The sequence below is a fragment of the Variovorax sp. EBFNA2 genome (assembly GCF_033802765.1).
Taxonomy (GTDB): Bacteria; Pseudomonadota; Gammaproteobacteria; order Burkholderiales; family Burkholderiaceae_C; genus Variovorax; species Variovorax paradoxus_H.
In genome coordinates this window covers 4,791,128-4,902,599 of record NZ_CP138496.1, presented here as the reverse complement: position 1 = coordinate 4,902,599, position 111,472 = coordinate 4,791,128, and the positions used below count along the sequence as shown (strand labels likewise).

At 67.5% G+C, this 111,472-nt stretch carries 107 protein-coding genes, 3 tRNA genes and 4 pseudogenes (2 of these 114 cut by a window edge); 94 read left to right on the top strand and 20 right to left on the bottom strand.

The window, feature by feature from the left end:
* Positions 1-646 carry the 3' portion of a MetQ/NlpA family ABC transporter substrate-binding protein gene (locus RZE79_RS23070; protein WP_319357007.1) on the top strand. 179 nt of this gene lie to the left of the window's left edge, so only the last 646 of its 825 coding nucleotides appear in the window; its start codon lies off the left edge, out of view; the stop codon is at positions 644-646.
* Between the two features lie 34 nt (positions 647-680).
* Positions 681-1,031, top strand: coding sequence for a hypothetical protein (locus tag RZE79_RS23065; protein WP_319357006.1), 351 nt, complete (start codon positions 681-683; stop codon positions 1,029-1,031).
* 315 nt (positions 1,032-1,346) lie between these two features.
* On the opposite strand, the gene RZE79_RS23060 is transcribed toward RZE79_RS23065, so the two are convergent.
* On the bottom strand, positions 1,347-2,702 hold the full coding sequence (locus RZE79_RS23060) for an LLM class flavin-dependent oxidoreductase (protein WP_319357005.1): 1,356 nt from the start codon (positions 2,700-2,702) through the stop codon (positions 1,347-1,349).
* Positions 2,699-3,532 carry a MetQ/NlpA family ABC transporter substrate-binding protein gene (locus RZE79_RS23055; RefSeq protein WP_319357004.1) on the bottom strand — a complete coding sequence of 278 codons (834 nt, stop codon included), beginning with the start codon at positions 3,530-3,532 and terminating at the stop codon, positions 2,699-2,701. The genes RZE79_RS23060 and RZE79_RS23055 overlap by 4 nt, the downstream gene beginning before the upstream one ends.
* A gap of 132 nt (positions 3,533-3,664) precedes the next feature.
* On the opposite strand from RZE79_RS23055, the gene RZE79_RS23050 reads away from it, so the two are divergent.
* Positions 3,665-4,366, top strand: a complete 702-nt coding sequence (locus tag RZE79_RS23050; protein WP_319357003.1) for an amino acid racemase — start codon at positions 3,665-3,667, stop codon at positions 4,364-4,366.
* On the opposite strand, the gene RZE79_RS23045 is transcribed toward RZE79_RS23050, so the two are convergent.
* Positions 4,363-5,289 carry an alpha/beta hydrolase gene (locus RZE79_RS23045; protein WP_319357002.1) on the bottom strand — a complete coding sequence of 309 codons (927 nt, stop codon included), beginning with the start codon at positions 5,287-5,289 and terminating at the stop codon, positions 4,363-4,365. The genes RZE79_RS23050 and RZE79_RS23045 overlap by 4 nt on opposite strands.
* Positions 5,290-5,406: 117 nt before the next feature.
* Between RZE79_RS23045 and RZE79_RS23040 the strand changes: the two genes are divergently transcribed.
* The 4 genes from RZE79_RS23040 (at position 5,407) to RZE79_RS23025 (ending at position 8,045) form a co-directional block, all read left to right on the top strand.
* Complete coding sequence (locus tag RZE79_RS23040) at positions 5,407-6,468, top strand: aldo/keto reductase (protein WP_101489376.1); 1,062 nt, start codon at positions 5,407-5,409, stop codon at positions 6,466-6,468.
* Between the two features lie 17 nt (positions 6,469-6,485).
* A complete protein-coding gene (locus RZE79_RS23035) occupies positions 6,486-6,977 on the top strand; it encodes an aminoacyl-tRNA deacylase (protein ID WP_319357001.1) in 492 nt (163 codons plus the stop codon).
* 70 nt (positions 6,978-7,047) lie between these two features.
* Positions 7,048-7,683 (top strand): glycerol-3-phosphate 1-O-acyltransferase PlsY, encoded by a 636-nt coding sequence (gene plsY, locus RZE79_RS23030; protein ID WP_101489378.1) that lies wholly within the window; start codon positions 7,048-7,050, stop codon positions 7,681-7,683.
* An 8-nt stretch (positions 7,684-7,691) separates the two neighbouring features.
* On the top strand, positions 7,692-8,045 hold the full coding sequence (locus RZE79_RS23025) for a RidA family protein (protein WP_070062404.1): 354 nt from the start codon (positions 7,692-7,694) through the stop codon (positions 8,043-8,045).
* A gap of 10 nt (positions 8,046-8,055) precedes the next feature.
* Here the strand turns inward: RZE79_RS23025 and RZE79_RS23020 are convergent, their stop codons facing one another.
* Complete coding sequence (locus RZE79_RS23020) at positions 8,056-8,697, bottom strand: TIGR02281 family clan AA aspartic protease (RefSeq protein WP_319357000.1); 642 nt, start codon at positions 8,695-8,697, stop codon at positions 8,056-8,058.
* 7 nt (positions 8,698-8,704) lie between these two features.
* Complete coding sequence (locus RZE79_RS23015; protein ID WP_099791661.1) at positions 8,705-9,190, bottom strand: YajQ family cyclic di-GMP-binding protein; 486 nt, start codon at positions 9,188-9,190, stop codon at positions 8,705-8,707.
* A gap of 43 nt (positions 9,191-9,233) precedes the next feature.
* Between RZE79_RS23015 and murB the strand changes: the two genes are divergently transcribed.
* Positions 9,234-10,286, top strand: a complete 1,053-nt coding sequence (gene murB / locus RZE79_RS23010; protein WP_099791659.1) for a UDP-N-acetylmuramate dehydrogenase — start codon at positions 9,234-9,236, stop codon at positions 10,284-10,286.
* 4 nt (positions 10,287-10,290) lie between these two features.
* Positions 10,291-11,124, top strand: coding sequence for a hypothetical protein (locus RZE79_RS23005; protein ID WP_319356999.1), 834 nt, complete (start codon positions 10,291-10,293; stop codon positions 11,122-11,124).
* Between the two features lie 90 nt (positions 11,125-11,214).
* On the opposite strand, the gene argG is transcribed toward RZE79_RS23005, so the two are convergent.
* From argG to RZE79_RS22985, 4 genes are all read right to left on the bottom strand, one after another.
* Positions 11,215-12,555: an argininosuccinate synthase gene (argG, locus tag RZE79_RS23000; protein ID WP_319356998.1), complete on the bottom strand. Its 1,341-nt coding sequence runs from the start codon at positions 12,553-12,555 to the stop codon at positions 11,215-11,217.
* Between the two features lie 15 nt (positions 12,556-12,570).
* Positions 12,571-12,897: a pyrimidine/purine nucleoside phosphorylase gene (locus tag RZE79_RS22995; RefSeq protein ID WP_119553910.1), complete on the bottom strand. Its 327-nt coding sequence runs from the start codon at positions 12,895-12,897 to the stop codon at positions 12,571-12,573.
* Positions 12,898-13,023: 126 nt separating this feature from the next.
* Positions 13,024-13,641 carry a hypothetical protein gene (locus tag RZE79_RS22990; RefSeq protein WP_319356997.1) on the bottom strand — a complete coding sequence of 206 codons (618 nt, stop codon included), beginning with the start codon at positions 13,639-13,641 and terminating at the stop codon, positions 13,024-13,026.
* 58 nt (positions 13,642-13,699) lie between these two features.
* Entirely contained in the window at positions 13,700-14,053 is a 354-nt protein-coding gene (locus RZE79_RS22985) for an ArsC family reductase (RefSeq protein ID WP_101490259.1), read from the bottom strand.
* Positions 14,054-14,089: 36 nt separating this feature from the next.
* Between RZE79_RS22985 and folC the strand changes: the two genes are divergently transcribed.
* The 9 genes from folC to RZE79_RS22940 all read left to right on the top strand — a co-directional run bounded on the left by folC (position 14,090) and on the right by RZE79_RS22940 (position 21,415).
* On the top strand, positions 14,090-15,397 hold the full coding sequence (folC, locus tag RZE79_RS22980; protein ID WP_319356996.1) for a bifunctional tetrahydrofolate synthase/dihydrofolate synthase: 1,308 nt from the start codon (positions 14,090-14,092) through the stop codon (positions 15,395-15,397).
* Positions 15,398-15,469: 72 nt separating this feature from the next.
* Entirely contained in the window at positions 15,470-16,345 is an 876-nt protein-coding gene (locus RZE79_RS22975; RefSeq protein ID WP_319356995.1) for an SPOR domain-containing protein, read from the top strand.
* A gap of 35 nt (positions 16,346-16,380) precedes the next feature.
* A complete protein-coding gene (locus RZE79_RS22970) occupies positions 16,381-16,866 on the top strand; it encodes a CvpA family protein (protein ID WP_070062414.1) in 486 nt (161 codons plus the stop codon).
* A 12-nt stretch (positions 16,867-16,878) separates the two neighbouring features.
* Positions 16,879-18,384 (top strand): amidophosphoribosyltransferase, encoded by a 1,506-nt coding sequence (gene purF / locus RZE79_RS22965; RefSeq protein ID WP_099791644.1) that lies wholly within the window; start codon positions 16,879-16,881, stop codon positions 18,382-18,384.
* Between the two features lie 21 nt (positions 18,385-18,405).
* Positions 18,406-19,629: an O-succinylhomoserine sulfhydrylase gene (locus tag RZE79_RS22960; RefSeq protein ID WP_319356994.1), complete on the top strand. Its 1,224-nt coding sequence runs from the start codon at positions 18,406-18,408 to the stop codon at positions 19,627-19,629.
* A gap of 11 nt (positions 19,630-19,640) precedes the next feature.
* Positions 19,641-21,029, top strand: coding sequence for a glutamate--tRNA ligase (gltX, locus tag RZE79_RS22955; protein ID WP_319356993.1), 1,389 nt, complete (start codon positions 19,641-19,643; stop codon positions 21,027-21,029).
* A 36-nt stretch (positions 21,030-21,065) separates the two neighbouring features.
* Positions 21,066-21,141, top strand: a tRNA-Ala gene (locus RZE79_RS22950).
* A gap of 51 nt (positions 21,142-21,192) precedes the next feature.
* Positions 21,193-21,268: transfer RNA gene (locus tag RZE79_RS22945), tRNA-Glu, on the top strand.
* 70 nt (positions 21,269-21,338) lie between these two features.
* Positions 21,339-21,415, top strand: a tRNA-Asp gene (locus RZE79_RS22940).
* Positions 21,416-21,558: 143 nt separating this feature from the next.
* On the opposite strand, the gene RZE79_RS22935 is transcribed toward RZE79_RS22940, so the two are convergent.
* On the bottom strand, positions 21,559-21,756 hold the full coding sequence (locus RZE79_RS22935; protein ID WP_319361261.1) for an AlpA family phage regulatory protein: 198 nt from the start codon (positions 21,754-21,756) through the stop codon (positions 21,559-21,561).
* Between the two features lie 432 nt (positions 21,757-22,188).
* On the opposite strand from RZE79_RS22935, the gene RZE79_RS22930 reads away from it, so the two are divergent.
* Complete coding sequence (locus RZE79_RS22930) at positions 22,189-22,626, top strand: helix-turn-helix transcriptional regulator (protein ID WP_319356992.1); 438 nt, start codon at positions 22,189-22,191, stop codon at positions 22,624-22,626.
* Between the two features lie 367 nt (positions 22,627-22,993).
* Positions 22,994-23,746 carry an AAA family ATPase gene (gene bioD, locus RZE79_RS22925; protein ID WP_319356991.1) on the top strand — a complete coding sequence of 251 codons (753 nt, stop codon included), beginning with the start codon at positions 22,994-22,996 and terminating at the stop codon, positions 23,744-23,746.
* A 199-nt stretch (positions 23,747-23,945) separates the two neighbouring features.
* Here the strand turns inward: bioD and RZE79_RS22920 are convergent, their stop codons facing one another.
* Positions 23,946-25,763 carry an acyclic terpene utilization AtuA family protein gene (locus RZE79_RS22920; RefSeq protein ID WP_319356990.1) on the bottom strand — a complete coding sequence of 606 codons (1,818 nt, stop codon included), beginning with the start codon at positions 25,761-25,763 and terminating at the stop codon, positions 23,946-23,948.
* Between the two features lie 129 nt (positions 25,764-25,892).
* Here RZE79_RS22920 and RZE79_RS22915 point away from each other — a divergent pair, with 129 nt between their 5' ends.
* Positions 25,893-26,198: a DUF2889 domain-containing protein gene (locus RZE79_RS22915; RefSeq protein WP_319356989.1), complete on the top strand. Its 306-nt coding sequence runs from the start codon at positions 25,893-25,895 to the stop codon at positions 26,196-26,198.
* A gap of 6 nt (positions 26,199-26,204) precedes the next feature.
* On the opposite strand, the gene RZE79_RS22910 is transcribed toward RZE79_RS22915, so the two are convergent.
* Positions 26,205-27,764 (bottom strand): AMP-binding protein, encoded by a 1,560-nt coding sequence (locus RZE79_RS22910; RefSeq protein ID WP_319356988.1) that lies wholly within the window; start codon positions 27,762-27,764, stop codon positions 26,205-26,207.
* Positions 27,765-27,907: 143 nt separating this feature from the next.
* Here RZE79_RS22910 and RZE79_RS22905 point away from each other — a divergent pair, with 143 nt between their 5' ends.
* The 13 genes from RZE79_RS22905 to RZE79_RS22845 all read left to right on the top strand — a co-directional run bounded on the left by RZE79_RS22905 (position 27,908) and on the right by RZE79_RS22845 (position 42,929).
* On the top strand, positions 27,908-29,083 hold the full coding sequence (locus RZE79_RS22905; protein ID WP_319356987.1) for an acyl-CoA dehydrogenase family protein: 1,176 nt from the start codon (positions 27,908-27,910) through the stop codon (positions 29,081-29,083).
* Between the two features lie 31 nt (positions 29,084-29,114).
* Positions 29,115-29,924 carry a TIGR03084 family metal-binding protein gene (locus RZE79_RS22900; protein ID WP_319356986.1) on the top strand — a complete coding sequence of 270 codons (810 nt, stop codon included), beginning with the start codon at positions 29,115-29,117 and terminating at the stop codon, positions 29,922-29,924.
* Complete coding sequence (locus RZE79_RS22895; RefSeq protein ID WP_319356985.1) at positions 29,921-30,790, top strand: phosphatidylglycerol lysyltransferase domain-containing protein; 870 nt, start codon at positions 29,921-29,923, stop codon at positions 30,788-30,790. Before RZE79_RS22900 ends, RZE79_RS22895 begins: the two co-directional genes overlap by 4 nt.
* 205 nt (positions 30,791-30,995) lie before the next feature.
* Entirely contained in the window at positions 30,996-32,618 is a 1,623-nt protein-coding gene (locus RZE79_RS22890) for a carboxyl transferase domain-containing protein (RefSeq protein WP_319356984.1), read from the top strand.
* Positions 32,619-32,649: 31 nt separating this feature from the next.
* Positions 32,650-33,804, top strand: a complete 1,155-nt coding sequence (locus RZE79_RS22885) for an acyl-CoA dehydrogenase family protein (protein WP_319356983.1) — start codon at positions 32,650-32,652, stop codon at positions 33,802-33,804.
* A 20-nt stretch (positions 33,805-33,824) separates the two neighbouring features.
* Positions 33,825-35,825, top strand: a complete 2,001-nt coding sequence (locus RZE79_RS22880) for an acetyl-CoA carboxylase biotin carboxylase subunit (protein ID WP_319356982.1) — start codon at positions 33,825-33,827, stop codon at positions 35,823-35,825.
* Between the two features lie 49 nt (positions 35,826-35,874).
* Positions 35,875-36,660 carry an enoyl-CoA hydratase/isomerase family protein gene (locus tag RZE79_RS22875; RefSeq protein ID WP_319356981.1) on the top strand — a complete coding sequence of 262 codons (786 nt, stop codon included), beginning with the start codon at positions 35,875-35,877 and terminating at the stop codon, positions 36,658-36,660.
* Positions 36,645-38,231, top strand: a complete 1,587-nt coding sequence (locus tag RZE79_RS22870; RefSeq protein ID WP_319356980.1) for a long-chain fatty acid--CoA ligase — start codon at positions 36,645-36,647, stop codon at positions 38,229-38,231. Before RZE79_RS22875 ends, RZE79_RS22870 begins: the two co-directional genes overlap by 16 nt.
* 2 nt (positions 38,232-38,233) lie before the next feature.
* Positions 38,234-38,848 (top strand): methyltransferase domain-containing protein, encoded by a 615-nt coding sequence (locus RZE79_RS22865; protein WP_319356979.1) that lies wholly within the window; start codon positions 38,234-38,236, stop codon positions 38,846-38,848.
* 22 nt (positions 38,849-38,870) lie between these two features.
* Positions 38,871-40,088 carry an acyl-CoA dehydrogenase family protein gene (locus RZE79_RS22860; protein ID WP_319356978.1) on the top strand — a complete coding sequence of 406 codons (1,218 nt, stop codon included), beginning with the start codon at positions 38,871-38,873 and terminating at the stop codon, positions 40,086-40,088.
* Positions 40,085-41,158: a phosphotransferase family protein gene (locus tag RZE79_RS22855; protein WP_319356977.1), complete on the top strand. Its 1,074-nt coding sequence runs from the start codon at positions 40,085-40,087 to the stop codon at positions 41,156-41,158. Before RZE79_RS22860 ends, RZE79_RS22855 begins: the two co-directional genes overlap by 4 nt.
* Positions 41,155-41,922 carry a glucose 1-dehydrogenase gene (locus tag RZE79_RS22850; protein ID WP_319356976.1) on the top strand — a complete coding sequence of 256 codons (768 nt, stop codon included), beginning with the start codon at positions 41,155-41,157 and terminating at the stop codon, positions 41,920-41,922. Before RZE79_RS22855 ends, RZE79_RS22850 begins: the two co-directional genes overlap by 4 nt.
* Before the next feature lie 11 nt (positions 41,923-41,933).
* On the top strand, positions 41,934-42,929 hold the full coding sequence (locus tag RZE79_RS22845) for an NADPH:quinone oxidoreductase family protein (protein ID WP_319356975.1): 996 nt from the start codon (positions 41,934-41,936) through the stop codon (positions 42,927-42,929).
* 1 nt (position 42,930) lies between these two features.
* Here the strand turns inward: RZE79_RS22845 and RZE79_RS22840 are convergent, their stop codons facing one another.
* A complete protein-coding gene (locus RZE79_RS22840) occupies positions 42,931-43,917 on the bottom strand; it encodes an alpha/beta hydrolase (RefSeq protein WP_319356974.1) in 987 nt (328 codons plus the stop codon).
* Between the two features lie 19 nt (positions 43,918-43,936).
* A complete protein-coding gene (locus RZE79_RS22835; protein ID WP_319356973.1) occupies positions 43,937-45,985 on the bottom strand; it encodes an NADPH-dependent 2,4-dienoyl-CoA reductase in 2,049 nt (682 codons plus the stop codon).
* A gap of 195 nt (positions 45,986-46,180) precedes the next feature.
* Between RZE79_RS22835 and RZE79_RS22830 the strand changes: the two genes are divergently transcribed.
* From RZE79_RS22830 to RZE79_RS22805, 6 genes are read left to right on the top strand one after another with little or no spacing between them, the layout of a single operon-like run.
* Positions 46,181-47,353: an ABC transporter substrate-binding protein gene (locus tag RZE79_RS22830; RefSeq protein WP_319356972.1), complete on the top strand. Its 1,173-nt coding sequence runs from the start codon at positions 46,181-46,183 to the stop codon at positions 47,351-47,353.
* A gap of 31 nt (positions 47,354-47,384) precedes the next feature.
* Entirely contained in the window at positions 47,385-48,260 is an 876-nt protein-coding gene (locus RZE79_RS22825) for a branched-chain amino acid ABC transporter permease (RefSeq protein ID WP_319356971.1), read from the top strand.
* Positions 48,257-49,333: a branched-chain amino acid ABC transporter permease gene (locus tag RZE79_RS22820; protein WP_319356970.1), complete on the top strand. Its 1,077-nt coding sequence runs from the start codon at positions 48,257-48,259 to the stop codon at positions 49,331-49,333. Before RZE79_RS22825 ends, RZE79_RS22820 begins: the two co-directional genes overlap by 4 nt.
* Positions 49,330-50,130, top strand: a complete 801-nt coding sequence (locus RZE79_RS22815; protein ID WP_319356969.1) for an ABC transporter ATP-binding protein — start codon at positions 49,330-49,332, stop codon at positions 50,128-50,130. The genes RZE79_RS22820 and RZE79_RS22815 overlap by 4 nt, the downstream gene beginning before the upstream one ends.
* Positions 50,127-50,990 (top strand): ABC transporter ATP-binding protein, encoded by an 864-nt coding sequence (locus RZE79_RS22810; protein ID WP_319356968.1) that lies wholly within the window; start codon positions 50,127-50,129, stop codon positions 50,988-50,990. Before RZE79_RS22815 ends, RZE79_RS22810 begins: the two co-directional genes overlap by 4 nt.
* A gap of 33 nt (positions 50,991-51,023) precedes the next feature.
* Positions 51,024-52,868: a long-chain fatty acid--CoA ligase gene (locus RZE79_RS22805; RefSeq protein ID WP_319356967.1), complete on the top strand. Its 1,845-nt coding sequence runs from the start codon at positions 51,024-51,026 to the stop codon at positions 52,866-52,868.
* A 16-nt stretch (positions 52,869-52,884) separates the two neighbouring features.
* Here the strand turns inward: RZE79_RS22805 and RZE79_RS22800 are convergent, their stop codons facing one another.
* Positions 52,885-53,649 (bottom strand): SDR family oxidoreductase, encoded by a 765-nt coding sequence (locus RZE79_RS22800; RefSeq protein WP_319356966.1) that lies wholly within the window; start codon positions 53,647-53,649, stop codon positions 52,885-52,887.
* A gap of 185 nt (positions 53,650-53,834) precedes the next feature.
* Between RZE79_RS22800 and RZE79_RS22795 the strand changes: the two genes are divergently transcribed.
* From RZE79_RS22795 to RZE79_RS22750, 10 genes are all read left to right on the top strand, one after another.
* Positions 53,835-54,902, top strand: a complete 1,068-nt coding sequence (locus RZE79_RS22795) for a zinc-binding dehydrogenase (RefSeq protein ID WP_319356965.1) — start codon at positions 53,835-53,837, stop codon at positions 54,900-54,902.
* A 72-nt stretch (positions 54,903-54,974) separates the two neighbouring features.
* On the top strand, positions 54,975-57,086 hold the full coding sequence (locus tag RZE79_RS22790; RefSeq protein ID WP_319356964.1) for a 3-hydroxyacyl-CoA dehydrogenase NAD-binding domain-containing protein: 2,112 nt from the start codon (positions 54,975-54,977) through the stop codon (positions 57,084-57,086).
* 47 nt (positions 57,087-57,133) lie between these two features.
* Positions 57,134-58,318, top strand: a complete 1,185-nt coding sequence (locus tag RZE79_RS22785) for an acetyl-CoA C-acyltransferase (RefSeq protein WP_319356963.1) — start codon at positions 57,134-57,136, stop codon at positions 58,316-58,318.
* A 39-nt stretch (positions 58,319-58,357) separates the two neighbouring features.
* Positions 58,358-59,926: a long-chain-fatty-acid--CoA ligase gene (locus RZE79_RS22780; protein ID WP_319356962.1), complete on the top strand. Its 1,569-nt coding sequence runs from the start codon at positions 58,358-58,360 to the stop codon at positions 59,924-59,926.
* Between the two features lie 55 nt (positions 59,927-59,981).
* Positions 59,982-61,175, top strand: coding sequence for a substrate-binding domain-containing protein (locus RZE79_RS22775; RefSeq protein WP_319356961.1), 1,194 nt, complete (start codon positions 59,982-59,984; stop codon positions 61,173-61,175).
* Positions 61,176-61,179: 4 nt separating this feature from the next.
* On the top strand, positions 61,180-62,001 hold the full coding sequence (locus RZE79_RS22770; RefSeq protein WP_319356960.1) for an ABC transporter ATP-binding protein: 822 nt from the start codon (positions 61,180-61,182) through the stop codon (positions 61,999-62,001).
* On the top strand, positions 61,994-62,740 hold the full coding sequence (locus tag RZE79_RS22765; protein ID WP_319356959.1) for an ABC transporter ATP-binding protein: 747 nt from the start codon (positions 61,994-61,996) through the stop codon (positions 62,738-62,740). Before RZE79_RS22770 ends, RZE79_RS22765 begins: the two co-directional genes overlap by 8 nt.
* 27 nt (positions 62,741-62,767) lie before the next feature.
* A complete protein-coding gene (locus tag RZE79_RS22760) occupies positions 62,768-63,814 on the top strand; it encodes a branched-chain amino acid ABC transporter permease (RefSeq protein ID WP_319356958.1) in 1,047 nt (348 codons plus the stop codon).
* Between the two features lie 16 nt (positions 63,815-63,830).
* Entirely contained in the window at positions 63,831-64,910 is a 1,080-nt protein-coding gene (locus tag RZE79_RS22755; RefSeq protein ID WP_319356957.1) for a branched-chain amino acid ABC transporter permease, read from the top strand.
* Positions 64,907-65,683: a crotonase/enoyl-CoA hydratase family protein gene (locus RZE79_RS22750; RefSeq protein WP_319356956.1), complete on the top strand. Its 777-nt coding sequence runs from the start codon at positions 64,907-64,909 to the stop codon at positions 65,681-65,683. The genes RZE79_RS22755 and RZE79_RS22750 overlap by 4 nt, the downstream gene beginning before the upstream one ends.
* A 4-nt stretch (positions 65,684-65,687) precedes the next feature.
* Here the strand turns inward: RZE79_RS22750 and RZE79_RS22745 are convergent, their stop codons facing one another.
* Positions 65,688-66,416 (bottom strand): GntR family transcriptional regulator, encoded by a 729-nt coding sequence (locus tag RZE79_RS22745; RefSeq protein WP_319356955.1) that lies wholly within the window; start codon positions 66,414-66,416, stop codon positions 65,688-65,690.
* A 195-nt stretch (positions 66,417-66,611) separates the two neighbouring features.
* Between RZE79_RS22745 and RZE79_RS22740 the strand changes: the two genes are divergently transcribed.
* The 19 genes and pseudogenes from RZE79_RS22740 to RZE79_RS22650 all read left to right on the top strand — a co-directional run bounded on the left by RZE79_RS22740 (position 66,612) and on the right by RZE79_RS22650 (position 86,056).
* Positions 66,612-68,228: an AMP-binding protein gene (locus RZE79_RS22740; protein WP_319356954.1), complete on the top strand. Its 1,617-nt coding sequence runs from the start codon at positions 66,612-66,614 to the stop codon at positions 68,226-68,228.
* Complete coding sequence (locus tag RZE79_RS22735; RefSeq protein WP_319356953.1) at positions 68,225-69,817, top strand: acyl-CoA carboxylase subunit beta; 1,593 nt, start codon at positions 68,225-68,227, stop codon at positions 69,815-69,817. Before RZE79_RS22740 ends, RZE79_RS22735 begins: the two co-directional genes overlap by 4 nt.
* 121 nt (positions 69,818-69,938) lie before the next feature.
* Positions 69,939-70,730, top strand: a complete 792-nt coding sequence (locus tag RZE79_RS22730; protein WP_319356952.1) for an enoyl-CoA hydratase-related protein — start codon at positions 69,939-69,941, stop codon at positions 70,728-70,730.
* A gap of 30 nt (positions 70,731-70,760) precedes the next feature.
* A complete protein-coding gene (locus RZE79_RS22725) occupies positions 70,761-71,939 on the top strand; it encodes an ABC transporter substrate-binding protein (RefSeq protein WP_319356951.1) in 1,179 nt (392 codons plus the stop codon).
* The gene (locus RZE79_RS22720) at positions 71,936-73,543 is read left to right on the top strand and encodes an AMP-binding protein (protein WP_319356950.1); all 1,608 of its coding nucleotides are present in this window, start codon (positions 71,936-71,938) and stop codon (positions 73,541-73,543) included. Before RZE79_RS22725 ends, RZE79_RS22720 begins: the two co-directional genes overlap by 4 nt.
* Positions 73,540-74,382, top strand: a complete 843-nt coding sequence (locus tag RZE79_RS22715) for a crotonase/enoyl-CoA hydratase family protein (protein ID WP_319356949.1) — start codon at positions 73,540-73,542, stop codon at positions 74,380-74,382. The genes RZE79_RS22720 and RZE79_RS22715 overlap by 4 nt, the downstream gene beginning before the upstream one ends.
* Before the next feature lie 134 nt (positions 74,383-74,516).
* The gene (locus RZE79_RS22710) at positions 74,517-75,575 is read left to right on the top strand and encodes a phosphotransferase (protein ID WP_319356948.1); all 1,059 of its coding nucleotides are present in this window, start codon (positions 74,517-74,519) and stop codon (positions 75,573-75,575) included.
* A 119-nt stretch (positions 75,576-75,694) separates the two neighbouring features.
* The gene (locus tag RZE79_RS22705; RefSeq protein WP_319361260.1) at positions 75,695-76,843 is read left to right on the top strand and encodes an acyl-CoA dehydrogenase family protein; all 1,149 of its coding nucleotides are present in this window, start codon (positions 75,695-75,697) and stop codon (positions 76,841-76,843) included.
* A 54-nt stretch (positions 76,844-76,897) separates the two neighbouring features.
* The gene (locus RZE79_RS22700; protein ID WP_319356947.1) at positions 76,898-77,749 is read left to right on the top strand and encodes a helix-turn-helix domain-containing protein; all 852 of its coding nucleotides are present in this window, start codon (positions 76,898-76,900) and stop codon (positions 77,747-77,749) included.
* Between the two features lie 35 nt (positions 77,750-77,784).
* Complete coding sequence (locus RZE79_RS22695; RefSeq protein ID WP_319356946.1) at positions 77,785-78,612, top strand: SDR family oxidoreductase; 828 nt, start codon at positions 77,785-77,787, stop codon at positions 78,610-78,612.
* A gap of 48 nt (positions 78,613-78,660) precedes the next feature.
* Positions 78,661-78,921, top strand: a complete 261-nt coding sequence (locus tag RZE79_RS22690; RefSeq protein WP_319356945.1) for a hypothetical protein — start codon at positions 78,661-78,663, stop codon at positions 78,919-78,921.
* Between the two features lie 62 nt (positions 78,922-78,983).
* Positions 78,984-79,342, top strand: a pseudogene (locus tag RZE79_RS22685) (SDR family NAD(P)-dependent oxidoreductase); the annotation flags it as partial.
* Between the two features lie 84 nt (positions 79,343-79,426).
* Positions 79,427-79,552, top strand: a pseudogene (locus RZE79_RS22680) (LysR family transcriptional regulator); the annotation flags it as partial.
* Between the two features lie 352 nt (positions 79,553-79,904).
* Entirely contained in the window at positions 79,905-80,345 is a 441-nt protein-coding gene (locus tag RZE79_RS22675; RefSeq protein WP_319356944.1) for a LysR substrate-binding domain-containing protein, read from the top strand.
* A gap of 176 nt (positions 80,346-80,521) precedes the next feature.
* The gene (locus tag RZE79_RS22670) at positions 80,522-81,052 is read left to right on the top strand and encodes a JAB domain-containing protein (RefSeq protein WP_319356943.1); all 531 of its coding nucleotides are present in this window, start codon (positions 80,522-80,524) and stop codon (positions 81,050-81,052) included.
* A gap of 438 nt (positions 81,053-81,490) precedes the next feature.
* On the top strand, positions 81,491-83,527 hold the full coding sequence (locus RZE79_RS22665; RefSeq protein ID WP_319356942.1) for a ParB/RepB/Spo0J family partition protein: 2,037 nt from the start codon (positions 81,491-81,493) through the stop codon (positions 83,525-83,527).
* 288 nt (positions 83,528-83,815) lie between these two features.
* Positions 83,816-84,280 carry a hotdog domain-containing protein gene (locus RZE79_RS22660; RefSeq protein WP_319356941.1) on the top strand — a complete coding sequence of 155 codons (465 nt, stop codon included), beginning with the start codon at positions 83,816-83,818 and terminating at the stop codon, positions 84,278-84,280.
* Positions 84,281-84,780: 500 nt separating this feature from the next.
* Positions 84,781-85,089 (top strand): DUF736 domain-containing protein, encoded by a 309-nt coding sequence (locus tag RZE79_RS22655; RefSeq protein ID WP_012747205.1) that lies wholly within the window; start codon positions 84,781-84,783, stop codon positions 85,087-85,089.
* A 625-nt stretch (positions 85,090-85,714) separates the two neighbouring features.
* On the top strand, positions 85,715-86,056 hold the full coding sequence (locus RZE79_RS22650) for a DUF2958 domain-containing protein (RefSeq protein WP_319356940.1): 342 nt from the start codon (positions 85,715-85,717) through the stop codon (positions 86,054-86,056).
* An 11-nt stretch (positions 86,057-86,067) separates the two neighbouring features.
* On the opposite strand, the gene RZE79_RS22645 is transcribed toward RZE79_RS22650, so the two are convergent.
* Positions 86,068-86,376: a helix-turn-helix transcriptional regulator gene (locus tag RZE79_RS22645; RefSeq protein ID WP_319356939.1), complete on the bottom strand. Its 309-nt coding sequence runs from the start codon at positions 86,374-86,376 to the stop codon at positions 86,068-86,070.
* Between the two features lie 142 nt (positions 86,377-86,518).
* Between RZE79_RS22645 and RZE79_RS22640 the strand changes: the two genes are divergently transcribed.
* Positions 86,519-86,860 (top strand): DUF2958 domain-containing protein, encoded by a 342-nt coding sequence (locus tag RZE79_RS22640; protein ID WP_319356938.1) that lies wholly within the window; start codon positions 86,519-86,521, stop codon positions 86,858-86,860.
* 47 nt (positions 86,861-86,907) lie between these two features.
* Positions 86,908-87,162: pseudogene (locus tag RZE79_RS22635) on the top strand (DUF2958 domain-containing protein); the annotation flags it as partial.
* A gap of 36 nt (positions 87,163-87,198) precedes the next feature.
* Here the strand turns inward: RZE79_RS22635 and RZE79_RS22630 are convergent.
* Complete coding sequence (locus RZE79_RS22630) at positions 87,199-87,489, bottom strand: helix-turn-helix transcriptional regulator (RefSeq protein ID WP_319356937.1); 291 nt, start codon at positions 87,487-87,489, stop codon at positions 87,199-87,201.
* 210 nt (positions 87,490-87,699) lie between these two features.
* On the opposite strand from RZE79_RS22630, the gene RZE79_RS22625 reads away from it, so the two are divergent.
* From RZE79_RS22625 to RZE79_RS22515, 23 genes and pseudogenes are all read left to right on the top strand, one after another.
* Positions 87,700-88,041 carry a DUF2958 domain-containing protein gene (locus tag RZE79_RS22625; protein WP_319356936.1) on the top strand — a complete coding sequence of 114 codons (342 nt, stop codon included), beginning with the start codon at positions 87,700-87,702 and terminating at the stop codon, positions 88,039-88,041.
* Between the two features lie 126 nt (positions 88,042-88,167).
* Positions 88,168-88,407, top strand: a complete 240-nt coding sequence (locus RZE79_RS22620; protein ID WP_319356935.1) for a transcriptional regulator domain-containing protein — start codon at positions 88,168-88,170, stop codon at positions 88,405-88,407.
* A 13-nt stretch (positions 88,408-88,420) separates the two neighbouring features.
* The gene (locus tag RZE79_RS22615) at positions 88,421-88,960 is read left to right on the top strand and encodes a DUF2285 domain-containing protein (RefSeq protein ID WP_319361258.1); all 540 of its coding nucleotides are present in this window, start codon (positions 88,421-88,423) and stop codon (positions 88,958-88,960) included.
* Between the two features lie 92 nt (positions 88,961-89,052).
* Complete coding sequence (locus RZE79_RS22610; RefSeq protein WP_319356934.1) at positions 89,053-89,349, top strand: helix-turn-helix domain-containing protein; 297 nt, start codon at positions 89,053-89,055, stop codon at positions 89,347-89,349.
* A gap of 27 nt (positions 89,350-89,376) precedes the next feature.
* Positions 89,377-90,201: pseudogene (locus RZE79_RS22605) on the top strand (replication initiator protein A); the annotation flags it as partial.
* Between the two features lie 200 nt (positions 90,202-90,401).
* A complete protein-coding gene (gene parA, locus RZE79_RS22600) occupies positions 90,402-91,160 on the top strand; it encodes a ParA family partition ATPase (RefSeq protein ID WP_319356933.1) in 759 nt (252 codons plus the stop codon).
* Positions 91,157-91,420: a chromosome partitioning protein ParB gene (locus RZE79_RS22595; protein WP_319356932.1), complete on the top strand. Its 264-nt coding sequence runs from the start codon at positions 91,157-91,159 to the stop codon at positions 91,418-91,420. Before parA ends, RZE79_RS22595 begins: the two co-directional genes overlap by 4 nt.
* Positions 91,420-91,947: a DUF2840 domain-containing protein gene (locus tag RZE79_RS22590; protein ID WP_373696580.1), complete on the top strand. Its 528-nt coding sequence runs from the start codon at positions 91,420-91,422 to the stop codon at positions 91,945-91,947. The genes RZE79_RS22595 and RZE79_RS22590 overlap by 1 nt, the downstream gene beginning before the upstream one ends.
* Positions 91,944-92,477 (top strand): S26 family signal peptidase, encoded by a 534-nt coding sequence (locus RZE79_RS22585; RefSeq protein ID WP_319356930.1) that lies wholly within the window; start codon positions 91,944-91,946, stop codon positions 92,475-92,477. The genes RZE79_RS22590 and RZE79_RS22585 overlap by 4 nt, the downstream gene beginning before the upstream one ends.
* Positions 92,478-92,852: 375 nt before the next feature.
* Positions 92,853-94,799 carry a DUF3363 domain-containing protein gene (locus tag RZE79_RS22580; RefSeq protein ID WP_373696499.1) on the top strand — a complete coding sequence of 649 codons (1,947 nt, stop codon included), beginning with the start codon at positions 92,853-92,855 and terminating at the stop codon, positions 94,797-94,799.
* A 727-nt stretch (positions 94,800-95,526) separates the two neighbouring features.
* The gene (locus RZE79_RS22575) at positions 95,527-97,212 is read left to right on the top strand and encodes an ATP-binding protein (RefSeq protein WP_319356928.1); all 1,686 of its coding nucleotides are present in this window, start codon (positions 95,527-95,529) and stop codon (positions 97,210-97,212) included.
* Positions 97,213-97,217: 5 nt separating this feature from the next.
* Positions 97,218-98,552, top strand: a complete 1,335-nt coding sequence (locus RZE79_RS22570; protein WP_319361256.1) for a sigma-54 dependent transcriptional regulator — start codon at positions 97,218-97,220, stop codon at positions 98,550-98,552.
* Positions 98,549-99,841, top strand: a complete 1,293-nt coding sequence (locus tag RZE79_RS22565; protein WP_319356927.1) for an ABC transporter substrate-binding protein — start codon at positions 98,549-98,551, stop codon at positions 99,839-99,841. Before RZE79_RS22570 ends, RZE79_RS22565 begins: the two co-directional genes overlap by 4 nt.
* Positions 99,842-100,042: 201 nt before the next feature.
* Positions 100,043-101,383, top strand: a complete 1,341-nt coding sequence (locus RZE79_RS22560) for an ABC transporter substrate-binding protein (RefSeq protein WP_319356926.1) — start codon at positions 100,043-100,045, stop codon at positions 101,381-101,383.
* Positions 101,380-102,285, top strand: a complete 906-nt coding sequence (locus tag RZE79_RS22555; RefSeq protein WP_319356925.1) for a branched-chain amino acid ABC transporter permease — start codon at positions 101,380-101,382, stop codon at positions 102,283-102,285. The genes RZE79_RS22560 and RZE79_RS22555 overlap by 4 nt, the downstream gene beginning before the upstream one ends.
* Positions 102,286-103,260, top strand: a complete 975-nt coding sequence (locus tag RZE79_RS22550; RefSeq protein ID WP_319356924.1) for a branched-chain amino acid ABC transporter permease — start codon at positions 102,286-102,288, stop codon at positions 103,258-103,260.
* Complete coding sequence (locus RZE79_RS22545) at positions 103,257-104,027, top strand: ABC transporter ATP-binding protein (protein ID WP_319356923.1); 771 nt, start codon at positions 103,257-103,259, stop codon at positions 104,025-104,027. Before RZE79_RS22550 ends, RZE79_RS22545 begins: the two co-directional genes overlap by 4 nt.
* Positions 104,024-104,692, top strand: a complete 669-nt coding sequence (locus RZE79_RS22540; RefSeq protein WP_319356922.1) for an ATP-binding cassette domain-containing protein — start codon at positions 104,024-104,026, stop codon at positions 104,690-104,692. The genes RZE79_RS22545 and RZE79_RS22540 overlap by 4 nt, the downstream gene beginning before the upstream one ends.
* An 11-nt stretch (positions 104,693-104,703) precedes the next feature.
* Positions 104,704-105,648 (top strand): cyclase family protein, encoded by a 945-nt coding sequence (locus tag RZE79_RS22535; RefSeq protein WP_319356921.1) that lies wholly within the window; start codon positions 104,704-104,706, stop codon positions 105,646-105,648.
* Between the two features lie 180 nt (positions 105,649-105,828).
* Complete coding sequence (locus RZE79_RS22530; protein ID WP_319356920.1) at positions 105,829-105,951, top strand: hypothetical protein; 123 nt, start codon at positions 105,829-105,831, stop codon at positions 105,949-105,951.
* A 13-nt stretch (positions 105,952-105,964) separates the two neighbouring features.
* Positions 105,965-107,119, top strand: a complete 1,155-nt coding sequence (locus tag RZE79_RS22525; protein WP_319356919.1) for an iron-containing alcohol dehydrogenase — start codon at positions 105,965-105,967, stop codon at positions 107,117-107,119.
* Positions 107,119-108,576 carry an NAD-dependent succinate-semialdehyde dehydrogenase gene (locus RZE79_RS22520; RefSeq protein WP_319356918.1) on the top strand — a complete coding sequence of 486 codons (1,458 nt, stop codon included), beginning with the start codon at positions 107,119-107,121 and terminating at the stop codon, positions 108,574-108,576. The genes RZE79_RS22525 and RZE79_RS22520 overlap by 1 nt, the downstream gene beginning before the upstream one ends.
* Before the next feature lie 52 nt (positions 108,577-108,628).
* Positions 108,629-109,774 carry an ABC transporter substrate-binding protein gene (locus RZE79_RS22515; protein ID WP_319356917.1) on the top strand — a complete coding sequence of 382 codons (1,146 nt, stop codon included), beginning with the start codon at positions 108,629-108,631 and terminating at the stop codon, positions 109,772-109,774.
* A gap of 327 nt (positions 109,775-110,101) precedes the next feature.
* On the opposite strand, the gene RZE79_RS22510 is transcribed toward RZE79_RS22515, so the two are convergent.
* On the bottom strand, positions 110,102-110,956 hold the full coding sequence (locus tag RZE79_RS22510) for an alpha/beta hydrolase (protein ID WP_319356916.1): 855 nt from the start codon (positions 110,954-110,956) through the stop codon (positions 110,102-110,104).
* Positions 110,953-111,472, bottom strand: partial view of a branched-chain amino acid ABC transporter permease gene (locus RZE79_RS22505; protein ID WP_319356915.1) — the 3' portion only. It continues 551 nt past the right edge of the window; 520 of the gene's 1,071 nt are visible here — the last part of the coding sequence; its start codon lies beyond the right edge, outside the window; the stop codon is at positions 110,953-110,955. Before RZE79_RS22505 ends, RZE79_RS22510 begins: the two co-directional genes overlap by 4 nt.

Below are 111,472 nucleotides of genomic sequence, written 5' to 3'. Positions count from 1 at the left end.
GGGCTACAAGGTCAAGCTGGTCGAGTTCAACGACTACGTGCAGCCCAACCTCGCGCTGGCCCAGGGCTCGCTCGACGCCAACTTCTTCCAGCACCGGGTCTACCTGCAGAAGTTCTCGGCCGACCAGAAGCTCGACCTCGCCGAACTGGTGCAAGGCCCGATCGCGCCCATGGGCGTGTACTCGACCAAGCGCAAGACGCTGGCCGACGTGAAGGAAGGCGACCGCGTGACGCTGCCGAACGACCCGAGCAACCTGGCGCGCGCGCTGGTGCTGCTGGAGCAGAACAAGCTGGTCACGATCAAGGCCGGCATCGACCCGCTGCGCGCGTCCGAGAAGGACGTGGCCGAGAACCCGAAGAAGCTCAAGTTCATTCCGCTCGAGGCCGCGCAGCTGCCGCGTTCGCTGGGTGACACCGAGTACGCCATCGTCAACGGCAACTTCGCGATCTCGTCGGGCCTGAAGCTCACCGAGGCCGTGGTGCTCGAGAAGACGCCCGACTACTACCTGAATGTGGTTGCCGTGAAGAGCGCCGACAAGAACGCCGCCTGGGCCAAGGACATCGCCGACGCCTACCGCTCGAAGGAATTCAAGACGGTGGTCGACAGCAAGTTCCAGGGCTACGCGAAGCCGAGCTTCCTGCAGTAACCGATTCATCACGCTTCAGCGAAGGACGCCCCCAATGCCCGTGCTGGCCGTATTCGATGCGCAAGGAAGCTGGCGCGACACGCATGTGTGCGATGGCTGGATCACCGAGCATCTGGCGCGCCACGGCGTGCGCTGGGGGCGCGGCGATGCGGAAGGACAGCGCGTGCTTGATAGTGCGGGGCTGTTCTATCTGCCGACGGCGGAGGGGTATCTTGGGTTGTTGGTCGAAGGGGGCGAGTGGGTTTCCATTCCCTCCGACACGCCACATTTCTTCGATGCTGGCGAGGCGGAGTCGCTGGACGGATTGCCTGCCGCATTGCCGCTGTTCGAGGCCTTTGTCGAAGAAGTGCTGTCCTTGACGGGCAACGACGCGGACGACGCGTAGAGCGGGATCAGTCGCTGCAAGTTCGACACGGCGCGGCATGCGCCGTGTTGCTCCTTCCCCCTTTGGGGGAAGGCTGGGATGGGGCAGCCAGAGCGCCCGATGGATACGCCGCTTGCCCCCACCCCGCCCCTCCCCCGGAAGGGGAGGGAGAAAGTCAAAACTCAAACGCGGGCGGGGCTCCGGGGGCTTGCATTGCTCCTTCCCCTCCCGGGGGAAGGCTGGGATGGGGGCTCGCGGCGCTTGCAGAAGCTGTGCATGCGCGAAAGCCGCTTGCCCCCACCCCGGCCCTCCCCCAGGAGGGGAGGGAGAAACACATCAGGCCGCGAGCCGCTGCGCTGCCCGTCCCGCAGGCCGCGCCAGCCCCAGGTGATCGCGCAACGTGCGCCCTTCGTACTCCGTTCGAAAGATCCCCCGCTTCTGCAGGATCGGCACCACGCCATCCACAAAATCCTGCAGCCCATGCGGCAGCGCATCCGGCATCAGATTGAACCCATCCGCGGCACCGCCCTTGAACCAGCGCTCGATGTCATCGGCGATCTGCTCGGGCGTGCCCACGATCACGCGGTGCCCGCCGCCGCCCGCGAGTTCGCGGATCAGCTGGCGCACCGTGTAGCCGTGCGTGCGACCGGCCGCGACCACGGCGTTGAAAAAAGTGTGGTTGCCGTTGCCATTGCCGGGCAGCGGCAGGTCGTCGGGCAGGCGCTCGTCGAGCTTGAGGCGGTCGGGCGTGATGCCCAGCGTGCCGGCCAGGCGCGTGAGGCTGTAGTCCCACGGGATCAGGTCCACCAGTTCATCGCGCCGGCGTCGCGCCGCGGCTTCGGTGGCGCCGACGATGGTGGTGAGGCCGGCGAGCACCTTCACCGCATCGGGGCCGCGACCCAGTTCGGCGGCGCGGGTCTTCAGCGCACGCGCGTAGGCCTGCGATTCTTCAAAGGACTGCGAGGCGGAGAACACGGCTTCCGCGTGGCGTGACGCCAGCTCGCGCCCGTCGGCCGAGGCGCCGGCCTGCACCAGCACGGGGTGGCCCTGCGGCGGGCGCGGCAGGTTGAGCGGGCCCTGCACCGCGAAGTGCTCGCCGCGGTGCGCGAGCGCGTGCACCTTGGCGGGGTCGATGAAGCGGCCGGCGGCCTTGTCGCCGACGAAGGCGTCGTCTTCCCAGCTGTCCCACAGCGCCTTGACGATGTCGGCGAACTCCGAGGCGCGCGCGTAGCGCTTCGCATGATCGGGCGTGGTGTCGAGGCCGAAGTTGCGTGCGGAGGGCAGGTCGGCCGTGGTCACCATGTTCCAGCCGGCACGGCCGGCGCTCACGTGGTCGAGCGTGGCGAAGCGGCGCGCGAGGTTGTAGGGCTCGTTGTAGCTGGTGGAGGCGGTGGCGATGAGGCCGATGTGCGTGGTCGCGGCGGCCACGCAGGCCAGCAGGATGGTGGGCTCCAGCGCGGTGATCGGACGGAAATGGATCTGGTCGACGATGGCTGCGTTGTCGGCCAGGAACACGGCGTCGAGCTTGGCGGCCTCGGCGATCTGCGCGGTGCGGATGTAGTGCTGGACGTCGGCGAACGCCCACGGGTCGCTCTCCGGCAGGCGCCAGGCCGAGGGCACGAAGCCCGAATGCAGGATGTTGACGTTGAGGTGCAGCTGCCTGCGAGGCGCGGAGGTGTTGTGATTGCTCATTGGCTGAAATAGTCCGGCAGCCGGTAGCCTGCCCACACGGGGTTGGCCTTGAAGAACTTCTGGAACTCGGGCGACTGGTAGGCGGTGGTGATGTCCTTCGCGAACTTCGCGTTCTCGTTGCTGCGCTTCACGGCCACGACGTTGACGTAGGGCAGCGTCATGTCTTCGAGCTTCAGCGCCTCGGTGAGCTTGAGCCCCGAGGCCACGGCGAAGTTGCCCTGCACGGCCGCGAGGTCGGCGTCGGCCAGCGAGCGCGGCGCCTGCGCGGCGTCCAGCGGCACGATCTTCAGGCGCTTGGGGTTGTTCACGATGTCGCGCTCCGACACGCTCAGCGGGCTCACGCCCGGCTTGAGCGTGACCCAGCCGATGGCCGCGAGGATGTTGAGTGCGCGCGCCGCATTCACCGGGTCGGCCGGCAGCGTGACGGTGGCGCCGTCGGGCACGGTGTCGAGCGTCTTGTGGCGGCGCGAGTAGAGGCCCATCGGCGGCGTCGGCACATGCACCACGGGCACGAGGTCGAAGCCCTGCTGCTTGTTGGTGGCGCTGAGGTACAGTGAGTGCTGGAAGATGTTGGCGTCGATCTGCCCGCGCTCCACCGCGTCGTTGGGCTGCACGCCCTGGCTGAACTCGACGTACTTGATGCTGTAGCCCAGTTTCTTCAGCTGGGGCTCGATGCCGTGGGTGAAGGCGTCGCGGTAGGGGCCCGGCATGAAGCCGATGCGCAGGTCGTCTGCGTGGGCGGACACGTGGAGCAGCAGGCTCAGTGCGAGCCCGCCGGACAGCGGGGCAAGGCGGCGCAGCCACGAGGGCGCGCGCGAAAGGGAAGGCATGGCGACAACTCCGGGAGACGGCAAGAGGAGTCGGGCACTCTAGGACGCACGCTGCGCATCGCGAACGAAGATTTGCGCGCTTGCATATCCGCACGCCGGATAACCCGCGCCGGCTTTTGTAGGATGCGGCGCATGACCTTGCACATCGGAATCGTCGGCTGCTCCGCCGAAGGCGCGGCCCTTTGCTACAAGACCATCTGCATCGAAGGCGCGGCGCTGCTCGGCCCGCATGCGCACCCCGAGGTGTCGATGCACACGCCCTCGCTCGCGCAGTACACGCGCTGCCTGGACGCGGGCGACCTGGCGGGCGTGGGCGAGCTGATGCTCGGCTCCGCGCACAAGCTCGCTGCGGCGGGCGCAGACTTTCTGATCTGCCCCGACAACACGATCCACCAGGCCTTCGACCACGTGGCACCGCGTTCGCCGCGGCCCTGGCTGCACATCGCCGAAGTGGTGGCCGACGAGGCCGTGCGCCGCGGCTTTCGCCGCATCGGCATCACGGGCACGCGCTGGCTGACCGACAGCGACGTGTATCCCGAGAAGCTCTCGGCGCGCGGCCTGGAATACGTGCGCCCCACCCTCGACGAGCGCACCGAGATCGGCCGGATCATCATGGACGAGCTGGTCTGCGGCATCTTCAGGCCCGAGGCCGTGGCGACCTTCCAGCGCGTGATGCAGCGCCTGAAAGACGAGGGGGGCTGCGACGCGGTGGTGCTCGGCTGCACCGAGATCCCGCTGATCATGAGCGACGCCAATTCGCCGCTGCCGACGCTCGATTCGACGCGGCTGCTGGCGCGAGCGGCCTTGCGCCGCGCGACCCAGAAAACAGCTTAGGCCAGGAAGTCTTCGATCAGCTGCGCCACGCGCTGCGGCTGGTCGTGGTGCAGCATGTGACCCGCGTCGTCGAGCTGCTCGATGCGCACCGAGGGCACCGACTTCAGCCGCTCGTGGAACTCGGCGAGCGTGTAGCGCGCCTTCCACCAGCCGTGCAGGCTGTCGTCCAAGGCTTCGACCATCAGCGTCGGCGCGGTGATGCGCGCATAGAGCGCCAGCGTCTCGTCGACGCGGAAGATGTTGGCGTTGACGATCTTGTGCGCGGCCTCGCCGAGGATCTGCCAGCGCATGCTGCCGTCGGCTTGGGGCTGCTGCGCCGACCAGTGGCTGGCCAGCCAGTCGGCCTTGTCTTGCGTGAGGCGCGGGTTGGTCTTCATGAGGCGGCGCGCCACGCCGTCCAACGCCGAATAGCTCGCCAGCGCCTTCTCGCCGCGGTGCAGGCCTTTGAGCTCGTCGATCCACTGGCCGTAGCGCGCGGGCGCTTCGTCGGGCTGGCGCGCGGGCATGCCGAAGCCTTCGAGGTTGACGAGGCGGCGGATGCGCGCAGGGCGCACGCCTGCGTAGTGCATCGCGACATTGCCGCCCATGCTGTGGCCCACGAGATCGATCGGGCGCGCATCGTCGCCTTCGCCGGCGTAGTGGTCGAGCAGCCATTCGAGGTCGGCCAGGTAGTCGGGCAGCCAGTAGTTGTCGACGCCGCCGCCGTCGGTGAGGCCGAAGCCGCGCCAGTCGGGGGCGACGATGAAGCGGTCGTCCTTCAGCGCGTCGACCACGAACTGCCAGGAGGCCGCGACGTCCATCCAGCCATGCACCAGCACCAGCGGCGGGCGCTCGCTCGACGGCTGGCCCCAGAGGCGGACGTGGTAGTTCAGGTTGCGCACGGGCACGAATTCGCTGCGCGAGGGGCGGAGGGCTTGGTACATATGGCGGTCGATGATACGGAGAGGCCGCGCCGCGCGCAGTCCGCCACAGGACAGGCGACGCTCGGTTTCTCGGGCGCGGGTCAACGCGTGCCGCGCGGGCACGCTAGCATTCCGCGCATGAAAAAGATTCCACTCGGTCAGAGCGACCTCCACGTCACCCCGATCTGCCTCGGCACCATGACTTTCGGCGAGCAGGTCGATGAGCCCACCGCCCACGCCGTCCTGGCCCGTTCGCTCGAACGCGGCGTCGACTTCATCGACACCGCCGAGATGTACGCGGTGCCGGCAAGCAAGGAAACCTGCGGCGCGACCGAAACCATCATCGGCAACTGGTTTGCGGCCAACCCTGGCACGCGCCAGAAGATCACGCTGGCCACCAAGGTGGCCGGCCCTTCGCGCGGCATGCCCTGGGTGCGCGAAGGCACGGGCATGACGCCGGCCGACATCGAGGCCTCGTGCCACGGCAGCCTGCGCCGCCTGCAGACCGACGTGATCGACCTGTACCAGATCCACTGGCCCGAGCGCCACGTGCCGGTGTTCGGCAACATCCACTACAACCCCGAGAAGGAAACCTCGCAGACGCCGATTCATGACCAGCTCGAAGCGCTGGGCAAGCTGGTGAAGGCGGGCAAGGTGCGCACCATCGGCCTGTCGAACGAGACGCCCTACGGCGTGCACGAGTTCGTGCGGCTGGCCGAGCAGCATGGGCTGCCGCGCGTGGTGTCGGTGCAGAATGTCTACAACCTGGTGAGCCGCGCGCACGAGAACGCGCTCGACGAAACCATGCACCGGCTCGGCGTGTCGCTGCTGGCGTATTCGCCGCTGGCCTTCGGCCTGCTGACGGGCAAGTACGACCAGAGCGGCATCGAGGGCCCCGATGCGCCGAAGGGCGCGCGCATCTCGAGCTACGAATCGGTGCGCAAGCAGCGCTGGGGCAAGCCCGACGCGCTGCGCGCAGCCAAGCGCTACAACCAGCTCGCGCGCGACCACGGCCTGAGCCCCACGCAGCTCGCGCTGGCCTTCTGCTACACCAAGTGGCAGGTGGCGAGCACGATCATCGGCGTGACCTCGGTGGCGCAGCTCGACGAAGACCTGGACGCCTACGGCACCACGCTGTCGGCCGAAGTGCTGGCCGAGATCGACAAGATCCGCTTGGACATCCGCGACCCCGCCGCCTGACCGGAGCAATTGAGCGAGTGAGCAAGAAGGCCCACGTTTCCGAAACGCCCGCGACCCAATGGCTGCGGGCGAACCAGGTCGCTTTCACCGAGCACCCGTACGAGTACCTCGAGCACGGCGGCGCGCAGCACAGCGCGCAGGTGCTGGGCTTCGACCCGTTCACCGTGGTCAAGACGCTGGTGATGCAGGACCAGGACGCCAAGCCGCTGATCGTGCTGATGCACGGCAACCGCACGGTGTCGACCAAGAACCTCGCGCGGCAGATCGGCGCCAAGTCGGTCGAGCCCTGCAAGCCCGAAGTGGCGCAGCGCCACAGCGGCTACATGGTGGGCGGCACCTCGCCCTTTGGCACGCGGCGCGAGATGCCGGTCTTCATCGAGTCGACCATCCTCGCGCTGCCGAAGATCGCGATCAACGGCGGGCGGCGCGGCTACCTCGTCGGCATCGATCCGCAGGTGTGCGTGCGTCTGCTGGGCGCCAAGCCCGTGCAATGCGCGCTGGCAGAATAGCCGGCGTTTGCTTTTTCCCGCTGGGCACGCAGCTGGCGGCGCACAACAACAAGTTCCCCGGAGACCCGCCTTGAGTTTCGATCTGCCTTCAATCATTGCCATCGTGGCGTCGTACCTGATCGGTTCGCTGTCGTTTGCGGTCATCGTGAGCAAGTCGCTCGGCATGGCCGACCCGCGCAGCTACGGCAGCGGCAACCCCGGCGCCACCAACGTGCTGCGCTCGGGCAAGAAGGGCGCCGCGCTGGCCACCTTGCTGCTCGATGCGGCGAAGGGCTGGCTGCCGGTGTTCCTCATTCGCCAGTTCGGCGCGCAGTGGGGCCTGGGAGAGGGCGTGGCAGCGCTGGCGGGCCTGGCGGCCTTCCTGGGCCACCTGTACCCGGTGTTCTTCGGCTTCCAGGGCGGCAAGGGCGTGGCGACGGCGGCCGGCGTGCTGGTGGGCATTGCGCCCTGGCTGGGGCTCGCCACGGGCGCGACCTGGCTGATCATCGCGGTCTTCTTTCGTTACTCGTCGCTGTCGTCGCTGGTGGCGGCGTTCTTTGCGCCGGCCTACTATCTGATCGGCGGCAACATCGCGTGGCCGCTCGACCGCACGGTGCTGATTGCGATCATCGTCATGAGTTTGCTGCTGATCTGGCGGCACCGCGAAAACATCCGCCGGCTCGCGGCCGGCACGGAGTCGAAACTCGGCTCGAAGAAAAAGGCTTGAACCTCACCATGGCATCCATTACCCGCTTCCACGTCGGCCCGCGTCTGTCCGAGACCGCGGTGCACAACGGCACCATCTACCTCGCGGGCCAGGTGCCCGACGACACCACGCAGGACATCCGCGGCCAGACGGCCCAGGTGCTCGGCATGGTCGACCGCCTGCTGGCCGAGGCCGGCAGCGACAAGTCTCGCATCCTCATGACGCAGATCTTTTTGGCCGACATCGGCGACATCGGCGCCATGAACGAGGTGTGGGACGCGTGGATTCCGGCCGGCAACACGCCGCCGCGCGCAACCGTGGAGGCCAAGATGGCCAACGCGGCTTACAAGATCGAGATCGTGGTGACGGCCGCTCAGGCCTGATCACAGGAGGTCAGTACCGCTTCTCGAGAATCATCTCGTCGGCATCGCGCCGCATCGAGAAGCGATTGAGAAAGCTGTTGCCCAGCAGCACATACGGCATGGGCTGTTGCGAGACGATGGCGTCGATGTCGTAGACCTCGACGTCGCCCACGCGCACGCTCTGCAGGCGCAGCTTGTAGCCCGCGGCGTTGCCGTTGGCGGTGCGCATCTGCACCAGCTGCCCCTTGCTGTAGTCGAGCCCGATGCGCTGGGCGTCGACTGCCGACAGCGCGATGGTGGTCGCGCCCGTGTCGAGCATGAAGGTGACGGCGCGGCCGTTGATCTGGCCCTGCGTCATGTAGTGGCCCCGGCTGTCGGCCGGCAGCACGATGCGGTTGCCACTGCTGGCAACGCCGCCCCGGCCGATGCTCACGGGCGAATCCATGCGCAGCGAAAAACGCTTGCCCGCCGATTCGACCACCGCCTGGTCGGCCTGCAGCGACACGAGCTTGACGCCCTGGAAGGTTTCCCCCACCGCCACCGTCTTGGGCGGCGCGCCGTTCACGATGAGGATGGCGCGGCTGCCGATGGAGCCGGTCAGCGTGACCGAGTCGGCGGCGTGCGCTCCCATGGCCGCGGCCGAGCACAGCGCCGCGGCGAGGAGCGCCTTCATGCGCGGGTCAGTCGCGGAAGTTGTTGAAGGACACCGGCATGTCGGGCACGTCCTTCTTGATGAGAGCCATGGCGGCCTGCAGGTCGTCGCGCTTGGCGCCGGTGATGCGCACGGCGTCGCCCTGGATCGCGGCCTGCACCTTGAGCTTGCTGTCCTTGATGATGCGGGTGATCTTCTTGGCCTGCTCGGTCTCGATGCCGTTCTTGATCTTGATGACCTGCTTGACCTTGTCGCCGCCCATCTTCTGGACGTCGCCCTTGTCGAGAAAGCGCACGTCGACGCTGCGCTTGGTGAGTTTGCTGCGAAGGATGTCTTCGACCTGCACGAGCTGGAACTCGGCGTCGCCGATCATCGTGATCTCTTTGTCCTTGAGCTCGACGGCAGCGGCGGTGCCCTTGAAATCGAAGCGTGTGCCGATTTCCTTGGCGGTGTTTTCCACCGCATTCTTCACTTCGGGCAGATTGGGCTCGCAGACGGTATCGAAAGACGGCATGGGCACTCCTGGACGCACGGGGACTGAATGCGACAATTCTCCCATGATCGTGGAGTCCAATGTCCCGCTGCAGCCCTACAACAGCTTCGGCATCGTCGCGCGTGCGCAGCACCTGGCGCGCATCGCCAGCGAGGCCGACCTGGTCGCGCTGCACGCCGACCCCGCCTGGCGCAACGAACCCCGTTTCGTGCTCGGCGGCGGCAGCAACATCGTGCTCACGGGCGACGTCAAGCCGCTGGTGCTGAAGGTCGAGATCAAGGGCCGGCGGCTGGTCGAGGAGACGCCGCGCGCCTGGATCGTCGAGGCCGGCGCCGGCGAAACTTGGCACGACACCGTCGAATGGATGGTGCGCAGCGGCTACCCGGGGCTCGAAAACTTGGCGCTCATTCCCGGCACCGTGGGCGGCGCGCCGGTGCAGAACATCGGTGCCTACGGCGTCGAGTTGCAGGACCGCTTCGACTCGCTCGACGCCTTCGACCTCGAAACCGGCCGCGCCTTCACGCTCGATGCGGCGCAGTGCGCCTTCGGCTACCGCGATTCGGTCTTCAAGCACGTGCGCAGCGGCCCGAACGACTTCGGCCTGGCGGGCCGTGCGGTCATCACGCGGGTGCGCTTCCGGCTGCCCAAGCCGTGGAAGCCGGTGGTCGGCTACCTCGACCTCGAACGCAAGATGGAAGAAACCGCCAACTTCACGCCCAGCGCGGTCGACATCTTCGAGTGGATCTGCGCCATCCGCCGCGCCAAGCTGCCCGACTGGCGCGTGCTGGGCAATGCCGGCAGCTTCTTCAAGAACCCGACGGTCACGCCCGAGCAGTGCGCCGACATCATCGCGCGCGACCCCAAGATCGTGCATTACCCGATGGACGACGGCAGCATCAAGCTCGCGGCCGGCTGGCTCATCGATGCCTGCGGCTGGAAGGGCAAGTCGGTCGGCAACGCCGGCGTGTACGAAAGGCAGGCGCTGGTGCTGGTCAACCGCGGCGGCTCGGCCAACCCGGTGACGGGCGGCGAGGTGATGACGCTGGCCAAGGCGATCCAGACCAGCGTGTACGAGCGCTTCGGCATCCGGCTGGAGCCGGAGCCCGTGGTGGTCTGACGCGGTGGATCTCGACTTCCTGCACCTGAACTATCGCCGGCGCGTCGCCGCGCTGGGCTGGGCGCAGCTTGTCGTCATCGTGGCGGGCATCGCCTCGGTGTTCCTGGTGCGGGCGGGCTGGTGGGGATCGGTGCTGCTGATCCTCGCGGCCCTCTGCTTCGCGGTGCTCCTGAGCCAGATCGAACTCAGCCTGCGCCGCCAGTTCATCCGCGAGGCCCGGCTGCCGCCGTTCCTCATCGGCAAGCTGCGCGCGGCGCACCCGCAACTGAGCCCGCGCGACGCCGAGCTGGTGCTGCGCGGGTTGCGGCAGTTCTTCATGGCGCACCTGCGCAGCAACCGCAAGTTCGTCGCCATGCCTTCGCGGGTGGTCGACACGGCCTGGCACGAGTTCATCCTGCACACGCAGGGTTACCAGAATTGGTGCAAGGCGGCTTTCGGCGGCATGCTGCACCACAGCCCGGCCGAGGTGCTGGGCCAGGACGCTCGGCGCAACGACGGCCTGCGCCGCACCTGGTACTGGGCCTGCAAGGAAGAGAGCATCGACCCGCGCAATCCGGCACGGCTGCCGCTGCTGTTTGCGCTGGACATCAAGTTCGCGATTGCGGGCGGCTTTCACTACATCGCCGATTGCCGGGCGATCGAGCGTGCGACCGGCACCGACGCGCACTGCGGCACGAGCTTCGGCGATGCGTCGTCCGACAGCGGCAGCTCGGGCGATGCCGGAGGCTTCGGCGGCAGCGAAGCGAGCGGGGGCGGCGATGGCGGCTCCAGCGACGGCGGTGGCGCCTCCGATGGGGGCGGTGGATGTGGTGGCGGTTGCGGAGGCGGCGGCGACTGACGCCAGTGCACCTTCCAAAGAAAAACGGGCCGCGAGGGCCCGTTTTTTATTGCTGCCCTTGCGCGTGGCAAGGGCCGGCGGATCGATCGATTAGCTCGCGTCGCCGTCGTTCGCCAGCTTCGGCAGCGAGGCGCCTTCGCCCGACGACAGCAGGCCCACGCGCGTGTAGATCGCCAGCTTCTCGCGCGTGTCGACGATGTCCAGGTTGCGCATCGTGAGCTGGCCGATGCGGTCCAGCGGCGTGAACGCGCCTTCGACCTTTTCCATGCTCAGGCGCTCGGGCTTGTACGTGAGGTTGGTCGATTCGGTGTTCAGGATCGAGTAGTCGTTGCCGCGGCGCAGCTCGACCGTCACTTCGCCGGTGATGGCGCGCGCCACCCAGCGCTGTGCCGTCTCGCGCAGCATGATGGCCTGCGGGTCGAACCAGCGGCCCTGGTACAGCAGGCGGCCCAGGCGGCGGCCGTTGTCGCGGTACTGCTCGATGGTGTCTTCGTTGTGGATGCCGGTCACGAGGCGCTCGTAGGCGATGAACAGCAGCGCAAGGCCGGGGGCCTCGTAGATGCCGCGGCTCTTGGCCTCGATGATGCGGTTTTCGATCTGGTCGCTCATGCCCAGGCCGTGGCGGCCGCCGATGCGGTTGGCTTCGAGGATCAGCTCGACCAGGTTGGCGTAGCGCACGCCGTTCAGCGCAACGGGCACGCCTTCTTCGAAGCGCACCGAGACGGTTTCGCGCTTGACTTCGACTTCGTCCTTCCAGAAGGCCACGCCCATGATGGGCTGAACGATCTGCATGCCGCTGTTCAGGTGCTCGAGGTCCTTGGCTTCGTGGGTGGCGCCCAGCATGTTCGAGTCGGTCGAATAGGCCTTCTCGGACGACATCTTGTAGGCGAAGCCGGCCTTCTGCATGAACGCCGACATTTCGGCGCGGCCGCCCAGTTCGTCGATGAAGACCTGGTCGAGCCAGGGCTTGTAGATCTTCAGCGCGGGGTTGGTGAGCAGGCCGTAGCGGTAGAAGCGCTCGATGTCGTTGCCCTTGTAGGTGCTGCCGTCGCCCCAGATGTGGACGTCGTCTTCCTTCATGGCCGACACCAGCATGGTGCCCGTCACCGCGCGGCCCAGCGGCGTGGTGTTGAAGTAGGTGACGCCGGCGGTGGTCACGTGGAAGGCGCCGGCCTGCAGGGCGGCGATGCCTTCGTTGGCCAGCTGCACGCGGCAGTCGATCAGGCGGGCGTTCTCGGCGCCGTAGAGCATCGCCTTGCGCGGGATCTCGTCGTAGTCGGGCTCGTCGGGCTGGCCGAGGTTGGCGGTGTAGGCGTAGGGGATGGCGCCCTTCAGCTTCATCCAGTGCAGCGCCGCGCTGGTGTCCAGGCCGCCCGAGAAGGCGATGCCGACCTTCTGGCCGGCGGGAACGTTTTGGAGAATGGTCGACATGTCAGGGGTTCCGTTTCAACCGAAGTGGCAGATATAGCTGTAGGGCTCGCCAGTCACGCGGATCTGGAAGCTGGAGTTGCCGGGAATGCTGAACTTCTGACCGGGGCCCGAGGCGATCCATTCGCTGGTGCCTGCCAGCTGGTATTCGCAGCTGCCGCCGGCGCCTTCCATGATTTCAGGCGCGCCGGTGTTGAAGGTGAGGGTGGACGGCAGGATCACGCCGACCGATTTCTTGGTGCCGTCCGCCAACGTGAGGTTGTGGCTCACGCACTTGCCGTCGAAATACACATTGGCCTTGGTGGCCACTGCGGCGCTGTTGATGGTGTCGGTAGTCGTCGTCATTGGATGGATGGCGCCGGCGCCTGCGCGTTCGGCGGATCGAGGGACGCGCCGCGGCAGCAGCACCCCCGGGGTTGGAGAAGCCCTCGATTTTAGGGGCTCGGGCGAACCGGCCCGCCGTGGGGGAACTCAGTAGCGCCAGCCGTGGCGATGGCCACGGTAATAGCCGCCACCGCCCCAGCCGCGCGAATAGCCCAGGTTCAGCGAGATGCCGACCGGCGGGTAGACGTAGGGCTGTGCATACGGGTAGGGGTACGCAGGCTGCACGTAGACGGGCGGGGCGTACACCGGGGCCGGCTGCGTGTAGACCGGGGCCGGCGCGTTGGACACCACCACGCCGGGTTCCGGCACGACGCTGTCCCAGGGGGAGTTGGCGCCCTGTTGATACTGGCCTTGTGGGTACTGCCCCTGCTGATACTGCTCCTGGTACTGCGGGCCGTTGTTGGCCTCGACCGGATAGGGCTGCAATTGCGACTGCGGCTGGACCGGCGCGGTGGTCACCCCATAGGCGCTGGCCTGGATCGGGATGGTGGCGCCCGGCCGGCTCGTGGTGCGGGTCGTGTACTGGCGTCCCTGGTATTCGTAGGTGACGTTGTAGCTGACGTCGCTGCCGGTCGTTTCGCGGATCGGCGTGGCGGAAATCACGCGGGCCTGGACCACTTGCTGGGCCTGCGCGACGCTGGCGCCCGTGGCCAGCAGGCCGGCCGCCGACAGCCCCGTGAGGATGCGAAAAACGTGTCTGTTCATGGTGTTCTCTCCTGCAGATCGGGGTTGGAGGCCCGCTGGCGGGACGGGGTTCCGGGGTTTACACGGCGTTCACAGCCCAGCTTGGCGCGTCGAAACCGGTCGTTACGCCGGTTTTCGGGCCCCAGTCGACCACCGGCCGCTTGATCAGGCTGGGGTTGGCCAGCAGCACGGGGCGGGCCGAGGCGGCGTCGACCACGGCGTCGCGGGTGGCCTCGTCGAGCTTGCGCCATGTGGTGCCCTTGCGGTTGACCAGCGCCTCCCAGCCGGGGGCCTTGAGCCAGCGGTCGAGTTCGGCCTCGGGCACGCCCTGTTTCTTGAAATCGTGGAAGGCGTAGGCCACGCCATGGTCGTCGAGCCAGGCGCGGGCGCGCTTGACGGTGTCGCAGTTCGGGATGCCGTATAGGGTTGTCATGGCCGCCATGATGCCGCGAGTGGCGGGTCGGCGACAATGCCGGCCTCCATGGAAACCCTGAACGACTGGCTCGCGCGCGCCGAGCACCTTCATCCCGACAAGATCGAGCTCGGGCTCGATCGCGCCAAAGAAATGGCGCGGCGTCTGGGCCTGCGTTTCGACTGCCCCGTCATCACGGTGGCGGGCACCAATGGCAAGGGTTCGACCTGCGCCATGCTCGAGTCGATCCTCACGCATGCGGGCTACCGCACGGCCGTGTTCACGTCGCCGCACCTGGTGCGCTTCGAGGAGCGGTTGCGGCTCAAGGGCGAAGCGGTCGATGCTTCCAAACTGATAGCAAGCTTCGACGTGGTGGAGAAGGCCCGTGGCGACATGGCCCTGACCTACTTCGAGTTCACCACGCTCGGCATCCTGCATTGCATGATCCAGGAGAAGCCCGACGTGGCGATCCTCGAGGTCGGCCTGGGCGGCCGGCTCGACGCGGTGAACATCATCGACGCCGACTGCGCGGTCATCACCAGCATCGACCTCGACCACATGGCGTACCTCGGCCCCGACCGCGAAAGCATCGGCTTCGAGAAGGCCGGCATCCTGCGCGCCGGCAAGCCGGCCATCGTGAGCGACCCGGTGCCGCCGCAAAGCGTGATCGACCACGCGAATGCCATCGGCGCCGACCTGTGGCGCTTCGGGCACGACTTCAACGTCTCGGGCGACAAGCAGCAGTGGGGCTGGTCGGGCCGCGGACGGCGCTACAGCGGGCTGGCCTATCCGGCGCTGCGCGGCGCCAACCAGTTGCTCAATGCCGCGGGCGTGCTCGCGGCGCTCGAAGCGCTGCGTCCGCAGCTGCCGATCACGGCGCAGGCGGTGCGCAACGGGCTCGCGATGGTCGAGCTGCCGGGCCGCTTCCAGATCGTGCCGGGCGAGCCCACGCTGGTGCTCGACGTGGCGCACAACGCCCACGCCGTCGCGGCGCTGGCCGAGAACCTCGACGCGATGGGTTTTTCGCCCACCACGCACGGCGTGTTCGGCGTCATGGCCGACAAGGACCTCGCGCCCATCCTCGCGCGCATCGGGCCGCTGATCGACCGCTGGTACTTCACCGACCTGCCTACGCCGCGCGCCGCCAAGGCCGCCGATCTGCTGGCCGCGTGGCAGGCGCAGAACACGCGCGCCGACGCCTCGGGCAGCGTGCACGCGAGCCCGATGGACGCCCTGCGCGCAGCCATCGAGCAGGCAGGTGCCACTGATAGAATCGTGGTCTTCGGATCGTTCTTCACCGTGGGTGGCGTCCTCGAAAACGGCACCCCCCGGCTGCAAGCCAAACACCTGCTGCCAGGCGGCTGATCGTCGGGCTGTCCACACCCATCCGGCACCATCGGGCACCACCTCGCTGCACTCCTCCAGGGATCGAACTTCATGGCGTTTTTCAAGTTCCGCGCGCGCGGCCCACAAGGCAACGAAGGACGCAGCGCCCCCGCGGCGGTGCCGGCGGAAAGTGTCGAAACCATGCGCCGGCGTGCGCGCCACCGGCTGCTCGGCGCGGCGGTGCTGGTGCTGGTCGGCGTGATCGGCTTCCCGCTGCTGTTCGACACCCAGCCGCGCCCCGTGCCGGTCGACATCCCGATCGAGATTCCTGACCGCAACAAGGCCAAGCCGCTGCCCGTGCCCGCCACGCCGGCACCCGCGACCAGCAGCGCGCCTTCTTCCTCGTCCGATGGCAGCGCCCGCGTGGCCGCGGCCTCGTCGGCCGGCGGCATGATCACCGAGACCGCCGACGGCACCGTGATCGAGCCCGGCGCGACCGTGCCTGCCACCCCGGCGGCGCCCAAGCCCGCCGTTGAGCCGAAGAAGCCCGAACCCAAGCCGGAACCGAAACCCGAGCCGAAGCCCGAGCCCAAACCGGAACCCAAGCCCGAGCCGAAAAAGCCTGAGCCGAAGCCCGAAGCCAAGCCGAAGCCGGAACCCGCCAAGCCCGCCGCAAATGCCGACGACGGCGCCCGCGCCCGCGCGCTGCTCGACGGCAAGCCGCCCGCCGCCACGCCCAAGCCGGCCGCCGATGACAACGGCCGCTTCGTCGTGCAGGTCGGTGCTTTTGCCGATGCCGACAAGGCGCGCGAAGTGCGCCAGAAGCTCGAGCGCGCCGGCCTCAAGACCTATGTGCACGTCGCCAAGACGACCGATGGCGAGCGCACGCGTGTGCGTGTCGGGCCGTTCGCCTCGCGCGCCGAGGCCGAGAAGGCCGCGGACCGGGTCAAGGGCTTGTCTTTGGCCGCGGCCATCCTCACGTTGTAAGCACCGTCATCGCCCGCTGCCTGTAGCTCATTGCCGTGGCCCTGCTCGACTGGATCGCCATCGCGCTCATCGTGCTGTCGATGCTGTTCGGGCTGGTGCGCGGCCTCGTGTTCGAAGTGATTTCGCTGATCGGCTGGGTGGCCGCCTTCATCGTGGCCCAGTGGGTGGCCTCCGACGTGGCAGCCTGGCTGCCGTTCGGCGACCCGCAGGCCACCTGGCGCTATCCGCTGGCCTTTGTGCTGGTGTTCGTGGCGGTGGCGTTCGGCGTGGGGCTGGCAGCAGCCCTCACGCGCAAGCTGATCGCCGCGGTCGGCCTGCGGCCGGTGGACCGGATTTTGGGAGCAGCGTTCGGCGCGGCACGGGGGGCAGTGGCCCTGCTCGTGCTGGCGGTCGTTGTTCATTTGCTGGCGTTGAGCGACAGTGCCTGGTGGCACGAATCGCGCAGCGCCATTGTTCTCGATGCGGCATTGCAGGGCCTCAAACCCTCGCTGCCTGAAAAGTTGGCAAGCTACCTGCCCTGAGAGGAATCGTTCATGTGTGGAATCGTCGGCGTTGTCAGCAACGCACCCGTCAACCAGCTGCTCTATGACGCGCTGCTGCTGCTGCAGCACCGTGGCCAGGACGCGGCCGGCATCGTGACCTTGCTGGAACGCAAGTTCTTCATGCACAAGGCCAAGGGCATGGTGCGCGACGTGTTCCGCACCCGCAACATGCGCGCGCTGCCGGGCAACGTGGGCCTGGGCCAGGTGCGCTACCCGACCGCCGGCAACGCCTACAGCGAGGAAGAGGCGCAGCCCTTCTACGTGAACGCGCCCTTCGGCATCGTGCTCGTGCACAACGGCAACCTGACCAACGCGCACGCCCTGCGCGCCGAGTTGTTCTCCACCGACCACCGCCACACCAACACCGAGAGCGACTCCGAAGTGCTGCTCAACGTGCTGGCCCACGAAATCGAGCGTTCCTCGCGCGGCGTGCCGCTGCACCCGGCCGAGGTCTTCGCCGCCGTCAAGAACGTCTACAAGCGCCTGCGCGGCTCGTATGCCGTGGTCTCGCTGATCGCCGGCCACGGCCTGCTGGCCTTCCGCGACCCCTACGGCATCCGCCCGCTGTGCATGGGCCGCAATGCGAAGGACGGCACCGTCATGGTGGCCAGTGAATCGGTTGCGCTCGAGGGCTCGGGTCATGTGTTCGAACGCAACATCGAGCCGGGCGAAGCCGTGTTCATCGACCTCGAAGGCAACGTGCACTCGATGCAGTGCGCCGAAGGTGCGTCGCTCAACCCGTGCATCTTCGAGTTCGTGTACCTCGCGCGTCCCGACTCGGTGCTCGACGGCATCTCGGTCTACCAGGCACGCCTGAACCTGGGCGAAACGCTGGCCAAGCGCGTGGTCTCGACCGTGCCGCCGAACCAGATCGACGTGATCATTCCGATTCCCGAGTCGAGCCGCCCGAGCGCCACGCAGCTCGCGCACCTGCTGGGCATTCCGTACCGCGAAGGCTTCGTGAAGAACCGCTACGTCGGCCGCACGTTCATCATGCCGGGGCAGGGCGTTCGCAAGAAGTCGGTGCGCCAGAAGCTCAACGTGATCGCCAGCGAGTTCAAGGGCCGCAACGTGCTGCTGGTCGACGACTCGATCGTGCGCGGCACCACCAGCCGCGAGATCGTGCAGATGGCGCGCGACGCCGGTGCCCGCAAGGTCTACCTGGCCAGCGCCGCACCGCCGGTGCGCTACCCCAACGTCTACGGCATCGACATGCCGACCAAGGACGAACTCGTGGCGCACGACCGCACCGTCGAGGAAATCCGCGAACTCATCGGCTGCGATGCGCTGATCTACCAGGACGTCGATGCCATGAAGCGCGCCATCGGCTCGCTCAACCCGAAGCTCGCCGGCTTCGATGCCTCGTGCTTCGACGGCGTGTACGTGACCGGTGACATCGACACCGAAGCCATCTCGCGCATGAACGGCAACCGCCCGCGCATCGAGGAGAACGAAGAAGACGCTTCGCGCCTCGCCCTGCCGAACCCCAGCGAGTAAGAGAAAGAAGAGAGGGCCGACGTGAGCGACAACGAACGCACCCTGCCGCCCGGCCTGCACCGCGACACCCTCGCGCTGCGCACCGGCCTGGCACCCAGCCAGCACGGCGAGCACTCGGAGGCCCTGTTCCTCACGAGCGGCTTCGTGCAGCCCGACGCCGAAACCTCGGCTCGCCGCTTCGCCGGCACCGAGGCTGGCTTCACCTACTCGCGCACGTCGAACCCGACCGTTGCCAGCTTCGAGCAGCGCCTGGCCGCACTCGAAGGCACCGAGGCCGCCATCGGCGCCTCGACGGGCATGGGCGCGATCCTCATGATGTGCATGGGCCTGCTCAAGGCCGGCGACCACGTGATCTGCTCGCGCTCGGTGTTCGGCTCCACGCTGAACCTGTTCGGCAAGGAGTTCGCCAAGTTCGGCGTCGAGACCACCTTTGTCTCGCAGACCGACGTGGCCGAATGGCGCGCGGCGCTCAAGCCCAACACCAAGCTGCTGTTCGCCGAGACGCCGACCAACCCGCTCACGGAAGTCTGCGACATCCAGGCACTGGCCGACCTGGCCCACGGCGCGGGCGCCTTGCTCGCGGTCGACAACTGCTTCTGCACGCCAATCCTGCAGCGCCCCGCCGAACTGGGCGCGGATCTCATCATCCATTCGGGCACCAAGTACCTCGACGGGCAAGGCCGCGTGATGGCGGGCGCGATCTGTGGTCCGTCGAAGCTCATCGTCGACGTCTTCGGCCCCGTGGTGCGTACCGCCGGCATGGCGCTGTCGCCATTCAATGCGTGGGTCGTGCTCAAGGGCATGGAAACGCTGGGCATTCGCATGAAGGCGCAGTGCGCGAATGCGCTGGCCGTGGCGCAGTGGCTCGACCAGCAGCCCGGCATTGCGCGCGTGTACTACCCCGGTCTTGCCTCGCATGGGCAGCACGAGCTCGCGATGCGCCAGCAGTCGGGGCAGGGCGGTGCGGTGGTGTCGTTCGACGTGGACGGCGACACGCCCGAAGCCGCGCGTGCCAACGCCTTCCATGTGATCAACAGCACGCGCGTGGTGAGCATCGCCACCAACCTCGGCGACACCAAGACCATCATCACGCATCCCGGCACGACCTCGCATGGCCGCCTCACCGAAGTGCAGCGCCAGGCCGCCGGCATCAGCCAGGGGCTGATCCGCCTCGCTATCGGCCTCGAATACATCGACGACATCACGGCCGACATTTCGCGCGGCCTGAGCACACTGACTTCCTGATTCTTCATTTCATGACCGGCAAAGTTCGCACCCGCATCGCACCGTCTCCCACCGGCTTTCTTCACCTGGGCACGGCGCGCACCGCACTCTATTCGTGGGCCTACGCGCGCCACCACGGCGGCGAGTTCGTGCTGCGCATCGAGGACACCGACGTGGCCCGTTCCACGCAGGACTCGACCGACCAGATCCTCGCGTCGATGCACTGGCTCGGCCTCGACTACGACGAAGGCCCGATCTACCAGATGCAGCGCCTCGAGCGCTACCGCGAAGTCATCGCGCAGATGCTCGCGGCCGGCACGGCCTACCACTGCTATTGCACGCCGGCCGAACTCGACGAGATGCGCGAAGCCCAACGCGCGCGCAACGAGAAGACGCTGTACGACCGCCGCTGGCGTCCGGAGCCGGGCAAGGTGCTGCCGCCCGTGCCCGATGGCGTGCCGCCGGTGGTGCGCTTCTGCAATCCGCCCGAAGGCGACGTGACGTGGAACGACCTCGTCAAGGGCGAGATCACCATCAACAACCGCGAGATCGACGACCTGATCATCCTGCGTCCTGATGGTGTGCCGACCTACAACTTCGCGGTCGTGGTCGACGACTGGGACATGAACATCACGCACGTGTTCCGCGGCGACGAGCACATCAACAACACGCCGTGGCAGATCAACATCTTCCGCGCGCTCGGCGCACCGCTGCCGCAGTTCGGCCACGTGCCCGTGATCCTCGGCGACGACGGACAGAAGCTCTCGAAGCGCCGCGGCGCCGTGAGCGTCACCGCATACGAAGACAACGGCTACCTGCCCGAAGCGATGCTGAATTACCTCGCGCGCCTCGGCTGGAGCCACGGCGACGACGAGTTGTTCACGCGCGAGCAGATGGTGAGCTGGTTCGACGGCACGCACCTCTCGAAGAGCCCTGCGCAGTGGGATGCAGCCAAGCTCGCGTGGGTGAATGCGCAGTACATCAAGGCCAAGAGCGGCGACGAACTTGCACCGCTTGTTGCAGCGCAGTTGCAAAAGCGAGGCATCGTTGCCGACGCGCGGTTGCCCGCAATCTGCGCGCTCTTCAAAGACCGCTGTGATACGACTGTGGCGCTCGCTGGTTGGGCTGCAGCCTTTTACGCGGACATCGAAGTGACCGATGCAGACCGCGCGCAGCACATCACCGATGCAGTGAAGCCTGCGATCGCAACACTCGTTGAAAAATTGATGACGGTCGCCTGGGAGAGGGCCGCAATCGCAGTTATGATCAAGGAAGTCCTCGCGACACACGCGCTGAAAATGCCCGTGTTAGCGATGCCAGTACGAGTGCTTGTGATGGGAACATCGCAGACACCGTCCCTCGATTCAGTGCTCGAAATTTTTTCCCGCGAAAAAGTTATCGAGCGATTGAAAAAGGCCTGAAAAATCGGGCTATAATTCGAGGCTCGACACCCACACGGGGGTATAGCTCAGCTGGGAGAGCGCTTGCATGGCATGCAAGAGGTCATCGGTTCGATCCCGTTTACCTCCACCATCAAAGTGTCGAGTAGGTTAGAGATGCTGATCGCAGCACGTCCAAGGTTTTGACCCTATCGTCTAGAGGCCTAGGACACCACCCTTTCACGGTGGCTACCGGGGTTCGAATCCCCGTAGGGTCGCCAGTTTCACTTCGGTGAAGCAGGCACGAGTTGTCAACACTCGGTTCCGCAAGGAGCGAACGTTGATCTACCAGGAGTGGTAGTTCAGTTGGTTAGAATACCGGCCTGTCACGCCGGGGGTCGCGGGTTCGAGTCCCGTCCACTCCGCCAATATTGATAAGGGTTAGCAGGTAAGTATCTGCTAACCCTTTTATCTTTTTGAGCCTTCGTGTCCTAGCCGTGTCCTAGATTTCCGACAGTCCTGGACTGTTGTAGAAAAGCGGCATACGCGCGCCGGGTTCACATCGTCAGCATCAACTCGCGCGTCCATCCAAGCGATCCGCGATCCATGATTGGACGGCGCTCTCCGACCACGTAGCAGCACGCCGTCCGGCCTTCACTGATCGTGGAAAGACGCCCCTTTGCATTTGCTCGTAGATCGCCGATCTGCGTAGCCCCGTGAGGCGTTCGACTTCAGGAAGTCTCAGAAGTCTGTCGGGCGCACGCTTCATCGTGTGCGCCATCGGCAGCGTTGGATCGACGCGAAGAAGCAAGAGCGCCTCTTGGAGTAGATGAGTCACCTGCACGACTCGTTGAGTCGCGGTGTCAGGGGTGACATGTTCGTTCGGATCGTTGTTGTCTCGGGCTCGCATATGGCATCGCCTTTCGATTTCCGCTCGGCTATCCATTGCCGTTGCGGTACGTCCATAGATTGCAGGGAAAGCTCGCGAGACCCTACCCAATGTAGCAATGCGAAGCGTGCTGGGGCGTCTCACCGGTTGGACAGAGGTAGTTCGCGTGTGGTCCATCATTTGATGCCGTGTCTTCCAAGTCAGATATCGCAATCAGCCGTTCGGCCGGCGCGCTCGGCGCGCACTATCGGAGACAGTGTTAGATGGGCGGATAAAAGGTTTCTCTAACGACGAGATGGGCACAATACCGCCATGCCAAACATCGCATCCATCCTGAAGGCTGAGATTTCTCGCGTAGCTCGCAAGGAAGTTCGCTCAGAAATCGAAACGCTCAAGAAAGCATCCGTAGCCCATCGCTCATCTATCGCCGCGTTGCGTCGTGAGGTGAGCGGGTTGGAAAAGGAACTCCGGCGCATTGCCAAGGGCTCTGCGCGCAATGCGCCAGCGGCAAATCCAGAGGTGTCTGAGTCAGGGCCGCCGCGGCGATTCAGCGCAACCCGTTTAGCGGCGCATCGTGGGAAGCTGGGTCTCTCTGCGGCAGACTATGGAAAGCTTGTCGGCGTAACCGGGCAAGCTGTCTACAACTGGGAGCAGGGGAAGGCCCGCCCGAAGACTGAACAGCTTCAACGCTTGGTGGCCGTGCGAGCCCTGGGCAAGCGCGAAGTCGCTGAGCTGCTCAACGCCGAGTAGCAGTGTCAGCGGCGAGCGTCTCGTTCGCTGCTTCAGCCATTGCTGATCAATTTCCAGCCATCCGCTCGGCCCCACAAAAAGCTTACGCGCTGCTGCTTTTGTAGGCAGCGCGTTGCAGGCCACGCCAGGCAACGATCTCGCGCGCTGCACACACGGTTTTCCACAACATTGTCCCCATGGGAGATGGAAAAACTGAAATCTCGATGTGCTATGGCGGCTTCGAATGGTGCGAAATCAGCACCTTGCAATGCCATGACCCGAAGAACGGCCGATCTTCCCAGCCGCGGCTCATGAGAGCTGCTAATAGCCGATTCCCGCAAGACTTGTCTGGCAAATGAGGAAATGCTTGCTATGGCTTAGGGTCTCCATGCAATCATCTTTTCATTTACCCAAGGAAATCCCTGCGGCATCACGAGGCGCTTGCCTTGTCTCGGGCGTGGGCTCCGGCGACGGAGAGCAGGAAGCGACCCTTGCGCTGCTGCACGGGCTGAGGCAAGTGGGGCTGCGAGTTGCGGCAATGACGCCGGTCGTTTCTGATGCGCGACGAGTTGGCGACAGATGGACCAGCCCGCTTCTTAGCGAACTTTGCCAAGCAAGTTCGTTTCTTGATCTACCCGTTCAGGCACTCTGCCCATACCTGCTGCGAAACGGCATTTATCACGAGAGTGGGGGAGGAGGCGGTCGCGTGCAAATCCGGCCGATCGCAGAGACATTTGCCGCGCTCTCCATGTGGTCCGATGTTGTTGTCGTCAAGGGCATGGATGGGTTGTCTGAAAAGCTCGGTGCACGGCTATCGACCTACGACGTTGCCAGTCGCTTGGCTTTGCCGTTGGTGATATGCCTGCGTCACGGGCCGTCCATTCAATCCCGCTTGTCCCAAGCTTTGAAACAGGCGAGGCGCCGAGACATCGCGGTCGCCGGATGGATCGCGACGGGATGCGATCCGGGCGTGGTGACCGCCTTGGAGGAACTCTCTCAGAGCGCGGGCCTGCATTGCCTTGGGGCGATCACGAAGGTGCCCAGGTCAGAGCTCGAGCTCACATACGGCTTGAATCTAGATGTCATCTGCCGTCATCTGCAGCTGCGATCAACGACGACAGATTCCCTTGGCTGTCCCTGACAGGGGTGTTGAAATTCGTCCGTGCAAATTCTCATTCGCGAAGGATGGATGGCACGGGTGAAGGGTGGAAGCGGCCGCGCATTGAGGAACACTGTGGATGGTGGCAAGACGTTCGGGCCCATCCGGCGGATGGTCTAACCGGGGCATCTTTCGAGTCGACGAGTACTTCAATCCGAAGGGGCCGGTCAGGAAATGAAGATCACGGACGGCCTTTTCTTGCCTGTACTGCGATGCGTCGCGGGACGAGAATCCCGATGTCCAGCAGCATCTGTGCCATGCCCTTGCCCAGGGGATCCATACGCATCGAAGAGGGGCCGCCACCATCCAATGCATCGTGGACGAGAAGGTTCATCGAAGCAGTTCCGGGGAGATAGAAGCGGCTGACCTTGCCTGCTGGAAGATGCTTGAAGTAGCCCTCGACGACCTCGGGTTGCAGCCTTTCCCAGAGCAATGGCAGCCATTCCGCACGTCGAGCAATGAGCCCGATGTTGGAGATGTTTCCCTTGTCGCCGCTACGCCCGTAGGCCAATTCGATGAGGCGAACCTCCTCCTGTGGCTCGTTGGCATCCATCCAGTCTTCGGGAGAGGGGGGCGGCGACCATTGTGGATCTCTTGTATCGGCCGCGATATCGACAGCATGCCGCGAACCATCGAGAACGAAGGTCGGTTGCACTGCTGCCTTATTCAGGAGGAAAGAAAACGGCTTAATCAGCGGTGACACCGAAGGGCGCCCCCCGCCGGGGCTGGTGGTTCCCGGAGCCCAGGATGTGCCCGAAGGCGCAATCTCTCGTGCGAACATCGCCAGGGCAGCCTTCTGCGGGTGGTTGGCCACCACGCGCATCGTGACTTCACGCACCTGGCGGGTACGCGCATGCGGTCCATACAGAGTTTCGGAGCCGATTACTTCAATGTACGTCGAGGTGAAGGGGGGCAGGTTGCTCTGACGCAGGATTTCGCTGGTTCGCTCGATGATGGCTTCGGCTGTGCGGCGAGCCTTCTTCTCAGCATCGATGCCGATGATCACCATGCTCCCAGCGCAGCGGAAGCCATCCAGTTGGGTGGCCGATACCTTGTATTGCGATGTCGGTGCGCGGCCCTTGGCCGCGCTCACGCGCACGCGATTCTCTCCCAGCTGCTCGATCGTCACGTCTCGGAAATCGCAACTCACGTCGGGTAGCAGGTAGGCTCCGGGATCGCCGATCTCGTAGAGCATCTGCTCTGCCACATTGGCGCGGATCACTTTTCCGCCCGTGCCTTCAGGCTTGGTCACGATGAAGCTGCCATCGGCATGACACTCCACGATGGGGTAACCGATGTGTGCCCAGTCGGGAATGTCTTCCCAATCGGTGTGCAGGCCGCCCGTGGCCTGACATCCGCATTCGATGATGTGGCCTGCCAGGCTTCCCGAGGCCAGCAGGTCGTAGTCGTCCATCTGCCATCCGAACTCGTGCATCAGCGGCCCGAGCGTCACAGCGCTATCCACACAACGGCCGGTGATCACTACCTCCGCACCGGCTGCCAGGGCGGCGGCGATCGGAGCTGCGCCGAGATAAGCGGTGGCACTGAGTACCTTGTCGGGAAGAACCTCGTTGGTGAACATGTCGCGCGCGCCGCGTTGGCGCAGTTCTGGCATCAGGACGCTCACGTCGTCGCCTTCGACCACAGCGATGCGCAGCGTGATGCCCTGCGCATCTGCCAGCGCCTTCAGGGCGGCGGCGCAACCGTGCGGATTGATGCCCCCCGCATTGCTCACAACCTTGATGCCCTGTTGCTTGATCCCTGCCAGGACGGACTTCATCGCGATGTCCACAAAGTCCGTCGCGTAGCCCATTTCAGGATTCTTGGCCCGTGCTGAGGCCAAGATGGCCATCGTCGTCTCTGCCAAATAGTCGAAGACCAGATAGTCGAGTCGTCCGCTCTTCACCAGTTGCGGTGCGGCGACCATGCTGTCGCCCCAGAAGCCGGATGCGCCACCGATGCGGACAGTGCGGGCCGTTGTGTTGGGAGTGTCTGTCATTGGGTGTCCTCTGCTCGGGCCAGCTTAACGAAGCCTTCGCCGCGGCGCTTGCGCCAACTCGCTGTGCGGTGCAGCGGGCGCCAAGATGATCTTGATCGGTCTCGGTTCGCCCTCCCGGAAGAACGCCTCATGCCCCTGTCCCCTCCGCGCGTCGAGCGCAAGCTAGCGCACACCCGCACCATCACCATCCGAGGCCACGAGCGCCGCGAGGGCCTGTTCGATATCGAAGGCCAGTTGGTCGACGTGCGCCCCGAGGCTGTGCAATTCGCGGGCGGCGGCCGGCGCGCTGGGGAGCCCATCCGCGTGATGTGGCTGCGTCTGACCGTCGACGCTGGCGCACTGATCGTCGACGTCGAGGCTGTGACCGACGCCGGTCCCTTCGATGCGGTTTGCGGCACGATCGCGCCCGCCTACCGCGGTCTGATCGGCGACTGAGGCCTATCAGGCGTTCTCATTGCGCAGCTGCGCCTTCAGGATCTTGCCAGCGGGTGTCAGCGGCAGCTCGGCGCGCAGCACAACCTGGCGCGGCATCTTGTAGTCGGCAATGCGGCCCGCGCAATGCGCGAGCACCTCGGCCGGCGTAAGGTCGCAGCCTTCTCGCGCCACCACGAAGTAGCGGCCGATCTCGCCCAGCACCGGGTCGGGCACGCCGATGCCGGCCACCATCACCACCGCAGGATGGGTCGCGATCAGCGCCTCGACCTCGGCCGGGTACACGTTGAAGCCGCCCTGGATGTACATGTCCTTCATCCGGCCCTTGAGCGTGATGAGCCCGCGTGCGTCGACGCAGCCCAGGTCGCCGGTACGCAGCCAGCCGCCGTCGAACGCACCTTGGTCCGCCGCCGCACCGATGTAGTCGCGCACCACGCCCAGGCCGTGGAACTGCAGCTCGCCGATCTCGCCCGCGGGCAGTGCGGTGCCGTCGGGCCCGTGCACGCGGACCCGCGCGCCGTCGAGCACCGTGCCGATACTCTGCATCAGGTCCTCGTCGCTGCATTGCCAGGGCGTCATCACCAGCGCGCCCGAGGCTTCGGACAGGCCGTAGAGGTTCATGATCTTCGCCGCGGGCATGCGCTGCTGCAGGTGGCCGAGCAGCGTGGCGTCGACGTTGGAGCCGCCGGTGATGATGAGCCGCACCGAGGACAGGTCGACCTCCGACGAATCGGGGTGCATCAGCAGCAGCGCCATCATGGTCGGCACGCCGATCAGAATCGCCGGCGGGTGGCGCCGGATCATCTCGAGCACCGTCTTGGCCTTGAACACCGGCACTAGTTCGCAGCTGCCGCCCGCGAGCAGCTGCGAGAGGATGCCGCAAGTGATGCCGCCCACATGATTGAAGGGATTGGCCAGTTGCACGAGATCTCCGGGCTGCGTGCGCGTGTGGCGCCACTGGCCATGCGCCGACGCCAGCAGGCTGGCATGCGTGAGCGCGCAGCCCTTGGGACGTCCGGTCGTGCCCGAGGTGTAGATCACCATCGCCAGGTCGGTCGGCTGCACCGCGGCGGTGGCGGCGTCGAGCGCCGTTTCATCGATGGGCGAGCCCGCCATGGCCGTAAACTCTTCGCCGTTGATAGCGATCACCTCGCGCAGCGCAGGCAGCGTCGGGGCCAAGCCTTCGAGCATCGCCTGGAAGTCGAAGCCGTCGATCTCGCGCGTGGAGAGCACCGCCTTCGACTGGCTGTCGGTCAGCATGAATGCAATCTCGGCCTCGCGGTAGCGCGGACTCAGCGCCACCACGGCCACGCCGATGCGCGTGGCGGCGAAGAAGAGCTGCAGCCACTCGACCTGGTTGTGCGACAGCAGCGCGATACGGTCGCCACGCACGAGCCCGCGGCGCAGCAGGGCGCTGGCCAGCCGACGGCTCGCGGCCTCCATATCGGCGAATGAGGAGCACCGGTCGCCGTCGATGTAGGCAGCGACTTCGGGATGGCGGTTCGCGGCATCGTGCAGTGCCGCATGAAGCAGTGAATTCTGCGGAACGGACGGTGTGATGTCTGGCATGGCGTGAGGCGGAGGTCGGGGTGCGCAGAGCTTAGGAAATGCGCACCGTCCCTGGCTTGCGTGCAGTCGCTGTGTGCAGCCACTGCGCACAAGACCGGCCGGGTCGTCTCCGTTAGTCTCATCGCGCTACCAGGAGACAACGGATGGAATTCTTCGAAGCGCCGCCGCTTCCCTTCTATTTCACGCCCGAGCACGAGCAATTCCGCTCCGGCCTGCGCGACTTCATCGCGCGCGAGATCACGCCCCACGTCAACGAATGGGACGAGGCCGAGACCTTCCCGCGTTCGCTCTACGGCCGCGCGGCCGAGCTGGGCGTGCAGGGCCTGGGCTACCCCGAGGAATACGGCGGCACGCCGGCCGACATCTTCTACCAGCTGGTGGTCGCCGAGGAGTTCGCGCGCAGCGGCGGCGGAGGCGTGCAGGCCTCGCTCAACTCTCACAGCATCGCGCTGCCGCCGATCCTCAAGGCCGGCAGCGACGAGATCAAGCGCCGCGTGATCCCGCCGGTGCTGGCCGGCGAGAAGATCGCCGCGCTCGCCGTGACCGAGCCGTCGGGCGGCTCCGACGTGGCCAACCTGCGCACGACCGCGGTGCGCGACGGCGACCACTACGTGGTCAACGGCGAGAAGACCTTCATCACCTCGGGCATGCGCGCCGACTTCATCACCACCGCCGTGCGCACCGACCCCGCGATCAAGGGCGCGGGGGGCATTTCGGTACTGCTGATCGACGGCGACACGCCGGGCCTCACGCGCACGGCGTTGCAGAAGATGGGCTGGTGGAGCTCCGACACCGCGCACCTGCGCTTCGACAACTGCCGCGTGCCGGTGGCCAACCTCGTTGGCGAGGAGAACAAGGGCTTCAAGACCTTCATGAACAACTTCAACAGCGAGCGGCTGTTCATGTCGGCGCTGGCCTGCGGCTATGCCGAGGTCTGCCTGCAGGAAGCGCTCGACTGGACGCGCCAGCGCACGCTCGCTGGCAGCACTCTGTCGCAGCGGCAGGTGGTGCGCCACAAGCTGATGGACATGACGCTGCGCATCGACGCCGCGCGCGCACTGCTCTACGACCTGGCCTACCGCATCGAGCATCGGCTTGCGCGGCCCGAGCACCTGGTGGCCCGCGTGTGCCTGGCCAAGGTGCAGGCCACGCAGGCCATGCAGTTCTGTGCCGATCAGGCGGTGCAGCTGCTGGGCGGCATGGGCTTCATGCGCGGCACGCGCAGCGAGCGCATCTACCGCGAGGTCAAGGTGATGATGATCGGCGGCGGCTCGGAAGAGGTCATGAAGGACCTGGCCGCGCGGCAGCTCGGCGTCTGAGCGCAAAAAGAAAAAAGAAGAGGCGATCCCGATGGAACAGTCGATCGACGACCTCCGCGCCGAGTACGCGCAACTGGCCGAGCTGGCCCGCACGCTCACGCCCGCCCAGTGGGCCGAGCGCAGCGCCTTCTACGGCTGGACGCCCTGGGACGAGATCGCGCACCTGTGCTTCTTCGACCAGACCGCGCTGCTCTCGGCCACCGATGCCGACGCCTTCGCGCGCGACACCGCCGCGCTGATGGCCGAGCTGGCCACCGGCCGCGAAATCAGCGCCATCGCGCGCGCGAAATACGCACCGCTCGACGGCGCGGCGCTGCTCGCGCACTGGGAGCCGATCTCCGCGCGGCTGACCGAGGCGCTGGCCGTGCTCGACCCCAAGGCCCGGCTGCCCTGGTACGGCCCGTCGATGAGTGCGCGCTCCTTCGCAACCGCGCGCCTCATGGAGACCTGGGCCCACGGCCAGGACGTGTGGGACGTGGCGCGCCGCCGCCGGCCCGCGAGCCACCGGCTGCGCCACATCGCGCACATCGGCGTGACCACCTTCGGCTGGAGCTTCGTCAACCGCAAGCGGCCCGTGCCCTCAGTGGTGCCCTACGTAGAACTGCAGGCGCCGCAGGGCGACGAACGCTGGATCTGGGGCGACCCGGCCTCGCCCGAACGGGTCACGGGCCCGGCGCTCGACTTCTGCCTGCTGGTCACGCAGCGCCGCAACCTGGCCGACACCGCGCTGGCCTGCACCGACGGCGCGGCGCGCGAATGGCTGTCGATCGCGCAGTGCTTCGCAGGCGAGCCCGCCGACGCCCCCGCGCCCGGCGTCCGCCAGGTGGCGTACATCGATTGACCGGCGAGCCGATCACGCTGGCGCTGCAGCCGCGCATCGAGGCCGCGCTCGACGCACTGCGCCACGGCACCGGCGCGCAGTGCCTGTCGGACCACGCGTTCTCCAACCTCTACCTGTTCCGCGAGGCACATGGCTACCGCTTCCTGCCCGGCGACTGGCAGGGCGTGGCGGGGCAGACCTATGACGGCACGCGGCACTTCATGCCGCTGTTCGACATGTCCACCGCGCCATCTGCGGTGTTGGCCGGCCTGATCGAGACGCACGGCTGCCTCTACCCCGTGGCGAGCGCGCAGGCCGAGGCGCTGCCCGCGGAACGCTTCGCCGCCGCGTCCTCGCCCGACGACGCGGACTACCTCTACGACGCCGCCACGCTGCGCGACTACGCGGGCCGTGCGCTGGCCCAGAAGCGCAACCTGGTGCGGCAGTTCCTCGCGCGGCATGCGCCGCAGGCCGTGCCCTTCGATGCCGCGCAGGCCGAGGCGGCACGCACGGTGCTGCGCGGCTGGATGGCGCACAAGGGCAAGGCCGTGGGAGAGGCCGACGAGCGTGCCTGCCTCGAGGCCATCGGCCATGCGCAGCGCTTCGGCTTCGAGGGCTTCGTGCACTACGTGGGTTCGCTGCCCGTAGCCTTCCTGTTGGTGCAGGCGCTGCAGCCCGGCGTGTTCGTGGTGCGCTTCGCCAAGGGGCTGGACAGCCACGTGGGCGTCTACCCCTACATGTTCCAACACTTCTGCCGTGCGTTCGAGCGGCCAGTGCATTGGCTCAACTTCGAGCAGGACATGGGACTCGCGGGCTTCCGGCGTAGCAAGCGCTCGTACCAGCCGAGCGCGCTGCTGCCCAAGTGGCGGGTGGCATTGCGCGGCTGAGGCCGCGCCTTCTCATAACGCGGAGCGTGCTTCCCTCGCGACGCCGCCATCGGCGGGGCGCGCCGAGTGGCTGCATGGTCAACGAAACGATGCGCGGGCCACAGCCAGTCCGCGCAAGACCGGTTCCGGACCTTTGCCTAAGCTCACAACCACACAACAGCCCCGCAATCCAAAAACGCCAACCGGCACCTGTAGCACCCCAGCAATGGCAATCATCGAGTCGAACGTTTCCCCTGGCAGCGAGGTCTTCGAGGCTAACCGCACTGGCATGCTGGCCCTGATCGACCGCGTACGCGGCTATGAGAAGCGCAGCATCACCACGTCGGGCAAGTCCCGTGAGCGTTTCGAGAAGCGCGGGCAGCTGCTGCCGCGCGAGCGGCTGTCGCTCCTGCTCGACCCGGGCACGCCCTTCCTCGAGATCGGCTCGCTTGCCGGGCTCGGGCTGGACAATCCCGACTTGGAGAAGAGCGTGCCGGGCGGTGGCGTGATCGGCGGCATTGGCTGGGTCTCGGGTGTGCGCGTGATGGTCAACGCCTCCGACTCGGGCATCGATGCCGGGGCGCTGCAGCCGATGGGCATCCCCAAGCAGCTGCGCATGCAGGAGCTGGCGCTGGAGAACAAGTTGCCCTACGTGCAGTTGGTCGAGAGCGCGGGCGCGAACCTCATGACCTACAAGGTGGAGGAATTCGTCACCGGCGGCAACCTGTTCCGCAACATCGCGCGCCTCTCGGCCGCGGGCCTGCCCGTCGTGACGGTCACGCACGGCTCGTCCACCGCGGGCGGCGCCTACCAGACCGGCCTGTCCGACTACATCATCATGGTGCGGGGCCGGTCACGGGCCTTCCTCGCGGGACCGCCGCTGCTCAAGGCCGCGACGGGTGAGATCGCGACCGAGGAGGAACTGGGCGGCGCGCTGATGCACACCTCGATCTCGGGCCTGGGCGACTACCTGGCCGAGGACGACCGCGACGCGATCCGGCTGGCGCGCGAGATCCTGGCCAACATCGACTGGCAGCGCGGCATGCCCGCTGAGCCCGCACGCAGCTTCAAGCCGCCGCGCTACGACGCGGAAGAGCTGCTGGGCGTGATGCCCATGGACCACAAGCGCCCGGTCGACATGAAGCAGGTCATCGCGCGCATCGCAGACGACTCCGAGTTCCTCGAGTTCGGCGAGAACTACGGCGGTGCGACCGTGGTCGGCCACATCAAGATCGAAGGCATGCCGTTGGGCGTGATCACCAACAACGGGCCGATCGACCCGGCCGGCGCGACCAAGGCCACGCACTTCATCCAGGCCTGCTGCCAGTCGAAGACACCGATCCTCTATCTCAACAACACGACCGGCTTCATGGTCGGAAAGGACTACGAGGAGGCTGGCATCATCAAGCACGGTTCCAAGATGATCCAGGCCGTGACCAACGCCACCGTGCCGCAGATCACCATCTACTGCGGCGCCTCCTTCGGCGCCGGCAACTACGGCATGTGCGGCCGCGGTTTCCATCCGCGCTTCTGCTTCTCCTGGCCCAACGCCAAGACCGCGGTGATGGGTGGCGAGCAGGCCGCGCAGACCATGGCCAACGTGACCGAGGCCGCAATGAAGCGCAAGGGCGGCGAGGTCGACCGAGAGAAGCTCGCCGAGATGGAGCGCCGCATCATCGACCGCTTCGACAGCCAGATGAGCGTGTTCACCACCAGCGCCCACATGCTCGACGACGGCGTGATCGACCCGCGCGACACGCGTGCAGTGCTGAGCAAGGTGCTGTCGATCTGCCGCGATGCCGAGCATCGTGTGCCGCAGAAAATGCAGTTCTCCGTGGCGCGTCCCTGAGTCGTAGAAATAGTAGGGAGATACACGAACCATGCAACTCACACCCGAACACGAAGCGGTGCGCGACACGCTCAAACGGTTCATCGACAAAGAGGTCAATCCCCACGTCGACGCGTGGGAGGCCGCTGAAACCTTTCCTGCCCACCATGTGTTCAAGCGCCTGGGCGAGTTGGGCATGCTGGGCCTGACCAAGCCGGTCGAGAACGGCGGCGCAGGACTCGACTATTCCTACGGTGCGGTGATGGCCGAGACGCTCGCGCACATCAACTGCGGCGGCGTGCCGATGGCTGTCGGCGTACAGACCGACATGGCGACGCCCGCGCTCGCACACCGCGGCAGCGCCGAGTTGCGTGCGGAATTCCTCGCGCCCGCGATCAGCGGCGACTACGTGGCCTGCCTGGGCGTGTCGGAAGTCGGCAGCGGTTCCGATGTGGCCTCGATAAAGACCACCGCGCGCAAGGATGGCGGCGACTACGTCATCAACGGCGGCAAGATGTGGACCACCAACGGCACGCAGGCAGACTTCTGCGTCGTGCTGGCCAACACATCGGAGGGTGCGTCGCATCGCAACAAGTCGCTGATCGTCATGCCGATGAAAACCCCGGGCGTGCACGTGGCCCGCAAGCTCGCGAAGATGGGCATGCACGCGTCGGACACGGCGCAGCTCCATTTCGACGAGGTGCGCGTGCCGCTGCGCTACCGCATCGGTGAAGAGGGCATGGGCTTCATCTATCAGATGGAGCAGTTCCAGATCGAGCGCCTGTGGGGCGCGCTGAACAACGTCGGCATCGCTCAGCGCGCCATCGACACCACCGTCGCCTACACCCGCGAACGCCAGGCCTTCGGCCGCTCGATCCTGGACAACCAGTGGGTCCACTACCACCTGGCCGAACTGCAGACCGAGGTGGCCTGCCTGCGCGCCATCTGTTGGCAGGGTGTGGAGGAAGTGGTGGCCGGCACCGACGCCACGCGCACCGCCACCATGGCCAAGCTCAAAGCCGGTCGCGTGATCCGCCAAGTGGCCGACGGCTGCCTGCAATTTTGGGGCGGCATGGGCTTCATGGACGAAAGCCCTATCTCCCGCATCTACCGCGACGGCCGGCTCACCTCGATCGGCGGCGGCGCCGACGAAGTGATGCTCCAGATCCTCAGCAAGTTCATGGGCACCTTCCCGTCCGCTCACTGAAAAACATCGACGTACGCTCCATGACCGCCTCGACCTCCCAGCTCACCCCCTTTCGCAAGATCCTGATCGCCAACCGCGGCGAGATCGCGTTGCGCATCATCCGCAGCGCGCGTGCGCTCGGCTACCGCACGGTGGCCGTGTACTCCACGGCAGATGCCGGCGCGCGCCATGTGCGCGAGGCCGATCAGGCCGTGTGCATCGGCGAACCGCTGCCCGCGCAGTCCTACCTTTGCATCCCCGCGATCATCGAGGCCGCCAGGCTCAGCGGTGCCGACGCGGTGCACCCCGGCTACGGCTTCCTCGCCGAGAACGAGGACTTCGCGCAGGCCTGCCAGGACGCAGGCCTGGTGTTCATCGGCCCTTCGGCCGAAGCCATCGTGTCGATGGGCAACAAGGCCGGCGCCAAGACGCTGATGCAGGCCGCCGGGGTGCCCTGCATCCCTGGCTACCAGGGCGACGACCAGAGCGAGGAGCGGCTCGCGGTCGAGGCCGTGCGCATCGGCTTTCCGGTGATGATCAAGGCCACGGCCGGCGGCGGCGGGCGCGGCATGCGGCTGGTGCCCTCGGCCAAGGAGTTCCCCGAGCTGCTGCGCAGCGCGCGCTCCGAGGCGCAGAGCGCCTTCGGCGACCCCGAGGTGATCCTCGAGCGCGCCATCGTCGAACCGCGCCACATCGAGATCCAGGTCTTCGCCGACCGCCACGGCAACGCGATCCACCTGGGCGAGCGCGACTGCTCGGTGCAGCGCCGCCACCAGAAGCTGATCGAGGAAGCGCCGTCGCCGGCCGTAGACGCCGAGCTGCGCGCTCGCATGGGCGCCACCGCGGTGGCCGCCGTCAAGGCCATCCGCTACGAAGGCGCGGGCACGCTCGAGTTCCTGCTCGACGCCGAGGGCAACTACTACTTCATGGAGATGAACACCCGGCTGCAGGTCGAGCATCCGGTGACCGAGGCCATCACCGGCCTCGACTTGGTCGCGCTGCAACTGCGCGTGGCTGGCGGCGAGCCGCTGCCGATCACGCAGGAGCAGGTCCGCTTCCACGGCCACGCGATCGAGGTGCGGCTGTGCGCCGAAGACGCCGACAAGGGCTTCATTCCCCAGAGCGGCACCATGGCGCTGTGGGCCATGCCTGCGCAGTTGCGCGTCGAGCATGCGCTGCGCTCGGGCGGCGAGATCCCGCCCTACTACGACTCGATGATCGCGAAGGTCATCAGCCACGGCGACACGCGCGAGGCCGCGCGGCGCCAGCTGATGGCCGGCCTCGAGGACGCGGTGGCGCTGGGCGTGACCACCAACCAGGCCTTCCTGCACCGCTGCCTGGGCCATGCGGTCTTCGCGGCCGGCGGCGCCACCACCGCCTTCATCGCGCAGAACCAGGACGCGCTGCTCGCACCCGACACCGAGGCCCGTGCGCGTGCCGCCGCCATCGCGGCCGTGCTGCTCTACGAGACCACCGGTGCGCGCCGCGCGCCCTCGACCGGCCGACGCATGACGCACAGCCTGCCGATCTCGCTGCGCTTCGACGTCGAAGGCAGCGCGGTGAGCGCAAGCATCGTGCTGCGGCGGCAGCGCCATTTCGAGGTGTTGATCGGCGACGCGGCGCATGTCGTCGAGCTGGCCGAGATCGGTGAGCACGCCGCGCGCTTCGTCTGCGACGGCCTGTATGAAAGCGCAGCCTTCCACCGCGACGGCACCACGCTGCTGCTGCACTACCGCGGCATCCCGGTGCGCGTCGAGGACAAGACCCGCGCCGCGACCGCGCGCCAAGGCGAGGCCGGCGGCGACGGCAAGGTGCGCGCCTCGATGAATGGCCGCGTGGTCGCGGTGATGGCCGCGGTCGGCGACATGGTCGAGGCGGGCCAGCCGGTCGTCACGCTCGAGGCCATGAAGATGGAGCACATCCACGCCGCGCCGGTGGCCGGCAAGGTGATCGCGCTGCACGTGAAGACCGGCGACCAGGTCGCGGCCAGCCGCGTGGTGGTCGAGATCGAGGTGGCCGCCACGGATGCGGTCGCGGCCTAGGCACACACAGGGCGCGCGGCCGGCGCCCCAGCACAAGGAGCGAGACAAGATGAGCGAGACGAACGAGCCCGCGGTGCGGGTGGACAAGCGCGGCCACGCGCTGTGGGTCACGATCAACCGGCCCGACAAGCGCAACGCGATCAACAAGGACGTGGTGGCCGGCATCCGCGACGGCTGGCGCCGCGCCCATGCCGACTCCGAGGTGCGCGTGATCGTGCTCACTGCCGCGGGCGACAAGGCCTTCTGCGCGGGCGGCGACCTGCAGCCGGGTGCAGGCTTCGCGTTCGACCTGTCGCAGCCCAGCATCGACTATGCCGACATGCTGCGCGAGGTGCAGAACGCCACCCTGCCGAGCATCGCGCGCATCAACGGCGTTTGCATGGCCGGCGGCGTGGGCCTGCTGTGCATGACCGACATGGCGGTCGCGGCCGACCATGTGCAGTTCGGTCTGCCCGAGGTCAAGATCGGCCTGTTCCCGATGCAGGTGCTGAGCCTGCTGCAGGACATCGTGCCGCGCCGCACGCTGCGCGAATGGTGCCTCACGGGCGAGTCCTTCGGCGCGGCCGAGGCGCGGGAGGCGGGGCTGCTCAACTACGCGGTGCCCGCCGATGAGCTCGACGCAAAAACGCAGTGGCTGGTCGACCGCCTCGCCGGCAAGTCGCCCACGGCGCTGCGCCGCGGCAAGTACGCGATGCGCGCGATGGCCGCGATGTCCTTCGACGAAGGCATCGCCTACACCGAGAGCCAGATCGCACTGCTCGCGATGACCGAGGACGCGCGCGAGGGCCTGGCCTCGTTCAACGAAAAGCGGAAGCCGGTATGGACCGGACGCTGAACCCCGCCGCCACGGCGCCCACCAACCGCAGCGCGCATGCGGTCGGCCTGGCCGAGTGGCTGTCGCGCCGCGCGGCCCGCGCACCGCACCGCCCGGCACTGAGCTGCGAGGACGTGCACTGGAACTACGGCGAACTCGTCGACCGCATCGAATGCATGTCGGCGGTGCTGGCCGCGGGCGGCGTGGGCGCGGGCGCGCGCGTCGGCTACCTCGGGCTCAACGACCCGATGTTCGTCGTCGTGCTGTTCGCCACTGCGCGGCTCGGCGCGATCTGCGTGCCGCTCAACTTCCGGCTCAGCGGCGCGGAGCTGTCTTTCGTGATCAACGACGCGGGCGTGCACACGCTGGTGGTGGGCGAGGAGCACATCGCGGTGATCGACCCGGTGCGCACCACGCTGGCCTGCAGCCGCTACATCCACCGCGGCGCGGGCGCACCAGGCTGGGAAGCGGCCGATGCGCTGCTGGCCGATGCGCCGCCCGTGCCGCCGGCCGTGCCGGTGCGCGCCGACGACGTGTCGGTGATCATGTACACCTCGGGCACCACCGGCCATCCCAAGGGCGCGATGCTCACGCACGGGAATTTCTGGACCAACAACCTCAATGAGATGTTCCTCTGGGACATGGTCTCGAGCGACGTCACGCTGAACTTCGCACCGATGTTCCATGTGGGCGGCCTGCTGTGCGGCAGCATGACCACGCTGCTGGCCGGCGGGCACCTGGTGCTGCAGCGCGGCTTCGATCCCCAGGCCGTGCTCGACGCGGTGGTGAAGCACCGCGTGAGCGTGAGCTTCGGCGTGCCGGCCATGCTGCTGTTCATCAGCCAGCACGCGGGCTTCGAGGCGGCCGACCTGTCCTCGCTGCGGCTGGTGGCCGTGGGCGGCGCGCCCATGCCCGAGCCGCTGCTGCGGCTGTACGCGTCGCGCGGCATCCCGGTGCACCAGGGCTACGGCATGACCGAGACCGCCTCGATGATCACCTTCCTGCACCCCGACCGGTCACGCGACAAGCTGGGCTCGAGCGGAACGCCGCCGCTCATGACCGAGATCAAGCTCATCGACGTGATGGGCGACGAGGTCACCGCGCCCGGCGCCACCGGCGAGATTTGCGTGCGCGGCGGCAACGTGATGCCCGGCTACTGGAACCGACCCGAGGCCAATGCCACGGCCTTCACCGCCGACGGCTGGTTCCGCAGCGGCGACGTGGGCTACCGCGATGCAGAGGGCTTCCTGTTCGTCTGCGACCGGCTCAAGGACATGGTGATCAGCGGCGGCGAGAACATCTACCCGGCCGAGATCGAGAGCGTGCTCTACGACCACCCCGACGTCGCCGAGGCGGCCGTGATAGGCGCACCCGATGCGCAGTGGGGCGAACGCGTGGTCGCGGTGATCGCGCCCCGGCCCGGCAAGACCGTCACGCTCGAGGGCCTGCGCGAATTCGCGCAGTCGCGGCTGGCGCGCTACAAGCTGCCCAAGGAGCTGCGGCTGGTCGAGGCGCTGCCGCGCAACCCGACCGGCAAGGTGCTCAAGGCCAAGCTGCGCGAGCACGACGCCGCCGCCACCAGGAAGGGGTGAGCATGGCCGGCCCCACTCCCGCGTTCTGGCAGCAGCGCTTCGAAACAGGCAGCACGCCCTGGGACCGCGGCGAGGCAGGCCCGCAATTGCAGCGCTGGCTCGACAGAGGCGCCATCGCGCCTGGCGAGCGCGTGGTGGTGCCAGGCTGCGGCAGCGGCTGGGAGGTTGCGGCACTGGCGGCCGCGGGCGTCGACGCTGTCGGCCTCGACTATGTAGCGGCGGCCGTGGAACGCACGCGGACGCTGCTCGCGGCGCACGGCCTCGCGGCCGAGGTGATGCAGGCCGACGTGCTGCAGTGGCGGCCATCGATGCAGGTCGATGCGGTCTACGAACAGACCTGCCTGTGCGCGCTGCATCCCGACCTCTGGAGCGCGTACGCGGCGCAGCTCGCGGCCTGGGTGCGTCCGGGCGGCCGGCTGCTCGCGCTGTTCATGCAGAAGCGCGAGGCCTCGGCGGGCGAGGGCGTGGTCAGCGGGCCGCCCTACCACTGCGACATCCATGCGATGCGCGCGCTGTTCCCGTCCATCGGATGGGCCTGGCCCAAACCGCCCTATGCCCACGTGGCGCACCCGAGCGGCGCCTACGAGCTGGCCGTCGAACTGGTGCGGCAGGCCTGACATCACAGAGACCGGAGACACGATGGACTTCAAGCATTCCGAGACCTCGCTGCAGCTGCAGCAGCGCGTGCGCGACTTCATGGAGGCGCACGTCTACCCGGCCGAACACGTCTACTACCAGCAGGTGCAGGCCAGCGACCATCCCTACCGCACGCCGGCCGTGCTGCAGGAGCTCAAGGCGCTGGCGCAGGCGCAGGGCCTGTGGAACCTGTTCCTCTCGTCGGCCAGGGGCGGTCTGAGCAACCTCGACTACGCGCCGGTCAAGGAGATCATGGGCCGTGTGCTCTGGGCGCCGGAGATATTCAACTGCTCGGCGCCCGACACCGGCAACATGGAGGTGCTGTCGCACTACGGCACGCCCGCGCAGAAGGCGAAGTGGCTCGAGCCGCTGATGGCGGGCACGATCCGCTCGGCCTTCTCGATGACCGAGCCTGCCGTGGCCTCGAGCGACGCGACCAACATCCAGTGCGAGATCCGCCGCGACGGCGACGACTACGTGATCAACGGCCGCAAGTGGTTCACCTCGGGCGCGCTCAATGAGGAGTGCACGCTGCTCATCGTGATGGGCAAGACCGACCCCGACCACGCCGACCGGCACAAGCAGCAGTCGATGATCCTCGTGCCCAAGAACACGCCCGGCGTGCGCATCGTGCGCGACATCACGGCCTTCGGCTACGACGATGCACCGGTGGGCCATCCCGAGATCGTCTACGACAACGTGCGCGTGCCCGCCTCGAACATGCTGCTGGGCGAGGGCCGTGGCTTCGAGATCGCGCAGGGCCGGCTCGGCCCGGGCCGCATCCACCACTGCATGCGGCTGATCGGCTGCGCCCAGCGCGCACTGGAGATGATGTGCGAGCGCGCCAACACGCGTGTGGCCTTCGGTCGGGCGCTGGGCGAGCAGGGCTCGGTGCGCGAGGACATCGCGCATTCCTTCTGCGAGATCGAGCAGGCGCGGCTGCTCACGCTGAACGCGGCCGACAAGATGGACCGCGAGGGCAACAAGGCCGCCCGGGACCTGATCGCCGCGGCCAAGATCGTGGTGCCCAGCATGGCGGCGCGCGTGATCGACCGCGCGATCCAGATCTTCGGCGGCGCGGGCGTGTCGCAGGACACCTTCCTGCCGCGCGCCTACGTGTACGCGCGCTTCATCCGCATCGGCGACGGGCCCGACCAGGTGCACCTGTCGGCCATCGGCAAGGACCTGCTCAAGCGCAGCGCTGCGCGCGCCGCAGCATGACGGCCTCGGTCGTCAGCGCGCCGCCGCTCGACCTGGCGCGGCTCGGCCGCTACCTCGAGGCGCAGGCGCCGGGCTTCCGCGGGCTGCGCAGCGCCGAGCGCTTCGTCGGCGGCAACTCGAACCCGATCTGGCGCGTGGAGGCCGACAGCGGGTGCTACATCCTGCGCACGCAGCCGGCCGGCGAACTGCTCAAGTCCGCGCACGCGCTCGACCGCGAGGCGCGCATCCTCACGGCGCTGCAGCGCAGCGCGGTGCCGGTGCCGCGGCTGCGCGTGCTGTGCAACGACCTCGATGTGGTGGGCGTGCAGTTCTACCTGATGGATTTCGTCGAGGGCGTGGTGCATCGTCACGTGGGCCTCCCCACGGTGCCCCGGGACCGGCGCCGCGCCGTGTACGAGGCGGCCATCGACAGCCTGGTAGCCATCCACCGCGCCGACGTCGAGGCACTGGGCCTGGCCGACTTCGGCCGCCCCGGCAACTACTTCGAGCGCCAGCTGCACCGCTGGAAGCAGCAGTACCGCGCCGCCATGCCCGAGGGCTCGGCGCCGATGGACGCGCTGATCGCGCGGCTCGAGGCGCTGATGCCGCGCGAGGGCCATCCCGTGGTGCTGCTGCACGGCGACTCGCGGCTGGACAACCTGATGTTCGATGCGAGCGGCTGCCGCGTGATCGCGGTGCTCGACTGGGAGCTGTCGACGCTGGGCCATCCGCTCGCGGACCTGGGCCAGTTCCTGGGCGTGCAGGAACTGCCACCCGACTACCTGCTGCCCGGCTTGCGCGGCGTCGACCGCGCCGCGCAGGGCCTGCCCACGCAGGACGAACTCGCCCATCGCTACCTGCGCGCGATGGGCATGGACCCGCGCGCCGACATGCGCTTCTACAAGGCCTTCGCGATGTTCCGCCAGGCCTCGATGTCCGCGGGCCTGCGCCGTCGGGCCGCGCTGGGCACGGCCGTGGCCGAGAGCGCGCTGGCCTTCGGCAACACCCTGGACGTGTTCGTGCTCGCGGGCCTCGACATCCTCGATGGTGGCGCTGCGCCTTCCTCGACCCCCACGGAGACAACGACATGAGCGCTCCCCACCCTTTCGACCTGGGCGGCAAGGTCGCGCTGGTCACCGGCTCCTCGCAAGGCATCGGTGCCGCGACCGCGCGCGTGCTGGCGCAGGCCGGCGCGCACGTGGTGATCAGCAGCCGCAAGCCCGACGACTGCGAGCGCGTGGCGCAGGCGCTGCGCGACGAGGGCCTGAAGGCCGAGGCCCGTGCCTGCCATATCGGCCGCATGGAGGACATCGCGGCGATGGGCGCGCAGCTGCAGGCCGCGCACGGCGGACTCGACATCCTGGTGAACAACGCGGTGCTCAGCCCCTGGCGCACCATCGATGACATCGACGCCGGCCTGTTCGCCAAGGCCGTGGACGTGAACCTGCGCGGCTACTGGTTCCTGTCGAGCGAGGCGGTCAAGCTGATGAAGCCGCGCGGCGGCGGCAGCATCGTGAACATCTCCTCGGTGTCGGCGCTACACCCCGAGAAGATGCTCGGGCTCTACGGCACGCTCAAGACTGCGCTGATCGGCATGAGCCGCGCGTTCGCGCTCGAGTACGGGCCCTTCGGCATCCGCGCCAACACCGTGCTGCCCGGCGTGATCGAGACCAAACTGGCCGAAGCCTTCGACGGCGCGGCGCGCGAGCGCATCCTGCAGAAGACGCCGGTGCGCCGCGTCGGCCGCCCCGAGGAGATCGGCTACGCGGTGCTCTACCTGTGCGCCGCATCGGGCGCCTTCACCACGGGCGCGAGCCTGGTGGTCGACGGCGGCATGTCCATTTCAATGTTGTAGAGGAAGAAAAGATGAAAGCCGTTCTTGCCAGGCGCCACGGGTCGCCCGAGTCGCTGGTGGTGGAAGACATCGCGCCCCTGCAGGCCGGTCCGGGCGAGGTCATCGTCAGCGTGCACGCCAGCGCAGTCAATTTCCCCGACACGCTGATCATCGAGAACCGCTACCAGTTCAAGCCCGCGCTGCCCTTCTCGCCGGGCGGCGAGGTGGCCGGGACGGTCAAGCAGGTGGGCGAGGGCGTGCAGGGTTTCGCGCAAGGCGACCGCGTGATCGCGGTCTGCGGCTGGGGCGGCTACGCCGAAGAGGTGCGCACCGTGCCCGAGAAGTTGGTGGCGCTGCCCGCGGGCATCGACATGGAAGCCGCGGCCGCGTTGGTGATCACCTACGGCACCTCGCACTACGCGCTCAAGGACCGCGCGGCCCTCCAGCCCGGCGAGACGCTGCTGGTACTGGGCGCGGCCGGCGGCACCGGGATCTCGGCGGTCGAGCTGGGCAAGCTCATGGGCGCACGCGTGATCGCCGCGGCCTCCACCGACGAGAAGCTCGCGCTGTGCCGGGCCCACGGGGCCGACGAAACCATCAACTACACGAGCGAAGACCTGCGCGAGCGCATCAAGGCGCTGACGGACGGGCGCGGCGTCGATGTGGTCTACGACCCAGTCGGCGGCAGCTACACCGAACCCGCGCTGCGCAGCATGGCCTGGCGCGGCCGCTACCTGGTGATCGGTTTCACCGCCGGCGAGATCCCCAAGCCGGCGTTGAATCTGGTGCTGCTCAAGGGCTGTTCGATCGTGGGCGTGTTCTACGGCGGCTTCGCGCAGGCCGAGCCGGTGCGCTACCAGGCCTTCATGGACGAACTCGTGGGCTGGCTCGCGCAGGGCCGCATCCGCCCGGCGATCACCGAGCGCTACCCGCTGGAGCAGGCGGCGCAGGCGCTGCGGGTGGTGGCCGACCGCAAGGCCACCGGGAAGATCATGCTGACGACGGCACTGGGCCGCGGCGAGGGCTGAATCAGCACGCTGGCATGCGCCGCGCCAGCCAGTCGAGCAGCAGCGCGTTCACCGCGTCGGGCTGCTCCTGCTGCGTCCAGTGGCCGCAGTCGGCGATGGTGTGGCGCTCCAGGTCGGGCACGATGCGCTCCATGCCGCGGGTGGTCGTCGGTGGCAGGAAGAAGTCGTCCGCCGCACTGACCATGAGCGCCGGTACGCCGACGTGATCGGGCGTGCTGGCGGTGTCGAGCCAGTTGCGGTGCAGGTTGCGATACCAGTTCAGCGCACCTTCGAAGCCGGTGCGCGCAAAGGCCTGCGTGAACACACGCAGCGCGTCTTTGTCCAGCAGTGGCGAGCCCATCACCGCGGGCTCGCCGGTGAACATCGTGGCGGGCAGGGCCTGCACGCGCGCGGGCAACTGCGCGAATTGCGCGAGCGTGAGCGCGGGGCGCCGCATCAGGCCTCGGAAGGTGGCCTCGACGTCGCGGCCCAGCAGCGCCTCGCCCGCACCCGGCGGCTGGAACGCGACCATGTAGTGCGCGGGCCCGCGCGCCTGCAGCATGGTCTGCACCAGGTCGACCTCGGTGCGGCGCGTGTAGGGCGTGTTCAGCGAGACGACACCCTGCACACGCGCCGCATGGTCGCGCGCCAGCGCCCAGGCGAGCGCACCGCCGAAGTCGTGGCCCACGACCACCGCGCGCGCGATGCCCAGCGCATCGAGCAGCCCGACCACGTCGCGCGCGAGGCTCTGCATGCGGTAGGCCTCGAGCGGGCCCTGGGGGCCGGTGTCGCCGTAGCCGCGCAGGTCGGGCGCGACCACGCCGTAGCCCGCGTCGGCCAGCGCACGGACCTGGTGGCGCCACGAGTAGGCGAGTTCGGGAAAGCCGTGCAGCAGCACGACCGTGGGCCGCGCCGCATCGGCCGGCGGCACCACGCAGGCGGCCAACGCGAGGCCGGGGGTGGTGACCCGGCGCCAGCCGGGCAGGGTAGGGGAATCGGTGGCAGGCATGTCCTTCTCCTGGTGCAGTTCAGAGCGAGGCCGCGAGGCGCACGCCTTCGTCGATGGCGCGCGTGGCGTCGAGTTCGGCCGCGAAGCGCGCGCCACCGATCGCGGTCACGGGCACGCCGGCCGCTTCGAGCGCGGGGGCCAGTGCATTGTCGGGGTCCTGGCCCGCGCACAGCACGACGGTGTCGACCACCAGCACGCGCGGCTCGCCGCGCACCCGCAGGTGCAGGGCCAGCGCGTCGCCCCGGGCCTCGATGCGTTCGTAGGCCACGCCCGCCCACTGGTGCACGCCGCGCCGGCCGAGCAGCGCGCGGCGGATCCAGCCGGTGGTCTTGCCCAGCCGCTTGCCCGGCGTCTCGTCCTTGCGCTGCAGCAGCCACACGTCGCGTGGCGACTGCGGCGGCGCGGGCGGCACCAGGCCGCCGCGCGCGGCCACGCTGAAGTCGATGCCCCAGGTCGCGGCGAAGTGCGCGCCCTCGTCGGCCGCGCCCAGGGCCTCGTGCGTGAGCAACTCGGCCACGTCGAAGCCGATGCCGCCCGCGCCGATGATCGCGACGCGCGCGCCGGGCCTGTGGCGACCCTCGATCACCTCGGCGTAGCCGACCACGCCCGGCAGGTCGATGCCCGGCAGTTCGGGCGTGCGCGCCCGCACGCCCGTGGCCAGGATCACGTGGTCGAAGCCACCGGCCGCCAGCGTGGCGGGCTCGGCTCGGACGCCGAGCACCTGGCGCACGCCCGCGCGCTCGAGCCGGGTCGCGTAGTGGCGCAGCGTCTCGGCGTATTCCTCCTTGCCCGGGATGCGCCGCGCCAGGTTGAACTGGCCGCCGACGCGCGGCGCCGCGTCGAACAGCGTGACCTCGTGGCCGCGCTCGGCCGCGGTGGTGGCCGCGGCCAGGCCGCCCGGGCCGGCGCCGACCACCGCGATGCGCCGGCGTCGGGCGGCGGGCTCGATCACCAGCTCGGTCTCGCGGCAGGCGCGCGGGTTGACCATGCAGCCGGTCAGCTGGCCCGAGAAGGCCGCGTCGAGGCAGCCCTGGTTGCAGGCGATGCAGGTGTCGATCTCGTCGGCGCGGCCCGCGCCGGCCTTGTTCACGAAGTCGGCATCGGCGAGCAGCGGGCGCGCCATGGACACCAGGTCGGCGTCGCCGCGCGCGAGGATCGACTCGGCCAGCGCCGGGTCGTTGATGCGGTTGCTCGCCACCACCGGTACCCGCAGCTCCCGCTTGAGCCGGGCCGTGAGCGCGACGAAGGCCGCGCGCGGCACCAGCGTGGCGATGGTGGGCACGCGCGCCTCGTGCCAGCCCACGTAGGGGTTGAGGATCGAGGCGCCCGCGTCCTGCACCGCATGAGCGAGCTGCACCACCTCGTCCCAGGTGCAGCCGCCCTCGACCAGGTCGAGCATCGACAGCCGGTAGATCAGCAAGAAGCGCGGCCCGGTCGCTTCGCGCACGCGGCGCACCGCCTCAACCGCGAAGCGCATGCGGTTCTCGGCGCTGCCGCCCCAGGCGTCCTCGCGCTGGTTGGCGCGCGGCGCCGCGAACTGGTTGATCAGGTAGCCCTCGGCGCCCATCACCTCGACGCCGTCGTAGCCCGCGCTCTGCGCCAGCACCGCGGCGCGCGCGTAGTCGTCGAGCGTGCGCTGGATGTCGGCCTCGCTCATCTCGCGCGGCGTGGCCGCCGACAGCGGCGACTTGCGCGCCGACGGGGCCACGCCCTGGTCGTGGTGCGCATAGCGGCCCGCGTGCAGCAGCTGCATCGCGACCAGCGCGCCGTGCGCATGCACCGCATCGGTGATCTCGCGGTGCGGCGCGGCGTCGGCCGCGCTGGCCAGCGTGCGCATACCGGCCCACATGTTGCCCTCGGCGTTGGGCGACAACCCGCCCGTGACGATCAGCGCCACGCCGCCGCGCGCCCGCTCGGCATAGAAGGCCGCCATGCGCGCGATGCCGTCGGGTTTCTCTTCGAGGCCTGTATGCATCGAGCCCATGAGCACGCGGCAGCGCAGCAGCGTCTGGCTGCCGTCGGCATGCGGGATGGCCAGCGGCGAGAGGAGGGTGGGGTAGGTGTTCATCGTGCGGCAATTCTGAGAAGGCCACGTGCGTAGGTCTTGTGCCGAGTCGCTGGACGGCGCCGTCCTGCGCGACCTGGGACTTTCCCGAGGATGCGGCCAGCCCAGCGACTCGGCACAAGACCGTGGGGGTGCGAGCGGCAAGACTGCGCGGGTGGCCGATCGCTCCCGATCGCCGAAGTCCCAGGAGTTTGCGAGATGAAGACTAGACGTACAGGCCTCGCAGCCGCATGGCTGGCCGCCGCCTTGCCATTGGCCGCCGGCGCCCAGGCTACGCAGGGCGTGAGCAAGACCGAGGTGGTGGTCGGGACCATCCAGGACCTGTCGGGCCCGATCGCGGCCTTCGGCAAGGAGACCGTCAATGGCATGAACATGCGCATCGAGGAGTTCAATGCGGCCGGCGGCACCGCCGGCCGCAAGATCCGCCTGGTCGTCGAGGACTCGAGCTACGATACCAAGAAGGCCGTGCTGGCCGCGCAGAAGCTGGTGCAGAACGACAAGATCTTCATCACGGTGGCGAACATCGGCACCGCGCTGGCGCTGACCACCATGCCGATCTTCACCGAGGGCGGCGTGATCCATGCGTTCCCGCTGGCCTCGGCGCGTGGCCTCTACGACCCGCCGAACCCGCTGGCCTTCGCCTTCACCGTGCCTTACTACCAGCAGGGCCGCGTGATCGTAAAGGCGCTGACCAAGACCCGCGACGACCGCAAGTGGTGTTCGCTGATGCAGGACGACGAGCTGGGCACCGAGCTCATGAAGGGCGTCGAGTCGCAGCTCGGCGAACTCAAGAAGAAGGTGCTGGAGAAGACCACCTACAAGCGCGGCGCGACCGACTTCTCGTCGCAGGTGGCGCGGCTCAAGAGTGCTGGCTGCGACACCATGGTGGTGGGCACCACGCTGCGCGAGACCATCGGCACGCTCAACGAAGCCAAGAAGGTCGGCTTCGCGCCCGACTTCATCGGCACCTCGGCCTCGTACTCGCACCTGGTGCCCAAACTGGGCGGCCCGGTGACCGAGGGCTTCCTGTCCTCGCATGCGAGCTCGCAGCCCTACGCCGACGATGCCTCGAAGGAACTGCGCGACTGGTACGCGGCCTACAAGACCAAGTACAACGAGGACCCGGGTCAGTACGCGGTGTTCGGCTACGGCGCGATGGACTGGACCATCAAGACCTTGGAGAAGGTCGGCGCCGACCTCACGACCCAGCGCTTCGTTCAGGCCATGGAGAGCTCGACCTTCCCGCGCGACAAGCTGGGCTTCGACACCATGAGCTTCTCCAGGACCAAGCGCCTGGGCTCCGAGGCGGTGCGCATCTCGAAGCTGGTCAACGGCCGCTGGGTGCCGATCACCGACTACCTGCAGCCCTGAGTGGCCCGCCCCCTTCACGCCAGGAGCTGCCTTGGAATTCATCCAGTTGCTGATATCCGGTGCCGCCCTGGGCTGCATCTACGCGCTGATCGCGCTGGGCTTCGTGCTGATCTACAAGGCGACCGAGACCGTCAACTTCGCGCAGGGCGAGCTGATGATGCTCGGCGCCTGCACCGGCTACCTGCTGATGCTGTGGTTCAAGCTGCCTTTCCTGTGGGCCGCGCTGGTGAGCGTCGCGGGCATGGCGGGCTTCGGCATGCTGCTCGAGCGCGCGGTGATCCGGCCCATCCTGGGCCAGCCGCAGTTCACCGTGGTGATGCTGACCATCGGGCTGGGCTACATCACGCGCGGGCTGGTCACGATGCTGCCGGGCATCGGCACCGACACCCACGTGCTCGACGTGCCCTATCGCGGCGAGGTCTGGAAGCTCGGCACGCTGGTGCTGAGCGCGGAGCAGGGCGCGGTGATCGGCATCACGCTCGCCCTGTGCCTGGGCCTGTTCCTGATGTTCAAGTACACCAAGCTCGGCGTGGCGATGCAGGCGGCATCGCAGAACCAGCTCGCGGCCTACTACGTGGGCATCCCGGTGCGCCGGCTCAACGGCATGGTGTGGGGGCTTTCGGCGGCCGTGGCCACGGTGGCCGGACTGCTGCTCGCGCCCATCACCTTCGTGCACGTGAACATGGGCTTCATCGGCCTCAAGGCCTTCCCGGCCGCGGTGGTCGGCGGCTTCGGCAGCCTGCCGGGCGCGGTGGTGGGCGGGCTGATCATTGGCATCGTCGAGGCGCTCGCGGGCTTCTACCTGCCCGAGGGCTTCAAGGACGTGGCGGCCTACGTGGTGGTGCTGCTGATGCTTATCGTCAAGCCCAGCGGATTGTTCGGCGAGAAGCAGCGAAAGAAAGTATGAGATTCATCTTCAGAACCAGCTACCGCCAGGATTACCGCCTCGCGCAGCACAACGGCCACCTGTTCTGGTACGGGCTGCTGCTCGCGGCGCTGGTGGCCGTGCCCTGGGTCGTCGGCTCCTACTGGACCTCGCAGCTCACCTTCGTGCTGATCTACGCGATCGCGGGGCTGGGCCTGATGGTGCTCGCGGGCTACACCGGGCTGGTGTCGATCGGGCATGCGGCCTTCCTGGGCGTGGGCGCGTACACGCAGGCCGTGCTCACGGGGCAGGGCTGGTCGTTCCCGTTGGCACTGGCCGCATCGGCCGGGTTGTCGGCCGCGGTGGGCGTGGTGGTCGGGCTGCCCGCGCTGCGCGTCAAGGGCATCTACCTCGCGGTGGCGACGCTGGCTTTCGGCTTCATCGTCGAGGAAGTGATGGCGCGCTGGGAGCACGTCACGGGCGGCAACGCGGGCCTGTCGGTGAAGGCGCCCGCGATGTTCGGCTGGACGGCCAGCAGCGCGCCGGCCTTCTACCTGGTGGTGCTGGTGGTGTGCCTGTTCGCGACGCTGGCTGTGCTGAACTTGCTGCGCAGCTCGACCGGCCGGGCCTTCATTGCGATCCGCGATTCCGAGATATCGGCGCAGAGCATGGGCATCCACCTGGCGCGCTACAAGACCATGTCCTTCGCGCTCTCGGCAGCCATCGTGGGCGTGGCGGGCGCGCTGTACGCGCACAAGCTGCGCTTCATCTCGCCCGAGCAGTTCGGCATCGCGCAGTCGATCGACCTGCTGCTGCTTGTGGTCGTGGGCGGGCTGGGTTCGGTTCACGGCGCATTCTTCGGCGCCATCTTCCTGATCACGATGCCGCAGTTCATCGCGCTCTTCAAGGACTGGCTGCCGCCCGCCATCGGCCAGGCAGCGGGACTGCAGGCCGTGGTGTTCGGCATCGTGCTCATGGGCTTCGTGCTGTTCGAGCCCACCGGCCTGTACGGCCGCTGGGTCAAGCTGCGGACCTACCTGGAGCTGTTTCCGACCTACCGCCGCGGCATGTTCAGGCGCCAGAAAGCCTTCCAGAAATCGGAGCGAGTCCGGTGAGCGGCATCCTTCTTTCCGCCAGGGACCTGAGCGTGCGCTTCGGTGGCGTCCTGGCCGTCAACAAGGTCAGCTTCGACGTGCGCAAGGGCGAGGTCTTCACGCTGATCGGGCCCAACGGCGCGGGCAAGACCACGGTGTTCAACCTGATCAGCCGCATCTACATGCCGACCACCGGCACGCTGGCCTTCGACGGACGGCCCATCGACCGCACGCCCGCGCACGGCATCGCGGCGCTGGGCATCGCGCGCACCTTTCAGAACATCGAACTGTTCGAGCACGCGACCGTGCTGCAGAACCTGCTGATCGGCTTCCACACGCACCGGCGCTCGGGCTTCTGGAGCGACCTGCTGTTCGCGCCGGCCGCGCGGCGCAACGAGATCGCCGCGCGCCGCAAGGCCGAAGAGGTGATCGAGCTGCTGCGCCTGATGCGTTACCGCGACCAGCGCGTGGCCGGGCTGCCCTACGGCGTGCGCAAGGTGGTCGAGCTCGCGCGCGCGTTGTGCAGCGCGCCCAAGCTGCTGCTGCTCGACGAGCCCTCGTCGGGCCTGAACGCCGAGGAGACCGAGGACATGGCGTGGTGGATCCAGGACATCCAGCGCGAGCTGGGCATCACGGTGCTGATGGTCGAGCACGACATGACGCTGGTGTCGCGCGTGTCCGACCGCGTGCTCGCGATGAACCAGGGCGAGGTGCTGGCGCTCGGCACGCCGGCCGAGGTGCAGGCGCACCCGGGCGTGATCGAGGCCTACCTCGGCACCATCGACGATGTGTCGAACCTGCGAAGGGAGGCCGCATGAGCTGCACGGCCGCTCCGAAGGCTCATAGCACCGCAGCCGAAGGCGAAGGTACTCCAGTGGGCGCGCAGATCGCCACCGGCCCCGCGACCGCCGACGTGGTGCTCAAGCTGTCGAACCTCGAGAGTTCCTACGGCCCGGTCAAGGCCATCCGCGGCGTGAGCCTGCGCGTGCGCCGCGGCGAGATCGCCACGGTGCTGGGCTCCAACGGCGCGGGCAAGAGCACGATCCTCAAGACCATCTCGGGCGTGCTCGACCCGGCCAAGGGCAGCGTGGAATTCAAGGGCGCCGACATCACGGGTCAGGACCCGGCCGCGATCGTGCGCGCCGGCCTGAGCCACGTGCCCGAAGGGCGCGAGGTGTTCCCGCTGCTGTCGGTGCGCGACAACCTGATGATGGGCGCCTTCACGCGCAAGGACCGCGACGGCGTGGCGCGCGACCTCGAGGCGGTCCACGGCTACTTCCCGATCCTGCGCGAGCGCGCCGCGCAGGACGCGGGCCTGCTCTCGGGAGGCCAGCAGCAGATGCTCGCGATCTCGCGCGCGCTCATGGCCCAGCCTGAGCTGATCCTGCTCGACGAACCCAGCCTCGGCCTGAGCCCGCGGCTGACGAAGGAGATCTTCGAGATCATCGTGCGCATCAACCGCGAGCGCGGCACCACGATCCTGCTGGTGGAGCAGAACGCCAACATGGCGCTCAACGCCGCGGACTTCGGCTATGTGCTGGAGAACGGCCGCATCGTGATGGAAGACCGCTGCAGCGTGTTGCGCGAGAAGGACGACATCAAGGAGTTCTACCTCGGCGCCAAGAACGACGGCGTGCGCGGCGAGCGGCGCTGGAAGAAGAAGAAGACCTGGCGCTGAAAGCGGCCACCACCCGATCCCAGGAAACACGACATGGCGACACCCCCTTCCTTCGCGCCCGTTCCGGCGGACATCGACACCGTGCCGCGCCTGTTCCGCCATGCGGTGGCCACGCGCGGCGACGCGGTGATGCTCCGGCAGAAGGAACTCGGCATCTGGCGCGCCTACACCTATGCCGAGGTCGGGCTGATCGTCGATGAGATGGCCCGCGGGCTGGCCGCGCTGGGGCTGCGGCCCGGCGACGTGATGTCGGTGCTATCGAACACCTGCCGCGAATGGCTGTGGATGGACCTCGCCGGCCTCACGGCGGGTGCGGTGGTCAACGGCATCTACCCGACCGATGCGGCCACGCAGGTCGAGTTCCTGTGCCAGGACTCTGGCTCCACGCTGCTGGTGGTGGAGAACGAGGAGCAGCTCGACAAGTTCCTCGAGGTGCAGGCGCGGCTGCCCGCGGTGCGCCACGTGATCGTGTTCGACATGGAGGGGCTGGCGCGGCTCGACGACGCACGCGTGCTCTCGCTCGACGCGCTACGTGAGCTGGGCCGCACGCATCGGGCCACACAGCCCGCGCTGCTCGACGAGCGCATCGCGAGCCGCGGCCCGACCGACCTCGCGGTGCTGGTCTACACCTCGGGTACCACCGGGCGGCCCAAGGGCGCGATGATCTCGCACGCCAACGTGATGGCCGCGAGCCGCACGCTGCAGGCCTTCCTGCCGCGCACCTCGCTGCGCGAGCGTGCCGCCTTCCTGCCGCTGTGCCATGTGTCGGAGCGCATCTTCGGCGAGTACTACGCGCTGCTGGCCGGCCAGACGCTGAACTTCGTCGAGGATCCCGAGACCATCTTCGACAACATCCGCGAGATCCAGCCCGACGTGTTCATGGCCGTGCCGCGCATCTGGGAGAAGCTCTACTCGAGCGTGTCGACCGCGATGCGCGAGGCCACTCGGCTCGAGCAGTGGGCCTGCCGGCGCGCGCTCGCGGTGGGCGAGCGCGTGGCCGGGCACCGCGAGCGGCGCGAGGCCGTGCCGACGCTGCTGCGCGCACGCCACTGGCTGGCGCGCAAGCTGGTGCTGGACAACCTGCGCAGCCTCATGGGCCTGGGCCGCGTCGAGCTGGCCATCACCGGCGCGGCGCCGATCTCGGCCGACCTGATCCGCTGGTACATGGCGCTGGGCATCGAGCTCAACGAGCTCTGGGGCATGACCGAGGTGACCGGCGCCGCCACCTGCAACCCGCAGGGGCGCAGCCGCCCGGGCAGCATCGGCCTGCCGCTGCCGGGCTCGGAGGTGCGGCTGTCGCCGCAGGGCGAGCTGCAGGTGCGCGGCGGCCAGGTCTTCATGGGCTACCTCAACCTGCCCGAGAAGACGGCCGAGGCCTTCGAGGACGGCTGGCTGCGCACCGGCGACGTGGGCCGCATGGACGACGACGGCTATTTCTACATCACCGACCGGATGAAGGACATCATCATCACGGCGGGCGGAAAGAACGTCACGCCCTCGGAGTGGGAGAACCAGCTCAAGTTCAGCCCCTACGTGACCGACGCGGTGGTCATCGGCGACAAGCGCGCCTACCTGAGCTGCCTGGTGATGATCGACCAGGACAACGTCGAGCAGTGGGCGCAGGAGCGTTCGGTGGCCTTCTCAGACTACCGCTCGCTCACCCGCAGCCACGAGGTCGTGAGCCTGATCGCCGAGGAGATCGAGAAGGTCAACCGGCACTTCGCTCGGGTCGAGCAGATCAAGCAGTTCCGTCTGCTCGAGAACCGCCTGAGCGCGGAGGACGAGGAGCTCACGCCGACCATGAAGCTCAAGCGCTCGCTGGTCAACCGCAAATACGCGGTGCTGATCGATTCGATGTACGAGGACCGCGCAGCCTGAACGGCAGGCACGGCGCTCACTCGAGCCGCGCGTGCAGGCGCCGCATGCCGTGCAGCCAGCGCTCGGGGTCCGCCACCTTGCGCTGCAGTTGGTCGTGCACGAAATCGTGCGTCAGGATCAGGAAGCGCCGCTGCGCGAGCGCTTCCACCACGATGGCGGCCACCGCGTCGGCATCGATCAGCCCCTGCGAGAGCAGCACGCGCCGGCGGTCCGACTCGGCCTGCAGCAGCGGCGTGTCGACCGCGCCCGGGCACAGGCAGCTCACACCGATGCCGCGGTCGCCGTAGGCGATCGACAGCCACTCGGCAAATGCCACGGCCGCATGCTTGCTGACCGCGTAGGGCGCATCGAACTGCGACAGCAGCCCGGCCGCCGAGGCCGTCTGCAGCAGGTAGCCGCTGCCGCGTTCCAGCATGCGCGGCAGCAGCGCACGCGCGGCGCGCACGTGGGCCATGAGGTTCACCTCCATCACGCGCTGCCAGTCGGCGTCGGGCAGCTCGGCGCCGCCGATGGCGGTGATGCCGGCGTTCGAGCAGAACAGGTCGATCGGGCCGTGCCGCGCCTCCACCGCATCGACCAGTGCCTCGATCGCGCCCTCGGCGCCCACGTCGAGCGCTGCGGCATGGGCGCCGATGCCCTCCGCCTCCGCCTGGGCGCGGGCGCCGTCGCGGTCGACCAGGACCACGGCGCGCGCGCCTTCCGCCACGAAGCGCCGGCCCATCGCCAGGCCGATGCCGCTGGCGCCGCCTGTGATGACCACGACCTTGTCCTTCAACTGCATGGGCTCGCTCCGTTCATGAGGTGCCAGACCCTATGCCGCATGCCGCGCCGCGTCTTGCGTCGAATCGCTGCGCAGGGCGGCAAGGACAGCGAGTGCGCGCAAGTCAGCCGCGGCCGCGCAGACTAGCCTTCGCCCAACGCCGCCACGTGCGGGTTTTCACGCGAATCAAGGCCATGCAATCCACCATGAAAGCCGCCGTCTTCCGCGGCGTCGACCGGCTCCTGTCCATCGAGGACGTGCCGCTGCCCCAGGCCGGCCCCGGCGAGCTGGTGCTGCGCGTCTTTCATTGCGGGGTCTGCGGCTCCGACCTGCACGCCACGCATCCCGGGCTGTTCACCGTCAGGAGCGGCACGGTGCTGGGACACGAGTTCGCGGGCGAGATCGTCGAGAGCGGGGCCGCCGGCTGGAAGCCCGGCGAGCGCGTGACCGCGCTGCCCAACAATGCCTGCAGCAGCTGCGTCGCCGACGGCCACCGCGAATGCCGCGATGGCCTGGGCATGATCTGCCCCAACAACCGGCTCACCGGCTTCAGCCCGAGCCGGCCCGGCGGTCTGGCGGAATACGTGAAGGTGCCGGTGGGCCAGGCGCTGCGCCTGCCCGACGCGGTGGGCGAGCGCGAGGGCGCGCTGATCGAGCCGCTGGCGGTCGGGCTGCATGCGGTGCAGTCGGGACGGGTGGGGCTGGCCGACCGCGTGCTCGTGATCGGAGGCGGCCCGATCGGCTTGGCGGTCAGCGCTTTCTCGCGCCAGGCTGGCGCCACGCACGTGGTGGTCAGCGAGTTCGCGCCCGGCCGGCGCGAGATTGCGGCCCGTTTCGGCGCCACGGCAGCCATCGATCCGGCCGCGGGCGAGGTGGGCGAGGCCTTCGCGCGCGCCACTGGTGGTGCACCCGACGTGATCTTCGAGTGCGTGGGCGCGGTCGGGCTGATCCAGCAGTGCGTGGACCTGTCGAAGCCGCGCGGCCGCGTGGTGGTGGTCGGCGTGTGCCCGACCGAGGACCGCGTGCTGCCGCAGCGCGCGATGGCCAAGGAGATCAGCCTGCATTTCGTGATGGGCTACGGCAAGCCCGACTGGCGCCGCGTGCTCGAACTGCTCGACGCGGGCAGCGTGGATCCGGCGCCGATGGTGACCGACACCGTGGGCCTGGCCGAGCTGCCCGCGGCCTTCGAGGCGCTGCGTCGGCCCACCACGCAGATCAAGCTGCTGGTGCGGCCCGGGTCGCCCGGGTCGATCCCGAGCCGATCAGCGAGTTGACGCAAGAGACGCGAAAACCCCTTTGCTAGCCTTCCCCGGTGACTTCGCAGTGCGCTTCGCAGCGTCTTTCCCATGACTGAAATCGTCTCTCTCGAGCGGCACGGCGACATCGCGGTGCTGACCATCTCGAACCCGCCGGTGAACGCGTTGTCGCCCGTCGTGGTGGCCGGCCTGGACGCGGTGGTGAAGGCCTTCGAGGCCGGTCGCTCGTACCGTGCACTGCTGCTGCACAGCAGCGGCCGCACCTTCGTGGCGGGCGGCGACATCCATTCCTTCGACGACCCCGATTTCTCGGCCGCGCTGTTCAACGGCACGCTCGCGCGCATCGAGGCGCTCGACCGCCCGGTGGCAGCGGCGCTGCACGGCACCGTGCTCGGCGGCGGGCTCGAGCTGGCGCTGGCCTGCCACTGGCGCGTGGCGCTGCCGTCCACGAAGCTGGGCCTGCCCGAAGTCAAACTCGGCATTCTGCCGGGCTCGCTGGGCACGCAGCGGCTGCCGCGCCTCACGGGCGTGAAGCTCGCTCTCGACCTGATAGCCTCGGGCCGCAGCATCGGCGCCGAAGCCGCGCGCGCCGCGGGCATCGTCGACGAGGTGCACGAGGGCACGCCGCTCGAGGTCGGCCTGGCCTTCGTGCAGCAGCTGCTGGCCAAGGGCGCCGGCACGCGCCGCACCAGCGAGCGCGCGGTGCCCGACGAAGACCTGCCCGCGGACTTCTTCGCGCAGGCGCTGCACGAGGCCGAGACGCGCAAGCGCTTCTACCCCGCGGCACGCAACATCGTGCGGGCGGTGCAGGCCGCGGCCACGCTGTCCTTCGCCGAAGGCGAGGCGGCCGAGGCGCGGCTGTTCGAGGAACTGCGCGTCTCGCGCGAGTCGCAGGCCATGCGCCACCTGTTCTTCGCCGAGCGCCAGGCCGCGAAGATCCCGGGCCTCGCGCGGGAGGTGGCGCTGCGCCGGGTGCGCAGCGTCGGCATCCTGGGCGCGGGCACCATGGGCGGCGGCATCGCGATGAACTTCGCCAACGCTGGCATCCCGACGGTGCTGGTCGAGGCAACACAGGCCGCGCTGGACCGCGGCATGGGCCTGATCCGGGCCAACTACGAGGTCAGTGCGGCCAAGGGCCGGCTCACCGATGCGCAGGTCGCGCAGCGCATGGCACTGCTGCACGGCACGCTCGACGATGCGGCGCTGGGCACTTGCGACCTGGTGATCGAGGCCGTGTTCGAGAACATGGAACTCAAGAAGCAGGTCTGCGCGCGGCTCGGCCAGGTCTGCCGACCCGGCGCGATCATCGCGACCAACACCTCGACGCTCGACGTCGACGTGCTCGCCGCGGCCACGGGCCGCCCGGACGACGTGGTCGGCATGCACTTCTTCAGCCCGGCCAACGTGATGCGCCTGCTCGAGGTGGTGCGCGGCGAGCACACGGCGCCCGAGGTGCTGGCCACGGTGATGCAGCTGGCGCGCACCATCGGCAAGGTGGCGGTGGTGTCGGGTGTGTGCTACGGCTTCATCGGAAACCGCATGGCCGAGGTCTACATGCGCGAGGCCGAGTTCCTGATGATGGAAGGCGCGAGCCCGTCGCAGATCGACGGCGCGGTCGAGGCGCTGGGCATGGCGATGGGCCCGTGCCGCATGCTCGACATGGCCGGCATCGACGTGGGCGCCAAGACCGTCATCGAGTACGGCAAGGCCGGCGGCCTGCCGCCCGACGACAGCTACCGCGCGGTGGTGCGCCGGATGTTCGAACTGGGCCGCTTCGGCCAGAAGACCGGCGCCGGCTACTACCGCTACGACGGCCGTAAGCCCGTGGACGATCCCGAGACCGCGCGTATCGCCGCCGAGATGGCTGCCGCGCACGGCATCGCGCGGCGCACCGGCATCGGTGCCGAGGAGATCGTCGAGCGGCTGCTCTACCCGCTGGTCAACGAGGGCGCAAAGATCCTCGAGGAAGGCATCGCCTACCGGCCGGGCGACATCGACATCATTTGGACCGCGGGCTACGGCTTCCCCGATCACCAGGGCGGCCCGCTTTGGATGGCCGATCGCCTCGGGCTGGCCGCGATCGTCGCGCGGCTCGAACACCACGGCCGCACCCGCGGCAACGCCTTCGGCTACTGGACCGTGTCGCCGCTGCTGGCTTCGCTGGCGCGCGACGGCCGGCGCCTGTCCGACTGGCGCGCCTGAGCGGCACCCCTGCCTTCGTACCCAACCGACACCACCGAGAGAATCCCATGAAAGAAGCCGTCATCGTTTCCACCGCGCGTACGGGCATCGGCCGTGCCTACAAGGGCGCGCTGAACCACACCAGGTCCCCGTCGATGCTGGCCCACGCCATCTCGCACGCGGTGCAGCGCGCCAAGGTCGACGGCGCCGAAATCGAGGACGCGGTCATCGGCTGCGTGCTGACCGGCGGCACGGCCGGCATGAACCTCGCGCGCAACGCGGTGCTCGCGGCCGGGCTGCCCGACACCGTGTCGGGACAGACCATGGATCGCCAGTGCGCCTCGGGCCTGATGGCCATCGCCACCGCTGCCAAGCAAGTGATGGTCGACGGCATGGACATCGTGATCGCGGGCGGCCACGACAACATCTCTGCGGTGCAAGAGGCCTACATGGCCTGGGTCGCAAAGGAGAAGGACCCGCGCGTGATCGAGCACGCACCCAACGCCTACATGCCGATGCTGCAGACGGCCGAGTTCGTCGCGAAGAAGTACGGCATCTCGCGCGAGTCGCAGGACCGCTATTCGCTCGCGTCGCAGCAGCGCACGGCGGCGGCGCAGGCGGCCGGCCGCTTCGATGCCGAGATCGTGCCCTTCACCACCAGCATGGCGGTGGTGGACAAGGCGACCAACGAAGTGTCGTACCGCGAAGTTACGCTCGACCGCGACGAGGGCAACCGCCCCGAGACCACGCTCGAGGGACTAATGTCGCTCAAGCCCGTGATCGAGGGCGGTGTGGTGACCGCGGGTAACGCGAGCCAGCTGTCCGACGGTGCCTCGGCCTGCGTGGTGATGGAGCGCGGCCTGGCCGAGCGCCGCGGCTTGGCGCCGCTGGGCATCTACCGCGGCATGTCGGTCGCGGGCTGCGCGCCCGAGGAGATGGGTATCGGTCCGGTCTACGCGATCCCCAAGCTGCTCAAGCAGCACGGGCTCACGGTCGACGACATCGGCCTGTGGGAACTCAACGAGGCCTTCGCCTGCCAGGTGCTGTATTGCCGCGACCGGCTGGGCATCGATCCCGAGAAATACAACGTGAACGGCGGCGGCATCTCGATCGGCCATCCCTACGGCATGACCGGCGCGCGCGTGGTCGGCCACGCCCTGATCGAAGGCAAGCGCCGCGGCGTGAAGTACGTGATGGCCACGATGTGCGTGGGCGGCGGCATGGGCGCCGCGGCGCTGTTCGAGGTGGCCTGAGCCGCGCGGACCCAGAAAAAAACGAGACGGAGACAGAACATGCAGCAGGACCAGACCCTGGTCGACAGCCTGAAACGGCAACTGGCCGAGCGTCCCGACGCGATCGCCTACCGCAACGGCGAGCGGCGTCTGAGCTACCGCGACGTCGAGGCTCACACCAACCGCATCGCCAACGCGCTGGCCGCGGCCGGCGTGCAGCGCGACACGCGCGTCGCGGTGCTGACCAAGCAGCACATCGAGTGCATCCTCGTCACGCTGGCCGCGTGCAAGCTGGGCGCGGTGTGCATGCCGGTCAACTGGCGGCTGTCGGCGCGCGAGATCGAGTACATCGTCAACAACGGCGAGGCGCCGTTCCTCATGGCCGATGCAGAGTTCCTGCCGGTGGTGGAGAAGGCCGGCATGCCGGGCGTGAAGACACTGGTGTGCACCGGCACGGCCACGGGCGGTGTGCCCTCGCTGGCCGACTGGTACGCAGGCGCATCCGATGCGTTCACGCCGGTGGTGGCCGGCACGCACGATGCCGCGCTGCAGCTCTACTCCTCGGGCACCACCGGCCTGCCCAAGGGCATCGTGCTCTCGCACGCGGGGCTGCTCTCGACCTCGCGCGTGGTTTCCATGGAGTGGAAGTTCGACCACCGCCACGTGCTGGGCAACCCGCTGCCGGTGTTCCACGTCGCAGGCATGACGATGCTGCTGCTCACGCTCCACACGGGCGGCCAGACCTCGGCCTATGCCGAGTTCGATCCCAAGGCCTACCTGCGGGCCTTCGCGCAGCACGGCATCACGCACACATTCGTGGTGCCCGCGATGATCCTTTTCATGCTGCAGGTGCCCGATGCGAAGTCGCACGACTTCGGCACGCTGCAGCTCATGGCCTACGGCGGCTCGCCGGTGAGCGAGACGGTGCTGCAGCAGGCATTCGAGGTCTTCGGCTGCGACTTCCTGCAGGTGTACGGCCTGACCGAGGTCTCGGGGCCCGCCACTTTCCTGTTTCCCGCGGACCATCGCGCGGGCAACGCCGAGTTACTGCGCTCGGCGGGTCGGCCCATCGGCGGTGGGCGGCTGCGCATCGTCGACCCGATCGGCCTGCAGGACCTGCCTGACGGCGAGGTCGGCGAGATCTGGATCGAGTCCGACCGCAACCTGAAAGAGTACTGGCGCAACCTGCAGGCCACGGCCGCGGCCTATCCCGAGGGCCGCAACGCCAACGGCGGCTGGTTCCGTTCGGGCGACGCCGGCTACCTCAAGGACGGCTACCTCTACATCAACGACCGCATCAAGGACATGGTCCTTTCGGGCGGCGAGAACATCTACCCGGCCGAGGTCGAGAACGTGCTGATGCGGCATCCCGCCGTGGCCGACGGCGCGGTCATCGGCGTGCCCGATGCGACCTGGGGCGAGGCGGTCAAGGCCTGCGTGGTGCTGCGGCCCGGCGCCACCGCCGATGCGCGCGACATCATCGATTTCATGCGCGCCAACCTCGCGCACTACAAGTGCCCCAAGAGTGTCGACATCGTCGAGGCGCTGCCGCGCAACCCCAGCGGCAAGGTATTGAAGCGCGTGTTGCGCGAGCCCTACTGGAAGGGCCAGCAGCGCGCCGTGGGCTAGGGCGCCGCACGGCCGTTCCAGGCAGAGACCCCGATACATCAAGAAGGAGACAAGCATGCTGAAGAAACTCGTCGTCGTGGCCACCGCCGCGTTCGCCTGCTGGATCGCGCCGCAGGCGCTGGCCCAGGAGAAGCCGATCAAGATCGCGTTGATCGCGAGCAAGACCGGCCCGTCGGAGGCTTATGCGCGCGACACCGAGCGCGGCCTGCGCCTGGGCCTCGAGTACCTCACGCAGGGCTCGATGACGCTGCTCAACCGCAAGATCGAGGTGATCGTCAAGGACGACCAGATGAAGCCCGAGCTGTCGAAGGCGATGCTCACCGAGGCCCTGGCCGATGACAAGGCCGACATCGCGGTCGGCACCTCGTGGTCGGGCGGCGCGCTGTCGATGGCGCCGGTGGCCGAGGAGTACGGCAAGATCCTGATGGTCGAGCCGGCCATCGCCGATTCGCTGACCGGTTCGGCCTGGAACAAGTACCTGTTCCGCGCCAGCCGCAATTCCTTCCAGGACGCGCTGGCCAGCGCGGCCGGCCTCAAGGACGGCGACAACATCGCCTTCCTCGCGCCCGACTACGTGTACGGCAAGGACGGGGTCAAGGCCTTCAAGGACGCGCTGGTCTCGACCAAGAGCAAGGCCAAGGTCATTCACGAGGAATTCATTCCGCTGTCGACCTCCGACTTCACCGCGCCGATGCAGCGCATCTTCGACCGCATGAAGGACCTGCAGGGCAAGAAGTACCTGGTGGTGATCTGGGGCGCACCGAACCCGATCCGCAAGATCTCGGAACTGAACCCGGGCCGCTACGGCATCGAGTTCCTGTCGATCGGCGGCGCCAACCTCGAGAACGCCAAGCCCTGGAAGGGCCTGGACGTGTCGGGCGGCACCTTCTACTACTACGGCTTCCCCAAGAACGCGATGAACGACTGGCTCGTCGCCGAGCACCAGAAGCGCTACCAGGTGCCGCCGGACCTGTTCACCGCGGGCGGCTTCGTCACCGCCGCGGCCATTGTCGCGGGCATCAGGAAGGCCGGCTCGGTCGACACGCCCAAGCTCATCGCCGCGATGGAAGGCATGGAGTTCGACACGCCCAAGGGCAGGATGACCTTCCGCAAGGAAGACCACCAGGCGCTGCAGTCGCAGTACCAGTTCCGCATGAAGAAGTCGCCCGCCGGCGAGTGGGACCTGTTCGACCTGGTGCGCGAGATCCCGGCGTCGGAAATGCCGCTGCCGATCACCGTCAAGCGCTGACGGCATGACCAGCCCCGGTACTTCCGCAACGACGACCCGGCCCGCACCCGCGCTCGCGAGCCGCGGGCTCGGCATCCGCTTCGGCGGCCATGCCGCGGTCGACGACGTGACGGTCGAGTTCGCGGCCGGCACGCTGACCGCGATCGTCGGCCCCAACGGCGCGGGCAAGACGACCTACTTCAACCTGCTGTCGGGCCAGCTCTCGGCGAGCGCGGGCGCGGTGTACTTCAAGGGCGAGGACATCACGCGCCTGAACGCGGCCCAGCGCACCACGCGCGGCATCGGCCGCGCCTTCCAGCTGACCAACCTGTTCCCGCGCCTGAGCGTGGCGGAGAACGTGCGGCTCGCGGTGCAGAGCCGCCATCGTGCGGGCTTCAACATGCTCGCGATGTGGCGCAGCCGGGGTGACCTGATCGAGCAGGCCGAGGCCTACCTCGAGCAGGTCGGCCTGGCCGCGCGGCGCGACGACCTCGCGGCCAAGCTGCCGCATGGCGACAAGCGCAAGCTCGAGGTCGCGATCCTGATGGCGCTCGAGCCCGAGATCGTGATGTTCGACGAGCCCACCGCGGGCATGAGCGTCGACGAGGTGCCGGTGATCCTCGAACTCATCCGCAGCCTCAAGGCGCGCGGCGACAAGACCATCCTGCTGGTGGAGCACAAGATGGACGTGATTCATTTGCTGGCCGACCGCATCGTCGTGCTGCACAACGGGCGGCTGGTGGCCGACGGCCTGCCGGCCGAGGTGATGGCCTCGGCCATCGTGCAGGAGGCCTACCTGGGCATGAAGCGCACGACCGCCGCACGCCGGGAGGCCGCGCATGCATGAAGCCCGCAAGGAAGACGCCACGCCGCTGCTCACGCTCGCGGGCGTGCACACGCACATCGGCGAATACCACATCCTGCAGGGCGTGGACCTGATGGTGCCGCGCGCCGGCCTCACCGTGCTGCTGGGGCGCAACGGCGCGGGCAAGAGCACCACGCTGCGCACGATCATGGGCCTGTGGCAGGCCAGCCGCGGAAAGCTCGTGTTCGACGGCATCGACATCACGGCCGAGAAGACGCCCGATATCTCGCGCCGCGGCATCGCCTTCGTGCCCGAGGACATGGGCATCTTCTCGGGCCTGACGGTGCAGGAGAACCTGCGCCTGGCGGCCATCAGCGGGCGCTTCGACGAAGCGCGGCTGGAGTGGATCTTCGGCCTGTTCCCCGCGCTCAAGCGCTTCTGGCTGCGGCCCGGCGGCACGCTGTCGGGCGGGCAGAAGCAGATGGTCGCGATCGCACGCGCCATCATCGAGCCGCGCAAGCTGCTCTTGATCGACGAGCCGACCAAGGGCCTGGCGCCCGCGATCGTCGACAACCTTGCGCAGGCCTTCGAGGACCTCAAGGCCCGCGACACCACCATCCTGCTCGTCGAGCAGAACTTCCACTTCGTGCGCTCGCTGGGCGACCACGTGGCGGTGATGGACGACGGCCGCATCGTGCATGCCGGCAGCATGCAGGCGCTCTCGGCCGACGAGGCGCTGCAGGCGCGGCTGCTCGGCCTGCATGCCGGCGCGGTGCACTAGCGCCCGCGCACATTGAACGGAGAGCCCATGGCTGCCATCGAATCTATCCTGACGCCGGAAACGGCGACGCCCCCGCCCGCGCTCGAGGCCTTGCCCGGCCGCACGCGCGATCTCGTGCCCGGCGCGATCATCCTCGCCTTCGTCGCGGTCGCGCTGCCCGTGATCGGCAGCGTGCCCACCTGGATCACGCTGACCGTGGCCGCTCTCGCGATGGGCATGATGCTGTTCATCATGGCCAGCGGGCTCACGCTGGTGTTCGGCCTGATGGACGTGATGAACCTCGGCCACGCGGCCTTCGTGGCCGTGGGCGCCTACACCGCGACCCTGCTGGTCGGGCCGCTGCGGCACCTGCTCGAATCGCCCTCGGTCTGGGCCAGCCTGGCGGCGATCGCGGCCGTGATCGCGTTTTCCATGCTGGTCACTGCCGCGCTCGGCTGGGTCTACGAGCGGCTGTTCATCAAGCCGGTGTACGGCGACCACCTCAAGCAGATCCTGATCACCATCGGCTCGATGATCATCATCGAGCAACTGGTGCTGGTGCTCTTCGGCGCCAACCAGATGCTGCTGCCGCTGCCCGAGGCGGTGCGCGGCTCCTTCCTGTTCGGCGACGTGGCCATCGAGCGCTACCGGCTGGTGGCGGTCGCGGTGGGCGTGGTGGTGTTCATCGGCTTGACGCTGCTGCTCAACCGCACGCGCATCGGGCTGCTGATCCGCGCGGGCGTCGAGAACCGCTCGATGGTCGAGGCGCTGGGCTACCGCATCCGCGGCATCTTCGTCGGCGTGTTCGTCGCCGGCTCGGCGCTGGCCGGCCTGGGCGGCGTGATGTGGGCGTTCTACCGCGAGCAGTTCACGGTCGCGATCGGCGCCGAGGTGCTGGTGCAGATGCTGATCATCGTGATCATCGGCGGCCTGGGCTCGGTCACGGGCTGCTTCGCCGGCGCGATGCTGATTGCGCTGAGCACCAACTACGTGAGCTTCCTGCTGCCCGACCTGGCGCTGGTGTCGAACATCCTGGTGATGATGGTCGTGCTGCTCTGGCGCCCGCAGGGGCTCTATCCCGTCAACAAACACTAGAACCGCGGCCGCCATCATGCTGACCCGACTCCTCTCCGGCGACTTCCCGCGCAGCCGCATGCTCTCGACGCTGCTGGTGCTGATCCTGCTGTACCTCGCGACCGCGCCCTTCCTGTTCTCGGGCGCTCGCTCGCTCAACGTGGCGGCCACCGTCTGCGTGTTCATCGTGCTGGTCGCATCCTTCGACCTGCTGCTGGGCTACTGCGGCGTGGTGTCCTTCGCGCATGCGATGTTCTACGGCATCGGCGCCTACGGCGTGGCGATCGCGATGTACAAGATGGGCCCGACCTGGTCCGCGATGGCCACGGGCGCCGCGGCCGCGATCGCGGTGTCGGTGCTGCTGTCCTTCCTGATCGCGCTGATCTCGCTGCGGGTGAAGGCCATTTTCTACACCATGATGACGCTGGCCTTCGGCGCCGCCTTCGGGGCGCTGGTGATGCGGCTGAGCGGAATCACCGGTGGCGACGACGGCCGCACCTTCCGCCTGCCCGAGGTGCTGACACCGGCCTACCGGCTGTTCGAGAACCCGGTCTTAGGGACCGCCATCAACGGCCGCGTGCTGACCTACTACCTGATCTTCTTCGTATCGGCCGCGCTGTTCCTGCTGATGCTGCGGGTGGTGAACTCGCGCTTCGGCCGCGTGCTCGAGGCGATCCGCGAGAACGACTTCCGGGCCGAGGCCATCGGCTATCGCACGCTCTACTACCGCATCGCGATCAATTGTCTGGCCGCCGCGCTGGCGACTTGCGCCGGCATCCTGATGGCGCTGTGGTTGCGCTACGTGGGGCCGCAGACCACGGTGGGCTTCAACGTGATGCTCAATATCCTGCTGATGGCCGTGATCGGTGGGCTGGGCACGGTATATGGCGCGGTGGTGGGCGCGGTGCTGTTCATCGTGGCCGAGAACTACCTGCAGAGCCTGATGGGCGGGCTGAGCGGCTCGCTGACGTCGGTGCCGCTGCTGGCCAAGCTGTTCCACCCCGACCGCTGGATGCTGTGGTTTGGCCTGGTGTTCGTGCTGTCGGTCTACTTCTTCCCCAGCGGCATCGTCGGTAAGCTGCGCACTGCGCTGCCCGGCAGCACGGGGCTGCGATGAGTGCGCCGATGCAGGCCGTCGGCACGCATGTTGAGGGGCACGTGCTGGTCGTCACCCTCCAGCGGCCCGAGGTGCGCAACGCCGTGAACATGACGGTGGCGCGAGGCATCGCCGCGGCGATGGAGCGGCTCGACGCCGACCCGGCGCTGCACGTGGGCATCCTCACTGGCGCCGGCGGCACCTTCTGCGCCGGGATGGACCTGAAGGCCTTTGCGTTCGAGGGTGTCGAGCCCGCGATCGAAGGCCGTGGTTTCGCCGGCCTGTGCGAGGCCCCGCCGCGCAAGCCGCTGATCGCCGCGGTCGAGGGTCATGCCGTGGCCGGCGGCTTCGAGATCGTGCTGGCCTGCGACATGGTGGTGGCGGCGCGCGGCGCGAGCTTCGGCCTGCCCGAGACCAAGCGGGGCCTGGTCGCCTCCTCGGGCGGCCTGATGCGTCTGCCGCATCGCTTGTCAGCCAACCTCGCGATGGAGATGGCGCTGCTGGGCGACCCGATCTCGGCCGAGCAGGCGCTGGCCTGGGGCCTGATCAACCGACTGGTCGAGAAGGGCGAGGCGCTGGCCGCCGCCCTGAAGCTGGCGCAGGCCATCGACGCCAACGCACCGCTGGCCGTGGCCGCGAGCAAGCAGATCGTGCAGGCCTCTCGCCACTGGAGCGACGCCGAGATGTTCGAGTCCCAGCGCCCGATCGCGCGGGCGGTCAACGGCTCGGCCGATGCGCGCGAGGGTGCGGCGGCCTTTGCGCAGAAACGCCCCGCGCGGTGGCAGGGGCGCTGAGCGCTCAGTTCAGCCTGAAGTCCGACATGCGCGGCAGCGTGCGCTCGCCCGACTTCTGAAGGTGCCGGCGCATGCGCTTTTCGGCCTTGTCTTGGTCGCCCTCGAGGATCGCCTCGGTGATGGCGCGGTACTCGGCCACCATCGAGCGTAGATCGGCCGTTGTGAGCGAGTGATAGAACTGCGCGCGGAACAGGTGGGCGCGCGCCTGCGGCAGCACGCGGTCCAGCTCGCTGCTGTTGGCGATCTCGAACATCACCTTGTAGTAGTTGGCACGTTCGTCGAGCACGCGGTCGAGCGCCTCAGGGCTCTCGGCGTGGATGAGCTTCTGCGCCGCGGCCTCGAAGCGGCGCGCGTTGTGGCCGATGCCGATGTTGGCCGCAGCCAGCCGAGCCGCCAGGCCCGACAGTACCTCCAGCACGCCCAGCAGGCTGGCCGCGTCCTCGCGCGAGAGCGATCGGATCACCGCGCCGCGGTGCGGCGTGAGGTCGACCACGCCGCTCGACGCGAGGATGCGCAGCGCCTCGCGCACGGTGCTGCGGCTCACGCCGAGGTCGCGCGTGAGGTCGGCCTCGATCAGCCGCTGGCCGACCGTGAAGCGCCGCATCAGGATGCCCTTGCTGATGGCGTCGGCCACGCGGTCGGGGGTGCTGCGCGGGTGCGCGGTCTTCTTCTCGGCCGCCTTCTCCCTGACGGCCTCGGGCCGGAAGGCGGATGCTTTCTCTGTGTTGTTCATGCGGGATCCCGCGGTGCGGATGAGGAAAGGCCGGAAGGCCGAAGGACATCGGGATTTTAGGAGCGGCTGACCCGGCGCCTCAAAGGGAAAGCACGGTGACGGCGTCATTGATTGTCTGGCAATATTTACAGACAATTAAGGTTCGACAGATGGCGTTCAGCCCCTGCCGCTGCATCGAAGGAGACATCCCGCTTCATGAGCCAGAAGACCGAAGACGTCATGGACCTGCCACCGCTGGCACGGCGCACGCTCGCCGCGGTGCTCGAGGGCCACCTGCGCGTGCGCGCCGACCAAGTGGCGGTGCGAGACACCGAGCGCGGCATGAGCTACGCGATGCTGTACGAAGAGGCGTTGGCCTTCGCGGCCGGCTTCTCGCAGATGGACGTGGCGCGGCAGGAGCCGGTGCTGCTGATGCTCGACAACCACCTCGACTTCGTGATCGCCTGGTGGGCGCTGTCGCTCACCGGGCGCGTCGAGGTGCCGGTGAACACGGCCTACAAGGGCTCGATCCTCGCGCACGTGATCAACAACTCCGGCGCGCGCGTGATCGTGGCCGACGCCGGCTACCTGCCCGTGCTGCAGGTGGTGGCCGACCGGCTCGAGCACCTGGTGCACGTGGTGGTGCGCGGCGCCGCGGCGCCGGCCGCGCTCGGCCCGCGCCTGCAGCAGCGGCCCTGGGCCGCGCTGCGCGGGCCACGCGAGGCGCCCGCGCAACTCGATCCCTGGGACCTGATCGGCATCATGTACACCTCGGGCACCACCGGCCCGTCGAAGGGTGTGCGCGTCACGCACGCGCATGCCTACGGCTACGCGGCGCCGCAGGTGCTGGGCCTGGCCGACCCCAACGACGTGTCGCTGTGCACGCTGCCGCTGTTCCACATCGGCGGGCAGTGGGCCGCGATCTACAACAACCTGATCGCAGGAGGCAGCAACGTGCTGCTGCCACGCTTCTCGGCCACCACCTTCTGGGACGACGTGCGCCGCCACGGCTGCACCTACACCATGCTGCTGGGCGCGATGGCCAACTTCCTGTTCCGCCAACCCGCGCGGCCCGACGATGCGGTGCACCCGCTGCGGCGGGTGATGATGGTGCCGGTGATGGCGCAGATCGACGCGTTCAAGGCCCGCTTCGGTATCGAGGCCGTGTGCACGGCCTACGGCCTGACCGAGGGCTCGACCGTACTGCGCGCGCCCGTGGGCCGCGCCGAGCCGGGCAAGGTCGGCTGGCCGCGGCCCGACTTCGAGGTGCGGCTGGTCGACCGCCACGATCGGCCGGTGGCCGACGGCGAGATGGGCGAGCTCGTGATCCGCACCGACGAGCCCTGGATGGTGATGGATGGCTACCACGACATGCCGCAGGCCACGGCCAACGTGTGGCGCAACCAGTGGCTGCACACCGGCGACGCGTTCCGGCGCGAGCCCGACGGGCAGTTCGTCTTCCTCGACCGCATCAAGGACGCGATGCGCCGCCGCGGCGAGAACGTGTCGAGCTTCGAGGTCGAGAAGGAGATCAACGAGCACCCGGCTGTGCTCGAGTGCGCGGTGATCGCGGTGGCCAGCGACGCGAGCGAGGACGAGATCAAGGCCTGCGTGGTGCGCCGCGAAGGGCAGGGCGTGGAGGCCGCGGCGCTGCTCGCCTTCCTCGACGAGCGGCTGCCGTACTTCATGGTGCCGCGCTACGTGGAGTTCGTGGCCGAGCTGCCCAAGACACCGACCGCCAAGGTCCGCAAGCAGCAGCTGCGCGAGACCGGCCTCAACGCGCAGACCTACGACCGCACGGCCGATCCGGCCGCGCCCCCAAGGAAGAGATGAGCAACGACACCCCCACGCATTCGCCCGGCGCGACGCGCCAGGCCTTCGACGACTTCATCGCGCGCCGCGACGCGCTGTCCGACGCGGCCCGCCCCCGGGCCATCGCGCGCCAGCATGCGCTGGGCAAGCTGTCGGCGCGCGAGCGCATCGCGCTGCTGGTCGACCCGGGCAGCTTCCACGAGATCGGTGCGCTGGTCGAACCCAAGCGCGACACCTTCGACACCGAGTCGCTGCAGGCGCCCTTCGACGGCGTGATCACCGGCCATGCGCGCATCGACGGCCGACCGGCGTGCCTGTGCGCCTTCGACTTCACCGTGCTGGGCGGCTCCAACGGCCGCATCGGCGAATACAAGGTCGAGCGCCTGGCGCTGCATGCGCTCGAGCACGGCTGCCCCTTCGTGATGCTGCTCGACGGCGGTGGCCACCGCATCCAGGAAGGGCTCGACAGCCGCCATTTCGCGCAGGGCTCGCACTACTTCCAGACTGCGGTCGCGCTCTCGGGCTGGGTGCCCACGGTGGCGGTGGTGATGGGGCCGGGTTTCGCGGGCCCGTCGAACTTCGCCGCGCTCTGCGACTTCGTGGTGATGGTGCGCGGCACCTCGACCATGGGCATCGCCGGCCCGGCGCTGGTGGCCGCGGCCACGGGTGAGGTGGCCGACAAGGAAGCGATCGGCGGCGCCGCGGTGCAGGCCGACCGCAACGGCCTGGCCGACATCGCGGCCGGCGATGACGCCGAGGCGCTGGCGCTGGTGCGCGCCTACCTGGGCTACATGCCGTCGAACGCGCGCCTGTCGGCGCCCGTGGCGCCCGCGCGCGAGCCCGACGCGCAGGCCGAGGCCGGCCTGCCCGCCGTGATACCCGACAACCCGCGCAAGCCCTACGACATCGGCGAAGTGATCGCGGGCATGGTCGACGAGGACTCCTTCCTCCAACTCAAGCCGGGCTTCGCGCCCAACCTGGTGGTGGGCTTTGCGCGGCTCGAGGGCCGAGCCGTGGGCCTCGTGGCCAACCAGCCCCTGCACTTGGCCGGCACGCTTGACGCCAAGGCCTGCGAGAAGGGCGCGCACTTCGTTTCGGTCTGCGATGCCTTCGGCCTGCCGCTGGTCTACCTGATCGACCTGCCGGGCTTCCTCGTGGGCAGCCAGGCCGAGGACACGGCGCTGGCGCGGCGCAGCGCGCGGCTGCTGTTCGAGCTGGGGCAGGCGACGGTGCCGCGTGTGTCGGTGGTGCTGCGCAAGGGCTACGGCCTGGGCTACATCGCGATGTGCGGCGGCCGCAGCTTCGACGCCGATCTCTGCGTGGCCTGGCCAACGGCCGAGATCTGCGCGATGTCGGTCGAGGGCGCGGTCGACGTGGCCTACCAGAAGCAGGTGAATGCGGCGCCGGTGCCGGCCGAGAAGCGCGAGCAGCTGATCTCGCGCTTTCGCGAGCAGTTGGGCGCGCTGCATGCAGCCGAGCATTTCGGCATCGACGACGTGATCGATCCGCGCGACACGCGTTCGGTGATCGCCGCCACCTTCGCGCGCTGCCTGCCGCGCAAGGCCAGCCGCGGCTGGCCCGACAAGCGGCACGGCATCTCGCCGATCTGACATGGGTGTTTGCCCGGGGGGAGGGGGGTGCGGGCCGCAGCGTCTGGACACAAGACGCTCCTGCGGGCCCTGCCTACGCTGCGGGCATGTCGCCGAAGTGGCGATCCGAAAGGTCTCCCCGATGTCTTTCGCCGTGCTGCTGGACCGTCGCGACGGCATCGCCGTTATCACGCTGAACCGCCCCGAGCGCGCCAACGTGCTCGACCTGGAACTGTCGGCCGCGCTGATCGCGGCCGTCGAGGCAGTGGCCGAGGACGCCACCGTGCGCGCGCTGCTGCTGCGCGCCGAGGGCCGGCATTTCTGTGGCGGCGGCGACATCGGCGACTTCGTGCGCTCGCGCGACGACATCGGCACGCTGCTCGACACGCACATCCCGCCGCTGCACCGCGCGATCGAGCGGCTCGCGGGGCTGCCGATCCCGGTGGTCAGCGCGCTCAACGGGCCCGTCGGCGGTGGCGGCATCGGCCTGGCGCTGTGCGCCGACATCGTGCTGGCGGCCGAATCGATGAAGCTGCGCGGCGGTTACTCGGCCATCGGCCTCACGCCCGACGTGGGCGCCTCGTGGTTTCTCGCGCGCCGCGTGGGCGTGGCGCGCGCCAAGGAGATCTTCTTCACCAACGAGCCGCTGTCGGCGCAGCGCTGCCTCGACTGGGGCGTCGTGTCGGCGGTCTGGCCCGATGCCGAGCTGGGCGCGCGCGCCGCCGCGCTAGTCGCGTCGTTGGCGCGCGGCGCCACGGGCGCACTCGGTCGCACCAAGCGGCTGGTCGACACCGCGCCCCTGCATTCGCTGGCCGAGCACCTGAACCACGAACACTGCGCCATGGTCGCGTCGGGCCGCACGGCCGATGCGGTCGAAGGCGTCACCGCATTTGCCGAGAAGCGGCCGCCGGTCTTCGGCCGCAAGCCCTCCTGAGCCGATCAACACCCAAAGAAGGAGATTTCGATGTTGCGCAGAAACCTGATCACCACGGCCCTGTTGCTCGGGGCCGCCGGCCTCGCCCTCGCCCAGGCCAAGGGCGTGAGCGACAGCGAGATCGTGCTGGGCACGATCACCGACCTGTCGGGTCCGATCGCCAACTACGGCAAGGAGTCCCGCAACGGCATGAACATGGCCGTCGAGGAGATCAACGCCAAGGGCGGCATCCAGGGCCGCAAGATCCGGCTGGTGGTCGAGGACCATGGCTACGAGCCCAAGCGCGCGGTGCTGGCCGCGCAGAAGCTGGTCACGCAGGAGAACGTGTTCGCGATCCTCGGGCACCTGGGCACCGCGACCAACATGGCGGCGCTGCCCTTCCTGATCGAGAACAAGGTCTTCAACTTCATGCCGCAGGGCGCCTCGAAGGACCTGTACGAACCGCCGATCCCGTACAAGGTGGCGCTCGCGCCGTCGTACTTCTCGATGTCGGCCTCGACGCTCGACTTCATGATGAAGAAGAAGCCATACAAGCGCGTCGGCGTGATCTACCAGGACGACGACTACGGCCGCGAAGCCTTCGAGGGCGTCGAGGCCTATCTCAAGGCCAAGGGCATGGCGGTGGCCGAGAAGACCACCTACAAGCGCGGCGCCACCGACTTCTCGTCGCAGATGGCGCGACTCAAGGCGGCCAACTGCGACCTGGTCTTCAACGCCTCGACCCTGCGCGAGTTCATCGGCTCAGTGGGCGAGGCGCGCAAGATCGGCTTCAGCCCTGACTTCTTGGGCACGGCGGCCAACTACTCGCAACAGGTGCCCACGCTGGGCGGCGCGGCCATGGAAGGCGTGTACGGCGCGACTTTCATTCCCTTGCCCTATGCCGACGATGCCAACCCGGCGGTGCGCGAATGGTTCGCAGCCTACAAGAAGCGCTTCGGCGACGACCCGGGGCTGTACTCGATGTACGCTTACTACGCGATGACGACCTTCGCCAAGGTGGCGGACAAGGCCGGCAGGAAACTCACAGCCGAGAGCTTCAACGCCGCGATGGAAGCCACCAAGCTGGGCCCCGACGCGCTGGGCAATCCGGGTTTCAACGTCTCGAAGGAAAACCGGCTGAGCAACCAGAAAGTGCGAATGACCCAGATCGTCAACGGCAAGTGGGTGCTAGCGAGCGAGTACCTCGAACCGGTCGGCGTGTCGAAATGACGCCCGCGGCGGACCTGGCGCCGCGGCGGCGCATAGGCCGCGTGGCGCTGGGCGACCTGCTGCACCGCGCGGCACGCCGTTTCGGTGCGCGCGCCGCGCTGATCGAAGGCGGGCACCGCACGAGTTTCCGCACGCTCGACGAGGACGCCAATCGCATGGCCCATGCGCTGGCTGCCTCGGGCCTAGCGGCGGGCGACCGCGTGGCCATGCTGTGCGACAACTCGGCCGAGATGGTGGTCGCGATGTTCGGCATCTACAAGGCCGGCGGTGTGTGGGTTCCGATCAACACCGCGCTCGCGCCCGAGGCGGTGGGCTTCATCCTCGCGCACTCGCAGGCACGCCACCTGGTGGCCGATGCGCGGCTGCTGGCCGATGCGGCGCTACGCGCGCACGTCGAGGCCGCGGGCCTGGCGGTGACGGTCTGCCAGGCGGACGCGGCCGCGCGGCCGGCCGCATGGGCCTCGCTCGGCGAGCGCATCGCGGGCTTCCCCTGCACGCAGCCCGAGACCGACATCGACGGCGATGCGCTGGTGCAGATCATGTACACCAGCGGCACCACCGGCCGCCAGAAGGGCGTGATGCATTCGCACGCCTCGATCCACGCGGTGCTGATGTCCAACCTGGTCGAGTGGGGCATGGGCGTCGAGGGTGAGGTGTTCAGTTGCCACCTGCCGCTGTTCCATGTCGGGCAGCACGTGGTGCTGCTGTCGGCGCTGTTGTGCGGCGCGAGCTCCGTGCTGATGCGCGACTTCGATGTGGACGTGGTGCTGCCGGCGATCGCTCGGCACCGCATCAGCCTGCTGGTCGGGCTGCCGATGATGTACCGCGCGCTGCTCGAGCATCCCGAGCGGACGCGCACCGACCTGTCGAGCCTCAAGCTGTGCATCTACGCGATGGCGCCGATGTCGAAGACGCTGCTGACGGACCTGCACGACGGCTTCTGCGGTCGCTTCGCGCTGTGCTCGGGCCAGACCGAGATGTACACCGCCACCACCATCTTCCGGCCCGAGCAGCAGCTGCAGCGCTTCGGCGCCTACTGGGGCGTGGCCACGCTGGCCGATGAGCTGGGCGTGATGTCGGACGACGGCCGCCTGCTAGGCCCGGGGGAGGTGGGCGAGATCGTGTACCGCGGGCCCAACGTGATGCTCGGCTACTACCAGGACCCCGAGGCCACGGCCCATGCCTCGCGCTTCGGCTGGCACCACTCGGGCGACCTGGGGCGCTGGGACGAGGACGGCGAGCTGCTCTTCCTCGACCGCGTCAAGGACATGATCAAGACTGGCGGCGAGAACGTGCCCTCGATCAAGGTCGAGGAGGTGCTGCTGCGCCATCCCGCGGTGCGCGGCGTGGCCGTGGTCGGCCTGCCGCATGCGCGCTGGGGCGAGGCCATCACGGCCTTCGTGGTGCTCGATCTGGCGCAGGGCGCGGGCCCCACCGAGATCGAAGCCCACTGCCGCGCCCACCTCGGCCGCTTCGAGGTGCCCAAGGCCATCGTGCCGGTGGCGGCGCTGCCCATGACTTCGACCGGAAAGATCCAGAAGTTCGCGCTGCGCCAGGCCCACCTTCAGCATTTCGAAGACAACCCCGAGTTAACATGCACATGAACGCGGACACGAACCCCACGCCCCTGCCGGTCTTCGAAACCCTGAAGCTCTCGCTGCAGGCCGGCGTAGCCCGCATCGAACTCGACCGGCCGCGCAAGGCCAACGCGATCAACGCCGCGATGTGGCGCGAGCTGCGCGAGGCGATGGAATGGCTGGACGCCACGCCGCAGGCGCGCGTGGGCATCCTGTCGGCGGCCGGCGCGCATTTCTCGGCCGGGCTGGACCTGGGCATGCTCGACGAGTTCAAGGCGCAGACCGCCGACGCCTGCGACGGTCGCTCGCGCGAGAAGACGCGGGGCAACATCCTCGCGCTGCAGGACACGGTCACGGCCATCGAGCGCTGCCGCAAGCCGGTGATCGCCGAGATCCATGCGGCCTGCGTGGGCGGCGGCATCGACATCGTCACGGCCTGCGACATGCGCTACTGCTGCGAGGACGCCTGGTTCTCGGTCAAGGAGATCGACGTGGGCCTGGTGGCCGACGTGGGCACGCTGCAGCGCCTGCCGCGGCTGGTGGGCGAAGGCATGGCCCGCGAGCTGGCCTACACCGCGCGGCGCTTCTCGGGTGCCGAGGCCGCGCGCATGCGCCTGGTCAACTGCTGCCACGAAAGCCATGCCGAGCTCTCGGCCGCGGTGGCCGACATCGCGGCGCAGCTCGCGGCCAAGTCGCCGCTGTGCCTGCGCGGCACCAAGGAAATGATCTCCTACGTGCGCGACCGGCCGGTGGCCGACGGCCTCAACTACATCGCCACCTGGAACGCCGCGATGCTGTATTCCGAGGACCTGGATGAGGCCCTGCGCGCCGCGCGCGAACGCCGCGCGCCCACTTTCCGCGACTGAAACCGGTGCCAGGGACGGGCCCGTGTTTGCGCCGTCGCACAGGCGATCGTCGGCGTAAACCCGTGGTAGATTGTCCGACAATAATGCCATACCATTCTGCTCATGAGAGGTCATGAATGTTGAATGACGCGGCTGTGATCCCACCCCCCGGCACCCCCAGGGCCATCGACCTGCAGGCGCTGTCGGCGTGGCTGCAGGCCCACATCCCGGGCTTTCGCGGCACCGCGACGCTGCAGCGCTTCAAGGGCGGTCAGTCGAATCCGACCTACCTGCTGACGGACGCGACCGGCACGCGCTACGTGCTGCGCAAGAAGCCCGACGGCGAACTGCTGCCCTCGGCCCACGCGATCGACCGCGAGTACCGCGTGATCGCCGCGCTGGGCGGTGGCGAGGTGCCGGTGGCGCGCGCGCTGGGCTACTGCGCCGATGCCTCGGTGATCGGCACACCCTTCTACGTGATGGCCTTCGTCGAGGGCCGCGTGCTCTGGGACCCGGCCCTGCCCGGTTGCGGGCGCGCCGAGCGCAACGCGATCTACGACGACATGAACCGCGTGGTGGCGGCGCTGCACGGCGTGGACCCGGCCGCGGTCGGGCTGGCGGACTACGGCCGCAGCGGCGGTTTCTTCGCGCGTCAGATCGGTCGCTGGACCGCGCAGTACCAGGCCTCGGTCACCGAATCGATCCCGGCGATGGAGCGGCTCATCGAATGGCTGCCCGCCCACGTGCCGCCCAGCGACGAGACCTGCATCTTCCACGGCGACCTGCGCATCGACAACATGATTTTTCACCCGAGCGAGCCGCGCGTGCTGGCAGTGCTCGACTGGGAGCTGTCCACGCTGGGCCATCCGCTTGCAGACTTCGCTTACCACGCGCTGCCCTGGCGGCTGACGGCCGCGCAGTTTCGCGGCATGGCCAGCGTCGACCATGCGGCGCTGGGCATTCCCGACGAGCGCAGCTACCTCGACGCCTACTGCCGACGCAGCGGCCGCGCGCCGGTCGATCCCGCGCACTGGGAGTTCTACCTGGCCTACAGCATGTTCCGGCTGGCTGCGATCCTGCAGGGCATCCTGAAGCGCGCGCTGGACGGCACGGCCTCGAGCGCCGAGGCGCGCGAGACGGGCGCCAAGGCGCGGCCCATCGCCGAGGCCGCCTGGCGCCAGGTCGAAACCCATTTCCCGCGCGGCGAGCGCTAGCGCCGCGCCTCCTTCATTCCACGCATCGCGCGCCATCGGCATCACGCCACCCCAGAAAGGTTCATGTGTTCGAGTTCTCCCCCAAGGTTCAGGATCTTCAGCAGCGCCTCGGCGCGTTCATGGAAGAACATATCTATCCCAACGAGGAGCGCTACTACCGCGAGGCCGAGGCGCTGGGCCCCTGGAAGGTCGCGCCGGTGCTCGACGAACTCAAGCCCAAGGCGCGCGCGGCCGGCCTGTGGAACCTGTTCCTGCCCGAGTCGGCGCACGGGGCGGGCCTGACCAACTTCGAGTACGCGCCGCTGTGCGAGATCATGGGCCGCTCGCACCTCGCGCCCGAGGTCTTCAACTGCTCGGCGCCCGACACCGGCAACATGGAAGTGCTGGCGCGCTACGGCACGCCCGAGCACCAGGAGCGCTGGCTCAAGCCCTTGCTGGCGGGTGAAATCCGCTCCTGCTTCGCGATGACCGAACCGGGCGTGGCCTCGAGCGACGCGACCAACATCGAGTCGAGCATCGCGCGCGACGGCGACCACTACATCGTCAACGGGCACAAGTGGTACACCACGAACGCCACCGACCCGCGCTGCAAGATCGGCATCTTCATGGGCAAGTCCGACCCGGACAACGCCGACCGCCACAAGCAGCAGTCGATGATCCTCGTGCCCATGGACACGCCCGGCGTGAAGGTGGTGCGGCCGATCGCGGTGTTCGGCTTCTACGGCGTGCCGGACCGCGCCTCGGAGGTGCTGTTCGAGAACGTGCGCGTGCCGGCCTCGAACATGCTGCTGGGCGAGGGTCGGGGCTTCGAGATCGCGCAGGGCCGGCTCGGTCCGGGCCGCATCCACCACTGCATGCGGCTGGTCGGCCTGGCGGAGCGCATGCTCGAGCGCATGTGCAAGCGCAGCCTGTCGCGCGTGGCCTTCGGCAAGACCATCGCGCAGCAGGGCGTGACGCTCGAGCGCATCGCGCACTCGCGCATCCTGATCGAGCAATCGCGCCTGCTCACGCTCAACGCCGCGCACCGCATGGACACCGTGGGCAACAAGGTCGCCAAGGCCGACATCGCGATGATCAAGGTGGCGGCGCCGCAGATGGCCTGCCAGGTGATCGACTGGGTGATCCAGGCGCATGGCGGGGGCGGCACCAACAACGACTTGGGCATCGCCTCAGCCTACGCGACCGCGCGCCTGCTGCGCCTGGCCGACGGTCCAGACGAGGTGCACTGCGCGCAGCTTGGCAAACTGGAGCTCGCCAAGTACCGTTGACGACTCGACGCAAGCCTTGGCGCGGGGCCGCCGATATAAACAGGAGACAACACCATGCAGATTCAGATCGATCCGAGCGAATTGCAGCCCTCGCGGGGCACCTCTTCAGCGCTGTCGGAGCGCGTGATGTGGCTCAACGCCGATCGTGTGCTCTATGTAGGCTTGCTGGGCGAGCCGTCGATGCGGACCTTCGGCGCTTTTTCCATCTACGTCTCGCTGCGCCGCCCGCATCGCATCTGCGTAAATGGCGGCGTGTGGGAGGAGACGCAGTTCTCGGTCGTCCCGCCGTACGTTGGCCACCGCATCGAGTCGGACGACCGGATGATCTGCAACATCCTCATTGAGTCGGAGACGGTGCGGCTGAGCGATCTACCCGAGCATCTGCGCAGCGGCTGTGGTGCCGTCGATGCTCCGGAGGCACTGCAGACGATGCGCGACGCGCTCGACAAGTTCAAGCGTTGCGCCAGCCGCCAGTACGCACGCACCGAGGATTTCGACGAGAACTTCTTCGGTGGCGCGCTGCCAGCCCGTGCGCTCGACCGACGCATCAGCGCCATGCTGAACAAGATCAAATGCGACCCTAACAGCCACACGTCGGCCGAAGAATGCGCTGTGGCGTGTCATCTTTCAGTGTCGCGATTCCTGCACCTCTTCAAGGCCGAGGTCGGCTCGCCGTTCCGCAGCTTCCGCACCTGGCAGCGCGCGCGCAGTGTTCTCTACTACGTCAGGCAGAACTCGAACCTGGCCAACATTGCGCTTGATGTCGGCTATCCGGACTCCACGCACTTCAGCCACTCAGTTCGTCAGATCTACGGCCTCACACCCAAGTCAATCTTCGCGGGCTGCCGCAAGCTGGCTCTCTACGGTAGCGGCGCGGCGGCCGCGCCGCGCCACGGCTTCAATTGACGGAATCGTCGACACACAATCAGAGAACCGAACGCATGCAGATAGGAATCGATTTCACTGCGCGGCACGTTGTCGTCTTCGGCGGAACCACCGGCATCAACTTCGGCATCGCGGATGCATTCGCGCGCCAGGGCGCGCGCGTAACAGTGGCGAGCCGCAAGCAGGAGAACGTCGATGCCGCCGTCACGGCGCTGCGCGCGCACGGCGGGCAGGTTTGCGGGGTGGCCGCAGACGTGCGCGACTTCGACGCGGTCGGCGCCGCCATCGCAACGTCGGTCGACCAATTCGGACCGATCGACGTGCTGATTTCCGGCGCCGCAGGCAACTTTCTCTGCGAGGCCAAGGACATGTCGTCCAACGGTTTCAAGGTGGTGGTGGACATCGACCTTGTCGGCACCTTCCACGTCCTGCGGCAGGCGCACGCGCACTTGCGCAGGCCGGGGGCCTCGGTGATCAACATCACCGCGCCTCAATCCTTCGTGCCAATGCGCTATCAGGCGCATGCGAGCGCGGCCAAGGCAGGCGTCGATCAGTTCACGCGCGTGCTAGCGCTCGAATGGGGCGAGGAGGGCATTCGGCTCAACTCGATCTCGCCAGGCCCCATCGACGGCACGGAAGGCTTTCGCAAACTCATGGCGCCGACGCCGGAAGACCGCGAGTTCGCGCGCAAGCAGGTGCCGATGCAGCGGTTCGGTTCATTGGATGACATCGCGAACCTTTCGCTGTTTCTGGCGTCGCCCTACGCAGCCTACATTTCTGGCGCGCTGATTCCGTGCGATGGCGGCGGTGCGCTGGAAAGCGTCAAACCCGCGCTCGAAGCCGCCGGCAACTCATATCGAGGAACTCTCGGCTCACAGGGTTGACGAGCGCTATCAGCGCAGCCAGTCGATGGTTTCGTCCTTCGCCCGCGCTTGGTCTTCAAGCGCTGGCAGTGCAATGGCCGTACCTTCAATGAGCCGAACGGCGTTTCGCTGCAGACGCAGCAGCCTGTCGGGGCGCGCTTTGCCGTCTCTGGCCTTCATCCCGTTGGCCATTCGGTGTTCTGGGGCGCGCTCGCCTACACCTTGATCGGCGGCACCTTCGCGGGGACGATCCTGACGCTGGTCTTCTTGCTGGCGATCTCGATCTGGTTTCGGATCAAACCCGGCAACGCCACCCAGTCCGCGCACTGACGCGCCTCATTACCATTCATCGAGATCGAAGGAATGCCATGTAGAGTTCATCAGTCGTTGTCGTGACCGGCGTGTCATCGGGCATTGGACGCGTTGCCGCCCAGAAGTTTGCCGAGCGGGGGTGCCGGGTATTCGGCACCGTACGCAACCTCGCGAAGGCTCCAGCATTGCCTGGCGTCGAGTTGGTCGAGATGGATATTCGCGATGCTGTTTCCGTCGAACGCGGAATCCAGTCCATCATCGACCGGACCACGCGCATCGACGTGCTGTCAACAGCGCGGGAGCGACCCTGATCGGCGCGGTCGAGGAAACCACGACCACGGAGGCCGAGACGCTCTTCGACACCAATGCCCTGGGCATCCTGCGTACCGTCCAGGCCGTGCTCCGACACATGCGGGCGCGGCGCGGCGAAAGGATCGTCACCCGTCGACGCAAGCCTGAGAAAGAAACTCGGACTCGGCTCTTTTTTGAGCCGTGGCTTTGCCTGGCGACGAAGCAGAAAATCTTGGACAGTTTGGACCTCCTGCGCACCTTCAGCGAGGTCGCATCTTCCGGAAGCTTCTCCCGCACGGCCAAACATCTTTCGCTCTCGAAGGGCACCATCAGCAAATACATCGCGACGCTTGAGAGCCGATTCGGCGTCAGGTTGCTGCACCGGGCCAGTCATGCCGTCAGCCTGACGGATGCCGGCGTCTTGCTGCTCGAAAGAAGCAAGCCGATGCTCGAACTGGCCGACGTCACGCATGTCGAACTCCAGGATCGTGCGCGGGTCCCCAGAGGACGTTCACGTATCTCGGCACCCCACGGCATAAACCTGACGGAGTTGCCCGCACTGATCAAAATGTTTCTTGACCATTATTCGGAAGTCAACATCAGTCTCGTACTCACGAATCGCATGGTAGATTTTGCGGAGAAGGGGATCGACATCGCGCTTCTTCGGCCCTTCGGCCGACGAGAACCTGATCGTTCGAAAACTGGTGTCGATGGAACTCAGCGTCTGCGCTGCCCCCACGTACTGGCGCGAGCACGGCGTGCCTGTCGATCCCAGCGAGCTTGCGCATCACGTCGCGTTGACCAGCGCTCAGTTGAATCCTCTGCCGAAGTGGCGCTTCGGAACCGACGGTCAGCCCATCGAGGTCACGGTCCGCGGGACGCTGGACGCAACGGAAAGCGGCCCGCTTGTACAGGCTGCGCTGTTAGGAGCTGGTGTCGTCTATCTACCGTCAGTCATATTGAAACCTTACGTCGAGAGCGGACGACTGGTGCCCGTCTTTTCGGACTTCGTCCGCCGCGACATGTGGCTGTCAGCCGTCTATATGCAGCGCCGGCACAGCACGGCGGTCCATCGTGCACTGCTCGACTTTCTTGCGGATAGATTGAAGTCTGCAGGAGCGCGGGTGAGAACCGCTGCGCAGGTGAGTTGATGAAGCACGAAGACTGGCTTGCTGTTCCCTTCATCGTTGCACGCCGTTCTCGCTGTCAAGGCCTGCGCGCAACGGCATTGCGCTTGCGGCCTGCGGCCGTCTTCGAACCCTGACGGCTGCGCTGCGGCGTGCGACTTCCGGTTTCGGGCAATCCCGCCCGATTCACGGAGCCGACCATGTCGCACGATCTCTATTCCTCTCTCGTTTCATTCGAGTTCTCCGCTTCTGTTCCTCTCCTCGTTCGCGATGTCGCGGGCGAGTACCGTCCGGCCCAGGCGGACGAGGTGCTGCTCGCGGCGCAGCGGCTGCTGGCGAGGCGGGTGCGTGGCAGCGACGCACTGTCTTCGCCTGCGCTGGTGAGGGACTTCCTGCGTCTGCGGCACGGGGCACTGGCGCACGAGGTGTTCGCTGTCGTGCATCTGGATTCGCAGAACCGCGTGCTGGACTATGTGGAGATGTTCCGTGGGACGGTGGCACAGACCTCGGTGTATCCGCGTGAGGTGGTCAAAGATGCGATGGCGCGCAACAGTGCCGCGCTGCTCCTGGTGCATGGGCATCCCTCAGGATTGGCCGAGCCGTCGCTGGCCGATCAGGCGCTCACGCGAACCCTCAGAACCGCGCTCTCGCTGGTGGATGTTCGGGTGCTGGATCATCTGATCGTCGGCGGCAGCGTCATCTACTCGATGGCGGAGCATGGGCTGATGTAGCCAAAGGGGCTTCGCCCCTTTTTGCTTCCCACTCATTTCCCACTCGCATGCGCGCTGCGCGCGTGCACCTGGCCGGCGGCCGGTGCCGGCCGATTTCCCTGGATCTCACTCTCCGGTGGCGGTACCCGCCACCTGCGCGCCGCTGCCTGCGGCTTGCCTGGCCTCTGCGGGCGCTCCTCCCGTCAAGGGCCGCTGCGGCGCCCGTGTCCTCGGCTTCGCCTGCGGGCCGCGCCAGCGCCTTCGCTGTTCTCCCTTGACGGCGCACCCGCGCCGGCCCCAGCCGGCCTGTATGGCCGCGAAAGGGCTTCGCGGCCCCTGCGGAGCCCAGCACCCAAGGAGAGCGCCTATGCACAGACCCACGCCCTGATCCCCAGTTCCGGTTTTCGTTTCTTTCCAGTTTTGTTTTCCAACGTCCCGACATGGGACAGGAGTTCGATCATGAATACTGTTGATATGCCAGGCGATTCCACCCTTGAAGCGGCCGTGCCTGCGCAGAGCATGGTGCTGGTGCCGCTTTCGCGGCTGCGTGCACGGCCGTCCAAGCGCAACGTGCGCCGGAAGGCGCGCACGTCGATTGCTACTTTGGCGGCAAGCATCCGGCGTCTGGGCCTCCTGCAGAACCTCGCCGTGATTCCTTTCGGTGACGACGGGGACTTCGAGGTCGTCGCCGGCGGGCGGCGCCTCGCGGCCTTGAAGCTGCTCGCCAAGAAGCGACGCATCCCCGAGGATTGGCCGGTGCCTTGCCTGCGGGTGGCCGACACGTTGGCGCGCACGGCGAGCCTCACCGAGAACGTGCAGAGGGAGGCCATGGGCCCTGTCGAGGAACTGCTCGCGTGGAAGTCGCTTGTGGCCGAAGGCCGTTCGGTGGAGGGCATCGCGGCGGACTTTGGCGTGATGCCGCTGGTGGTCAAGCGCCGGCTGCGGCTCGCCAACGTCTCGCCGCGCCTGCTGGCGGACTATCAGGCCGGCACCGCGACCCTCGAACAATTGATGGCGCTTGCCATCACCGACGACCACGCGGCGCAGGAGGCTGCGTTCTACGACAGCCCGGCGTGGCAGCGCAGCCCCGAGGCGCTGCGCGAGCACTTGACCCATGACGAGATCGATGCCAGCCGCGATGCGCTGGCGCGCTTCGTCGGGCTGGAGGCCTACGAGGCCGCAGGGGGCGGCGTGCGCCGCGACCTGTTCTCGGACGAACGGCAAGGCGGCTATCTCACCGATCCTGGATTGCTGGACACGCTCGCGCGCCACAAGCTCGCCGCTGTCGCCGAACAGGTCCAGCTGGAAGGCTGGAGCTGGGTGGAGGTCGCGCCGCGCGCCACGGCGGCCGAGTTGCATGTGTTCCAGCGGGTGCGGCGCACGCGCCGCGACCCGAGCAGGACCGAGGCCAAGCGCATCGCCAAGCTCGAACGGAAACAGAACGAGCTGCAAGACCGGCTCGACGACGGGGATGCGGACCTGAGCGAGGACGGCGAGCGTGCGCTGCAGGAGGAACTGGACCGGCTGGGCAACGAACTGGAAGCGCTCGAGCAGACTCTGATGGTCTACCCGCCCGGCGCGATGGCAATGGCCGGTGCCGTGGTGTCGGTGGATCACATGGGCGGCGTGGTGGTGCACCGTGGCCTGCTGCGCGAGGAGGAGGTCAAGGCGCTGCGGGCGCAGGAGCGGCAGGAGGCCGGTGCGGCAGGCGGGGAGCGCAACGGCCACGATGGTGATGAGGCTGACGATTCGGCCAAGCCCGGTATCTCGGAGAAACTGGCGAAACGGCTGAGCGCCCACCGCACGGCCGCCTTGCAGGCCGAGGTCGCCCGGCATCCGCAGGTGGCGCTGGTGGCGGTGGTACATCGGCTCGCGCTGCGCGTGGTCCTGGACAGCTACGGCTCGGGCGGGTCGCCCGTCGACATCATCGCCACGCCGCAGAATGGGTTCGCGCTGCATGCCCCCGATATCGGGGACTCGCCTGCGGCGATGGGCATGGTCAAGGTCCGCGAGGCATGGGCAGCGCGCTTGCCGAAAGAGCCCAAGGCTCTCTTTGCCGAACTGCTGGCCCTGCCGCAGGGCGAGCTGCTGTCGCTGCTCGCGGTGTGCGTGGCGTCCACGGTCGGCGTGCTGGCATCCCGCGAGGACGAGACGCCTGCCGCCGAACTGGCAGAGGCCGTGCGCCTCGACATGCACGACTGGTGGACACCGACCGCCGAAGGCTATTTCTCGCATGTGTCCAAGGCCAAGGCGCTGGAGGCAGTGCTGGCCTTTGCACCCGATCACGTGACCCGGCTATCCAAGCTCAAGAAGGCCGAGATGGCGAGCGAGGCTGAAAGGCTCGCGGCCGGGACCGGGTGGCTGCCGGTGATGTTCAGGGGCAAGGCAGAACCGAGTCCCGAGACGTCGACATCGTCGAGGATCGAAGCGGTGCTGGCAGCGGATGAAGCCACTGCTGAAGCCGAAGACCGCGAGGAACTGGCCGCCGTCGCCTAAGCATGAGGCCCCGGCCAGAGGCCGGGGCCTTAGATGTGCGAGTGCAAACGCGCGCGGCAAGTGTGCCGCGCGCGTTTTCGTTTGCGACGAGGGGGAGGACGATGGCCACGCCGTGGCGGCGTTGCGTGTCCCAAGCGATCGGAATTTCCTGCGCCGTGGTGCTCCCCGGCATGCCTCGTTAGGTTGGCTGCGCCGACATATCGCGTGAGCATCGTGAGAGCTCCGATCCAGATGCGCACGCGATATGTCGGATTCGGAGAGCTCGACGATTTCACCCCTCACATCCCCATGAATCAACAAGGCGTCAGCGAAATCTGTTTTGAAGAAACCTATGCGGTGTCGCATGACCAGACGGCACGGTCTTTGTTCGCGAGGCTGCCGCATGGCCGCGAATACGCGCAGACGCTGATCGAATGTCTGGCGACCGGGTACCTGGTCGCGGTTGTCGAGTCCATCTGCGTGCGCGAAATGCAGATGCATGTCGATCCGATGGTGGAGGTGGTTGTGGGCCGCACTGTGCATATCGAGCATCTCGGCCCCATTCCACCGACGACACGGCTGCGACTGCGGGGATGGGTCGAGAGTCTCGGCAAGCGCAGTGCGACATTCCGTGTCCAGGCATATGACGACCAAGAACTCGCACTCGATGGGACCGTCACACTGGTGGCGGCGCATCGGGCCAGTATCGAGTCGCGTATCGCCACGAAGGTCGATGCGCTTGAGGCGGCCCGCGGCGGTGGACAACAGGGCTGACGTCCGGGAACGACGGGTCATCCCGCGTCACGGTTCAGGCTCTTACCGTAGATATCTAACTTTCTTCCGTGCCGCTGATGCCGATCACGTCTGCCGCCTCGACGCTGTGGGACGTTCCGGCGGCGCTTTCCTGGTCAGCCCGGTTGGACCTGGACTGCGCCCGGGTCCAGGCCTGAAAGCGGTTGCTGTGGGACCAGTGCCTGGGCCATGCATCCTTTCGGGATCAGGTTCACGCCCACGGCCTTGTATGTGTCGTGAATCCTGGCGCGGGCACGGCGGCGCTTCTCTGCGTTGCGCTTCGCCTCGGGCTTCATCGCCGCAACCGTGCGGTCCGACAAATTTCCCCGACCTGCGGTCTTCCTCGCGAGGCAAATTTCTCGGGCCTTCCGGTCCTCCACTCGCGTTGCGGCCTTCGGTGCGACGCGCCCGGACCCGCGCCGTCCGGATCACGCCAAGGCCGCGATGGGCGCGGACCTGGTCAACTTCGAAAGGACTTCATCATGGCCAACATCGGCACCTTCACCGCACAGAACAACGGCTTCACCGGCACGGTTCGCACCCTGACGCTCAACGTCAAGGTCAAGATCGCGCCCAGCGACAAGGAAAGCGAGAACGCCCCGGACTACCGCATCGTGGCGGGCACCGGCTACGAGATCGGCGCGGCATGGAAGAAGGTCAGCAAGGCGGACCGGCCTTATCTGTCTGTGACGCTGGATGACCCGTCGTTCCCGGCAACCATCTATGCCCGCCTGGTCGAGGGCGACGACGGCGCGCACAACCTGATCTGGTCGCGCAGCAAGGGCGACTGAACGTCGCCCCGGCGCCCCGCCAGCGGGCGGGGCGCTTTACCACTGGGTTCATCGACGGTCCGCGCTTGTCGCGGGCCTTTTCACTGCTGGTGCGCCGGGCTGAGTTGCGCAAGTACGGATCGACGGCAATCCGCAACTCCTGCTTTGCTGATCCGTGCCTCGTCGCCATTCCGAATTTGCGGTTCTACGGGTGCACGGGCAGCAGTCGATGTGCGGAAGCGGTTCTCCGGATCCGTGGGTTCGTGCAGAGACGCATCGCAGGTTTTGCGAATCGGCGTGCATACGGTTCGGTGGCGAAGACATTCGTGCGTCTCCCGGCGGTGCCGGGCCGCGCTGTCGTGCGGCGCATCGAGCCGCCGATGGCGTCTCGCCCCTTCGGGCTTCCGTCCCTGACGCCTGCGGCCTTCGCTGCGCTCCCGGCCTGCGCGCTTCGCTTGCCAAGAGGCAGGGGAGGGGCTGGCTTGCTGCTCCCTTCATCGTTGCACGGCGTTCTCGCCGTCAAGGTCTGCGCGCACGTCGTGCGCTTGCGGCCGTCGGCCGTCTCTCGAACCCTGACGGCTGCGCTGCGCCGTGCGGCGTCCGGTCTCGGGCAATTCCGCCCGGAATCCTTCCAAGGAGAAAGACCATGACGAAGCTCATTACCGACGAACAACGCGCGCTGCTGCTGGCCAACGGCCGGGAATCGATCGAGAACTCTCACTTCGACCCGCTGCCTGTCGTCAAGCTGTTCACGCCCAACGCGGGTGCGACGTGGCTGTTGACCGAACTCGATGCCGAAGACGTCGCGTTTGGACTTTGCGACCTCGGGCAAGGCTTTCCGGAACTGGGCTATGTGAGCCTGGCGGAGTTGGAGGGTTTGCGCGGGAGATGGGGTCTGCCCATAGAGCGCGATCTGCACTTCGTTGCCGACAAGCGGCTGAGCGGCTATGCGCGTGAAGCGCGGCTGGCGGGGCGCATCGTGGCGTAGCGCCGCAGGCATCAGCCTTTTACCTGAGGCTGGTGCCATTCCTTAGGCAACCTGGCTTCTGTCTCGAGCATCAGCTCGCCGGCGCTGCGCCCCAGCGCCCGGGCGATCTTGAGCACCAGGACCAGCGTGGGCATGTGCTCGCCGCGCTCGATCTTCCCAATGTGGGAGCGCTCGATGCCGGCGAGGTGCGCCAGCATTTCCTGGGCGATGCCGTCCTCGGTTCTCAGTGCGCGCACCACCGCACCGAACGCCAGCGCCGGCGCGACCTCAAAGGTCGTCGCGCCGGTAGGGCGTCCTCGCTGAATGGCTCGCTTCTGCATGGACAGAAGCGTCTCGTTTCAGCACAATTTAAACCACGTTATCTTTAACTCATATCGTTGTTTTCGGGGTCTACCCGCGCGCAGAAATCCTTCTGCACCTGTCCTTGTGGCACCAGCACCCCGTCATCTTTTTGAGGGCCCAATGACTTTTCTCACCGAGCAGCAGCGTGCCGAGATGCTGGCCAACGGTACGGCGCGCGCCCGTGGCCAAGCCATCGACCCCTATCCCGTCGTCAAGCTGTACACGCTGGACGCCGCAGCGCGCTGGCTGCTCACCGAACTCGATGCCGACGGTGATCGCGCCTATGGGCTGACCGATGCCGGTACAGGCTTTCCTGAACTCGGACAGGTAAGCCTGTCCGCGCTAGAGCGTGTGCGCGGTCCCCAGGGCCTCCGCATCGTCGCCGATCCTCATTTCAGGGCGCGGCAGCCGCTGTCCGGCTACGCGGCCAATGCGCAGCGCGACGGATCGATCAACGACTGAAACTCATGGGCGGGTGGGAGTACCGGATCGTTGCCGCCCGCGCGACGGCGCCGGTGGTCAAGCTGTTTACGACCAACGCGGGCGCGACCTGGTTGCAGTGTGAGATCGATCGCGAGGATGATGACGCACGTTCGGCCTCTGCGACCTCGGGTAAGGCTTTCCCGGGTTGGGCCAAGTGAGCCTGACGGAACTGGAGGGCTTCGGCGAGAAGTGGGGCCTACCTATTGAGCGCGATCTCCATTTCATCGCCGACAAGCCGCTGAGCGGCTACGCGCGAAGCGCGGCTGACCGGACGCATCGCGGCGTGGCGCCAAAGGCGCGGCCAATCGGCCGCGCTTTCATTCTGTGTGCGAGCCTTGGATTTCTGCCAACTCACGCCGTACACGCTCGAAGAGCTTGTCTCTGGCCTTGTCGTCGCCGCCATAGGCGAGCGTCAGCAGCGTGAGTGGATGCACGTCCATGACCTCGCACAGGTCGCTCACCTTGCTGAGGGTCGGACTCTTCAGGCCGCGCTCGAGCGAACTCAGGTACGTGCGACTCGACACATCGGAAAACGCTTCCTGACTCAGGCCACGGGCTTTCCGGACAGCCTTGAGAGCCGCGGGGAAAGAGTGGGTGGCGGAGGTCATTCGGTCGTTCGTCGAGGAACGGCGATGACACCCTATCGACCTCTATAGGGCTACAATCTATAGTGTTCAAAAACGCATTCTCATGAAGGCGTGATCGAGTGCGATCCGACAGCGAGGCATCGCGCAAAGCTTTGTGTCGCATGAAGTCACCAATTTGACTTACAGATCCTCGTCCGCCGCACTAGCATCCCAAGGTCTCTTCTCGAAGCCATGGCATTCCTCACCGAACAGCAGCGTGACCAGATGCTGGCCAACGGCGCAGCGCGCGCCGATGGCCGCGCCGTCGATCCTTATCCCGTTGTCAAGCTGTATACGCTGGACGCCCCCGTGTGCTGGCTGCTCACCGAGCTCGATGCCGATGGCGATCGAGCCTACGGGCTGACCGATGCCGGCACGGGCTTCCCCGAACTCGGGCACGTGAGCCTGTCGGCGCTCGAGCGTGTGCGCGGTCCCCAGGAATTGCGCATCGTCGCCGACCCGCATTTCAAGGCACGCCAGCCGTTGTCCGGCTACGTGGCCGACGCGCAGCGCGACGGGTCGATCAACGACTGAACTTCCTTGCGCGGTGGGGCGTACGGGATCGTCGCCGCCCACGCGAGAGCGCATCGCCGCAAAAGCCAGCCACGCCGGTCGTGCCTGTGGCAGCCTTCGCGCAAGCAAGATGAAGTGAGTTCTGCCATGACCGACCGCAAGGCCGAAGGTCTGCCGAGCGCGCCCTGGCGCGCGTCGGCGGTCTACCTCTACACGCTCGATCTCGACAGCCCCGCACTTGCGTGGGAGTACCTGCGCCGTCATCCGCAGTACCAGGCGGACTGGGCACGGCGCGCCGCATCGCTCAAGCGGTGGGGGTTGCGACAGCGCCGAAGACCCCCGTCTCGATGCCCGCGAAGCGCGACCGTACTGGATCACGGCGGCTGACGAGTTGCTGCACGTGCGCGCTTCGCGCGCGCACGGTTCGCCGACGCGACCGACCTTCGACCTCTGGCGCGTGCCTGGCCGCAAGCACCTGACGCTCGGCGACTCGGGCCTCACATTGCTGACCGAGGTGTCCGCGCAGCGGCTGCGTATGTCGCTGGCCGACGACCTCTGCGATGGCGCGGTCTACACCTGCGCCGTCCCACTCGGCCCTGGCCTGCGCGGCCAGCTGGACGCGTTCAACGCGCAGGCACAGGCTCTTCAGGGCCATGCGCCGGCCGAGGACTCCACGCGGACTGTCACCCGTGCTGCGCTGTTGCATCTTCGCGCCCTGCAGGCGCTCGACGGCGCGCAGGCCGGCGCCTCGCACCGGGACATCGCCCAAGCCCTTTTCGGTTTAGACGCCGTGGTGCGCTGGCACGCCGATGGCGAACTGCGCGCCGCAGTCCGGCACCTGCTGCGACGCGCCGAGGCGTACATGAGCGGTGGCTATGTGAGCCTCGCGGGCATACAGCGCGCTGCAGCCGAGTCTCCCGGAGACGAACCGATGCGCTGAATATCTCCCTGCCCAAAAAGGGCCTTGCTCCCGAGACTGCCTCCACTGGGCTGCGAATGGTTCGCGGCCCCGCGACAACGATGGAGGCCCTCATGGCAAGTGCCAGTTCCTTGTTTCCCGCCCGCGCTGCGTTGGCTGCGCCGCGGCCCCTTGCGGTACCCGCCGCACCGGCCAACCCGGAGTTCCTCACCACCGACGAGGCCGGCGCCTTCCTGCGCCTGTCGCCACGCACGCTCGAAAAGCACCGCGTGCTGGGCGGTGGCCCGCGCTTTCGGAAGTTCGGCGCACGCGTGGTCTATGCGGTCGAAGATCTGCGGGCCTGGGCGAACAGCCGGGCCTACGAGATGACCTCCGATCCCGGCTACGTGCAGCGCGACGCCGTCCGCTGACCGTCGCGCAGTGCGGGGAGCATCACCATGTCGAAGCGCTCGAGCGAACGCGAACAGTTGTCGCTGTTCCGCGCGCTGCCGGGCGCTGACATGGCGCTGCGCGATGCGCAGGACCTGATGGCCTATCCGTTCTTCTCGCTGGCCAAGTCGCCGCGCGCGGTGCCGATCCGCTTCGAGGCCGGCGGCGTCTCGCTCACGGTCGAAGGGGTGCCCGAGCACGGCATTGCCACGATCTGGGATGCAGACGTGCTGATCTGGGCCGCAAGCCAGATCGTCCAGGCCAAGAAGGAAGGCATCGCGCCTTCGCGCCTGATGGCGGCTACGCCCTACGAGATCTTGCGCTTCGCGCAGCGCGGCACCGGCCGCAGCGATTACCTGGCGCTGCGCGCCGCGTTGGACCGGCTGCAGTCCACCACCGTCGCGACCACACTGCGCCAGCGGGAGCGTCCGAACGGCGCGATGCGCGTGCACCGCTTCTCCTGGATCAACGAGTGGAAGGAGTACATCCGCTCCGACGGACGCGCCGACGGCATCGAGCTGATCCTGGCCGACTGGTTCTTCTTGGGCGTCATGGACGAGGCCCTGGTGCTCACGCTCGATCCCACGTACTTCCGGCTTTCCGGCGGCATTGAGCGTTGGCTGTACCGGGTGGTGCGCAAGCACGGCGGGCGGCAGCCCGCAGGATGGCGCTTCGCCATGCGCCACCTGCACCTGAAGTCCGGAAGCCTGCAGCGCCATTCCGACTTCGCGCTGCAGGTGCGCCATCTGGTGCGGCGCCAGGCGGTCCCGGGCTACTGGCTGTCCATCGAGCGCAGTGGCGGCACGGAGTGGTTGGCTTTCCAACCGGTGCCGACCGAACGTTCGCGCAGCGACTTATCCACAGTTTCTGTTGAAGAACCTGTGGATGACGTGGGGACGGACTCGGTGGATCGCCCGCACGACGCTCGGTGGATCACCCGCAGAAACATCGGTGGATCGCCCGCACCGATCGGTCCGGGGGCCGCACCCGGCAATGGTTTCGGGCCTCCCTAAACATCTAAAGGGATACATAAATGGAAGTCACGCGCGCGCGAGCCGAAGGTGCTCAAACAACGGGCAGTGCTTTAACCGAGGCAGCCCAAGCAGGCCAGACAGCCGAGAACCGCTCGCGGGAAAGTGAGCCTCGGCCCGGCAAGGTCATCGCGCTGTTGAACCAAAAGGGCGGCGCAGGCAAGACAACGCTCGCTACGCATCTGGCCGGCGAACTGGCGATGCAAGGCCGGCACGTCACGCTGCTCGATGCCGATCCGCAGGGCTCGGCCTTGGACTGGGCGCAGCGGCGGCTCCAGAACGGTCAGGCGCGGCTGTACGGCGTTTTCGGACTGGCGCGGGACTCGCTGCACCAGGAAGCGCCGCAGATCGCCTCGAAGGCCGACTACGTGATCATCGATGGGCCGCCCCGTGTCGCGGCCCTCGCGCGCTCCGCGCTGCTGGCCGCCGACCTGGTGTTGATCCCGGTGCAGCCCAGCGCCTATGACGTGTGGGCCAGCCACGAGATGGTGCAACTCGTCATCGAAGCGAGGGTGTTTCGGCCGCAACTGCGCGCCGCTTTCGTGATCAACCGGCGTGTGGTGGGCACAGTCATCGGGCGCGAGGCACGCGCAGCATTGGCCGATCAGCCGTTCGCTGCCCTGCGCGCTGAAATCTCGCAGCGCATCGTGTTCGCCGACAGTGTCGCTGCCGGTCGACTCGCCTCCGAAGCGGCGCCGACATGCGCCGCCGCTCGCGAGATCGCTGCGCTGGCGCAGGCCGTGCGGGAGATGCTGCGATGACCTCGCGAGCGAAATCGGCACCGCCGAAGCGCGCGCCGATCGGCCGCCGGCCGGCTGCCGATCCGGCGTCGGCTTGGGTGCGGCGCGCCGACGAACCGGTGGGCGCGGACAAGGCGTCGATTTACACCGCGCGCCTGACCATTGACGTGACGCCTACGCTGCGAGGAAACATCAAGGTGGTCGCGTTCAAGCGCGGCATGACCGCGGCCGAGATGCTGCGCGAGCTGCTGGAGCGAGAGTACGGCGGAGGTGAACCGTGATGCAGCCGCAACCGCTTTCTACGCGGCCCTCGCCCCCAGCCGTCGCGCCACCGGGAACCGCTCGCGGGCCCACCCCCATGCGGGTGTCTCTGGCCTTCGTCGAGCATCGTGTGAACGTCTGGCTGCGCTTCGGTTGGCCCGCGCGCGAGACAGTGCTTGACCGTTGGCGGCGCGTCGCGACATTCGAGCCGGGCGCGGTCTGCTGCCGCGTCAAATGGATCGGCAACGACTACGGCACGGCGCTGTGGCAGCTGATGGTGCTGCAGGCGCCCACGTCGTCCAACGGCGCACAGCGCGTTGCCGGTGTGCAACCGGGCGCGCGCATTCTGCTGCGCGCCGACGGCGAGGCCCAGGTCAAGGCCGTACTTGCGGCAATTGACGCGATCGAGGCCTCGGGCATCGACCCGTGCGCGGCGGCCGTCACTTACTGGCGCACGGTCGGCAACCGGCTGGCCGCGCGCCAGCCGCTGCCGGTCTACACCGCCGAGCGGCATGCGGCGCATCTGGCGCGCGGGGCGCTGCGATGACGCCGCGTGTGCTCTTCACCTGCATGGGCGTCGGCTTGGCTGCGCTGTGCGCGCCGGTCGTCATGCCGGTGGCGACACGCGACCGCGTGTTCGTGGTCTACAACCCGAGCGATAGCGTGCCGCGCGGTTGGTATCGCATCGGCCGCATGGAGAGCGCAGCCTCGCTGCACATCGGCAGCATCGTGCTGGCACAGCTTCCCGCCGACGTGGCCGCCTTCGCGGCCCAGCGCGGCTACCTGCCGAGCAGCGTGCCGATCCTCAAGCGCATCGGTGCCCTTGCGCCGCAATCGGTGTGTGTTCGAGGGCCGCTTGTGTACGTCGACGGCGCCGTGGTAGCGAGCGTGCGAACGCATGACAGCGCGCATCGCGCGCTGCAAGCGTGGGCGCAGTGCCGAGCCCTCGTGGCGGGCGAGTTGTTCTTGCTCGGTGAGACGAACCCGGCGTCGTTCGACAGCCGCTATTTCGGGCCCATCTCCGCGTCGGCCGTGCTGGGCGTCGCGCGGCCTTTGTGGACGTGGAGTTCGCCATGAACTTCGTGATATCCCGTGATCGAGCATGCCGCCGAATCGCAGCCGGACGTGCGTCCGCGCTGCACTCCGTCGTGCAGAGGGCTCGCCGGCAGCGTGCAGCGCATGCTGCACCGCCGCTGCCTCACAGGCAGCGTTGCGCGCCCGATGCGCGGCTGGCGCCAGGTCGGAGCCGGGAGCGAATGCGGGAGGCAAAGACGGAGGGCCAGATAAAAGGGGTGGCACGCCGCCGCCCGCAAAGCCAGCCTGCACGTGCGTTGGGCGCGGCACGGCACCGGCTGGTGCCGGTGCCGTGCCAGTGCGCAATGCCGCATCACTGGGACATTGCGCGCGTGCCGCTTCCGATCCTTTGCGCCCGATTGCGCCGGAGTGGCCACCATGGTTACGCGTAAGGAACAGGAGGGAGGCCGCTTCCGTGTTCGGCCCGCGGCACCGAAGTCCCGCGCAGGACCGCGCCCGGAGCGCTTCGTGTCCCGGGTGCTCAGGGAAGTCTCGAAGACCGGTGCCAAGGCGTCGGGCAAGCGGGCAGGGCGGCCCGCGTCGACCTTTGGCCGAGGCCGCGTCGCGGCCGGTATCGCCGTCGATCGCCTGGGCGTGCATGCCCGGCGCGTGGTCATCAAGGCCCGCTTCGTGGTGCTCCGGAAAGCCGGCGCGAACTCGGTATCCACTCACCTGCGTTACATCGAGCGCGATGGGGTGACACGCGACGGGCAGCGAGGCCAGGCCTACGGGCCCGACACCGATGCCGCCGCTCTCCAGGCCTTCGAAGAGCGGGGCAGGGGAGATCGCCACCAGTTCCGCTTCATCGTCTCTGCCGAGGATGCGGTCGACTTGGAAGATCTGCGCGGCTTCACCCGGCAACTGATGCAGCGCATGGCGGTCGATCTGGAAACGCCGCTGGACTGGGTGGCCGTCGATCACTGGGACACCGACAACCCGCATACCCATATCGTCCTGAACGGCCACACCGCCGGCAAGGAAGACTTGGTGATCGCGCCGGACTACCTGGCGCATGGAATGCGTATACGCGCGAGCGAGATAGTCACCGAATGGCTGGGACCCCGCACCGAGACCGAGATCCGGCAAAGCTTGCAGCGCGAGGTCACGCAGCAGCGACTCACAGGCTTGGATCGGGCATTGTTGCGCCAAGCCGTGGCGGACACCGTCGACCTGACCGGCCGCCCCGGAGACCGTCAGCGCCAGAACCTGCTGCGCGCGCGGCTGCATCGGCTCGAAGCCATGGCGCAGGCCGAGCGAGTCGACGTGAACCGATGGCGGCTGGCGCCAAACATGGCGCGCACGTTGACCGCGATGGGCGAGCGCGAGGAGGCGCTGGTCACCATGCACCGGGCACTCAAGGGCCAACAGCGCGAATGTGTTCTGGACGGCGCGTCGGCAGCTCCGGTAATGGGCCGCATCGTGGGCAAGGGGCTGGCCGACGAACTGCACGACCGGGGCTACCTGGTAGTCGACGGCGTCGATGGCCGGGCGCACTACCTGAAACTGCCGGCTGGCGCCGATCTGTCGGCGCTGCCGGTGGGCGGCATCGTGGAAGCAAAGCCGCCGGGGCGGGAGCGGGCCGTGGACCGCTCCATTGCGGCCATCGCTCAGGATGGCATCTACAAGTCCGCCGACCATCTGGCCCGACTAGAGCAGGCGGCAGAGCGTGATCCGCAGGCCACGGTCGATGTCTACGTGCGCCGGCTCGAGGCGCTGCGCCGCAGCGATGTCGTGGCGCGCGTGGCCGATGGCGTCTGGCAGGTGCCGCCGGACCTGGTGCAGAAAGCTCAGCAATATGACGCGCAGAGAGGCACGGGTCCGACCATCGAATTGCGCTCGCACCTGCCCATCGACCAGCAGGTGCGCGCCATCGGTGCGACCTGGCTGGACAGGCAATTGATCGGGGAGGGCGGTGGGCTGGCAGCGCAGGGCTTTGGGGCGCAGGTACGCGAGGCGACGCGCGGCCGCGCAGACTTCCTCGTCGAGCAGGGACTGGCCGAACGCCGAGGCCGACGCATGGTGTTCGCGCGCAACCTGCTGGCCACCTTGCGTGACCGCGAACTGGCGATCGCCGGGAAGTCTCTGGAAGACCAGACCGGCAAGACCTACCGATCGATGCAGGAGGGGGCGCGCGCCAGCGGCGTCTACCGCCGTTCCATCCAGCTCGCAAGCGGTCGCTTCGCCATGCTCGACGACGGCATGGGGTTCAGCTTGGTGCCGTGGAAGCCGGTGATCGAGCATCGCTTAGGGCAGTCGCTTTCAGCGATAAGGCGGAACCATACTGTGCGATGGGAGTTGGGTCGGCAACGCACGATGGATGCTTGAAAAGCGTTCAAAGAACCGCCGCGGTGGCAATGTGCTCTTCAAGAACTAACTGCGCCTGCCTGAGTCGGCACAGGTTGATTAGATGCGCTGTTACGAGCCAAACAACGCCGAGAGCGGACGCCGTGCCCTATCCCACCGGGTGTGCCTCGCGACGCTTCGTTTCCGTCTGTGATGCGGCGGCTCTCTGATTCGCGGCATGAAGGGCGGCTGTCGTTAAGGGCTCAACACGGTGTATGCCTGTCCGACAGGTGTCCATGATTCCGGACATTCGAGACAACGCCATGTCCATGGAACTGGACACAGGTGCCGCATTCTTCGTATTCTCCAAACCCTGCTCGGAGGCAACGCTCTTGGCTGTGTCATGGGAGTCGGCGTGGCACGGGCTTTGCACTTGGTAGCTTGCCTATTCCAATAACGCTAGACAACATCGAACAATCGGCCAGCCCCGCATGCCCGCTGTTGGTCCATCCGCGCAGTGATTCTGCTGTTCTTAGGCAGCGAAGGCATTTTTTCCAAGCACGACAACGGAGACTTGCATGAGACCACTCTGCGCGCGCGAAGCTCGCTCGCCTGACGGCCGAGCTCGCCGCCGGTTTCGGAAGCAGCGAAGGACCGACGGGCCATACCATCGTATTAGGCGAATTGATCGCCAACTCGCTCGTCTGTTGTTGCCAGACCTTGTGAGCCCCGGCGCGGGACAGGTCTTTAACGCGGCGCGAGTTCCGGAATGGCCATCAGCAACAGCGTCGTAAGTCGTTACCTCGCGATCTCGCTAGTGGCGGGAATCGTGCCGACGCTCGCAGTGGGCCTGCTATACGACCGGTATGCGCAGGCGCTGATCGACGAGTTGGTCGGCGAGCGCCTGTCCGTCCAGCTCACGGCAATGTCGAAGCGCCTGGAGTCGTTTCTCGACGGACGTCGCTATCAGGTGGAAACCCTGGCCAGCCACCCCGCCATGACCGCCTTGCTGCGCGCCGAAATCAACAACGCCAGCGAGGAGGCGCATGGGCTGCTGCAGCTGGAGGCCGACCTGCCGGACCTTTACGGCATCCTGCTGCTGGAAGACGGCGGCCGCCTGCGCCATTTCGTGCCCGGGCAGGCTGCTGCCGGTCCGCCCTACTGGAGCGAGCAACCGTTCTCGATTGCCTCGCTGCCGGTCACGCGCTTCGACAGCAATGAAGTGGTCGGGCCGGCCGCGCCCGGAGACGGCCTCGCCGGCTGGTTCCTGGTGCGCCATCCCCTGCCAGTTGCTGAAGGCCGACGCCGAGTCGACATTGCGCTGCACGTACGCTTCTCGTCGCTGACTGAATTGATGGGCGGACCTTCGGTGGCCGGCATCGTGCAGCCGGTTCTGAAAACGCCGGCCGGCTATTTCAACGCCGTCGGCGTGCGCGTCACACCCGCTGAGCGCATGATCGCAGGCCCGGAGGTGTTGCCCGGCTGGCAACCGATGTTGCAGATCGAGCCATCGGCGCTGCTCAGCCGTTTCGAGAATGCGCGGCGTGTGCTGCTGGTGGTTGTGCTCGGCACCGCCAGCGTCCTGGTGTTCCTTTTCTACCAGCTCGCGCGCAACCTGCAGGGCCGTGTGGCACGGCTTGTGAGCGGAGTCGAGGCCATCGCGTCGGGCCAACTGAACCACCGGATCCAGGAGCAGGGGCGCGATGAGATCTCGGCTGTTTCGCGCGCCTTCAACACGATGGCTGAGGGCCTTTCCAACACGTTCGCGCGATTAGCACGCGCTCAGCGGCTCGCTTCGCTAGGCGAATTTGCCACCGGCATTGCGCATGAGGTGCGCAACCCGTTGTCCGCCATCAAGACGACGGTGCAGGCGCTCGCTCGGCGTGAGGCCGATCCGCGTCGGCACCAGCTTCTGCAGGATGTGGAGACCGAGGTCACCCGGCTTACTCGCGTGGTGAGCGACCTCTCGGATTTTGGCAAGCCACGCCCTCCGGAGCCTGCTGTGGCGCCGGTGCGCGAGATTTTCCGCCGGGTCGACGGTCTGGTGAAAGCCGAACTGAAGGTGCAGCGGCTGTCACTCGCGATCCAGGGCGACTCCGAGTTGCGCCTGTGGGTCGACGCCGACCATCTGATCCAGATCATGCTGAACCTGGTGCTCAATGCGATCCAGGCCACGCCGTCGGGAGGCCTGATCACATTGCGCGCGGCGCGCGCCGGCGACGGGTTCGGCGTGCTCGAGGTCCGCGATACGGGGCGCGGGGTGCCGCCCGAGGCGCTCGCGAAGCTGAGCGACCCGTTCTTCACGACGCGACCGAAGGGCATGGGCCTGGGTCTGAGCATTTCCCGGCAATTGGCCGAGTTGAATAACTGCACTCTCACGATTGAGAGCGAGGTGGGCGCGGGCACGGTGGTCACGCTGCGCGTGCCGATGCCGCAAGAGGAGACACAGGTTTGAAACAGGTGCTGGTGATTGACGACGAACCCGGCGTGCTGAAGGCACTGGTGTTCGCGCTGGAAGAGGAGGGATTTGGCGTCGCGACCGCGGTGGACGGCGCCGGCGGATTGGATGCTGCCTGTAGAGGCGCGCCCGACATCGTGTTGCTCGATGTGAACCTGCCGGACATGAGCGGAATGGACGTGCTCGCGCGGCTCGCCACGGATCGACCCGGCCTGCCTGTGATCATGATCTCCGCAACGAGCGACACGCGACTGGCAGTGAAGGCGGTGAAGGCCGGTGCAGCGGACTATGTAACCAAACCGTTCGAGCTCGATGAATTGCTGTACACGATCCGCGGCGCGCTGCAAAAGGTGCGCATGGCCAGTGAGATCGACTACCGCCGGCAGGCATCGACCGCTCACGACGGTGTGATCGGTACCAGTACACAGGTTCGTGCGCTGGCGGCGACCATCAGCCGCATTGCGGCGAGCCAGGCCAAGCGCGTGCTGGTGCTGGGCGAGTCCGGCACCGGCAAGGCGCTGGTAGCGCGCGCCATCCACACGGCGAGCGCGCGCAGTGGAGGGCCCTTCGTCGAAGTGAACTGCGCCTCGCTGCCGGAGCAACTGATCGAGGCGGAGTTATTCGGTGCGGAGAAGGGTTCCTACACTGGAGCGACGCAGCGGCGCGTGGGACTGGTCGCGCTGGCGGACGGCGGCACGCTGTTCCTGGACGAGATCGGTGAGCTGCCACTCGTGCTGCAGGCCAAGCTGCTGCATTTTCTGGAAGACGGCCAATACCGTCCAGTGGGCGGCACCCGTGGCATGACCGCCGACGTCCGGGTAGTGGCCGCGACCAACCGCGACCTGGCGGCCGAGGCTTCGCGGGGCCACTTCCGCGATGACCTGTACTACAGGTTGAACGTGCTGCCGATCGCCGTGCCGAGCCTGCGGGAGCGCGATGACGACGTGCTGGTACTGGCAGATCATTTCGCCACGCGCTATGCCAAGTCCGAACGTTGCGAGCCGATCCGCTTCTCGCCCGACGCGCGAGCCTGCCTGACGGCCTACACATGGCCTGGCAACGTGCGCGAGCTGAAGAACCTCATCGAGCGTCTAACCATCCTCCATCCCGGCAGCGTGATCGAGCGCTCGCAACTGCCCTCCGATCTGGGCAGTGGGGAGGTGGGTTCGGACGCCATCGAGCAGAAGCTGGCCGTCGAGGAGGAGAAGCTGCTGCGCGATGCCCTGGCCCGCGCGCAGGGCCATCGTGGCAGGGCCGCGGAGCTGCTGGGGATTTCACGGCATGCGCTGCTGCGCCGACTGCAGCGACTCGGGATCGATGGGGAGGGCCGCCCGTGAGGATTCGCGATCTGCTTCGCTGCGCCGCCACGCTGGTCATGGCCTGCTTGGCTGCAGCCGGCGCCCACGCCCGCGTAGAACTGGGGGCACCTGCGGGGCAGGCCGACATCACCATTGGTTGCCTCTACCCGCTGGCGGGCCGGGCCGCGATCTACGGCCGCGACAGCATCGCGGCGATCAAGCTGGCGCTCGCCGAGCTGGATGCCGAGCCGATGCGCGACTGGCGCCCGCGCCTGCGAGTGATCGTGGAGGACGATCGCTCCAAAGCGGCCTATGGCGTTCGGCTGGCCAGCCAGTTCATCGATCACGACAAGGCGCAGTTCCTCTGCGGGGTGGTGAGCTCCGGGGTAGCGCAGGCGGTGAGCCGGCTGTCGCGGGCGCGCAAGGTGATCTTCGTCGGCACCGACCACGCCTCCTCGCGGCTCACGATCGAAGACTTTCACCGCTACTATTTTCGGGTTTCGAACGACACCTACACCTCGATGGCGGCTGGCGCGAAGTACCTTGCCGAGCAGCAGCGCGAGCGTGGTTGGAAGCGGCTGGCATTCCTGGGGCCGGACTACGACTATGGTCACGTCATGTGGGCTGACCTGCAACGCAGCCTGTCGACCAGCGGCGCGAACTATGAGGTCGTTGCACAACTCTGGCCCAAGCTCTACGAACCCGACTATTCGGCGTACCTGACGGCCCTGATGCGCTCGCGGCCGGACGTGATCGTCACTGGGCTTTGGGGAGGCGACTTCCTCGCCTTCCTTGCGCAGGCCCACTCCAGCGAACTGCTCGGCAAGATGCCCATGGCCAACTTTGATGCGGGCGGCAACTACGACGTGCTGATGGCGCTGGGTGACCAGGCGCCGCCCAATCTCGTGCTCTCGGCGCGCCATCACAACAACTGGCCCGACACACCGCGCAACCGCAAGTTCATGGCCGACTTTTTTGTGGCGGAGGGGCGCTATCCGACTTATGCGGCAGAGGGCGCTTATGCGGGGATCCTGGCCATTGCGCGCGCGGTAGGCAAGGCCGGCAAGCCATTCGACGTCGAGAAGGTGGTGGGAGCGCTGGAGGGGCTCTGTCTGGAATTGCCGGAGGATCCCCCCGGGTTTGCCTCATGCATCGACCGCGAAACGCACCAGATCGCGCAAGCACAGGCGATCGGAGAGGTTGTGGTCGACACCCGGTTTCCGCCTGCCCGGGTGATGTTGGGCAAGTGGCGGGTCTACCCTGCGGAGCAACTGCGCCCATCGCTGGAGCTGGTGCGGGAGCGCAGGCGGGCCGCGGGGGCGCCGTAGGCAACGCACCATCACATCCGCAAAGGCCGCGGGGCTGAATCCGCATGCGCGGTTTCCGCGCGCGCCGACTGCCGCAATGCGCGGAATTCGCGCAGTGCATCTTCGCGAACTACACCCAAGCCCTTGATTCACAAGGCTTTCATGGTGTGGCACGCTCCTCGCAATATTCCTCGTGAGCAACACAACTCACAAGGAGACAACGTGACCCTGAAGTTCCCCCTTACGCGCTTGGCTTGCAGCCTCGCGCTCGTCACTGCCGGCGCCGCCTTTGCGCTGCCGGCCGCCGCCGCCGACAACGGCAAGTTCCGGATCGGCGTGGCGACCTTCCTGTCAGGCGCCGCCGCAGGCCCTTTCGGCGTGCCAGCGGCCAATGCAGCCAAGCTCGTGGTCGACGCGCTCAACAAGGGCGCTTTGCCCGCGCCCTACAACACCAAAGGCATCAGCGGCGTCGAGATCGAGGTGGTGTTGATCGATGAGAACGGCGGCGCCACCAAGCAGGTGGAGGAATACCGCAACCTTGTGCAGCGCCAGAAGGTCGACGTGGTGATTGGCTACATCTCCTCTGGTGACTGCCTCGCGATTGCTCCGGTGGCCGAGGAGCTCAAGACCCCTACGGTGTTCTTCGACTGCGGGACCTCACGCCTGTTCAGCGAGACGCTGAAGAACCCGAAATACGTGTTTCGCACTGGCCTCGATGCAGTGGTCGACAACGTCGCCGCTGCCCGTTACATCGTGGAGACGAAGCCGAAAGTGAAATCGGTGGGCAGCATCCAGCAGAACTATGCCTGGGGCCAGGATGCGTGGGTCGACTTCAGCCTTGCTTTGAAGCAGCTCAAGCCGGACATCAAGGTCGTTTCCGAGCAGTGGCCGAAGCTGGGGCAGGGCCAATACGGCGCCGAAATCTCCGCGTTGTCCGTGAGCAACCCTGACCTGATCCACTCCAGTTTTTGGGGCGGCGACATGGAGGCGCTGGTGCTGCAGGGCGGCGCGCGCGGTCTGTTCGACAAGCGTGTGACGCTGCTCACGGCGGGCGAGACCGGCTTTGGGCATTTCAAGGACCAGGCGCCCAACGGCACGATCGTCGGCGGCCGCGGCCCGTTCGGCGCTTTCGCGCCGAAGAACGCCCTTTCCGACTGGTTGCGCACGACCTACAGCGCTGCGCACAAAGAGCAGCCGACCTACCCTGCGTTCAAGATGATGCAGGCGATCCTCGGCGTGAAGGCGGCCGCGGAGAAGGTGGGCAAACCCGGCGCCATGCCGACGCAAGAGCAGGTGCTCGCAGGTCTCAAGGGCCTCACCTTCGAATCGCCCAGCGGCACGGTGCGCATGAGCCGCGCCGGCGGCCATCAGGCTGTACAGGGTGTCGCCTACGGCGAGTACCACTATGACCCGAAGACCCGCAAGGCCAGCATCACCAATGTGAAGGACTACCCCGGCGACTGCCTGATGCCCCCCGATGGCACGAGCCATGCCGACTGGATCAAGGCCGGCTTTCCGGGTGCCAAGTGCAGCCCGACACCGCCAAAGGAGCGCACCTCGTGAGCACCTTGCTGGCCATTGTCATCGACGGCGCCATCTACGCCTCGTGGCTGTTCCTCGTGGCTGCCGGCCTGACCGTGATCTACGGGGTGATGCGCATCCTCAACATGGCACACGGCAGCTTCTACGCGATCGGCGCCTATTGCGCCGCCTCGCTCACTGGCTGGTTCTTCTCCGGCGAGTCCGGGGCCAGTCCGTACTGGAGCTACCTGCTGCTGTTCGGCTGCGCAATTGTCGGCGGCCTGGTTGTGGGCGTGCTGGTGGAGCAGGGGCTGCTGCGACACCTGCGTGGCCGCGATGAGATCCTGATGGTGATCGTCACGTATGCGCTGCTGCTGATCCTTGAGGACGTGGTGAAGCTGGTGTGGGGCGTCAACCCCTACCTGGCGTACCAGCCCTACCGTCTGCTTGGGCAGAGCTCGATCACGGGTTCGCTGCGCTTCGCCAACTACGACCTTGCACTGGTGGCGATCTCGCTCGTGGTCGGCGCCGCTGCATGGTGGGCGCTCAACCGTACCGACAAGGGGCGCATGTTGCGCGCGGTGATCCACGACCGCGAGATCGCCACAGCAATGGGGGTGAACGTCAACCTGATGTTCGCCATCACGTTCGCGATCGGCTCCATGCTCGGTGCGCTTGCCGGGGCGCTCACTGCACCGGCCATTTCCGTCACACCGGGCATCGGTGTCGAGGTGATCGTGCTGGCGTTCGCCGTGATGGTGGTGGGCGGCCTGGGCAGCGTCGGCGGCGCCGCCGTCGGCGCGGTGCTGGTCGGTCTCGCCCGTTCCTTCGCTGTCCATCTGGCGCCGCAGATCGAGTTGTTCGTGATCTACGGCGTGATGTTCCTGGTACTCGCACTCCGGCCGCAGGGCCTCTTCGGCCAACTGCAGCCCCGAAAGATCTAAATGAAATTCAAGTCCGAACTTGGGCTGCCGCTGGCGGCCGGGTCGATTGCCGCCCTCGGCTGGGCGGGGCCCGACTGGTTGAGCTTCCTGCTCACCCTGGCCTTTGCCAAAGGCCTGGTGGTTCTCGGGGTGGTGCTGCAAATGCGCGCCGGCCTCGTCTCCTTCGGCCAGGCGCTGTACTACTGCATCGGCGGCTACGCTGCCGGCTTGGCCGCCAAGCACCTGGGCATCCAAGATGCCTTCGTGCTGCTGGCGCTGGGCGTGGTGGCCTCGCTGATGATGGCCGCGCTGTGCGGCATCATGGTGGCGCGCTACCGCGACATCTTCTACGCCATGCTTTCGATGGCGTTGTCGATGATTGTCTACGGCATGCTGGTGAAGTCCAGCGCGCTCGGCTCCACCGACGGCTTCAACGTCGCGAACCCGAGTTACCTTGGCTTCCAGCCGGATCCATCGCAGGCCAAACGCGTTGCCTTCCTGGTCACGTTGGCGATCGCGCTCGTTGCGGCCCTGGTCTGCCACCGCGTGTTGCGCTCGCGGTTTGGCAGGCTCTCGGAGGCAGTGCGCGAGAACGAGATCCGGGTTGACTTCCTCGGCATCTCGCCGTTCGGGCTTGTCTACCTGAACTACTGCGGCGCGGCGGTGCTGTCGGCGCTCGGCGGCGGCCTGATCGCGATCGCCACCGGCCACGTGGATCCCGACATGGCGTTCTGGGCCACCTCGGGCGAGTTCGTCTTCATGGCCCTGCTCGGCGGAACGGCGCATGTGGCGGCACCGTTCGTCGCAGCCATCGTGTTCTCCGCGGTGCGCACCTTCGCCATTCAGGAGGCGCCGCACCTGTGGCAGCTCACGCTGGGCAGTGTCCTGCTGGCACTGATCCTTTTCTTGCCCAAGGGCTTGTGGAGCCTGGTGTCCCGTAGGCGTGCCGCTGTGCCTGCGGAGATTCCGTCCGTGACGAAGGAGGTGTCCCCATGAGTGTGCTCGAAACGCGCCAGCTCACCCGCACCTTCGGTGCCGTGGTCGCTGCCAATTCGCTGGACGTGACCATCCAGCGCGGCGAGATCGTCGGAGTGATCGGCTCCAACGGAGCCGGAAAGACCACGTTCATCAACATGGTGACCGGGTACCTGCCGGCCACCTCGGGCGACATCCTGTACGAGGGCAACTCTGTGCTGGGGATGAAGCCGCGCCAGATCACACGCCTCGGCCTTGCCCGCTCGTTCCAGGTCGCGCAGTTGTTCCCCCAACTCACCGTGCTGGACAACGTGCTGATGGCGCTGGCGGCCGCCCACGAAGCGCAGCCCTCCATGCTGCGGCACTTCGAAACTGCGGAGGCGGTGCGCGAGGCCCGCCGCATCCTGCAAGCTTTTGGCGTGGCGCACTACGCCGACAGTGAGGCCAGTGCCGTGCCGCAGGGCGCGCGCAAGCTGGTCGACATCGCGATGGCCCTGGTCTCGAAACCGCGCATGCTGCTGCTGGACGAGCCCACCAGTGGCGTGAGCGCCGACGAGAAATTCCCTTTGATGGATGCCGTGATGGCCGCCGTGAGGCAAAGCGGCGTGACGGTGCTGTTCGTGGAGCACGATATGGAAGTGGTGGAGCGCTACGTTTCGCGCATCCTGGCGTTCTACAGCGGCGAGATCATCGCCGACGGGCCGCCGGCTGCGGTACTTGGCAACCCACGCGTGCAGGAGTTGGTGGTAGGCAAGCGGGCTTCGGCACGCGAGGAGGCACTCGCATGACTGAGCTTGCCCTCGACATCCAGGGATTGGACGTTGCCATCGCCGGCACGCCCATCCTGCGTAAGGTCACGCTGCAGTTGCCGCAAGGCAGCATGGCCGGGCTGATCGGCCGCAACGGCGCCGGCAAGACAACGCTGATGCGCGCGGTGATGGGACTGTTGCCCTCACGTTCGGCGACGCTGGCATGCGCCGGCGAGTCGATGGCGCAGTTGCCAGCGCACACCCGCGCCGAGCACGGCATCAGCTACTTGCCGGAGGACCGACGGCTGATTCCGTCGCTCACCGTCGAAGAAAACATCCTGCTGCCGGCTTGGGCCAACGGCCTGGGTGACGCAAGACAACGCCTCGCATGGATCTACGAGCTGATTCCCGAACTGCTCGAGCACCGCGAGCGCAAGGCGCTGCAGCTCAGCGGCGGCCAGCAGAAGCTGGTGGCGTTGGCGCGTGCGCTGATGCCGGGACGCAAGCTGCTGCTGCTGGACGAACCCTTCGAGGGCGTCGCGCCGGTGCTGTCGCGGCGCCTGACAGAGGTGATCGCGAAGCTGCGCACCGAGGGCCTGACGGTCCTGCTGAGCGAATCGGATGACAAGCACTCGGCCGACTTGGTTGATCGCATCTTCCGTATCGAGCGCGGCGTCGTCCGCGAGAGTTCTGCAACCCACTAGAGGAGACTGGAATGTCGATATCTGCAATGACCCGCCTCGCGGCGGCGCTCGCCCTGGCGACGCTTGCTGCCGGCACATCGGCGCAAGAATGGTGCCGTTCGAAATACGGTCCGGCCGACGAGGTCGGCGCGGCCAACCTGCTGACTCCGCAACTGGCGCTGGAGGCGGCAAAGCTGGTGAAGACCGGCAAGGCCTACCGGCTGGGGGTCGAGACCAACTCCAAGACGCCGGCTTTCGGTCCGCGCAGCTGGGCGCTGGCGATCAACCAGCCAGGGCAGGTCGGCGGCGTCGGCCTGGGCCCGACCAAGACCAACTACAACGACGACATCTACATGGGCTACGTCGGCACGGGCTCGCAGATCGATGGCCTCGGTCACATCGGCGTCGATAACGTCTACTACAACTGCCACAAGAACAGCGAGTTCGTACAGGCCAACGGCCTGAGCAAGCTCGGGGTCGAGAAGCTGCCGCCCTTCGTCACACGAGGCGTCGTGCTGGATATGACGGCGTACTTCGGCCAAAACCCGGTGCCGGAGGGCACGGCGTTCAACCGCAAAGAGATCGATGAGCAAGCGCGGCGCCAGGGGGTGGAAATCCGAAAGGGCGACATCGTGCTGTTCCACACCGGCTGGCTGCAGCTGGTGGGCAAGGACGACAAGCGCTACATCTCCGCCGAACCGGGCCTGGGTAAAGAAGGTGCCGAGTACCTCGCGAGCAAGCAGGTGGTGGCGGTCGGCGCAGACACCTGGGCCCTGGAAGTGATCCCCGCCGAGAAGGGTGCGGGGGTGTTCGAGGTACACCAGATCCTGATTCCAAAGCACGGCATCTACATCCTTGAGAACATCGACACCACCGAACTGGTCAAGGACAAGGGCTGGGAGTTCATGTTCGTGCTCGGTGTGTCGCGCATGACCGGCGGGGTGCAGGGCATCATTAATCCGATCGCCATCCGCTAAGCAGTCGCCGGCACCATGTGACAGCGGGCTGCTCAAACACCACGCCTTCATCGGCGGCAGTGGATCGCTGGCGACAGGCCGCATGCAGGAGGTGCACAACCCGCCGGATGGCGGCAAGCGTGTGTCACCGTTCCGCCCTGTGCGAGCCGGTGGCCCAGGCCAACGTGCCGACTGACTCAGATGGCGGCTGAACTGGGGCGCGACGGCCTGGCCGTACTGCTCAGTGAATCGGACAACGAGCAATTGCCAGACCTGGTGGGCCAAGTCTGGCGCATTCAACGCGGCGTGGCGCACGCTGCCTGACAAGAAAACCCATATGACCGGATTCAATTTCGAAACCACGCCGCGCATCGTCTGCGAGCAGGGCGGCTCTGGCCGCCTCGCCGAATTCGCCCGCGGGCTCGGCGTGCGCCATTTCTTCCTTATCACTGACCAACCCTTGCTGCAGGCCGGTCTGCTGGCGCCCGCGCTGGCAAGCCTAAGAGTCGCGGGAATCACCGCTACGGTTTATTCCGACGTGCTGCCCGATCCGCCCGAGGAGCGGGTACTCGCCGCTGTACGGGCCGCCCGCGAAGCGGGCGCCGACGGCGTCGTGGGCTTTGGCGGCGGCAGTTCCATGGACACCGCCAAGCTCGTGGCCCTGCTGGCGCGCACGCCGGCGGCACTGCAGGACATCTACGGTATAGGCCTCGCGCAGGGGCCGCGCCTGCCGCTTGTGCAGGTGCCAACCACCGCCGGGACCGGCTCTGAAGTGACGCCGATCGCGATCGTCACCACTCCGACTTCCGAGAAAAAGGGCGTGGTCTCTCCCTTGCTCTACCCTGACTTCGCGCTGCTCGACAGCCACCTCACGCTGGGCCTGCCGCCTCGCCTGACAGCGATGACGGGAATCGATGCCATGGTGCACGCGATCGAGGCCTTCACCTCGCGCCACAAGAAGAACCCGGTGTCGGATGCGCTGGCACTCAAGGCTTTGGCGCTGCTGTACGCCAACCAGCGCAAGGTGCTCGAAGACCCGCGCAACGGCACGGCGCGCGAGCACATGCTGCTTGGCTCGCTGCTGGCGGGTATGGCGTTTGCGAACGCGCCGGTGGCGGCAGTGCATGCGCTGGCGTATCCGCTGGGCGGCCATTTTCACGTGCCGCATGGGCTGTCGAATGCGCTGGTGCTGCGGCCGGTGCTGCGCTTCAACCTGGAGCACGCGGCGCCTCTCTACGCACAGCTCGGAGAAGCCATCGGCGCGGCGCGGCCCGGCCAAGGTCCCATCGAAGGCGCCCGGGCATTCGTCGATGCCATGGCGGCGCTGGTGGCTGTGATGCCGTTCGAGCAGAACCTACGCGCTGTCGGCGTGAACCGCAGCGACCTGGCAATGCTGGCGGAGGATGCACTCAAGGTCCAGCGCCTGCTGGTTAACAACCCGCGCGACGTGGCGCTTGCCGACGCGCTCGCGCTCTACGAAGAGGCTTTCTGATGGTGAAGTTGAAAGATACGGCGTTGCTCAAGTGCCTGGCGTTCATCGGCGGTGAGTGGGTCGCCGCGCGGGACGGGGCATCGCACGAGGTGCGCAATCCGGCGAACGGCGAAATGATCGCGGCCGTTCCCGACATGGACGCCGCCGACACCGATCGCGCCGTCGCCGCGGCCCAGGCCGCGCTGCCCGCCTGGCGCGCGCGACCTGCGAAGGAGCGCAGTGCCTTGCTGCGCCGCTGGCACGATCTCGTGATTGGCGCGGAAGAGGACCTCGCGCTGCTCATGACGCTGGAGCAGGGCAAGTCGCTCACCGAAGCGCTGGGCGAGGTGCGGTACGGCGCTTCGTTCATCGAATGGTTCGCGGAAGAGGGCAAGCGCGCCTACGGCGATCTGATTCCGGCACCGACGCCCGACCGCCGTCTGATGGTCATGAAGCAGGGCGTGGGTGTCACTGCGGCCATCACGCCGTGGAACTTCCCCATCGCAATGATTACCCGCAAGGTTGCGCCTGCACTGGCCGCCGGTTGCACCTCGGTCGTGAAGCCTGCAGAGGCGACGCCGCTGTCGGCCCTGGCGCTGGCCGAACTGGCGCAGCGTGCCGGCATACCGGCCGGCGTGCTCAACGTTGTCACGACTGCGAGGCCGGCGCTCGTCGGAGGAGCGCTCACGGCAAGCCCGGTCGTGCGCAAGCTCTCGTTCACCGGCTCCACGCCCGTTGGCAAGCTGCTGATGGCGCAATGCGCCGCCACCGTCAAGCGCGTTTCGATGGAATTGGGCGGCAATGCACCTTTCATCGTTTTCGACGACGCCGACCTAGACCTTGCTGTGCAGGGCGCGATCGCTTCCAAGTACCGCAACGCGGGCCAGACTTGTGTCTGCGCCAACCGGTTCCTGGTACACGAGGCCGTGTTCGATGCCTTCGCCGAGCGGCTGGTGCGCGCAGTGGAACAGCTGAAGGTCGGTGCCGGCATCGAGCCCGGGGTGCAGATCGGCCCGCTGATCGACGGCCGTGCGGTGGCCAAGGTCGGTCGTTTGGTGGACGAGGCGCGGAGCCAGGGCGCACGCGTGCTCGCGGGCGGCGTTGTGCACGTACTGGGGGGCAACTTCTACACGCCGACGGTCCTGGCTGATGTCACGAGCGAGATGGCCGTGGTGCGCGAGGAGATCTTCGGGCCTGTCGCACCGTTGATGCGGTTCGCGAGCGACGATGAGGCGGTGCAGCTCGCCAATGACACGCCCTTCGGGCTCGCCGCCTACTTCTACACGCGCGACGTGCGCCGAGCCTGGCGTGTCGCCGAGCGGCTCGAGTACGGCATGGTCGGCGTCAACGAGGGTCTGATCTCCAACGAGGTAGCACCGTTCGGTGGCATCAAGGAATCGGGAGTCGGGCGCGAGGGTTCGAAGTATGGACTCGACGAGTACCTCGAAACCAAGTACGTCTGCCACGGTGGGATCTGAGCCGCGGCCGGTTCTCTCGAACGAGTGCGTCGATCAGTCACAGGAGACACCAATGACCCCCATCCGGAGACGAGCATTCTGTGCTGCGGCAGCCTCGGCGCCGTGGATCGTGGCTGCACGCGGCAGCGAACCAGGCGTCTCTGACAACAAGGTGGTGTTCGGTCAGACCATCGGCTTCGACAGTGTCTGGGGCAGCCTCTACCGAAACTATACCGACGGGCTGCTCGCATGCTTCGCGCAGGTGAATGCGCAAGGCGGCGTGCATGGCCGCCAGCTCTCGGTGGTGCGCCGGGAGGACAACTACGTCATCGAGAGGGCACTCGCGAACGTCCGTGCGTTCGGGCAGGGTGCGGATGTATTCGGACTCGCATGCATCGGCGGCACCGGCATTACGCTGGCCGCGATGCCGCTGCTCGAAGAGTATCGGCTGCCGGCGGTGGGGGCACTGACTGGGGCCGACGGTGCTCGGGTGCACAACCGTTATCTCTTCCACACGCGTACGGCCTATTCCAATGAAGTCGAGAAGATGGTGGAGCATCTCGCGACGATCGGCATACGCCGCATCGCGGCCGTTTACCAGGACAACGCATTTGGCAAGAGCACCCTGGCCGCTGCACAGAAGGCGGCGCAGCGGTTCCAAGCGCAATTGGTGGCCGACGTTCCGCACCCCGCGGAGAACTGGGACGGCCGGGGCATGGCCGCGACGGTCGTGAAAGCTGCACCCCAAGCCGTGCTGCTGTTCACGTCGCCGAGCACAGTGGCCGACTTGATGAAGCAGTACAAGGCGCAAGCACGGGCGGCGCTGCCTTCGCCCTGGGTCCTTTCGGTCACATCGGTGCCCAAGCTGTCCGAGCTGCTAGAGACTGACGTCCGCGGCATCGCGATCACGCAGGTGATGCCGCATCCACGCGGCCCGTCGCGCGCCGCGCGCAACTTCCGCTCCGTGATGACGCTGCATGGCGACAAAGACAACCTGTCTTACGAAGCCCTGGAGGGTTTCATGACCGGCCGGGTGATTGTGGAAGGCTTACGGCGCGCAGGCCGCAATCTCACGCGCGACGGCTACGTGCGCGCACTCGAAGGCTTCGAACTCCAGAGCCTTGACGAGATCGATTATCGGTACACCGCCTCGAGCCACCTGGGCCCATCCTTTGTGGAAGTGACGCTGCTGGGCGCGGGCGGTACCGTGCTGCGCTAGGGGCGGAGCGAGGCGCTGAAGAGATTGCGCCCGGCGATGCATTCGGTGCGGATGGGATTGTGCGAGATGCACATGCAGCGCTGCCTGTAGATTGGTCCTGCGGCCGTACGGATTGTGGCAAGTGCGGCGATTCGTTCACCGCTGCTGCCGTCCGCCTGTACCGATCAGATCTGCGGGGCGGGACGATCAGCAACGTGTGTATGCCAGCAGGAAAACCCGAACCATGCCGGACGGGGGCGAGGCCGTGCTGGTGCAGGATCCCACAACGGCGGCATTTTGCGCATTTGCGGCGCGGCCCGATGGCACCGCCCCTTTGAGCTGAGCAGCCTACGGCCAACGGGCATCTCCGGCCAGGAAGCGTTCGACCAACGCAAACTGCTCCGGCGTGTTCAACGCAGGCGCGTGGCCGCATCCCTGGATCTCGACCACCACCGCGAGCGGTCCGCGCGTGCGCATCTGCTCCGCAGCATCCGGCAGCAAAAGGTCCGAGTGCGCGCCACGCAGGCAAAGCACGGGCAGATCGAGGCTGTCCCATGCTGGCCACAGCCCTTCCGGACTGCTTGATTGCAACTGCATCGAGATGGCCGGGTCGTAGTGCGGCGTGACGCGGCCGTCGGGCAACCGGCGCACCGAGGTTTCCGTGAGGCGTCGCCACTGCGCGTCAGAGAGGTGACCGTACGGCGCATAGACGGTGCGGAAGTACGCCTCGAGTTCGCTCACGCTGCCGAACGCCGGTGGTCGGCTGGCATAGGTGAGGATGCGCTGGACGGCCTCAGGAGCCGGACACGGGCCGATGTCATTGATCACCAGCCGGCGCAGCCGGCCTCTGAGTGTCGTGGCGGCGGCCAGAATGCCGATCGCGCCGCCCATCGAGGTGCCGAGCCAGTGGAAATGCGGCAGCCCAAGCTGGTCGACGAGCGAGGCGGCCAGCCGCACATAGAACGGCAACGTGTATTCATTCGCAGGGTCCGGAGTCCATTGCGACAGGCCGCGTCCGATGGTGTCGGGGCAGATCACACGGTAGCGTTGCGCCAGCTGCGCGGCAATGTCGTCCATGTCGCGGCCCGTACGAGCAAAGCCGTGCCAAGCGATCACCGCGTCGCTCGCAGCGTTCGGCCCGGCCCACTCGGTGTAATGCAGTTCGCGCCCTTCGCAGCGGAGATAGTGCGATGTCGGCGTCATGGCTCGGATCTCCGCGACATGCGCAGCCGGCCAACGATGCCGCTCGGGAAATGGTACACGGACAGCACGAACAGGATCCCCAGCCACAGCAGCCAGCGGTCCGGTGATACGAATTGGGGCAGGAGCGGCAGGCCGCTCAGCACGGAACCGCCGAGCTTCAGCAGATCCTGCAGGTAGTTCTGCGCCAGCACGAACAGCGCCGCGCCCACCACAGCGCCGTACATCGTTCCCATGCCGCCGATCACGACGATGAGCAGCACGTCGAGCATGATCTCGAAGGACAGCGTGGTGTCCGGACCGGTGTAGCGCAGCCACAGCGCGAGCAGCGCGCCAGCAAGCGTCGCGAACAAGGCCGAGAGCACATTTGACACGGTGCGGTACGCCACCGTGCGGAAGCCGAGCGCCTCCGCCCGGAAGTCGTTCTCGCGAATGGCCTGCAGCACGCGGCCGAACGGCGAATTCACGATGCGCAGCAGGGCGAGGAAGCTCGCCGCGACCACCACGAGCAAGAGGTAG

What these genes read in the sequence shown, in the direction of transcription:
- RZE79_RS23015 (WP_099791661.1), bottom strand. Translation starts at nt 9,190, where the DNA reads ATGCCGTCTTTCGATACCGTCTGCGAGCCCAATCTGCCCGAAGTGAAG.
- RZE79_RS22845 (WP_319356975.1), top strand. Translation starts at nt 41,934, where the DNA reads ATGAAAGCCGTTCTTGCCAGGCGCCACGGGTCGCCCGAGTCGCTGGTG.
- RZE79_RS22930 (WP_319356992.1), top strand. Translation starts at nt 22,189, where the DNA reads ATGCCAAACATCGCATCCATCCTGAAGGCTGAGATTTCTCGCGTAGCT.
- parA (WP_319356933.1), top strand. Translation starts at nt 90,402, where the DNA reads ATGGAAGTCACGCGCGCGCGAGCCGAAGGTGCTCAAACAACGGGCAGT.
- RZE79_RS22745 (WP_319356955.1), bottom strand. Translation starts at nt 66,416, where the DNA reads ATGAACAACACAGAGAAAGCATCCGCCTTCCGGCCCGAGGCCGTCAGG.
- RZE79_RS22735 (WP_319356953.1), top strand. Translation starts at nt 68,225, where the DNA reads ATGAGCAACGACACCCCCACGCATTCGCCCGGCGCGACGCGCCAGGCC.
- gltX (WP_319356993.1), top strand. Translation starts at nt 19,641, where the DNA reads ATGACCGGCAAAGTTCGCACCCGCATCGCACCGTCTCCCACCGGCTTT.
- purF (WP_099791644.1), top strand. Translation starts at nt 16,879, where the DNA reads ATGTGTGGAATCGTCGGCGTTGTCAGCAACGCACCCGTCAACCAGCTG.
- RZE79_RS22510 (WP_319356916.1), bottom strand. Translation starts at nt 110,956, where the DNA reads ATGACGCCGACATCGCACTATCTCCGCTGCGAAGGGCGCGAACTGCAT.
- RZE79_RS22855 (WP_319356977.1), top strand. Translation starts at nt 40,085, where the DNA reads ATGACGGCCTCGGTCGTCAGCGCGCCGCCGCTCGACCTGGCGCGGCTC.
- RZE79_RS22840 (WP_319356974.1), bottom strand. Translation starts at nt 43,917, where the DNA reads ATGCCTGCCACCGATTCCCCTACCCTGCCCGGCTGGCGCCGGGTCACC.
- RZE79_RS22530 (WP_319356920.1), top strand. Translation starts at nt 105,829, where the DNA reads ATGGCGGCTGAACTGGGGCGCGACGGCCTGGCCGTACTGCTCAGTGAA.
- RZE79_RS22670 (WP_319356943.1), top strand. Translation starts at nt 80,522, where the DNA reads ATGTCGCACGATCTCTATTCCTCTCTCGTTTCATTCGAGTTCTCCGCT.
- RZE79_RS22700 (WP_319356947.1), top strand. Translation starts at nt 76,898, where the DNA reads ATGCAGATTCAGATCGATCCGAGCGAATTGCAGCCCTCGCGGGGCACC.
- RZE79_RS22595 (WP_319356932.1), top strand. Translation starts at nt 91,157, where the DNA reads ATGACCTCGCGAGCGAAATCGGCACCGCCGAAGCGCGCGCCGATCGGC.
- argG (WP_319356998.1), bottom strand. Translation starts at nt 12,555, where the DNA reads ATGTCGACCATTCTCCAAAACGTTCCCGCCGGCCAGAAGGTCGGCATC.
- RZE79_RS23040 (WP_101489376.1), top strand. Translation starts at nt 5,407, where the DNA reads ATGAAAAAGATTCCACTCGGTCAGAGCGACCTCCACGTCACCCCGATC.
- RZE79_RS22765 (WP_319356959.1), top strand. Translation starts at nt 61,994, where the DNA reads ATGCATGAAGCCCGCAAGGAAGACGCCACGCCGCTGCTCACGCTCGCG.
- RZE79_RS23055 (WP_319357004.1), bottom strand. Translation starts at nt 3,532, where the DNA reads ATGCCTTCCCTTTCGCGCGCGCCCTCGTGGCTGCGCCGCCTTGCCCCG.
- RZE79_RS22650 (WP_319356940.1), top strand. Translation starts at nt 85,715, where the DNA reads ATGACGAAGCTCATTACCGACGAACAACGCGCGCTGCTGCTGGCCAAC.
- RZE79_RS22795 (WP_319356965.1), top strand. Translation starts at nt 53,835, where the DNA reads ATGAAAGCCGCCGTCTTCCGCGGCGTCGACCGGCTCCTGTCCATCGAG.
- RZE79_RS22890 (WP_319356984.1), top strand. Translation starts at nt 30,996, where the DNA reads ATGGCAATCATCGAGTCGAACGTTTCCCCTGGCAGCGAGGTCTTCGAG.
- RZE79_RS22665 (WP_319356942.1), top strand. Translation starts at nt 81,491, where the DNA reads ATGAATACTGTTGATATGCCAGGCGATTCCACCCTTGAAGCGGCCGTG.
- RZE79_RS22755 (WP_319356957.1), top strand. Translation starts at nt 63,831, where the DNA reads ATGCTGACCCGACTCCTCTCCGGCGACTTCCCGCGCAGCCGCATGCTC.
- RZE79_RS22620 (WP_319356935.1), top strand. Translation starts at nt 88,168, where the DNA reads ATGACCGACCGCAAGGCCGAAGGTCTGCCGAGCGCGCCCTGGCGCGCG.
- RZE79_RS22935 (WP_319361261.1), bottom strand. Translation starts at nt 21,756, where the DNA reads ATGAAGCGTGCGCCCGACAGACTTCTGAGACTTCCTGAAGTCGAACGC.
- RZE79_RS22625 (WP_319356936.1), top strand. Translation starts at nt 87,700, where the DNA reads ATGGCATTCCTCACCGAACAGCAGCGTGACCAGATGCTGGCCAACGGC.
- RZE79_RS22870 (WP_319356980.1), top strand. Translation starts at nt 36,645, where the DNA reads ATGGACCGGACGCTGAACCCCGCCGCCACGGCGCCCACCAACCGCAGC.
- RZE79_RS22920 (WP_319356990.1), bottom strand. Translation starts at nt 25,763, where the DNA reads ATGACAGACACTCCCAACACAACGGCCCGCACTGTCCGCATCGGTGGC.
- RZE79_RS22850 (WP_319356976.1), top strand. Translation starts at nt 41,155, where the DNA reads ATGAGCGCTCCCCACCCTTTCGACCTGGGCGGCAAGGTCGCGCTGGTC.
- RZE79_RS22995 (WP_119553910.1), bottom strand. Translation starts at nt 12,897, where the DNA reads ATGACGACGACTACCGACACCATCAACAGCGCCGCAGTGGCCACCAAG.
- RZE79_RS22875 (WP_319356981.1), top strand. Translation starts at nt 35,875, where the DNA reads ATGAGCGAGACGAACGAGCCCGCGGTGCGGGTGGACAAGCGCGGCCAC.
- folC (WP_319356996.1), top strand. Translation starts at nt 14,090, where the DNA reads ATGCCGGCCTCCATGGAAACCCTGAACGACTGGCTCGCGCGCGCCGAG.
- RZE79_RS22990 (WP_319356997.1), bottom strand. Translation starts at nt 13,641, where the DNA reads ATGAACAGACACGTTTTTCGCATCCTCACGGGGCTGTCGGCGGCCGGC.
- RZE79_RS22885 (WP_319356983.1), top strand. Translation starts at nt 32,650, where the DNA reads ATGCAACTCACACCCGAACACGAAGCGGTGCGCGACACGCTCAAACGG.
- RZE79_RS22905 (WP_319356987.1), top strand. Translation starts at nt 27,908, where the DNA reads ATGGAATTCTTCGAAGCGCCGCCGCTTCCCTTCTATTTCACGCCCGAG.
- RZE79_RS22575 (WP_319356928.1), top strand. Translation starts at nt 95,527, where the DNA reads ATGGCCATCAGCAACAGCGTCGTAAGTCGTTACCTCGCGATCTCGCTA.
- RZE79_RS22800 (WP_319356966.1), bottom strand. Translation starts at nt 53,649, where the DNA reads ATGCAGTTGAAGGACAAGGTCGTGGTCATCACAGGCGGCGCCAGCGGC.
- RZE79_RS22585 (WP_319356930.1), top strand. Translation starts at nt 91,944, where the DNA reads ATGACGCCGCGTGTGCTCTTCACCTGCATGGGCGTCGGCTTGGCTGCG.
- RZE79_RS22790 (WP_319356964.1), top strand. Translation starts at nt 54,975, where the DNA reads ATGACTGAAATCGTCTCTCTCGAGCGGCACGGCGACATCGCGGTGCTG.
- bioD (WP_319356991.1), top strand. Translation starts at nt 22,994, where the DNA reads ATGCAATCATCTTTTCATTTACCCAAGGAAATCCCTGCGGCATCACGA.
- RZE79_RS22545 (WP_319356923.1), top strand. Translation starts at nt 103,257, where the DNA reads ATGAGTGTGCTCGAAACGCGCCAGCTCACCCGCACCTTCGGTGCCGTG.
- murB (WP_099791659.1), top strand. Translation starts at nt 9,234, where the DNA reads ATGATCGTGGAGTCCAATGTCCCGCTGCAGCCCTACAACAGCTTCGGC.
- RZE79_RS22715 (WP_319356949.1), top strand. Translation starts at nt 73,540, where the DNA reads ATGAACGCGGACACGAACCCCACGCCCCTGCCGGTCTTCGAAACCCTG.
- RZE79_RS22760 (WP_319356958.1), top strand. Translation starts at nt 62,768, where the DNA reads ATGGCTGCCATCGAATCTATCCTGACGCCGGAAACGGCGACGCCCCCG.
- RZE79_RS22655 (WP_012747205.1), top strand. Translation starts at nt 84,781, where the DNA reads ATGGCCAACATCGGCACCTTCACCGCACAGAACAACGGCTTCACCGGC.
- RZE79_RS23060 (WP_319357005.1), bottom strand. Translation starts at nt 2,702, where the DNA reads ATGAGCAATCACAACACCTCCGCGCCTCGCAGGCAGCTGCACCTCAAC.
- RZE79_RS22590 (WP_373696580.1), top strand. Translation starts at nt 91,420, where the DNA reads ATGCAGCCGCAACCGCTTTCTACGCGGCCCTCGCCCCCAGCCGTCGCG.
- RZE79_RS23045 (WP_319357002.1), bottom strand. Translation starts at nt 5,289, where the DNA reads ATGTACCAAGCCCTCCGCCCCTCGCGCAGCGAATTCGTGCCCGTGCGC.
- RZE79_RS22645 (WP_319356939.1), bottom strand. Translation starts at nt 86,376, where the DNA reads ATGCAGAAGCGAGCCATTCAGCGAGGACGCCCTACCGGCGCGACGACC.
- RZE79_RS22820 (WP_319356970.1), top strand. Translation starts at nt 48,257, where the DNA reads ATGAGATTCATCTTCAGAACCAGCTACCGCCAGGATTACCGCCTCGCG.
- RZE79_RS22750 (WP_319356956.1), top strand. Translation starts at nt 64,907, where the DNA reads ATGAGTGCGCCGATGCAGGCCGTCGGCACGCATGTTGAGGGGCACGTG.
- RZE79_RS23050 (WP_319357003.1), top strand. Translation starts at nt 3,665, where the DNA reads ATGACCTTGCACATCGGAATCGTCGGCTGCTCCGCCGAAGGCGCGGCC.
- RZE79_RS22880 (WP_319356982.1), top strand. Translation starts at nt 33,825, where the DNA reads ATGACCGCCTCGACCTCCCAGCTCACCCCCTTTCGCAAGATCCTGATC.
- RZE79_RS22535 (WP_319356921.1), top strand. Translation starts at nt 104,704, where the DNA reads ATGTCGATATCTGCAATGACCCGCCTCGCGGCGGCGCTCGCCCTGGCG.
- RZE79_RS22695 (WP_319356946.1), top strand. Translation starts at nt 77,785, where the DNA reads ATGCAGATAGGAATCGATTTCACTGCGCGGCACGTTGTCGTCTTCGGC.
- RZE79_RS22705 (WP_319361260.1), top strand. Translation starts at nt 75,695, where the DNA reads ATGGAAGAACATATCTATCCCAACGAGGAGCGCTACTACCGCGAGGCC.
- RZE79_RS23065 (WP_319357006.1), top strand. Translation starts at nt 681, where the DNA reads ATGCCCGTGCTGGCCGTATTCGATGCGCAAGGAAGCTGGCGCGACACG.
- RZE79_RS22770 (WP_319356960.1), top strand. Translation starts at nt 61,180, where the DNA reads ATGACCAGCCCCGGTACTTCCGCAACGACGACCCGGCCCGCACCCGCG.
- RZE79_RS23025 (WP_070062404.1), top strand. Translation starts at nt 7,692, where the DNA reads ATGGCATCCATTACCCGCTTCCACGTCGGCCCGCGTCTGTCCGAGACC.
- RZE79_RS22915 (WP_319356989.1), top strand. Translation starts at nt 25,893, where the DNA reads ATGCCCCTGTCCCCTCCGCGCGTCGAGCGCAAGCTAGCGCACACCCGC.
- RZE79_RS22805 (WP_319356967.1), top strand. Translation starts at nt 51,024, where the DNA reads ATGGCGACACCCCCTTCCTTCGCGCCCGTTCCGGCGGACATCGACACC.
- RZE79_RS22830 (WP_319356972.1), top strand. Translation starts at nt 46,181, where the DNA reads ATGAAGACTAGACGTACAGGCCTCGCAGCCGCATGGCTGGCCGCCGCC.
- RZE79_RS22550 (WP_319356924.1), top strand. Translation starts at nt 102,286, where the DNA reads ATGAAATTCAAGTCCGAACTTGGGCTGCCGCTGGCGGCCGGGTCGATT.
- RZE79_RS22860 (WP_319356978.1), top strand. Translation starts at nt 38,871, where the DNA reads ATGGACTTCAAGCATTCCGAGACCTCGCTGCAGCTGCAGCAGCGCGTG.
- RZE79_RS22785 (WP_319356963.1), top strand. Translation starts at nt 57,134, where the DNA reads ATGAAAGAAGCCGTCATCGTTTCCACCGCGCGTACGGGCATCGGCCGT.
- RZE79_RS22520 (WP_319356918.1), top strand. Translation starts at nt 107,119, where the DNA reads ATGGTGAAGTTGAAAGATACGGCGTTGCTCAAGTGCCTGGCGTTCATC.
- RZE79_RS22775 (WP_319356961.1), top strand. Translation starts at nt 59,982, where the DNA reads ATGCTGAAGAAACTCGTCGTCGTGGCCACCGCCGCGTTCGCCTGCTGG.
- RZE79_RS22725 (WP_319356951.1), top strand. Translation starts at nt 70,761, where the DNA reads ATGTTGCGCAGAAACCTGATCACCACGGCCCTGTTGCTCGGGGCCGCC.
- RZE79_RS22660 (WP_319356941.1), top strand. Translation starts at nt 83,816, where the DNA reads ATGAATCAACAAGGCGTCAGCGAAATCTGTTTTGAAGAAACCTATGCG.
- RZE79_RS23020 (WP_319357000.1), bottom strand. Translation starts at nt 8,697, where the DNA reads ATGAAGGCGCTCCTCGCCGCGGCGCTGTGCTCGGCCGCGGCCATGGGA.
- RZE79_RS22810 (WP_319356968.1), top strand. Translation starts at nt 50,127, where the DNA reads ATGAGCTGCACGGCCGCTCCGAAGGCTCATAGCACCGCAGCCGAAGGC.
- RZE79_RS22865 (WP_319356979.1), top strand. Translation starts at nt 38,234, where the DNA reads ATGGCCGGCCCCACTCCCGCGTTCTGGCAGCAGCGCTTCGAAACAGGC.
- RZE79_RS22515 (WP_319356917.1), top strand. Translation starts at nt 108,629, where the DNA reads ATGACCCCCATCCGGAGACGAGCATTCTGTGCTGCGGCAGCCTCGGCG.
- RZE79_RS22900 (WP_319356986.1), top strand. Translation starts at nt 29,115, where the DNA reads ATGGAACAGTCGATCGACGACCTCCGCGCCGAGTACGCGCAACTGGCC.
- RZE79_RS22975 (WP_319356995.1), top strand. Translation starts at nt 15,470, where the DNA reads ATGGCGTTTTTCAAGTTCCGCGCGCGCGGCCCACAAGGCAACGAAGGA.
- RZE79_RS22540 (WP_319356922.1), top strand. Translation starts at nt 104,024, where the DNA reads ATGACTGAGCTTGCCCTCGACATCCAGGGATTGGACGTTGCCATCGCC.
- RZE79_RS22640 (WP_319356938.1), top strand. Translation starts at nt 86,519, where the DNA reads ATGACTTTTCTCACCGAGCAGCAGCGTGCCGAGATGCTGGCCAACGGT.
- RZE79_RS22580 (WP_373696499.1), top strand. Translation starts at nt 92,853, where the DNA reads ATGGTTACGCGTAAGGAACAGGAGGGAGGCCGCTTCCGTGTTCGGCCC.
- RZE79_RS22610 (WP_319356934.1), top strand. Translation starts at nt 89,053, where the DNA reads ATGGCAAGTGCCAGTTCCTTGTTTCCCGCCCGCGCTGCGTTGGCTGCG.
- RZE79_RS22730 (WP_319356952.1), top strand. Translation starts at nt 69,939, where the DNA reads ATGTCTTTCGCCGTGCTGCTGGACCGTCGCGACGGCATCGCCGTTATC.
- RZE79_RS22780 (WP_319356962.1), top strand. Translation starts at nt 58,358, where the DNA reads ATGCAGCAGGACCAGACCCTGGTCGACAGCCTGAAACGGCAACTGGCC.
- RZE79_RS22985 (WP_101490259.1), bottom strand. Translation starts at nt 14,053, where the DNA reads ATGACAACCCTATACGGCATCCCGAACTGCGACACCGTCAAGCGCGCC.
- RZE79_RS22630 (WP_319356937.1), bottom strand. Translation starts at nt 87,489, where the DNA reads ATGACCTCCGCCACCCACTCTTTCCCCGCGGCTCTCAAGGCTGTCCGG.
- RZE79_RS22525 (WP_319356919.1), top strand. Translation starts at nt 105,965, where the DNA reads ATGACCGGATTCAATTTCGAAACCACGCCGCGCATCGTCTGCGAGCAG.
- RZE79_RS22720 (WP_319356950.1), top strand. Translation starts at nt 71,936, where the DNA reads ATGACGCCCGCGGCGGACCTGGCGCCGCGGCGGCGCATAGGCCGCGTG.
- RZE79_RS22740 (WP_319356954.1), top strand. Translation starts at nt 66,612, where the DNA reads ATGAGCCAGAAGACCGAAGACGTCATGGACCTGCCACCGCTGGCACGG.
- RZE79_RS22675 (WP_319356944.1), top strand. Translation starts at nt 79,905, where the DNA reads ATGGAACTCAGCGTCTGCGCTGCCCCCACGTACTGGCGCGAGCACGGC.
- RZE79_RS22835 (WP_319356973.1), bottom strand. Translation starts at nt 45,985, where the DNA reads ATGAACACCTACCCCACCCTCCTCTCGCCGCTGGCCATCCCGCATGCC.
- RZE79_RS22910 (WP_319356988.1), bottom strand. Translation starts at nt 27,764, where the DNA reads ATGCCAGACATCACACCGTCCGTTCCGCAGAATTCACTGCTTCATGCG.